The sequence below is a fragment of the Vibrio sp. 1CM2L genome, assembly GCF_023161695.1.
GTDB classification, from domain to species: Bacteria; Pseudomonadota; Gammaproteobacteria; order Enterobacterales; family Vibrionaceae; genus Vibrio; species Vibrio coralliirubri.
Window position 1 is genome coordinate 173,014 of the sequence record NZ_JALNTT010000001.1, and the last position, 115,343, is coordinate 288,356.

The window sequence follows — 115,343 nt, forward strand, 5'->3', positions numbered from 1 at the left end:
ATCAAGCTGAACAATAACATTCGCCCTACTGGTGACGATATCAAGCAAGGCGATATCGTACTTAGCCGTGGTGAGCGTTTAACACCTCGTGACATTCCAATGATTGCTTCATTGGGTGTGAGCCACGTGACAGTGTTACATAAACCTAAAGTCGCTTTCTTCTCTACTGGCGATGAGCTAAAGCCATTAGGTCAACCGCTTGAAGACGGTCAGATCTACGACAGTAACCGTTACGGTATTAAACCATTAATCGAAGCATTTGGTTGTGAAGCTATCGACTTGGGTATCATCCCAGATTGTCCTGCAACGCTTAAAGAAACGTTCGAGAAAGCACAGCAAATAGCAGACGTGGTTGTGACTTCTGGTGGCGTGAGTGTTGGTGAAGCGGATTACACCAAAGATATTTTGGAAGAGCTCGGCCAAATCGGCTTCTGGAAACTGGCAATCAAACCGGGCAAACCGTTCGCATTCGGTGAATTAGATAACGCATGGTTCTGTGGCTTACCGGGTAACCCAGTGTCGGCAATGATGACCATGTACGTACTGGTTCAACCTATGCTGGCTAAACTGGCAGGTCATACCGCGTGGACAGCTCCGGAATCTATTCCAGCTATCACCAAGTCTGCATTCAAAAAAGGCCCAGGCCGTACTGATTACCAACGTGGTATCTACTCGATTGAAAACGGTCAGTTTGTAGTAGAAACAACAGGTAACCAAAGTTCAGGCGCTTTCCGCTCAATGAGCTTAGCAAACTGCTTTGTGGTTCTAGAGCGTGAACGTGGCCGTGTTGAAGTCGGTGAAACGGTTCAGATTCAACTGTTTAACTCGACGCTTTACTAACGAGGCTTGCTGATGGAAATACTGTCTGACGCAGAGATGCTTCGTTACAATCGCCAGATCATTCTCAAACAGTTTGATTTTGAAGGCCAAGAAGCGCTGAAACAGAGTTCAATCTTAGTGTTAGGTGCAGGTGGTTTAGGCTGCGCCTCTGCTCAATACCTCGCGACTGCGGGAATTGGTAAGCTAACACTGATCGATGATGATGTTGTCGAGCTTTCAAACTTACAGCGACAAGTACTTCACACCGATGCTGATATTGGTAAGAAGAAGGTCGATTCTGCCGCTGAGTCTTTGCAGGTATTGAACCCGCACCTGACGATTGAAACTGTCGATCACAGGCTTGATGACGAAGCGCTATCAAGTTTGATCGAAGCACACTCGCTTGTTCTTGATGCCAGTGACAACGTTGAAACGCGCAATCAGTTGAACCGTTTGTGTTACGCATCAAAAACGCCACTCGTATCGGGCGCTGCGATTCGCATGGAAGGTCAGATTAGCGTATTCACTTATCAAGATATTGACGCGCCGTGTTACCAGTGTTTAAGCGCTCTATTCGGCAACGCTGCGCTAAGCTGTGTTGAAGCTGGTGTGATGGCACCTGTCGTTGGCATGGTAGGCGCGGCTCAGGCTTTGGAAGCTATCAAGGTTATTGCCAAGTTTGGACAACCAAAGCAAGGTAAACTTTTGATTCTCGATGCCATGTCTCATAGCTGGCGTGAAATGAATTTAATGAAGATGCCTAGCTGTTCGGTGTGTGGATAAGCTAAATCATATCCCCTCTTATCGAAAACCTAAGCCTTGACTATATGTTGGGGCTTTTTTATATCTCAACGTCAGCATCTCAACTCGCTTTATCAATTTGAAATACTCTATGAGAGATTAGTTTCATTTGAGTTCTCATTTTGAGAATACAATGAAAAAATCAACACCACAAAATATAATCTTTAAAAATCAAAACATTAAATTTGGCACATAACTTGTAACTGTATCTGTACCTTCCATTACAAGGATGTAGATATGAGAATTACAACGTTAAGTTTGCTATTAAGTGCGCCCCTAGTCGCCAACGCAGCGCCATTCGATACCTGTCCAAGTAAGGCGTACCTTTTTCAGTCCACCCCTGTGCAAGTTTGGGGCGTGAACCTAGTAACCGGCTCAACCACTCTGTTAGAAGACGATACGGGTATGAATGCCAATATCAATGGTGTCGGTTTCGACTTCCAAGACAGATATATTTATGGCTATGACACCACCAACAAACGCTTAGTGCGTCTTGGCCAAGACTTCCAAGCAGAAGTTATCAACACAAGTGGATTGCCAACTGATCACACTTTCTATGTCGGCGACGTCTATGACCATGTGTATTACCTTTACCGCACAGGGAAAGGCTTATTCACCGTTGACCTATCTCCGCTAGACTCCGACCCAGATGCGACTGTTACAGTTAACAAAATCGCTGGTAGCCCGGCAACCGTAAAACTGACCGATTTTGCTTTCCACCCAAGTGATGGCTCTTTATATGGTATCGACAATAACTCGGGCGGCTTGTACCAATTCAACCCAACTACAGGCGCAGAAACCTACATAGGTGACACTGGAGAAACGGGGACATTCGGCGCAGGTTATTTCGATGTAAACGGCTACTACTACGTATCTCGAAATCAAGACGGTAAGATCTACCGTATCAACCTGTCCCCAGATAACGCTGCCAACATCGCTGCAGGTGTCGTTCCTGCTGTAGAGTTTGTATCGAATGGCCCTTCTTCAAATCAAAATGATGGTGCTCGTTGTGCGAACGCGCCTGTTGTGGATGAAGATTCCAACATCGACTTCGGTGACGCTCCAGATACTTACCTAACCTTATTAGCAAGTAACGGCCCTCGACATGAACTGGATGGCGTGACTTGGTTAGGTACAGATGCGCCAGACGCCGATCTTGACGGCTACGTAACACCGCAATCGGATGAAAGCGTAGGTATTGATGATGAGTGGGCGAACGGTGGTATCGGTTTTGTAACCGCACTTGAAGCTGGTCTTGATTCAAAAGTGGTGATTGAAGCTTCAACAACCGGTTACCTTTCAGCTTGGATAGACTGGAACCAAGATGGCAGCTTCGATGGCGCTAACGAGCAAGTGTTTACCGATTACCTGTTAGATGCTGGTGAAAACGATCTGTTCCTTAATGTTGATATCAACGCACTGACCGGTACGACGTGGGCTCGATTCAGATTCAGTCAACAAACCAACCTAAGTTACTTTGGCGGTTCAACCTCTGGTGAGGTGGTCGATATTCAAGTCGATGTTCTTAACGATGGTGCCACCGCTCGTTACTTCCCAAGTGCTTCCGGTTACGCAACGCTCGCATACGAAGATAACTGGCCATATAAAGCCGACTACGACATGAACGATGCTGTTCTTATGTATCGCATTACCGAAATCCTTAAAGATGGAAAAGTCGTTAAGTCCACTATTGACGGCCGCCTAGCTGCTGTCGGGGCAACGTACAGAAATGGTTTTGCTGTTCGACTTCCTAACTTAGACCCGAGCTTGGTGAGTAGCGGCAGCTCTTACATGAAACACAATGGTGTATTCACTGACCTTGACCTAGAAGATGGACGTAGCGAAGCAATCTTTGTTATCGCCAATGACCTGACAGAAAAAATCAGCACTGGCTGTACCTTCTACCGCACCAGTAATGGATGTAAAGAGGATGAGCAGTTCTCATTCCAAATTGGTATTACTTTAGCCGGTGACGGTGTGAGTACTGGCAGCTGGACCGATATGCCTTACGACCCGTTCATTTTCGCAACGCCTGGGTATTATCACGGTGAAAACCTACCTCTACATCCAGGACGCAGCTGGGAAGTTCACTTGCCGGACCAAGCTCCAACCGAAGCGTTTGATACCACTAACCTCTTTGAAGCTGGATTAGGCGTTGATGACAGTAATCCATCAACAGGTAAATACTTCAAAACAGTAGAAAACCACCCTTGGGCGCTAATTGTAACTTCGGATGACGAATGGGAGTGGCCTTTAGAGTACGTCGATATTGTTACCGCTTACCCAGAATTTAAACCATACGCAGAATCCGGCGGTGAAACGAACCAAACATGGTACCAATCACCTGCAGACAACCAACGTTACGAACCATAAGGAGAGACGTTATGACTATTCACACTAAACAATATCGAGACAATCATTGCGTTGATTCAAGCCGCAATCTCTCTGAGGAAGAACGTATGTCTGTACAAAGCACTTGGAACATCAAGAAGTCACTAGCCGTTATTTTAGCTGCAGCTCCATTGGTATTAGCCGGTTGTGGGGGCGGTGGTGGTGGCGGCGGAAGTGCATCTACTCCATCGCCATCTACACCCTCGACACCTGCAACCCCGTCGACTCCGGTAACAGCAACGCCTTCGCCGTCTCCCGTGACAGGTTCGGTAGCAGCGCAAAGCTATACGATGAGTGATTTGGTGGTACCTGACGGGTTTGACTACAACTCTGTTGAACAGTTTGATCTCGACATCGACATCAGCAGCATTTCGACAGACCGTTCTTTTGTGACCGTTTATAGCCGATTTAGTACAAGAGATGACTCAACCTTGAAGCCGGATTACTCCAGTAAAGTCATTGCAGGCCCACTAGATAATGGTGTGTTCGCCTCCAACTTTGCGGCGCCGGTAAACCATGAAGCACTCTTGATAGAGATTTGGTTCTACGATGGTCAACCTCCATTACAACAAGTGGTTTCCAGTGGTGACTCTCAGATTGTCTGGCAGTAAGTCGCTTAGCAGCAGGTAACTTGTCGTTAACTAGACCTATGGCGAAACAGAGTCAAAATGGATTGTTTGTAAGCAGGAAGTGAGCAGAAATGCTCACTTTTTTTGTCTTCACCGAAGAGCGGTTAATTCAGCTTTATTAGCGAGTAGCATTCACTTTACCACCAATCTCACTTATATTTTCAATATAACCTTCAAAGACTTACTCTCATGAAACAGTTAAAAATAGGTCTATTTATCTTAATGTGTGGTGTAGGCGTGTTAGTTGCCCTTGCCTATTTCCCGCTAACGTCAGAGACGGGGCAACGCATTCAAGCCAAAGTCATTTCGAACACGCTCACTCAATCCTTAGATGGACACAGGCGTTATCTTACGGTTCAGACAAAAGATAATGACGTATTTCGGGTCTCTATTGCTCCTACCACAGACTGCCCTATTGATTCTGTGGTTGCGCTTGATACATTAAACAATCAATTAACCGGACAAAGCAGTTATCAGTTCATCCACTGTCGAGCAGCTCAGTAGCTATCGATACAACAACGATATTCGTAAAGCAACTGTAATCGCTCTAACACTGTATTTGCTATAACAGCAAGAATCGCTAAAACAACAAGAATGGATATAACAATAATGAATCAGCCACTCATCTCACCAGAACAACTTCAACAACGTTTGCTAGCAGAAGACAATATCATCCTCCTCGACGCCAGTATCGAGTTTCAAATTCCAAGCGAGTCAGAAAAGATCAAAGGACAAATGATTCCTGGTGCTATTCGTTTTGACTACGACAAAGACTTTTGTAACAAGCATACTCTGCTTCCTCACATGCTCCCGACCGAAAAACATTTCAACACTCGCGCAAAAGAAATTGGCATCAATCAAGACAGTACGATTGTGGTTTACGATAACTCCGGAACCTTCGCTTCTCCCCGTGCGTGGTGGATGTTTATGGCAATGGGACACAACGACGTATTCATCTTAGATGGCGGTTTGCCCGCTTGGATCGAAGCCGGTTACGCGACCGAGACTGACTATCGCACCGAAGTAAAGGCGGGCAATTTTGAAGGCCATATTCAAGACAACTACTTTGTCAGTGCTCAGCAGATTGAAGGTTACTCAACTGACAAGAGCGCAAACATTGTAGATGCGCGTTCTCAAGCTCGTTTCGATTCAGAAGTTCCTGAACCACGTGAAGGCTTACGTAGTGGCCATATACCGAATTCGATTTGCCTACCGTTTGCTCAAGTACTCGATAACGGTAAGTTAAAGCCTCAAGAAGAGCTTATTGATATCTTTTCAACGTTAGAATTAATGCCTTCTCAACCTATGTTCTTTAGCTGTGGCTCTGGCGTAACAGCCTGCATCATATTATTAGCCGCTAAACTCGCTGGCTATAACGGTGAAATGGGCGTTTACGATGGTTCATGGACGGAATGGGGTGCTAACGACAAACTGCCTATTGCCGTGACTAAAAAGTAATTCAACTTCGCTTACTGCCACTGTTAGAATATACTGCGCATGCATAAAGAGCTTACTGATAATGATGGCCTCACGTCTCATGAAGTAAGCTTTTATGTCGCAGTTAACGCTATGTTCATTTGAGACCAAGACTCGATTCACGCCGTTTGATTTATAGCCCACATTAAGTTGCTAACGATAATTTGTGATTAATCATAAACTAATCGTTATCGACGTTATGAATACTAATATTTCACTCAAGAATCTCTGCTCATAGTCGTTACACTATTTAATCATTGATACTTTCACCATTTGTGTTTGTATCTTTCGTTGCATGAATCACACTGACAACCCAATAGTTTGTCATTTGCAGTCTGTTAAAAGTAGTAACCAACAAAAGGCATCTCATGGCTCTATTTAAGAAAAATATCTGGTCGCTGTACGCGTTTATCGTACTACTGACCCTGATACTTTTCGCCGCGTTGGGAATAACAAACTGGAAAGCGAACAGAGACGATTTCATAGAGCAGCAGCACATTCAGGTTGAGCTTTTTTCTAGCTCCGTCAACTCGCTGCTGACCAGTCAAGAAGCCTTGTTAGAAGTGGTCGGCCATCAACTGGCTCAACAGTCTGATTTCACACGTACTGCGTCTATTCAAATTAGGCCAATTTTAGACAAGCTACTTGAAACCCACCCTGCGATAGCAGCGTTTGGCTTGTTGAACACCGACGGTGATTACCTCTCGATCAGCTCGAATCTCGAACTTGCGAATCAAAGGAACTTGCTGCAATACGCGCCAACAAGAGACTCCTTTTTAGACGCCCTATCAAGCAGTAGCATGGTGCTTGGCCGTACCTATTTTCAAGAATCGTTGAATAGCTTGGTTATCCCGCTGAGAAAATCCATTTCAATCGATGGCAAGAAAACCGATGCAGTAATGACCGCGGGGCTACGATTAGACGCCACGATCGTATTTGAAAATAATGCTCACGCCGGAAGTTTCAATACACTAAGCCTGATCAGAAAAGACAGCTTTCGCCAATTTTATTCGAGTGATATCGAATCTGAGAGCGCGTATTCCTCTCCAGTAGGCAAAGATGTCATACAGCGTATTGCAAGTATCTTTACCGACCGCTTCGGAATTAGCGTGCAAGAAGCGATGAATGGGCAAGAAACCTACTCTTTTGTCGTCGACGATGAACAATACCACTCTTTAATGAGCGCAAAATACATCCCAAACTACAAATTATGGGTGGTAGGACGTACCGACCTAACTCACGTCGATAGTATATTTATACAAGAGTTCAGCATTCTTTTCGTTGCCTTTATTTTTCTTCAGTTCGGTTTCTACTTTTTGGTTAAGTCGATTGCTAAGAACGAACGACGCACTCGTAGCCAACTCATTTATCAGGCGAACCATGATCCTTTAACCTCTCTGCCAAACCGTTTGTACATGCGTAAAAATATTGGCAAATGGATAGACGATGAGTCAGAACCGTTTTCGCTGTTGTTTATCGATATCGATAACTTTAAATGCGTCAATGACACCCACGGGCATGACTTTGGAGACAAGGTTCTCAAACAGATCGCTTTGCGTTTGATGAGGTTCCGATCTCGCCTCAGCCTATTGGTACGTGAATCCAGTGATGAGTTTTTGTTCTTAACGCCCTTGTCGAATGAAGCTGAAATTAAACGACTCGCCAAGCGCATTATTGAAGTGCTTTCTCAACCTTATGAAGTTGAAAGCGCTCAGTTTTTGTTAGGTTGCAGCATCGGCGTAGCGCGTTTCCCTGAACACGGAAAAGATCTAGATAGCCTATTACGTTCTGCCGATATTTCGATGTACAAAGCGAAACAGCAGCAAAACTCGTACAGTATTTTCACAACGGAAATGCAAGACGCGCACCTCTACAAAATGAAAGTAGAACAAAGGCTACGCATCGCTATTGAGAAACAAACACTGTTCATGGTTTTCCAACCGCTGGTTCGTGCAAATGAGAGTATTCACGGTGTAGAAGCACTCGTGCGCTGGATTGATGACGAGTTGGGTTTTGTTCCGCCAGATGTCTTTATACCGATAGCTGAGAACACAGGCTTAATGCAAAAGCTGGGGACTTTTATTATTGAGTCCAGCATTATGCAGATCGCCCACTTGCACCGAACAACGGAACAAAAGATAGGGCTGTCGATCAACATATCAGTGCGTCAGTTTTCTCATCAATCCTTCTCTGAGCACTTATTCGCGACACTAGAAAAGTATCAACTGTCTCCTAGCTGTTTAACGCTAGAAATTACGGAGAGCTTGTTCATTGAAGATGTGACCTTGGTGAAACCGACTTTTGAAGCCCTCAAAGAGAAGAATATAAAGATCTCTTTAGATGATTTCGGGACAGGCTATTCATCACTGAGCATGTTAAAAGCACTACCTATCGATGAGCTTAAAATCGATAAGAGCTTTATTGAGAACATTGCTGTCGATCAGCAATCACTCACAATGGTGCAAAACATCATCGCAATCGGTAAGAACTTCGGCATGGTGGTATTGGCAGAAGGCGTAGAATCAAACGAACACTTCGCTATTCTAAAGGCATGTGGATGTGACTTAATGCAAGGCTATTACTTCTCTCGCCCTATTCCTTATGATGAGCTGGCTACTCACCTAAACAAGCAGGTGACTGAGCACGCGGAATGTTCTGTTTAAGAACGTGAGTTAAATAGACGAGCTAAATAAATAAGGTAGGCGGATAAACACCTACCTTATTTTCTGGGTATTTTCTGTTCGGTTATTTATTCATTTCACTATGCATAACATCGATCAACTGTCCGGAAGGATCTCCTGATAATTCCCAAGTAAAAATACCGCCTAGGTCTGATTTCTTCGCCCATTCAGCCTTTGCTTTAATAGAGCGCTGATCTTCAAAAGATATGAATACGTTGTTATCTGGGTTCCACAAATAAGGCGCTTGAGCTTGCTCATCGTACTTGTACTCATAACCTTGTTTGCTGCTGTAGTTATTCATAAGGTCCCAGAACATAAAGTAACCGTTTTCACCAGTACCAAACTGCGCCCCTTGTTCAGAAACTAGGTCACCTTTAGGCAGATCTCCAGCAAAGTCTTTTGTCCCTTGCCAGCCTCGACCATAAAAAGCCGCCCCGATCACGAGCTTCTCGCTAGGAATACCTTGCTCTATCATCTGATTAATGAAGACATCAGCTCCCATCCCCCACCAACTGCGCTCTGTGGCATGTAAGTTTGTTGTGTGACCTGTTTGAGTTCCCCAACCTCCGAGGAAGTCATACGTCATCGCGAACATGTTCGTCAGATATGGGCTAGCTGCGTTCCAATCAATTTGCGTAGCCTTAGCTCCAACACCGACAGCCGTTGAAAGCTCGTAATCTCTTTGAGTCGTCTTTGATAGAGCGTCCAAATCACTTCTGATTGTTTTTACTAAAAGTGTGAAAGCTTCACGCTCTTGCGCTTTCTGCTCATCCGTTAGTTTAGTCTCTGGATTCCAAGGGGAAGTGGTTAAGCCGCCGCCTCCTGGGTATTCCCAATCAAGATCAATACCATCAAAGAAGTCATATTTTTGAATCAACTCAACAGCAGTTTTTGAAAAGTGCGCAATGGCTTTAGGATCTTTCGCCATCGCATGGAAAGGTTCAGACATTGTCCACCCACCAAATGATGGCAAGATTTTGATATTTTGATTGTCGGCCTTCAGTTGAGCTAACTGGGCAAAGTGACCTCTGTAGGCGACATCAACATCCACGTCTCCGAAATCGACTTCTAACGCAGCTTCTTTATCCACAATAATCGCGGTATATGGTTGTTTGTCTGCACATTGCTGCTTAATTTGTTTTTGAACTGGCTCACCAGCACCGCTATGAGGACCACACATGCTCAAGAAGGCGTAAATAATATGTGAGAGCTTGTCTGCAGGTATGTCGTCAACGGTATAAGGGTTGTCTTTATTCAGATATTGCCAATCCGCAAAATACCCTGCGACGACTTTATCATCGGCATGTGCCGCAGGTGTGAGCATACAAGCCGTGGTGATTAAGCTAAGCGCAATGACGGAATTAGATTTAAAGATAGAACTTGATTGGTCACTGTTGCTAGAAATAGCGCGTGTGATAAATGACAGTTTCATAATTATCTCCTTTAGTGTGGCTTAACATTAAAGAGTGATAATTCTTTCAACCGCTGAACAAATTCACTATTCGAGTCATATCTAATAGTTACCCCCCTTATTGCACTGGTTTCATCAGGGTAATTTCCATGATTACTCAAATAGTGAATTCAACAAAGAATAAATATCTTACTATTCACTGCCGTTTGGTTTATTCACGCTAAGTTGTTCGTCCAAGTTTAGAACCGTCAAAGCATTACTTACGCTGGTTGCGATCACGTCTACCACGCCAGTTCTTAGTGCGCCTAATAGAGCTAATGGCTTACTGTTCTCGGCTGCAATGGCAATCACTTCCGCTATTGGGCGGAACTCTTCCAAGGCCAAACCAATCACACGGTCACTCATTACTGTGTTTGCTGTTTTACCGTGAACATCGAAAAAGTCATAACCCGCAAAGTCACCGACGACACCTTGCAATAAACGAGATTGAACAACCTCACCCGCCGTAAACCAACCTAAGTCGACCATATAGCTGTTTTCGCTCATATCACCGATACCGACTAAAGCGACATCGGCTTTTCGAGCGAGATCGAGGGTCTGCTTAACGGTGCTGTTTTCCATGAATGCGGTTTTTTGCGCTTTATTCTCGGCATAAGCAGGTGCGTACAAGGTTTCAGAAGATCCACCGTACTTTTTGGCTAGCTGCCTGCATATATGGTCGGCATTAAACATACCGCCTCTTGGGTGAATACCGCCGATACCACACACGAATTTACAGTCACGTGGCGTAATGACGCCAGTGTGGTGAGCAACAGACGATACGTTCCGCCCTTGTCCTACTGTCACAACCATGCCGTTTTTCAGTGTACTGGTAAGATAGTTAGACACTAAACCAGCAACCTGTAATCGCTGCTTCTCTTCATTTGGTTGGTCTAGTGCCACAAGCGCACGCTTTACACCAAATCGTTCGATCAAACGTTGCTCGATCTTCGCACTAAAGACAGGGTGGTATTTCACGGTGATCTCAACAATGCCCTCATCTCTGGCTTGTTTGAGCATTCGACCAACCTTTGCACGGGAGATAGAGTACTTTTTAGATATCTCTTCTTGCGTGGCACCATCTTGATAATAAGCAACCGCTACTTCAGTGAGGAGATCAGTGTTTTCTTCGGAAACATCTTGGATATTCTTACTCATATACCACTCAACCAATATTTAACAATTATTTTACCTGCTTGAAGAACAAATGTTCGATGCTCAAGCAAGTGATACACAAGTTTACACCCCGAACATATGTAACAGCAAGGTACATTTGCTCATCGTCATAACCCTGGTTTTGTTGTTGATTAATTCACCTCACTTTGCTCGTTAAACGTTTGCTTGCATACCCCATGATTACTAGAGCGAAATATATTTGACTGAAGTCACCATACAGCACTATTTACCGTTGACTTTGGGGCTAGATCGGATAAATATGGCTACATCATTTACTCATCGAGCGATCAAATGTTCTGTGCAAATGTTCGTTCGGAGAAAAATTTAAATTAATGTAAGTTTGGCTCACTGGTACAACCATTGAGAACTTCATTAGTTAGCTTGCAAATGCCCACACCTCTCCCATTAATGAGGTGTTATGCGATACATAGGATGATCAAAATGAGCAATAAATTAGAGCAACTTCGTAAACTAACAACTGTTGTAGCTGACACTGGCGATATCGAAGCTATCAGCAAGTACACTCCTGAAGATGCAACAACTAACCCATCTCTAATTCTTAAAGCTGCTCAAATTGCTGAGTACGCTCCTCTAATCGATGCTTCTATCGAATACGCAAAAGCGCAAAGCGGTGATAAAGCACAGCAAGTTCAAGATACTTGCGACATGCTTAACGTGAACATCGGTAAAGAAATCCTGAAAGTTGTACCTGGCCGTATCTCTACTGAAGTAGATGCTCGTCTTTCTTACGACATGGAAGGCAGCGTTGCTAAAGCTCGTCAACTTATCAAAATGTACAACGACGCTGGCATCACTAACGACCGCATCCTTATCAAACTGGCTTCTACTTGGGAAGGCATCCGTGCCGCTGAAATCCTAGAGAAAGAAGGCATCAACTGTAACCTAACGCTTCTATTCTCTTTCGCTCAAGCTCGTGCTTGTGCTGAAGCTGGCGTATTCCTAATCTCTCCTTTCGTAGGTCGCATCATGGACTGGTACAAAGCGAAAGAAGGTCGTGATTTCGAAGCTTCAGAAGATCCAGGCGTAATCTCTGTTTCAGATATCTACAACTACTACAAAGACCACGGCTACAAAACTGTTGTTATGGGCGCAAGCTTCCGTAACATCGGCGAGATCCTTGAACTTGCTGGTTGTGACCGTCTAACTATCGCTCCTCAACTTCTAGCAGACCTAGAAGCAGCAGAAGGCGAAGTAGTAGAGAAGCTTATCGACTCTAACGGTACTAAAGAGCGTCCAGCAGCGATGACTCACGCTGAGTTCCTATGGGACCACAACCAAGATGCAATGGCTGTTGAGAAACTGGCTGAAGGCATCCGCAACTTCGCCGTTGACCAAGGCAAACTAGAAGACATGATCGCAGCTAAGCTGTAATCACTCTCACCAAATTCAAATAGGGGAACGTTCAGTTCCCCTACTTTTATCAATTTTGTTTTTCTTAATTTTTATTCGGAAGTTCTTATGAATCGCAAACATCTAGCTAACGCTATTCGTGCTCTAAGCATGGACGGCGTACAACAAGCAAACTCTGGTCACCCAGGCGCACCTATGGGTATGGCTGATATCGCTGAAGTACTTTGGCGTTCTCACCTAAATCACAACCCAGCAAACCCAGAGTGGGCTGACCGCGACCGTTTTATCCTGTCTAACGGCCACGGCTCAATGCTGATTTACTCTCTGCTTCACCTAGCAGGTTACGAGCTTTCAATTGAAGATCTTAAGAACTTCCGTCAACTGCACTCTAAGACTCCAGGTCACCCTGAGTACGGCTACGCACCAGGCATCGAAACAACGACTGGTCCTCTAGGTCAAGGCATTACTAACGCTGTTGGTATGGCTATGGCTGAGAAAGCGCTAGCTGCACAGTTCAACAAAGAAGGCCACGACATCGTAGACCACTACACTTATGCATTCATGGGTGATGGCTGTCTGATGGAAGGTATCTCTCACGAAGCATGTTCTCTAGCAGGTACGCTTGGTCTTGGTAAGCTGGTTGCTTTCTGGGATGACAACGGTATCTCTATTGATGGCGAAGTTGAAGGTTGGTTCTCTGACGATACACCTAAGCGTTTCGAAGCTTACGGCTGGCACGTAATCCCAGCGGTAGATGGCCACGACTCTGATGCTATCAACGCAGCGATTGAAGCGGCTAAAGCAGACCCTCGCCCTACTCTAATCTGTACTAAAACAGTGATTGGCTTTGGTTCTCCAAACAAAGCAGGTACGCACGACTGTCACGGTGCACCACTAGGCGCTGACGAAATTGCAGCAACACGTAAAGAATTAGGTTGGGAGCACGGTCCTTTTGAAATTCCGTCGGAAGTTTACTCAGAGTGGGATGCGAAAGAAGCAGGCGCAGCTAAGGAAGCAGCGTGGAACGAGAAACTTGCAGCTTATGAAGCAGCATACCCTGAGCTGGCAGCTGAATTCAAACGCCGCGTAAACGGTGACCTACCAGCTGAGTGGGAAGAGAAAGCATCGGCAATCATCGCAGATCTTCAAGCTAACCCAGCAAACATCGCATCACGTAAAGCATCTCAGAATGCTCTAGAAGCGTTCGGTGCTATGCTACCTGAATTCATGGGCGGCTCTGCTGACCTTGCGCCTTCTAACCTGACTATGTGGTCTGGTTCTAAGTCTCTTGAAGCAAACGACTTCTCTGGTAACTACATCCACTACGGTGTACGTGAATTCGGTATGACGGCTATCATGAACGGTATCGCTCTGCACGGTGGTTTCGTACCATACGGCGCAACGTTCCTAATGTTCATGGAATACGCGCGTAACGCTATGCGTATGGCTGCTCTGATGAAAACTCAGAACATCCAAGTTTACACGCATGACTCTATCGGTCTTGGCGAAGATGGTCCAACTCACCAACCAGTTGAGCAAATCGCTTCTCTACGTCTGACTCCAAACATGAGCACATGGCGTCCATGTGACCAAGTTGAGTCTGCTGTTGCTTGGAAACTAGCAATCGAGCGTAAAGATGGTCCTTCTGCACTTATCTTCTCTCGTCAAAACCTTGCACAACAAGATCGTGACGCTGAGCAAGTAGCAAACATCGCTAAGGGTGGTTACATCCTGAAAGATTGTGAAGGCAAGCCAGAGCTTATCCTTATCGCAACGGGTTCTGAAGTTGAGCTAGCGGTTAACGCTGCTGCTGAGCTAACGGCTGAAGGTAAGAAAGTACGCGTAGTTTCTATGCCTGCGACTGACGCATTCGACAAGCAAGACGCGCAGTACCGTGAGTCTGTACTTCCATCTGATGTTACAGCACGTATCGCTGTAGAAGCTGGTATCGCTGACTTCTGGTACAAGTACGTTGGTTTCGGTGGCAAGATCATCGGTATGACAACGTTCGGCGAATCTGCACCAGCAGGTGAGCTATTCAAGATGTTCGGTTTCACTACTGAAAACGTAGTAAACACAGCGAAAGAGCTTCTAGCTTAATTTTGAATACATTGTCTTGCCCTGAAATGGGTTGATGCATACAGAAAGCCCCGCATGAAAATGCGGGGCTTTTTTGTCACTAATTTCTCATTCGGGTTTCAACCTAACGGCTATTTTTCTTCGAAACGCTTTGCCAGTTGGTAGAATTCATTGACTTGTTCTTTTAGCTCTGTGGAGTGATCTTTCACGGAATGCGTAGCGACCAAATTTTGTTCTGCCGTAGACGCGATGGACTGCATATGAAGGTTTACATCACTCGATAGTTGACGCTGTTTATGCGCAGAGCTTTCTACCGACTGCATCAACTCATTCATCGATTGCATCAGGTTCTCAACTTCTGATAAACGTTGTGAGCTTACCTTTGCTACATCGCCACACGCGTCTGTCTGCTCTCTGTTAGCCAGAATATCTTTTTGCCAGCCTTCAATCGTTGCGAGCATGGTATCAATGCTTTCTTTGATCTGAACCGTCGCCTTAGATGTTCGACCGGATAACGCACGTACTTCGTCTGCAACAACGGCAAAGCCTCGTCCTTGTTCGCCCGCTCTAGCCGCTTCTATCGCTGCGTTTAGTGCCAACAGGTTAGTTTGTTCGGCGATTCCACCAATCTCTTCCATGATCTTGCTGACGCTCTGTGCTTGGTCGCTCAGCTGGTACGTCGTGTGTGTTGCTTTCTCGGCCTGTGAAGCTAGGTTTTCAAGGTTGCGGTGAGTTTGGTTAATACTCTCTTTAGCACCAGCACAGGTTTGCAGAGTCACATCAACAATTTGGTGTGCTTCCTCAGTGCGAGAAGATACCTCATTCGCCGTGACTTCAACCTCTTCCGTTGCTTCACGCACTTGTAGAATGTCTTTTGTTTGTTGATCTAACGCTTCTGATACTTCAAATGACGTGGCATTCAGGTTGTCAGCCAAATCTTGTAACGGCTTGGCAGAGTCTGTCATACGACCTAATACGGTGCGGATTCGTGCAGACAATAGTTTTAAGTGAAAGTCGGCAATAGAGAACTGACTATTACCTGAATAAACAAGACGACTAACACTATCGAATTTCGATTGCAGCTTTTTCAACTGCAATGGAGTATCAATCAGCTCTTGTCGGAAAAGTAACGCCAATGCTGAAACGGGAAGTAGGCTCAACAACCATTGTGATACTTGCCCTACTTCAACGAGATTTGAAATCAGAGGCGCAGCCAAAGAGCCTAGCAACACGGCGTAACGAACACTGTCACTGATCTTTAAGGACCATTGGCGACCCGACTTTTCAGCCTTCAATAGGCCTTGATAAGCCTTATCTGCAACTTGTATCCATTCATTCTTTGGCTTAACACGAACAGACTGGTAGCCACTGACCTTACCATTGTCGTAAATCGGAGTTACGTAAGCATCGACCCAATAAAACCCACCGGATTTGGTTTTGTTTTTTACGATGCCACGCCAAGCTTTACCTTGCTTTAGGTTAACCCACATATCAGCAAAAGCGGCTTTCGGCATATCGTTATGCCTTACGATATTGTGGTGTTGCCCTAGCAATTCTTGTTGGCTGTATTCCGCTATGCGACAAAAAGCATCATTACTGTACGTAATCACGCCTTTTAAATCAGTGGTAGAGACAAGTTGTTCGTTTTCGCTGAGAAGCGTTTCACGAGATTGAGTAGATAAGCTGACAGTCATTATATTAACTTAGGTTAATTATTATTTTAGGCGAGGAATATATACAATTATTAAAGTTATGACAAAATGTGAACGTCACATTTTGTGTAAATGCCTGCTATTTATACAAATATTAGCTAAGTACCTCACAAAGCTAATAACTTCACTATCTTCTCATGCCAACAGTCATGACTCATCTAAGTTTACTGCAGTGGTAAATTTCACGGTTCTCATTGAGACAGAGGTATGGAATTTACGAATATTCAGGTCTTTGCGCAGCACTCGCTCCACAAAGTCTTCATAGGCTTGAATGTCTTCGACCGTCACAATCAGCATGAAATCAAAGCTGCCTGATATCTGATAGCACTGCGTGACCTCTTCTGCCTTTGAAATAGAATGGCGAAAGATTTGATAAATATCCCCTCGGTCACGTTCCATTTCCACGGACACAACCAAAGTCATCTTACTACCAGTCAGTTCTGGATTAATGATGGACACATCACCGACTATCACGCCCTCTTCTCTCAGCCGTTTCACTCGCTTTAAGCAAGCAGGCGGTGACAACCCGACCAACTCAGCCAATGTCTGATTAGGGATTCTGTTGTTCTTTTGCAGTTCAACCAGAATGCTTCTATCTATACGGTCAATCATCATAATTTCTTAAACCAATACATTTATGACTTATAATTTTTAATACTACGATAATTAAAAAATCCATCGCAACTTTAAAGGTCAATTTAGAAATCTGAATCACAACAATCACGGTAAGATCTTCTCATACCAAACAATCGAACCATGGTCACAACTATGAAATCAACCTATCAATTTTTTAAAGAACTCCTTAGAGAGATTTTCGATGTCACCTCGACTCTTTTCCGAATCATGATTCCAATTATCATCGTGATAAAGGTCGTTGAAGAGCTCGGCGGCATCGTGATTCTTAGCGAATGGCTGAGCCCAATAATGGAAAGCGTCGGCTTACCGAAAGAGATGGGGTTGGTATGGGCAACCACCATACTCACTAACATCTATGCGGGGCTGATTATTCTCATCAATTCCGACGCTCCCTTAACGGTTGCTCAAGCCTCGGTTTTAGGCAGCATGATGCTACTAGCACATTCATTACCGATTGAGGGGGCGATAGCCAAAAAAGCAGGCGTGAGCTGGTTGGCTACCCTGTCGGTGCGAGTGGGTGGTAGCTTGGTGCTGGCTTGGCTACTTAATCTCAGTTATCAATACGGGGATTTGCTCAACTACCCAGCAACCGTACTTTGGCAGCCTGAAGTATCAGGAGACACAAGCTATTTGGGTTGGGCTATTGAACAGCTCAAGAGCTTTGCCGTTATCTTCATGGTGATTTCAGCGCTATTACTGCTACTCAAGGTTTTAAAGATTCTCGGCATTGAAAAGCTCATGGCAATATTGTTAAGACCGTTCTTGAGACTGCTAGGAATCAGCAAGGACGCAACCAACCTAACGATTATAGGAATCACGCTTGGTCTTTCGTTTGGCGGTGGCTTATTGATCAACGAAGCCAAGAAAGGCCATATCTCAGCAAGAGATGTATTCACCGCAATCATGCTGCTCAACTTGCTCCACAGTTTGATAGAAGATACGTTGTTGATCATGCTCATTGGGGCTGACTTCTACACCATATTTTGGGGAAGGTTAGTATTCTCAGTGCTGGTTATCGCTTTAATATCCAACGTCATTAAACGCATGAATCCAAGCACTTGTGAACGTTACTTTTATCGCGATGTCTCTCAGTCATAAGTAAAAATACCAACGAGACTAAAAGGAAAAGAGCTCAAACACGGGCTCTTTTTGCTACTCGCCGATCCTATCACCGCCGTTATTGTTAAATTTCACGTCATTGAAACACTGAAAGTTACTCTCAATACCCTAATTATTGATATTTTGAGTAAAAATAATTTGAGCATGGGTATTTACTAATAACTCAGTTATTACATGCGTATTTTAAAACACCGATAATAAAAAATCATCTTATTATTTAGAAGCCAACTCCTTGTATAAAGCGCCCTCCAGAATTATAACCGCGTTCTAATCAATGTTATTAAATATCCAAACTATCAGCTATTCATTCAACAAAACCCATTAAATAACTGACAATAGAATAAATAACACTCCTTATTTTATATTAACTCTAAATGTTGAAACCGGAACGAATAATTAATTGTAATAATTATTCATTTGATTGGTGAATTTTATAAATATATTTTGTTACATAATCAAAACTGATGGCTCTTATGACTATGTTCCTTATAACAGCGCCTCTTACAACCGAGGCTCGTACAACTAGGACTCTTACAAAAACACCCAGAAAAACAATGGCTTTAATGGTTTTAATTTTTTCCTCACTGTCACAGGCTTCCACTATTGAGAACGACGAACTATTGCTGAAGTCATTGATTAAACGAGGTGTTATCTGTTCAGGCTTAACCTATGAGGAAAATCAAGAAGCTTTGCGTATCTATCTCAACGCTAAAAAATTGAAGAGCACTCCGTTTGATTCAAAAAATAGAAAAGAGACAACCAATACAAAAGAGATAGAAGGTAAGAAACATACAACAAACACACGTCAGTTAAATAAGACACCACAAGAGTGTATTAGGCCAAACTCGGACAACAGATCCGAATAAGGCAAGTTGATACTGATATCGACATGGAAATATGAAAAGGAAATATAATGAAAATGATGAGAAAAACATTGTTGGCTTCAGCAATGCTTACTCTATTTAGCGTCAGTGGTTATGCAAAAACACCTATTGATTTAGGCGTAGTTAATGAAGACAAACTCATTGAAATGCTAGTTAGACAAGGCTTAGTCGACCAAGATGCAACCGATGCGGCAAAGCACGATGCGCTTGACCGTTACTTGAAAAATAAAATCAATTCCGGTTTCAAAGGCGATGCTCAATTCGGAAAAAAAGCACTTGAGCAACGCGCAAAAATACTCAAAGCCATAGAAAAAGGGTCTGGCGTTAAAAAAGCGAGTGTCTTTGCTTTAGAAGTCGGCACCAAGCGTACAGACAAAGTGCTCGCTCTGTTGGTCGACTTCCCTGATTTGAACTGGGATGACAACAAGCTGACCGAAGAGCACACGCAGATGCTCTACGAGAGCTACAACCCTGAACATTATCAAGAACTGTTGTTCTCAAATTCTGGCTACACTGGGCCAAATGGCGAAAACCTAATCTCGATGCGTCAATATTACCAAAGCGAATCAGGTGATAGTTACAGCGTTGCAGGTCAAGCGGCAGGTTGGTATCGCGCCTCCAAGCCTGCGTCATTCTATGGTGGCAACTCCCCTACCACCGACAACGACTTAAACGCACAAGAACTGGTTCGTGAAGCGCTTAATCAACTGGCGCAAGACCCAAGTATCAACCTTGCCGATTATGACATCGAAGATCGTTACGATTACGACGGTGACGGAAATTTCCGCGAACCCGATGGTGTGATTGATCACCTGATGGTGTTTCATGCATCGGTAGGCGAAGAAGCCGGTGGTGGCGTGTTAGGCCCTGATGCGATTTGGTCTCACCGATTCAACCTTGGTCGCACTCATGTACTGGAAGGTACTTCTAGCTCGCTCCCAGATCGTTTTGGTGGCCAATACGCGGCGTTCGATTACACCATTCAACCGATTGATGCGGCTGCGGGTGTTTGTGCCCACGAATATGGCCATGATTTAGGCTTACCAGACGAGTATGACACGCAATACACAGGCAAAGGCGAACCGGTTTCTTACTGGTCAATCATGTCTTCGGGGAGTTGGGCAGGTCAAATTGGCGGTACACAACCAACGGCATTTAGCTCTTGGGCAAAACACTTCCTACAGAAATCGATTGGCGGCCGTTGGGTTAACGATGATCAGATCTCGATTGATGACCTAGAAGACAATCCACAAGTGTATACGCTGTTCCAAACAACGGATAACAGTCGTCCTAACATGATCAAAGTGGATCTTCCTGAAAAGCAGATTGAAAGTCTGAAACCCTTTGAGGGCGAGTATTCATTCCACTCTCAAAAAGGCGATGATCTGAAAAACAGTATGACTCGCAAGTTGGTGATCCCAGCGGGTGGTTCTGCACTGCTGTCTTTCAAAACTTGGTATGAGATTGAAAAAGACTACGACTTTGCGCGCGCGCTAATCAACGGAACAGCCATTGCAGGCAACATTACCTCAATGGACGACCCATACAACACGGGCCTCGTTCCTGCTATTGGCGGCGAATCTGGCGGGTGGATTGACGCTGAGTTCGACGTTTCACAATGGGCAGGACAAGAAGTTGAACTTTCATTTGAGTACATCACCGATGGTGGCTTAGCAATGGAAGGCTTCTATTTAGATAACCTTACTGTGGTTGTCGATGGTGAAGTGACCGATATAGATGATGGTGAGAGCAACTCCACCTTCGCCCTTAATGGTTACAAGCTGAGTAATGGATTCCATCAAGCGCAACACTATTATCTATTGCAATGGCGCAGCCACATGGATGTTGATGAAGGCCTAGCGAACATCAAACGCATGGGACAACTGATGTCATTCGACCCAGGCTTGATCATTTGGTACGTCGACGAATCACTAACTGACAACTGGGTAGGTAAACACCCTGGTGAAGGTTGGTTAGGCGTGGTCGATGCAGACCAAAATGCCATGGTATGGGCGAACTCTGGTGAAGTGGCTCAAACACGCTACCAAGTTCGAGACGCAGCGTTTTCACTCAAAGATCATACTCCAATGCGTCTTGTAAACAGCGACAATGATGTACTCGAAGACACCAGTTTGGTTGGCAATGCTAGCTTCTCGGATGACCAAGATTACACATCGCCTCAAGCACCAGATTCAGGACGCATCCTGACGGAGTTTGGTTTAGCTGTCGATATTGTGAATCAGAGTGATAACAACGAATACGGCGTGGTTCGCTTATCTAAAGTAAGCCAACACAACGTCGCTCCTACCGCGAACTTCGAGCTTAATGTGACAGGCCTGAGTGTTTCTGTAAACAACTTCAGCTCAGACCAAGACGGTGAGATCACCCGTTACCTATGGGACTTCGGCAACGGCACAACAAGTAACGAAGTGGCACCAACTTGGTCTTACGAGCAAGCCGGTGAATACACGGTGAGCTTGACTGTTGTCGACGACAAAGGCGCTACCGATTCATTTAGCTCTGTGGTGAGTGTTGAATCTCCAAACGCCCTGCCAGAAGCGAGCGCGAAGTACATTCACTTGGGCCGCTGGGTAACCATGTGGTCTACAAGTTCAGACAGCGATGGTCGCATTGTTGATACCGAATGGACACTGCCAAACGGAAAGGTCAAACGTGGTCGCACATTCACATCAATCTTCCCTTCATACGGAAAGCACGAGGTGACACTGAAGATAATCGATGACCAAGGTGGGATTACCACTAAGACAATTTTGGTCGACCTGTAAATCATCGCAGGCTCTGTCATGCGTATTTACAAAACAAGCTTAAGTACTGTTGTCACAGGATATAAGCCAAGACAGCAATTTTAAGAAAACGTTATTATTTAAGCCGTAAGCAAAAGCCCTACCTTATTGGTAGGGCTTTTTATTGGTCTGTGCTTGGATAGCATCATTAGCACTGTAGAGAGATTACCGTAGCAATACGTTCAATTTTCAGCGGTTCAACTAGTCCTTAAACCGGTTGTTTTTGAATGTGTGATTTACGTGCGCTGAACGCGAACAACAAGATAACGGCTAACACGAATGGTAATACATAGATATTGAGGTTCTGCCACCCTGCTGTCGATTCTAGCCAGCCAGAGAGCATGGCGGTAATCGTCACACACCCAAAGACAACAAACTCATTAAACGCTTGTGCCTTGGCTTTATTCTGCGATTGGTAAGACTGACTAAACAAACCCGTTGCCGCGATAAACATGAAGTTCCAACCGACACCTAGCACAACCAAGGCCGCTCTGAAGTGCCAAATAGATTCGCCATGAATGTTAATCGCGATACAGACAACGAACAGCACCCCACCCGCCAAGATCATCATTCGTGAGCCAAACTTCTCGATAAGTGAGCCAGTAAAGAATGCAGGTACAAACATGCCCAGCACGTGCCACTCAATCACACCTGCCGCTTTAGTAAAGTCAAAACCACAGCCAATCATTGCCAATGGCGTTGCTGTCATCAGGATATTCATCACCGCATAAGCGACCATGGCAGCAAACACGGCGCCAATAAAGTTAGGCGATTTCACTATCACACTGAGAGGATCGGATTTAGGCGCCTGACTATTAAAAGAGACTTTTGGGAATTGAATGGTTTGTAAGATGAGTAACGCAAGAATGTTCAATCCAATCAATGAAGCAAAAGCACCAATGTACAAACCATCTTGCGACCACTGTTGAGACATAATCGCCAAGTTTGGCCCCAATACCGCTGCTAGAACGCCACCAGCCATAGAGATAGATATCGCTCGATGACGGGCATTTTCATCACACACCTCGATTGCAGCAAAACGATAAAGCGTACCAAAACCTATGCCTATCCCAAGTAAGAACGTAGCGAAACAAAACAGATAGAAATTTTGCTGAGACAGTGCGTAGGTGGCAAGACTAGCTCCTGTAATGCCAACCACATTACCAATGCTAAATCCTCGCTTTCTCCCTAACTTGCCTGAAATTAAAGATGCAGGAATAGTGGCTGCCATTAAACCCAAAAACTGCAGTGCAACCGGCAAGGTAATCATGCTGACACTGGGCGCAATCTGCTTACCGATCAAACCAATCACAGAGATCAGTAATATGTTACCCGTCATCAACAAGGCCTGACACAGTGAAAGCAGCCAAACATTTCTATTCATCTTCGTTCCTAAATATGAGCACAGTTGGTCAATAGACCAAAAAATCAACAAAGTCGCAACACTTTGTTACTCATAGCAACTCTACAAATCGACCAGTATAAAGTGTTACCACCATATGACTTTGATCAGCGTTACTTAAGACACTAGAGTTGAAATTATCATTACTTAAGATAATAATAATTTTCTGTTATTTATTGGCTTTGTTATTTACAGGCTCTGTGATTTATAAGTCTTGTTATTTATAGGCTTTAGCATTTGAAGGTGAGTATGATTAATCCACTTTGGCTCAATACGTTTAAGACTCTGGTTGAAGTTGGACATTTCACCCAAACGGCAGATAAGTTGTATATGACACAACCTGGAGTCAGCCAACACATCAAGAAGCTTGAACAAGCTTGTAATTGTGACCTGCTCTCTCGAGAAAATAAGAGCTTCGAGCTGACCGAACAGGGTCGGATTATGTATCGCTACGCGCTCAAGCTAGAGAAAGACCAAGAAGATCTTTTTGAGTCTCTGAGTTTTGATAATCCTTATGCTGGACAATGTCACTTGTCTTGCTCTGGCTCACTCTCTTTGCGTCTGTATCCCAAGCTTCTTGAACTTCAACAGCAACACCAAGAGCTCAGCATTAACTTAGAAGCCGCTCCAAACAAAAAGATATTGAATGACCTAATCGAAGGCACGACCGATATCGGCATTGTTAGGCATTCCCCGAACGACAGCTACTACCAAAGCCAAGTCATCGGCAAAGAAGCACTGTGTCTTATTGTCCATCACAGCCTTGCTGATTTAGAGATAACGCCGCAAGTACTTCATGACATTGGCCTGATTGCGCACCCAGATTCTGCACACTATTTGTCTTTGTATTTCGACCTATGCGGAGATAAAGACTTAGCGAACATCAACGTGAATGAGATACCGAGATCTGGCTACATCAATCAGCTTCACCAGATCTTGCTACCCGTATCAAAAGGGTTAGGTTTTACCGTGTTACCGGCTGGTGCGGTTGAACACTTCCCAGATAGAGACAAGCTACACGTTGTGCCGCCAAAGGTAGAAGTTGAGGAAACGCTGTATTTGGTTCAAAAACGAAACCGAAAACTGCCGCACCGATACGATACGGTTGTTGAGCTAATCAAACAGAACGTGAGTGGTTAGTTCGGTATAGATAGACTTAAAGCCTTTAGCTAGCTCGTTATTTCGCTGTAAGAGCTAAAGGCTTTAATGTTGAAGTGATATTTATAAAAGACAACTACTCAGAAGCGCCAAGTCCCTCTTTGGCTCGTTCAAAGTCATAATTATCTAACGCACTTTGAACATCTTTGAGAACAACAGAATGTGGATACTGTGCCAGTAACTCAGTCACATATTGAGTTGCATCGTTATCATAAGCATCCAGCAGTGATAGCAACTGAGCATGCTGTTCTGACGTGATGCTCGGTGAATCAGAGATATCAGCAAGACTCGCATCGGCTTCTTCAGTACTTGTCGTATTGAATCCCTCAACACCAGACACATCAAAGCTTCTCTCAACTGCTTTAATCAGTTCGATTAACCTAAGTTCGCCTTGCTTAAGATCTTCTTCATCACACGCCTTGTTATGAGCTTTGCTTTCTAAATCACTGAGTAACTCTGCCAATCGCAATCCACCAATCGCAGCTGCCATGCTTTTTAAGGTATGTAGATTACGCTCTAACGTCTCCCATTCGCCTTGTACTAAGTTATCAAAAGCATCCGACATCATGTCTGGCGATCCTTGGCAGAACCTATCAAGCATTTTGGCTTGCAGCTGCACATCATGATAAGTCAGTTGCTCAAACCTCGACTGAGAGAAAACAGGCGGTTCTATGTGAGTATCGGAGTGTAATTCCGCACTCTCAACAGAATCACCTGCCTGGATCGCATCTGAAGACGTGTCTGATGGCGCTCGACCTTCAACTAATACCTCAGGAACAATGTAGCGAGTAATCAAAGACATCGCTTTATCAATAACAATTGGCTTATCCAAGAAGTCTGTGACGCCCGACGCCCTCGCTCGTTGTTTCGCATCAGCAAAAACATTGGCCGACATTGCAATAATCGGTACATCTGTATTGAATTCACGAATCAAACGGGTAGCTTCAAAGCCGTCCATAACCGGCATTTGAAGATCCATGAAGATTATTTCGTAGTCGTTGTTTTTAGCTAGCTCCAGCGCTTCCTTTCCGTTTTCAGCAAGATCGGCATTTAATTTAGAGCGACTGAAAAATGCTAAGGCGAGATCTTGGTTCAGCTCATTGTCTTCAACCAGTAGAACTCTTTGGCCTTTGAACTCTATCTGATAATCCAGTTGCAGCTCTTGGGCTTTGAAGTCGGCTAACGCATCCGAGCTTGATCGTGGCAATGTCAGCACAAAGGAGAACTCACTGCCTTGCCCGTAAACACTCTCCACCGTAATTTGACTGCCCATCGCATGCACTAATTTCTGGCTAATGTTGAGCCCAAGCCCTGTACCGCCAAACCGACGTGTTGTTGTGGTATCCGCTTGGCTAAAGGCTTCAAACAGCTTGTGACGGTTCTCATCCGATATGCCTATCCCGGTATCCATCACACTCACCTTCATGGTTAGACTGCTATCGTTCGAGTCAACATGCTCCACCGTTAACGCTACGCTGCCTTTTTCCGTAAACTTAATCGCGTTACCCACAAGGTTGAGTATGACTTGGAACAACCTCAAGGGATCGCCTTGCAATGGCGTGTCTAACTCTGGGTCGATGACCATCGACAAATTGAGTTGTTTCTCAGCCGCTTTCGACTCCATCAACTCAATCACATCTTTAAAGGTCGTTACGGGATCAAACGGGACGTTATCAATAACAAGTTGCCCTGCTTCTATCTTTGAAAAATCAAGGATGTCATTGATGATACCGAGTAACGAATGGCCAGAACGGTGCACTTTCTCGATGTAATTTCGAGCGACAGGGTTAGATATTTCGCCAATCGCCAGATAGGACAAGCCAATAATGGCGTTCATTGGGGTTCTTATCTCATGGCTCATATTGGCTAAGAATTCTGATTTAGCTTGGCTCGCCAAATCGGCTCTCTGTTTCTCTTCTTCCAATTGCTCGTTAAGGCGCTTCATTTCTGAAATATCGAATGCCCAAAATAGTGTGGCGACTTCCCCATCAATCTCAAAAAGATAGTAACTGACCAAAGCAACAAATCGGGTTCCATCAGATTTTCTGAGTACCAACTCCCTATTTTCAACTTTACCGTTAAGGTCGAGCTCTTTATGCACGCCATCACGAACGCTCAGCGAGTCATGGATAGCAGCGACGTCGATAGAAGACAACGCCTGATCTTCCACACCAAACAAACGTTTTGCCGTATCGTTCGCGTAACGAACCTCTTCTTCAAATACCACGCTGGCTGCAATTGGAGAGCTATTTAGCATGTTGTAGAGTTGCTTCTGCGCCTTTTCCAGAGCTTCGGTCGCTTCCTTAGCAATACTGATCTGCTTAGTTAATTTACGATTCCAGAAAATAATAAGAAGAAGGATCACCAGAGAAAAAACCGAAATGGTGTAAACCAATTGATAGTCAACTCTTTCTATCGCTTTAGGTGCCGCCCACTTTGCTGAGATCTTCTGGTGTTCTTCAGCCGAGATACTGCCTATCGCTTTGTTCACAATAGACAACAACAAAGGTTCAGACTTGATGACATGCAGAGTTGGCGACAGGAAGAAATCTAATCGGCCGATAATGCCAATCCCTCGATAGCCAAATGAATCGATTAAGTAAGTTAGGACGTCAACGGTATCAATCATCGCATCAAACTCACCCGACTCGACGAGCTCTAAGCCGTCATTAGTCGAGGACACCATCGCCCAGTTGATCTCAGGGTAACTATCCACGATAGCTCCTGTGTTGGCTCCCCCCTCTAAAATACCGATTTTCCATCCGGCAGCTTCTTCTAAGACAAGGCTATTCACATCTCGTCTTGAGGCAATGGCCAAGCGACTAGAAAATAACGGTTTACCCGCCTTCACGCTCTCGCTAAGTGAACGATTCTCCACAGCGGCCGAGACAAGGTGCACTTTTCTATGGTCAACGAGACGTCGAGTCTCCTGCCAACTGCCGACATCAACATGTTCCAAGCGTAAACCTGTTTTCTGTTCGATCAGCTTTAGGTAATCATCGATCATGCCGATGTATTCCCCTTTGCTAGATACGGCCTCATAAGGCAAAGAGTTAGGATCAATACCGATCTTTAATACTGGATGAGACTTTATCCACTGACGTTCATTTTGACTAAGATTAAGAAGTTCACCGGCTAAACTGTTTGATTGATAAATATCTGAAATATAGCGTTTTGCACCATCTCCGAATGAATTGAACTGCTCAATGGCTGGGAAATAAACATAGCTCCCTTCCACGGAATCCACATCGAAATAGAAGGTCATAAACCCAGCATTGGTGCTGCCCGTCTTCGTTTTATAACCAGCGCCTTTCGTCACGGATGACAATTTAGAGGTGTTTTTCTTGTCCAATGATGACGTTGATACATCTCCTAGAAACCAAGATTCAAGCGGTCGCTTATTATTATCAGCCAGTGCCGAAATCACCGTAAAGGTATTATCTGCGTCAAATATGTCAAAAATCTTAGGCAATTCGTCAAAGCGATCATTGACGATAAAGTACGCTGAGATTTGAGCAATAATATCGGCCTTCTTCAGAACCGGAGTCAGATCGTTCTTAACTTGTCTTCTAAGAATCGGTTCAAAATCACCGCCTTCCTTCTTGAGGTTTGCCAATGCGGCATTAAAGCGATCTCTTAGTTCAGATCCCCTGAAATCCACGTAGATGGGATAGCTGACTTTATAATCCTCATGAAGCTGAATCTCGCGCATTTCAATAAACCGGGTATTGGTGACAAACCAGGTTAACACGCGCCTTTCCACCATCAGGAGATCAACATTTTGAGCTCTCAGTTGGGAAAACGCCGACTCTAAGCTGTCGAGATCATCTATCCGATCAATGCTCAATTGGCTTTCCAGCACTTCTACGGAGTTTTTAATCGGCGATGTTTCATCGAACAGCAAAGCACCCAATGACAAATTTTTTGCCGACTTCAAATCCAGCTTACGCCTCTTTAATGACACTGGCACAAAATCAACATCCATCACCTTGTCACTGACAAAGTGCAATGAAGAATCATCAAGTTGAACACCAGAAACAAATGATATTGAGTTGTTGTTATCGATAGCTTGACGAGCTGCAGTACGAGGTAAAGTGACAACGTCACCCAATCGATACCCCATATCGTTCAAAGCCCTTTGCATAATGTCATGCTCTAAGCCAACAGAAGTACTGTCTGGATACATGTAAGGTGGGTTGCCGAATCCAAATACACCTTTAATGGGAGAGCGATAAGGCGAGTCATCTAACCATTTAGATAAAATACGGTTCTTTTTACCGATATCAAACGTTGCAATCTGTTGATTCAATAAGTTAAGCAACTCATTGTCGTTTGAACGAATAACCATGGCTGCTTTGATGTTCTTCCAGCGATCAAGTACATGGTTGACCGCTAAATTCTCTACTCCGCTTTTATGAGCAAGATCCATGGTGGTTACAGGCTCAGCCAGTAAGCCATCAACCGACCCATCTTCTAATGCACGAATAGCATCAATGGCCGTATCGAACTCAACTCTCTCAATCGAACTAAGCTGCACGCCAGATCGCTCAAGGTCGATGCTTTCACGAACCATGGCAATTCGTCTCTTGGCCTCTTGCTCAATTTTATTGTTGAGGTGGTCATCGGTAGGAAGAATAACAGCAATTTGGTACGAGATATAAGGATCGGTTTGAAGGAAACGACCTCCTTCGCTGGGATCAAACTGTTGAAACGGAAACACATCGCCTTTCCCGTCTAACAAAGCTTGCTTTGCTTCAGCGTGAGAATCTACGCTGATGAAGTTGGTTTTTACGTTGAAACGCTCTTCAAGATCGTACGCCCAATCTCGAATAATCCCGTCTACTTTTCCGTCATCACCAATAAATGAGTAAGGATAATGACTGGATAGCGCAACAAACGTGATTTCACGATCAGGATCTTGCCATAGGTTTGATTGTCGCTCTGGAGCCTCCTCTGCGTTAACGCTAGCGGCACGAACAGCGAAGAAAACAAACAAAATTATGGCGATGACATAACGCTTACCCCACTTCCCCCCCTTATCCCACTTACCCCAGAGGTCACTCATCTTTGAACTTCTCTTTAATCTCTAGAATCTCAGGCAATTTAATGAAAAACAGATCAACGATAGTCGGGTCAAAATGCTTACCTTTCTGCTCAGTGATTAAGGCCAAAGCATCTTCGACACTCCAAGCTTTTTTATAAGGGCGCTCTGCCGTCAGTGCATCAAACACATCTGCCACAGCAGCGATTCTGCCAACCAGTGGGATGTCTTCCCCTGCAACTTGACTCGGGTAACCGGAACCGTCCCATTTCTCATGGTGATACTGCGCCACTTGAATCGCCATGCGCATCAGTTTTGAATCACTTTGCTGGCCTAAAATCTCCACACCATACTCGACATGTTTCTGCATGATCGCCCACTCTTCCGCATCGAGTTTACCGGGCTTCAGTAACACGTTATCAGGGATGCCTATCTTACCAATATCGTGCATTGGCGCCGCGTCTCGGAGCGTTTCGGCATCTTCGTCAGTCATACCTAGCGCCTTGCCCAACACCTCACAGTAGTGGCTCATGCGCTTAACGTGCATACCCGTTTCGTTGTCTTTAAATTCCGCTGCTCGACCTAAGATATTGAGGGTCTCAAGTTTACCTAGGTTGATCTCGACGGTTTTGTCTTTCACTTGATGGAACAGTGCTCGTTGTTGGTCATACAACGCGATGTGGGTCTTGACACGCTGGAGTGCGATTTCAGGCGTGATCGGTTTCGTTAGGTAATCGACAGCGCCTAAAGACAAGCCTTTCACTTCGGCTTCTGGACCAATTTTGGCGGTCACGAAAATGATAGGAATGTGAGCCGTATTCGGCTGAGCTTTAAGTTGGCGGCACACCTCGTAACCGTCAATGTCAGGCATCATGATATCAAGGAGGATAAGGTCTGGCTGCGGCACCATCTTCGCAATCTTGATACCAATTGTGCCGTTAATCGCTACTTTCACTTGATAAGTATCTTTGAGTATTGCCGTTAACACATCCAAGTTACTTGGGGTGTCATCCACGACTAACACTATGGGTTTCCGACTCATTGATACCTCGTATACAAATCAAACAGTTATAACCATAGTGTAGATGGGTTTTCGCACCTCTCAATATCAAAATGACAAATGTTTGTTAAAAATGAAGGATAGATCTTCGAGTGACATCAAATTAACACCTTGAATGGGTAAGATGTCAAAAACTCGACGGGAATTAGCTTATAAAACAATGAACTACATACGCATCTATTATCACATCACCTAAACACCCCCGAAGAAAATAACTATTGCGGCCTACTGTTAGTCGCTCTTTCACCAGCAAGACCTGAAGTGAATAATCAATCGTTGAACATGATGACAGCTCGCCGAACTGGATCGCATGAACAGATGCAAAAATGACTATCCAGTGGCCTGGTTCACATCAAATTCAATCTGTTTCACTTCGTAAAGAACAACGGAATTAGCCCCGATTCTGTGAAGTTTTCTTATCAGAATAAATCCATTCAGATAAACCTTTTCTATTTATATCGATTTAAAAATCACTTTAATAAAAGTGAAATATTCAGTTCATAACCTCCCCTTCGACAACTTAATAAGTCTAGTCATATTTTACTGAGCTTGAATAATCACAATGTTTTACTTGAACACTAAAACCCTTTATTCAAACACCGACATTATTCGAATGAATAATAGATTAACTGGAGATATACCGTGAAATTGATTAAATCTACACTATTGTCGTCTTTATTGGTTGCGGCAACTTTCAACGTTTCTGCAAACACGACGATCAATGGTGCAGGTGCCACCTTCCCTCATCCAATCTACGCAAAGTGGGCTGAGCAATACCAACAAGCAACTGGTATTCAAATCAACTACCAAGCGATTGGTTCGGGCGGCGGCATTCGTCAAATCACAGCTAAAACCGTTGATTTCGGTGCAACAGATGCACCACTAACAATTGATGAACTCAACAAGGAAGAGATGATTCAGTTCCCAATGGTGATGGGCGCAATCGTACCGGTTGTAAACATCCCTGGCATTGAAGCAGGTGAAATGAAGCTAACAGGTGAGCTGCTTGCAGATATCTACCTAGGCAAAATTGACAATTGGAATAATGAGCAAATCGTTGCATTAAACAGCGACCTTACTATTCCTTCTCAGCCGATTTACGTTGTCCACCGTTCAGATGGTTCTGGCACAACTTTCAACTTTACTGAGTACCTTGCTCAAGTAAACGATGATTGGAAAAACCAAGTTGGTGTTGGTAAAGACATCACGTGGCCACGTCAGGCAACAACCATCGGCGGTAATGGTAATGCAGGTGTAGCTAACTTCGTGAGCCGCACTCGTGGCGCGATCGGCTACGTAGAGTACGCATTCGCGAAGCAAAATGACCTAACTCATACGCAAATGGACAGTGCAGAAGGTAAATTCTTGCAGCCAACGATGGAGACGTTCCAATCGGCAGCAGCAAATGGTGACTGGGCAAGCGCTCCTGGCTACCACCTTCTACTGAACAACCAACCAGGTGCTGACTCTTGGCCAATGACGGCGGCAACTTTTATCTTGATGCATAAAGATCAAAAAGACGCAGCCAAAGCTCAAGAGATCATTAACTTCTTCAATTGGAGTTATGAGAATGGCGCTGATGCCGCTGAAGAGTTGGATTACATTCCAATGCCTAAAGCGGTCACTAAGATGGTAAATGACACTTGGTCACAAGAGCTAACTACCGATGGCAAAGCCATTCTTAATTAATCGATGAATTCGTTCATTGAAACTAATATCAACTTTTAATTGAGACCCAATACCGCTAGTTGTGATTTTTATTGAATATATCTTCTTTGGAAGAGCTTCTTTTGAATAGCCACTAGCGGTATTTATCTTACCTATGAATAAAACAATGACTATTAAAAGATTAGATGGTGATTCAATTTTTGAAAAATTGAGTTTTACTTCTTCTATTCTTATTTTTATTGCACTAACTGGCATTATCATTTCTTTAATTGATGGCGGTTGGAAAGCATTTTCTGAATTTGGCCCTGGCTTTGTTTTCAACAATGTCTGGGATCCGATTAATAGTAACTTCGGTGCAGCCTCTGCTATTTACGGCACACTGGTTACTTCCTTCATCGCAATATGTATAGCGGTTCCAGTTGCCTTAGGCACTGCAATCTTTTTAGCAGAATTAGCACCCAAGTGGATCAGCAGCCCTGTGAGCAAGGCTATTGAACTATTAGCAGCAATTCCGAGCATCATTTACGGCATGTGGGGCTTGTTTGTCTTCGCACCTTGGTTCTCTGAAGGCTTCCAGATGTGGGCTCTAACGAACTTATCTGGCATCCCGATTCTTGGTACTTGGTTTAGCGGCCCGCCAATCGGTATCGGCCTACTGAGTGCAGGCATCATCTTGTCGTTTATGATCTTACCTATCATGACGGCGCTAACCCGTGATGCACTTCGCTCAATACCAGATGTTTTACGTGAAGCCGCATACGGTGTCGGTGCTACGCCATTCGAAGTCATCACTAAAGTGTTGCTTCCTAAAGTAAAAAGCGCAGTAGCAAGCGCAGGTATCTTAGGTTTAGGACGTGCATTGGGTGAAACCATGGCGGTGGCCTTTGTTATTGGTGGTGCAAACCGTATTGAAACTTCACTGTTTATGCCTGCAAGTTCTATTTCATCTACGATTGCTCAGCAATTTAATGAAGCGACAAATGAAGTTCACATCTCTTCGCTAATCGCGCTAGGCCTTGTGTTATTTGCGATCACTTTCATTGTTATGGGCGCTGCCCGTTTCCTTTTGAAAAGAGGTAGAGCATGAATCTAAGAAAGTTTAAAAATGGCCTATTCTATGCGTTCTGCATTGCTGCAACCGCAACGGGTCTTATCGTACTCTCGAGCATTCTTTACACCCTAATCGGAGAAGGCATCAAGGGGCTGAAATGGAGTCTGTTTACTGAACTAACTCCAGCTCCGGGCAGTGAAGGCGGCTTGAAAAATGCGATTTATGGCAGCTTGATTCTAACTGGTATGGGCATCGCGATTGCAGCTCCGCTTGGTGTGTTGGCTGGTACTTGGCTATCTGAAGCACCTAAAGAGAACAAAACAGCTGAAACACTACGCTTTCTTAACGGTATGTTAGTGAGCGCACCTTCTATTTTGGTTGGCTTGTTCATCTACGCGGTGATTGTGGTTCCAATGGGTTCTTACTCAGCATGGGCTGGAGCAATCGCGTTAGCTATTCTGGCTTTGCCTGTGATCATCTCTTCAACAGAAGAAATGTTAAGACTGGTGCCACCAACGCTAAAAGAGGCTGGTAGTGGTTTGGGCGCTCCAAAATGGCGTGTGATTACTAAGCTCAGCTACCGCGCTGCAGGCCCAGGCATTGTAACGGCTATTTTGTTGTCGGTTGCTCGAATCTCAGGAGAGACGGCTCCCCTGCTATTCACGGCGCTAAACAGTAGCTTCATGACCACAGACATGGGTGCGCCAATGGCGAACCTACCAGTGACCATTTATCAATTTGCGATGAGTCCTTATTCATCGTGGCAAGAATTAGCGTGGGCAGGTGCCCTACTGATTACTTCATTCATTCTATTTATCAACATCCTAGCGACAAGCTTGCCTAAATACCTGAAAGCGAGAAAAGCATAATGACTGCAATGACTAACTCATTAGTAAACGACAACTCTTTCTCAAAAGGTCTTGATACCCTGTCTACTGAGGCAACCAATGACCAAGCAATGACTTGTCGCATGCAAATTGAAGACCTGAGCTTCTTCTACAATAAGAATCTGCCAGCGTCGTTAAAGAACATCACCATGCCGATTTACAACAACAAGGTGACGGCACTGATCGGCCCTTCGGGTTGTGGTAAATCAACGCTATTGAGAACCATGAATCGCATCTACGATTTGTACCGAACTCAATATGCAGAAGGCGATATCCTGCTTGATGACGAAAGCATTCTAGGTTCGATTGACCTCAATGAACTTCGCTCAAAAGTCGGCATGGTTTTCCAAAAGCCTACCCCGTTCCCAATGTCTATCTACGAGAACATGGCCTTTGGTCTGAAACTTAAAGGTGGTTTTAGCAAGGATGAAATCGATACTCAAATCGAGAAAGCACTTAAGCGTGCACATCTATGGGAAGAAGTGAAAGACAAGATGAACGCGGATGCTATGGGCTTGTCGGGTGGACAACAGCAACGCTTGTGTATCGCACGTACTATCGCTTTGCAACCTGAGGTGATCCTAATGGATGAACCGACGTCTGCACTCGACCCGATTGCGACTGCTGCGATTGAGGAGCTGATTACCGAGCTTCGTGAGAAGTACACCATCGTTATCGTGACTCACAACATGCAGCAAGCGATGCGTATTTCTGACCACACCGGCTTTATGTATCTTGGCGAGTTAATCGAGTTTGGTGAAACCGAGCAGATATTCAAAGCGCCAAAGCATGACCGCACGCAGCGTTATATTTCTGGTGATTTCGGCTAACTGAGTCTTCAGCAACTAAAATGCACTCGCAAAAGAACCAATAGCGAAAAAAAAAAGAGCTCCCATATGTGGGAGCTCTTTTCATTCAACGGCTAGAAAACAAAACAACCGAGTTATTCAGTAATCTAACGACCAGAGTAATACATACAGATTCGAACGCCATCGAACTCACGAATCTCAAATGGGATCTCGTAGATCGATTCCATTACTGATTTTTCAACCACTTCCGAAACCTTACCCGACTTAACCACTTTACCTTTCTTCATCGCGACAATGTTATCCGAGTAGCAAGAAGCAAAGTTGATGTCGTGAATCACGATCACCACCGCTTTATTGAACTCATGCGCCAAACGACGCAGCGTCTGCATGATTTCAACAGAGTGTTTAATATCAAGGTTATTTAGAGGCTCATCTAAGAACACATAATCCGTATCTTGCGCCACAACCATCGCGATAAACGCCATTTGACGCTGACCGCCACTCAATTCATCAAGGTATTTATTTTGGATGTCGGTAATGCCAAGGTGCTCCAATGCTGTGTCGACTATCTTATGATCTTCGTCTTTCAAGCGACCTTGAGAGTGTGGGAAGCGACCAAAACAGACCAACTCACGAATCGTAAATCGCATATTGATGTTGTTTGATTGTCTTAACACGGCAAGGTGCTTCGCTAGCTCTTTAGTATCCCACTCAGCCAGTAACTTATCGCCAATGACCACTTCACCCGCGTCGCTGTCGGTTAAGCGGCTCGCCATTGAAAGCAGTGTACTTTTACCCGCACCATTTGGGCCAATGATAGAAGTCACTTCGCCTTTCGGGAACATAGCACTGGCATCATCCACCACGAGTGACTTGCCATACTTCTTACTTAAACCTGTTAATTTAATCACTACTTACTACCTTTACTGAATTCTGGTGCGTAACAACAAGAACATAAAATACAAACCGCCGACCAAGTTAATGATCACACTCACTGTGGTTTCAAACGCCATCACTTTTTCGATAAACCATTGGCCAGAAACCAATAGCACGATCGCTAACAAGCTGCTTGCGATGATAAGCACACGATGCTGATAAGATCGGAATATCTGGCGAGCTAAGCTCACGGTGACCAAGCCAAAGAACAACACAGGGCCAACCAGAGCCGTAGACACCGCGACCATCACTGACACAATCACCAAGGTAATCTGAGTCAGTCGTTTAGTGTTCACACCCAAGCTTGTCGCGTTATCAACACCAAGCCAAAGTACATCAAGCTTAGGCGCCAACAACCACAGGCCAAGCAAGCTCAAACCCAATGGAATAAGGCTGAGGTAAACCAGTTCGCCTTTCACGTTATTGAAGCTTGCGAACATCACATTCTGCAGCACCGCGAATTCATTGGGATCAATCAACATCGCAAGGAAATTAGCTAAACTCGAGAATACGCTGCCACACACGATGCCTATCAACAGCAGTGTGAATACGTTGTTTCGCTTGCTCTTAAAGTAGAAATGGAACAGAGCAAACGAGAACAAGATCATCACAGTCACAGACATCGAAAAGTTTGCGATTGAGTCAATCACCCAGAAGCTCGCACTACCAAACACAAACAGAAGTACCGTTTGAACCAGCATATACAAGCTGTCAAAGCCCAAGATGGACGGGGTTAGAATTCGATTATTAGTAATGGTTTGGAACACCAATGACGATGCAGAAATCGCCACCGCCGCCAACACAATTGACAGTAGTTTAGGTAGTCGCAGAGACAAGAAGAACTCATAGTTATCCCACGTAAGTCCCTGCCCCACAAATACAGCCGCCATACACAAAGACGCGATGGCCAGAATCGCAATTTTTACTGAATCACGCATTCGACTTGTCTCTCATGATTAGGTAGATAAAAATCAAGCCACCAAAGATGCTGATTACCATCGAGATTGGAATCTCATAAGGGAAAATGACGATTCGAGCTAACAAGTCACAAACCAATACCAAGATCACGCCCCAATAGGCTGTCCAAGGCAGAATCTTCTTCATGTTATCGCCCATCATCAGCGACACGATATTCGGCACGATAAGACCAAGGAATGGGATAACACCGACGATCATCACTACAGAAGAGGCACAGATAGCGACCAATGCAACACCAATGAAGACGATCTTCTGATAATTCAAGCCGATGTTTTTCGCAAAGCTCTCGCCAATACTCGCCGCACTGAACTGACTCGCGAAGTAGTAAGCCAACACACAAGCAGGCACTGCGAGGTAAAGAATTTCATAGCTGCCTTGCAACACACTCGCAAAGTTCGCCATCGTCCATGCAGACATGGTTTGTACTAAGTCGTGTTTGTAGGCGATAAATGTGGTCAACGCTGAAACCACGTTGCCGTACATGATGCCAATCAAAGGCACTAATACCGCGTTCTTAAACTTAAGGTGTTGTAGGAAGCGAACCAATAGCATGGTGCCAAACACTGCAAACGCGAAGATAAAGCCTAAGTAGCTCCATTGCGCAGCATTGCCTAGCACTAGAATGCCGACTATGTAGCCCAACATCGCACAGTCAATGGTGCCCATCGTCGAAGGCGCGGCAAACTTGTTCTGTACGATTTGTTGCATGATCAAACCAGAAACACTCAATCCCGCTCCGGCAAGCACGATCGCGAGTAGTCGAGGGATCCGACTAACAATATAAATAGAGTTGGCGTGTTGGTTGCCATTGAAGAAGTCACTAAAACTGATTTCAGCGACTCCAATCATCAATGACGCAACGCATAACACAACAAGAAATACAGCAGCTGCAATGGGTTTCAACATAGAAATAATACTAAAGGTAGGTCTCGGGTAGCCCGTATAAAAAAGTGAAAAAGGGCTTATAAGAACACTCTTATAAGCCCGAAAATCTGATAGTTAGTAACTATTGAATCGTACGTTCAATGTCACCAAGCATTCTGTGAATCGCTGTCACACCGCCACCAGCCAGATACCAAGCACTTGAATCAAGGTAAACGATGTTGCCATGCTGCGCTGCAGGTGTTGCCGCAACCAGTGGATTATCAAACAGTTGTTGAGCGCGACCTTCTGATTTGCCAATCGCTTTTTCACGGTCAAGCACGTAAAGCACTTCAGGTTTTGCATCAGCAATGTATTCAAAAGAGATTAGGTTGCCGTGTGTTCCCTTGATCGGAGCCACGGTTGCACTCTTTGATTCCACGAAACCAAAGTCATCAAAGATGATTGAGAAACGGCTGCCTTTGTTGAACATCGCAATGTTGTTGCCGTTGTTCATTAGCATCATTGCTGAAGTTTCGTCAGACGCTACTTTGTCGTTTACCGCTGTGATAGAAGCTTGAGTCTCTTTAATGATCGCTTCAACTTCAGCTTGCTTACCAAAGATGTCGCCTAGCGCACGCCAGTTTTGCTGAGCATCAGCCCAGTACTTGTCGCCTTCAATAGAGAACATGATGGTCGGAGCAATTTGTGCCAGTTTGTCGTAAACCTTAAGCATGCGGTTTTCCGCGATGATGATGTCAGGCTTCAACATGTAGATAGCTTCAAAATCAGGTTCGCTTAATGAACCTGTATTTGCCGTAGTATCTTTGTAAGAAGCTAGGTAATCAGGCAGCAAGCTATGAGGCGCGCCAACTGGCTGCACACCAATTTTATCAAGCACGTCTAAGCTACCGTGGCCTAGAACCACCACTCGCTGTGGTACTTCAGTAAACTGCGCAGTGCCTTTTACATGCTCAATGGTGACGGTTTCCGCATGCGCGGTCATCATGAATGATGATGCTAGAACGATGGCAAGCCCGCTCAATAACTGGCGAACTGAATTGATTGTTTTCTTCATGTTTCTTCCTTTGCCATTGAGACAAACCACCACTCATGACAATGAAAGTCACATTACTCATAGACGAGCATGGGGCGTACACAACTGCTAAATAACGATAATTTAAAGTCTGTCATTGGATTGACAACAAACTTGTAACGCAAGTGAGAACTATTATCAATTATATTTGCACTAAATTGGCGACACAACAACTTTATTATTCAGAAACGTAAAAGTGAGTATTCATATTTTGTTAGGCTGCTAACAATGGCAGGTATGAATGTACAAAAACGGCGATATAACGAGGATATGGAATGGAGAAGCCAAGAACAGAACACACCAATGGCCCACGATATTCTTTGCGTGAACCATAAAAACGGTTGGTAAGAAATTTAGATTTTAATCCTTATTTATCAAAAAGATAACAAAAACCTCAGCGTTTACTTGAGCATGCTCGAATGCACTTCTTTTCCGCGACGAGTGAGGGAGTAAATACGGCTTTCTCCTTTTTTCACCAATTCACTATTCACCAATTGCCTTAAATGGAAATTGAACTTGGTATGGTCTTCAATTCCCACAACGCGGCATAAATCCATAAATTTTAACTTCTGATGAATACTCAAGTGATTCAACACCGCACGTCGAATTGGGTTAGCTAATGCACTAAACACCTGGTCGTTACTGCGCTCTTCCACAGGAGTCTGCGGAGATCGTTCCGCATAAACCCTTCTAAGCGTTACCGACAGTGCCGCCAAATTAAAGGGTTTGGTTAAGAACTCGTCCGCCCCTTTTTTCATTGCATCAACGGCAACATCCACCGTCGCGAACGCCGTGGTGATCACAATCCCGATTTTAGGTTGCAATCGGCGCAAGTTAGATAAGGCTTCAACACCTGTCATGCCCCCCATCACCACATCAAACAAGGCAAGATCAAACGTCTCCTCCCCTGCTGCATCCAACGCATCTTCTGCATTATCAAACGCAACAACGTCAAATTCTTCGAGTGCCAGCGCCTCGACCAACACTTCTCTTAATTGCTCATCATCTTCTGCAAGCAATAGCTTTAATTTCATTGGGTTGCCTTAGGTAGTTGTAGTCGCACCATGAGACCGTTCTCAATATTATGCAAGGTAAGTTCACCATGATGTTGCGTCATGATTTGTCGACAGATAGCCAGCCCCATTCCAGTCCCTTTTCCTACCGGCTTAGTGGTAAAGAAAGGTTGCATCACTTTCTCGATCACATCTTCCGGAATAGCAGGGCCACGATTGGTGAGCTCTATGATCACATTAGAGCCCAATGGATACGCCGAGATAGAAATACTCTTAGTATGCTCACTCGCATCAACAGCATTTACCAGTATATTGACGAGCACTTCTTCTAGATGAATCGCGTCGCCATGCACTTGCAATTTCTTACTAACATCCAATTCGATATCAAAGTCTGACAGTCGGTATTCCACCAGCGAAAGCGACGATTGACATAAACCTCGCACACCCACCGCTTTGAATGACACCTTTCGATGGTGGGCATAATTCAGCACTTCTTGACTGATATGAGCGGCGCGCTCGATGCCACTGCGAATCCTCACCAATTGCCTAGCCACATTCTCATCATCAGGCAGTCTTTTCTCGAGTAAATCGCAACTCATCATTGCGCTGCTCAGCGGTGTTTTCACTTCATGAGCAACAGCTGAAGTCAGCTCGCCTAATTCCTTAAGCTTTTCGTCTTGAAACGAGCGGTGCACCATGGCTTCAATTTGCAGTTCTCTTTCTCTATCGAACACTCGCAGCGCTTTCCACAAGAAATGAAGCGTTGCCAAAGCACACATTGTTCTTAAGAAGATAACCCAGATGCCGTATTCAGAGCTCAAAATGCCCGAAGTAATACCATAGAAGATCAAAGCAGCGCCGGTATAAACAAAAGGAGACGCAGCTTGGTGCTCAACATCATAAAACTGTTTGCCGTAAATGATCATGGTGACACCAGCCAACAGGCCTGAGCCTAAGCCGAACAACACTCGGATGTGACTATTACTGATGTTGATATAGTCGGTAAATGCTTGTTCATCAAAGCGATCAACTAAGCTCAAAGTAAACGCGACCAGTAACAGCCTAATGAAGATCTTGCCCCACTTCACCCAACGCCAGTCAAACAGATCCAGCATTTTCCAACCAAAGGCGCCTAAGGCGAGGTAAGAAAAGAGTAATTTGAATACCTTGAAGAGTTCGATCGACTGAGAACGTTGAAATTGGTCTTGATAGAGAATCAAATAAAGCTCAGACCATTCATGAACACCATGAACAAAGCCAAAGATGGCAAGGATCGGGAGAAGTTTGGAGATACTGATCTGGCTGTTTTTATAGTTTCTAAAGACAACAGAAAAACCGATGGCGAAGAAAGCCAAACCGTAGATCAGATAAAGGGTAAATACGACTAATATATCCATAAGCATTAAGTGTAAACAAAGCCCTCAAACCCTGCAATCACAACACTTGACCCAAAAGTTACAATTTGTAATTTACAATGTAAAGGTGATATATAACAGATAGTTAATGCTCAGTGAATTTGACGTTTCAATTTAAATCACTAATTATACTTAAGACGGACAGATGAGAAACCAAGCATCAGTCAGATATCATGGTAAATCCCCTGACCTTCGCTCATTTAACCTTCAGTAAACGATGACAAATCACCCAAAAATATTTTGAATTTAATTGAAATTAGGGTTGTAATTTTAAAAACTAGGCGTATAGTTCGCCACCTGGCTCTAATCTATAGAGCTGTTAATGCTAAAGTAAGTCCAAGTTCCACATAGACAGTTCTCGATTCCCTCGTTACACCATCTCTGCGTCAGCTTTCACCCAGATAGTCATTCAATAGCTTTTAAATTCGATCCTACTACCGATCTCTCGTCATTCGCTCTTTTATCAGCGAAGTCAGAATAGATCGATCACTTAAATACAAATGTAATAAACACAAGGCACAGTTATGTCACGCAGAACAACACGACAAACCCATTGGTACCAACTATCACGCGAAAAAACAGTCAATAAACTAAAAGGTAATAAATGCTCAAGATTAAAATAGACTTACACAAAGAAGAGATTTCATGGGTCACCGAGATTCGACAGCTCAATAGCGATATACTCCACCGCCACATATTGCCCAAGCTACAACATCACAGTTATCTCATCGACTTTGAATTTAATGAACGAGAAAGCATCGGAACTATCGTTTCAGGCAACGGAAACACCCTAGGACATTTCACACTCCTATAGCATTTCCCATAGGCTACAAAAGAAACACCATCTAGTCCCAAAGATGTAAAAGATGTCACCCTCAATTCGCTCTAGCAGAACAAAATAGAGTAGAAGTAAAACAGATCAGAAACCTAGCCCTTTTTGCATTTCACACGCGGCTAACGCTAGCTAGGTTATCGTACTTCTATTGAAACCAACTTATATCAAACTCTGAATCGCCAATGAGTCATTATCAGTGCATTCCTGGACTAATAAGTTAACGGCATCGACCTTAACTTCTGATCAAGAGTATATAAGTGTTCTGCAGCTTGCATGTGTTGAGGGTAATCACTGAATTTCTCGCGATTCTCCTCATTCATCTTACATGTCTCATCCACCAGCATTAACTTCCAATACAGCTTTGTTGTATGCAGCATCGCCAGTAACGGTTTGAACACCTCTTTCTCATAAGCTTGAATCAACTCTTCAATCAACTCGTCACGTTCGTCTTCGCTTGCGATTGAACCCTCGATTGCCGACAACACTTTTTGATACTTCAGGTTTTGTTGCAGCTTATCCATGACCGTTTGGTTTTTTTCCGCTAACTCAACAAGCTTCGACTTAATGATGTGTACCCAATTCGCTTGGCTCAGTACTGTGTCATCAACGCTGGTAAAGTCTTCTCGTATTTGGCGTTCAACGTCTTTTTGAGCTTTCTTTAAAACCGCACGCACCTTTTGGAAAGGCAGCTGATACTCCTTACTTAGCTCGATAATCAGTTTATGAAAACCACCGTTTGGAAGGTGTAAGTTTTCCTTAAACGTCGCCATTGCAGCTTCTTGCTGTTCGGTAAGGTGAGTCATTCTGTTTCCTATTCTTCATTACTTATGGTGCTGAGCCCGCGATCATACCACTATTACCCTCGTTTTTTCGGTAACTTGATCAGTTACACCTCGCTATGCCGTTAAATTCTCTCAGCCCTTTCTCTTTTGGCTAGTTATTAATCCATATGGCATGAAATGGTAAATCTCCACCGGCGAAAATTCGTACATTACGTGCTCAGGGGATATCGCCAGACAGGAGTCGTTACTTACATATGAAAGACAACCGCGAGAAATGAGAAGACAGATGACCTATTCAGAATACAAAGAATCCGATTTGCATAAGTGCGTAAGCATTGGTTCAGAAGCAATGGTATCCATTGCCAAATTTGCCTTTAAAGCCACTACCCTTTTATTTCGATTTTTCCGCTGGCTTGTCGTATCGGCTTATACCTACGTGATGAAGTAATTCTATATTAGAGTCGTTGTTTTCATTACGACTTATCTAAATACCCCAAAGCGCGCCCTATTAGGTCGCGCTTTTTTTGTGCCCAGTTTTATACCTCACTTTATACCTAGATTTATGCCAAAAGTCTGAGTGCATTTTATATCGTCAGTGGCGCTAAATGGTAAAACTGACCATCGAATAAAAACCATACTACACCTGTTCCAACGAAACAGACTTCTAACTTATACAGGTACTAAAATGAAAAAGATTGCACTTAAAATTGTAGGACTAACGGTTTTGGCTTCTGCGCTAACTGGTTGTATCGGCAGTAACGCCGTAACAGGGAAAGTGATGAAATTTAACGTTGAAGTTGTAGATAACCGCTATGCCCGTGCAGGTGTAAACTTCTTATTAGCGCCTGTATACGGTATTACAACCGCAGCAGACTATGTGGTATTCAACTCACTTGAATTCTGGACAGGTAAAAACCCTATCAGCGGTTCGCCACACGTATTTGATACAAAAACAGATACACACTTCGAAGTGAACGACGACCTAGACCCAAGCCTGAAAGAAGCCCCTGTAGGCCCAATTTCAAACAATCGCACCATTGAAACGGGTGAGATGATTAAGATTGACGAAAACACAATTCAAATGGACATCGTCTATACCTCTGGTGAAACAGCGACTCTAACGGGCATAAAAGACGGTCAAAACGTTACCTATTACATGGATGGTCAGCTTGTATCGCAAACGACTATTGCTGAATTAGAGAAGATTCAAGGTACTGAAGCTTAAGGTTCATCGCCCACAAAGAGTTCAAACTTAGACAGACTTTGAAGCTCATAAAATAGAACAAGCTCGGCAATTGTCGGGCTTGTTTGTATGTGCTCTATTATTTGTAAATGCTCTATTGGGACTGAGACTGTGCAAGTCGAATGCTCACCAAACTCGCCACCATGATAGCTAAGTAAAAGCTGCCGATAATGGATTCCATAAAAACGAAGAACTGAGCAATAGGCAGAGCTGGTGATATGTCGCCGTAACCAACCGTAGTCAAGGTGATAAAGCTAAAGTACATCGCATTGAACAAGTTTGTCAGCCAGACTTGCTCTTCTAACCCGTTAAAGGCATTCGGAAAGATCTCTAAAATTAACAAGTAGATGGTCGACCAAGCAAACCCTAACAACAAGTAAATACAGATTGAGCCGATGATGTGATTAGGCGTCACCGTTTTTGCTTTCATTACCTGCTTTAATGCTGAATAAATGTGTGAAAACAAGAACACAGCCAACGCCGATAGCGTCACTATCGACAGGTTATAACCTTCCAAAAATGAAAACACGCCAGACACGAGTGCCGTAATCAATAACAGCCCGTACCAAGAGCGATACAAGGCTCGCTCTTTATGAATACCGACAATTGAACTCGCCAGAGTAATGATGATGAGAAATAGGATTGTTTTTTGGCCTTGCGGATAAAACTGCTGCATCACCGCGCAACCAAAAAACAACACCAACAGTGCATAGAATAAGAAGTAGAAGTTGTCGTCTTTAGAGACTGGCTTCATCTATTTTTCCTCTGCCTCTGCTGATTCTTTCTCAGTTTCTTGTTGGTTTTTCTCTTCAAGTCCAAGCCACGCCATCATCAACTCATAGCTTAAACTCAATATCACAGCACCAACAAACAGACCGACGATGCCTGACATCGCCATTCCGCCTAGCGCACCAAGTAAAATAACCAACATTGGAATATGAGAGCCACGGCTCAGCAATACTGGCTTCAAGATAGCGTCACTGCCGCTCACTAAAATACACCACACTAAGAACAAGCTCGCCGCCAGTGTCGATTCAACGCTGAACATGTAGATGATCGCAGGTAATAGAGCAAGAATCGGTGGAAGTTGGATTATCGCAATGAGCAGTACAGCTAGCGCCCAAAACGCAGCCGCAGGAACGCCTGCAATCACCAAACCAATTGCCGACATCATGGATTGAATCACAGCAACACCAATCACACCTTGTACAACGCTTCGCACGGTCGATTTAGAAAGCTCTACCAATTCTTCACCTTTGCCGCCCGTTAAACGCGCCACTAAGTGAGTCACGCCGGTTTTGCATTTATCGGCATTACTCATGAATGCACCAGCAATGATGGTAGAGATAATGAACTGAATAAAGCCACCACCTAGCGAGCCAAGAACAGAAGCCGCTTTCGTCGCGAACTGTTTAAGTTCGTCCGCATACTTTATGAAAGTGCCTTCAATATTGTTGGAGGCAGCAACCAAGGTTGAATAAACCTTCTCACCTATGAATGGAATATCTTGTAAGGACTCTTTCGGTTTAGGCAATGACAATGTGCCATCTTGAAGCCCTGTCATCAGGTCAGTCGCGCTGGTGTAGATACCAGAAGAAAGCGCCGCCAAAGGAATAAACAGAATAATCACACCAATAAAGCTCAGCAATGCACTGGCTTTACCTTTCGACATCCCGGTTTTATTTGAAATTGCGACCGCCACTGGATACAACGCAGTCGCAATGATCGCACCCCATATCACTAAAAGAATGAATGGGCGCAAAATCGAAAAACACCAATACACGAGCATGGCAATCGCTGCGATCTTGATGGCAGCGTCTATCGCCTGTTTTGAAAAATCATCGGTTAACTTCATGAGACGTCCTTGTTAGACAAAATTAAGGCTGATTTTGTAGGAACTTCCAATTCCGTGTTTCTAGGAATAGAGAAGCCAAAATCATATATATGCCAATTAACACTAATTGGAATATGCGTATAAGAGTGTTGCTATCGATATCACCGGAGCTCATCAATGTGCTACCAACCAGTACGAGCAACGTACTAAATGCAGTGGCGAAAATAGGTGCTTTTTCGGGAACCGTGTAGATCTTGGTAGCCATAAAAATGGCAATAAGTCCTATAAACAAAGAATAGAAGACAATGTTGGGTACTATAGAAAGAATTGAAAAAGCAGCAATCGCCAGCAATCCCCCAATACCATTACTTATCACCAGAAAAGCGCTCAACTTTATCGACTTCTCTGACGTAATCATCAACGATAACAACGCAATGAACATCATTGTCAGTAAAGCTTCAGATATTTGAAAAATAAAGAAAAAACAAACTACTGGATAGGAGATAATCATCGCCCTAAAGGCCGCATACCAACGCTGTTTCTTTTCGAGTGGCGCAGCAGCGAAGCCTGAGAACTCTGATTTAGGCTCAGGGAAAAACACATGCACTAACGCAAAAATCATCACTGAAACCACACCAGAGGTCGCTAAGCCAGAGGCCAGCATTACCGACACGCCGGGGTTATCAATCGCCATGAATGGCAACATCAAGACCGCAATCAACAGTATGGTGGCAAACAGGTTCCATTTTGGGTCGACAAACAAGTAGTAGCCCCAAAGCATCATTAGCCCCACTAAAATCAACAATGGGATTGGATAATGGGTAATTCCTCGCGATAGCAATAAACCTAACCCCATTGTCACCACCACGGCCAAGAGCAATTCGTAGACCGTTTCCTTATGGAGATTTGGCTTATCAATTAAGAACTTAGCAGTGAACACTGGCGCCACAAACGCAAGTGGCCAGTTTATCCACGCCGCCAAGAAAACAGCCAACGTGACCCCGACAGTAAATCGCAGGATACGTTGCTGTGTTTGTTGGTCAGGAATCGGCTTATCGGACATAAGACAATACGCTAATCAAACGAATCCATACCTTGCCTATCGCGTTGAACACAAAGTTATCGCCGCTATAAACAATCACATCCGCTTGGCCACCCACTCGGAGCATGCCTGTCACTTCTTCATTATCAAATTCAATGGTGATAGGAAGCATCTGTGTTTGGCGCAACCAACCCGTTTGTTGGCTAGCTTGCGCAAGCTTACCTGCTTGATCATTTTGCCCCCAATCAACACCCCAATCGATACTACTTACGCGCCCTTTTACCACTTTGCCCGGTGCGAAATCCAATGCCACTTCAACTTCATCACCAACGGCAACATTACCTAGGCTGTTCTCTCGATAATAAGCTTCAATCCAAATATCTTCGGTTGAAACAAAGGTCATGATTGCTTGCCCTGCCGATGCATAAAACCCTTCAGACAGGCTAAAGTTAGAGACACCACCTTGTGTTGGTGCGGTAATCACGGTGCGCTCTAGGTTCAATTGAGCTTGTTCAAGTGCCAGCAACGCCGCTTTCACTTGGCTATTTTCTTCGCCTTCTTTACCCATTTGTTTCTTAGCACGGTCAAGGTCAGCTTCTGCATTCACAACCGCCGCACGAGACGTTGCTAATGCTGCTCGCGCTTTATCTGCATCTGATTTAGAAACGACACCTTTATCGGCCATCTCTAAAACACGCTTAGCTTGCAGTTTGGTGTTTTGTCTTTCAACAATCGCTGAAGTGAGTTTCGCTTGGGCTGAAGCAATGCTCGCGGTTTGCGCGCCGACATTTTGACCAGCGATCTCTAAATTTTGCTCGGCTTGTTGGACGGCTATTTGGTAATCAGACTCGTCTAAAATGGCTAACTTGTCGCCCTGATTAACGAGTTGGTTAGGTTGAACAAGAATATCGAGTACTTTACCCGACACCTCAGGCTTGATTGGAACGATATAACCTTTTACACGAGCATTATCAGTAATAGGAATGATGCGGTCTGAAATAATACTGAAGATCAACATGAACGCCACGAACAACAGTAAGTAGTTGGTGACCTTTCTTACTTTGTCTTTTCCATTTTCTTGCTGGCCAACTTCTTCCTTGGCTTCTTGCGTATTCCCGTTGACTTCTGACATGGGGCTCCCTTCTAGATAACTAACATCAACAAAATTAATACTTTAAAAATAAACCCGGTAATGGAAAACTCAAGTAAATAGGGTTAGATTTAGTAAACAAAACGTTGCAAATGATATGCACGTCTAATAATGCGACAATATATACAGGATTGTATTCTAATGAGCTCTAGTCACTACCAAGTCCCGGTAATTCAAACGAACTACGCCAAAATTTTGGTTCAGGTTTTTTCTGACTATGGTCTCGACCTTCACCTTTTGCTCAAAGATTCTGGTTTGCCGCCGGATCTCATCGAATCAGAAAGCGACTTCGTGCCATCAGAATCGATTAAACGTTTGATTTATCTGACATCCGCCCAACTTGGTGTTTCTCGGTTCACCGATATTCTCGGACTCGCATTTCGACGTCGAATCATCCCAAATGTCTTGCATCAATTTACCGAATTCGAAACCATTGGTGATGCACTAAAACAGATCAATTCCATCTTTGCCTATGATTCACCAGGCAGTAGAGTCGAGTTTATTCAAGAACACGGTCAGAATTGGTTTTGCCGCACAGCCCCAGAAGACAATTCCCCTATGTTTCAATGGGGCGAAGCTTTCGCTGTTATTTATATCATCGAGTTAATAACCATTTTGTCGCAATCACCATGGTTACCGACTAAGGTTCGCTTGCAAGGGCATGACATCGATGTCGTCAAAACACTGGTATCAAGTAATTGCCAACTGTTTGTTGATCATTCGTCGACTGCTGTGCAGATTCCTGATGAGATCTTACAACTCCCAATCCGTCTTACTTCTAAAGAACTCAGTGCAAAGCCGACGCTTATTGAGTGGCATACCAGCTTTACCGATAGTATTTATGAGCTTCTAAAACCGTACATGAAAGAGCAAGACCTCTCTCTTGAAGAGGCGGCAGAGCTGCTCAACTTTTCAGTGCGAACGTTCCAACGCAAACTCAAGAATGAAAACACCACTTATCGAAAGATCAAAGAGAACCTGATGTTTTCTGTGGCTTGCGAGCTGATGGAAGAAGGCCACACGCTGACCTACATTTCTAGCCAGCTCGGTTACACCAACATCTCTCATTTTTCCCGTGCGTTTAAGCGTGTGTCTGGCCTTACGCCGAAGATTTACCAACGCTCAATCTCGGCTTAGATACCACTCTAACCGATTAGCTAAGTGCGACCAACCTTAGCCAAGCGCGATGGAGGTCGCACAGCCTGAGCTAGAGCTACACACTCTATTTCGCCCGTTACCTTTAGCGCGGTAAAGTGCCTTATCTGCACTGCGATAGGTCGCTTCGGCTTGCGCCTGTATTTCAGACACACCACTGCTCACGGTCAGATTCAATGTAGTCCCTTTAGTAATCACTTCTTTCAATCGATACATCGCCTCAAACGCTTCTGCCAAGTTAGTTTCTGGCATTAAGATAGCGAACTCCTCACCGCCAACTCGCGCTACGATGTCAGTGTCTCGGCTGTTGTTTCTCAGCAGCTCAGCGACCTCTTTCAGCGCTGAATCACCTTGGTCATGACCGTGATTATCATTGATAGCCTTGAAGTGATCTAAATCGATCAACGCCAGACAAGAATGCGTGTAACCATAACGCTCTGCCAGGTTTGAATAATGTTTTAAGTCGTTATCAAAACGGCGTCGATTCCAGCACCCTGTCAGTGAATCCGTTTCCACCAGCATTCTTAATCGACGCTCCAATATCTTGCGTCGGCTAATATCCGTAAAGGTCACCACGTACTTGTTATTGTGCGGCAGAATTTCAGTTAGCTTTTCCACCACAACGTTTACGGTAAACTGCTCGCCAAGTCGACTGACGCCACTCAACTCACCTTTCCATCTCTGGTTATCCTTCAGTGAGCGAGTAATGGTCGCGATTAGACTGCTGTTATTCATAAAACAGAGATCAGAAATCGGACGAGATTCGACTTGGTCAAAGGCATAACCTGAAACCCGAGAGAACTGTTGATTGACTTGTATGACCCTCAATTGACTATCGAGGACGATAAAACCTGCGACACCATCAATGATAGCTTCCGACAAGTTATTCTTGCTTTGAGCCATTTCATGTCGATAAAGGCGTGCGGTAATAAGAGTGCTAAGTAATAACAACGCACACACCGAAAAAACCATGGCTGGCGTAGAAGCAATACTCAGCAACCACAAGCTAAATGCCATATTGAGGACAAGTGCAGACACCACGTATAGCGGCATTTTTCGGTCATAACTTAACTTGTTCATAGTTTGCTCTGGTGATGGGCGAATGACTATGATGGCTAAGTTTTGATTAAGATATTTACCATTTTACGACACATACAAATTCAAATTATATGAGCACTTTGAAGATCAACAACTTATGCTAATTATTGAGTAAGAAGAGCAAACTACCACCACTGAGTGAGCTGCCATAATTGAAGTTAATGCCGACACCGAAGTTATCAAAGAAGTAAGAGTCGTAAGGGACATCGAACACCAACCCAGCACCGAATTCATAGTAATAGTGTGTATCTAAAGGATCCGTTAAATCCCCTGCTATATCGATTCTTCTAAAGTTATAGTGGACTTGAGGGTTGTTTAACGTCCAAGCATCGAGCGCGACATTTTGCCTAAACTCTAGTTCATTAATAAATCGCATCCCTTCAGGGTTACCGATATCGCCATCGTTCGCTTCACCCCATCCAGTCCCATAGAAATAACGCACTCGAGAAGAGACATTCCAGCTCCCCCACTCTCGCTTCTTTAAATACTTGAGTTTGACCGACGGCTCACCAATCAATGCCCACGCTGAGGTATTTAACGCGTAGCCGTCTAGCTGAGATTGAAATGCTTGAGAGTAGCTGTTGTTGTATTCGTATTTATTGCGGTAATAGAGCAAGTGAGTGCCTAAGCCATACGCGATAGACCAGTGCTGGTTGAGATGATTTTGAACCCCGAAAAAGCCATACAGGCCTAATACTGAGTCTTTATTCGGATTCACACGACGGTCAGAGGTCACGTCTGATGAGATTTCAATATCCTGTTCAGAAAGCGCATAAGACCCTCGTACAGACCAAATAAGGTCAAGATCAGGATCATCGGTGTTAATCACCGAAGAATAAGGAATGGAGCCCACACTCACTTGGCTTCGAGTATCGATAGTTTTATCGGAGCCGAAACCATTGTCGTTCAAATTGATAAATGAATTAGGGTCAAAATGAACAAAGCCGATAGATACGGCATCGCTGTCAGTCAACGCAATAGAAGCCGCGAAGATCTTCTCTAAACGATTTTGAATCGCTTCATTTGAGGCATAGGCCGAGGATGAAAAAAGGCCAGTTAAGATCAGAGCAATAGAAGAGGAATACAGCGATTGGGGTGAAAGCATTAAGTTGACTCCATTCAAACTTATGCTTCAAGTGTAATTGGTAACTTAACTATTTCAATCAGAGAGTTAACGGTGTGGTTGATACTGCTCTCAGTTCCAACTGCAAGAGCGTTGCCAAATCGATGGATCCCCAAAGCTCTTCTACGTCTTGGATTCTAAAATGAATAATCATATGTGCCTCTGTCTAAATTGGAGTCTTATCTTGGATCATTCTTAAAACCCTTACTTACCATAATGCGCCAAGCCGACTTTAAGACCTGTTTCGCATATAAAACAATAAGCGTTTGAAAATTATAAGATTAACTCCTAAGTTTTTTATAACCCTTTACTCAGGAAGAAGTAGATGAGCAATATAGAAAAAGTATATGGATTTAATACGCCCCAACGACTCTTTGTCGGATACACGCTTGCGGTACTCGTCGATTTAACGGTTCTTAATTTTTTTGATGAATACTGGGACTTTGTCAATATCGAATCATTCACCATCTCATTTGCAGCTGCGATTTTGCTGCAGCTATTGCTCAAATTGTCTATCGGCTTAGAACATAAACTGGCGGATTACTTCAAATCTAAACCGGGGACTGCACCTAAGATTTATCGCGGTTTATCCAGTTACGTGATTTTGGTGGGCTCTAAGTTTGTGATGTTGGAAGCCATCAATATCTTATTTGGAGACAAGGTAGACTTCACAGGCCCTTGGAATGGTGTGGTGGCGTTCTTCGCTGTGGTATTCACTATTTTGGTCGCAGAGATTGTTGTTTCAAAGATCTACTTCGCACTCGATGACACGCCCAAAGCCGAAAAAGCATAGCCGCTTTTCTTTCACATCTAAGACAAAAAAGTGAGCCTATCAAGGCTCACTTTTTACATCTATTCTTTACGTTTCAGCGATTAACAAGCAGAGCTGTTAGATAAAGACTCTCGCTCTAACACCGAATACCCAAGCGCTGCTTTCATTGGAGAATGCCGGATCCTTTATATACTGGATGTCAGGCGTTACTTGGAAATGGTCACCAAACTGCATGTTGTAGTAGATCTCTGCTGTCCACTGCTCTGTGCTACCGCTTATTGCTTTCGCATCAGCTGCAAAAGAGTCACCATTCACTTCTGCCCAGTTTAGCGCTACACCAAGGTTGTTGGTCGGTTTTCCTAATCCAAAGTAACCCATACCAACAGAAATCGACTTATCGTAAAGGGCAACATCCCCTTCAGAGAAACCACCACGAACAAACGGCATCACCTGATCAGTCATGAACTGGCTCCATGAGAAGTTAACGCCCGAGCCACCTTCCGCAGCAAGGCTATTACTGTGGCGCGTATCGTCACCAAAATCCCATAACGTCACATGGAAGTTATCGGTGTAGATCTGCTCTTGCGAAGCCGTCCAGCCTAACTCCAGTGTGGTGAAGTAAGAGGCATCGCTGCCAAAAACGGTATCAAAGCCATCAAAAATATCATCTGACTGACCATTTGCATCGGCGATACCACCGACGACATAAAAATTCTCGCCCAACATATGACCAGCAGAAAGCGCAAGTACACCATCATCAGGTAAGCCCATCGCACCAGAGCCTGTCGAGAATGCCAAGTTAGTAAAACCAGACCATGGGCTTGCTAGAGCGTAAACATCGGCGTAGTTCGTTACATCCTGCCAACCGACAACAATAGTGCCTTTGCCATCGTTGATTTTTTGCTTCCAATTTAAGTCCGTAACACGAAACCCTTGGTCACTGTATGCAGGGCCAATTGAACCGACATAGCCAAGTGGGCCGAATGAATAGTCTTTTGGCGCAGTATCACCATAGGCATGCCTATGTTCCACCTTCCAAACTAAGCTACCTGAGTTCTGTGTGCCCTTTCCTAATAGATGCCATGAACCGTATAATCGTGCCACACCCGACGATGCATCAACGCTATCGCCGCCAACCCCATCCCCAGAGGTCAGCCCCAAAGCAAAGTAATCTGCACCAAATGTAAAACCATCTTCAGCTAATGACTCCCTCCAAGATTTCTTGTGTGCTTTCTGCTCTGCAATTGTATTTTCAACAGAATCTGGGCCTTCAAAGTTAGCGCCGTAAACAACGCCGCTCATTGGGCTTGCCGCCATCACAATAGCCATACTTATTTTTGAGAATCTTGAGTTCATCATTTCACCAGTGCTTTTTAAGTTAATTTTATTTTAGTTATTACTCACATTGAAAATTGTCATTTGATGACACTGGGTGATTTAAATACTTCCAACATGAAATTGGAGCGCACTTGGTGCGCTAGCTTAAGGTTGATACTGCTCTATACCGTCCGCTTTCATCGCATATACCGACTGCACGTTGGCTGCGCCGTCAGAGTAATTCACATTTTCTTTCGATTGATGCCCAGTTAACTCACCTTCAACCCAAACCGGCGTCATTAAGCTCACTAATTCAATGCCTTGAGGGTAATCTATCAGCACCAATTGATTCGCTGGAGGTGGTGGTGTGTGGATACAAGCTCCTGCAGAAGGCACTAAGAAGAACTTAGTAACTTTAGTTCCGTCCATTTCAATCGGAGTGATATAGCCAGGGATTCGATGCTTACTGCCTACAACCTCATTATTTGGTTTAAAACCTAACGCTTCTCGTTGCTTCATAATCTGCTCACGAGCAACAAACAGCGCTTCAACATCCACGTCCTGCTTTTTGAGCCTTTCTGTTACTTCCACTATTTCCTGTTTTGCTTCGTCACTTGCGACAAAACCGTCTTCAGTTTGCGCGTCTTTAAAGCGAGCAATGGTCGCCATATCAAACATCTGATTCCGATCAAGCTTTTGAAATGGGTCTTCTATCAACTCCATGCTTGGAACTAGCTCGTCCCAGTATGTAACCTTCACTTCGTTAGCTAGTGATGGAAACGACAAACAACACAATACAAACAGCGAAAAAATTGGCTTCAAAATAACCATGAAACTTTACCTCACAAAAACATCGTTAAGCTAAGTTAGGTAGAGGAGACACTCCCCTACCTAACTATTAAACATCAAGCCAAAGATTACATTTCGTTGCGGTATACAACGCCATCTTTCATTACCAATTTAATCGTATCGATAGTTTTGTATTCAGGATCAGCGTCAAACCACTCGGTGGTCGCACCTAATACCTTCATGTCTTCCAATGGGTTACCATCTACTAATAAAATATCTGCAACGGCACCTTTTTCGATAACACCTAACTTGCCTTGGGTTGTGCCTCTAGGGCCTGACATTGCTAACATTTCACCAGCTGTAGAAGTCATTTGTTTCAACACTTCGAAGTTGCTACCAAACGCTTGCGTTCTCCAGTAGATTTCGTAACGACGAGCTCGCTCGGCATCCGAATCTGCACCTACATAGTCTGATGCAAAAACAACCTTCACGTTATTTTCAAGTAGGCGTTTACCGTAGTCACCGTACTGCTCTTGAAGCTGAGCAACCATAGGAAGTTTTTCTGCAGGCATAAGCGGGTTCTTTGCTAGATCTGGCGATAGCCCCCACATCTGTGGAACAACATATCCGCCCTCTTTTGCAATTCTCTTCATCGTGTCGTCATTAATAAAGAATCCGTGCTCAAAGGTTTTTACACCACAATCAAGAAGACGGTTTACCGAGCGATCATTGAATGTATGCGCAGCAACATAAGTGTTCCAATCTTTTGCTGCTTCAACGATGGCACAGGTTTCGTCTACCGAGTATTGAGTTGTATCAATCGGGTCAAATCGAGATGAACCACCACCACCGGCCATGATCTTTATCTGAGTCGCACCATTGCGTAAGTTCAGTCTTGTCGCTTTGAGAACTTCAGGCACGCCATCGGCTACAGCGCCAATGCCCATTCTTTCAAAGTTAGAAATATCCCCTACCGAATTAGGCGTGAAACCGGGATCACTTCTATCTCGGAAATCACCATGACCTGATGTTTGAGAGATAAATGCACCAGACGGATAAATTCGAGGACCAACAACATTGCCACTCTCAATTTCGCGAGCCAAACCGAAGGCAGGTCCGCCCATATCACGAACGGTTGTAAAACCATCATCTAAGTAGCGCTTAGCCACTTGCGTTGCATGAATAGAGATGTCAGTGAGATCTTTATTGGTTTCGATGTCACCAAAATTATAGTTAATCATAACGTGGGCATGGCCATCGATTAAGCCAGGCATTAACGTTTTACCTTCACCTTCAATGACGGTAGCTTCACTGGCTTCGATTGGGTTTGCCGAGATTTGTTTGATGAGATTGTCTTCGACTAATACATGATGGTCTTCGTACAATTTGTTTTCAGTACCATTGAACACATCGACATTAGTAAATAGCGTTGATGCTGCATTTGCAGAAAGAGCAAATGAACACGAAAGAGCAACAACAGAGAGCTTTAAGCCTGCATTTTTCATTTTTACACCTTGATTCCGTTTGTTAGTGGCGTCCACTTCCCATAACGATTCCGTAACTACTAATGAGTGTCATGAGATTTCAAAGGTGTTTTTATTGGTTGCGACACTCGCTAAAAAATAAAAACAACTTATCCACATTCAATAACTTAGTAGTGATATTGCCAGTATTCAAGGTTGATAAATGGCCATTTGGTGACAATAAATAATTCTGCGTTCAGGCTCCGGTTTTTACTTACTGTTTTTAGCTGTGCTCTTTTCGGTACTGTCTTGGCGTCATGTTCATCTGTCGTTTGAACGCTCGGGTAAAGTGGGAAGAATCGGAATACCCCATCTTCGCGCCCACTTGCGTGATCGATAGATCGGACTGCTCTAGCAATTCCAAGATCAGCTCAAGAACCATCTCTTCAATCAAGGTTTTGTAGACCACGCCTTCACTTTCCAAACGACGCTGGATCGTCCTAACATGAATATTCAGAATCTCAGATGCCAAGCTAATTGGCAGTTTTCCCATTGTGAGGTAGGGTTTTATAACAAGCTTAAAAGCGCTCAGAAATGAGCTAGGTAAAGGCTTAGTGAGATCCGTTACTTGAGCAATTTTGGGTAAAACAATCGGCGCAAGCATGATTTCTTCTGGAATTTCAAAGGCAGTAACGGGTCTCTGTGTATAAAACTGAGCAGTGCCCATTTGTGGAAGAGATTGAAAACATTCGAGATCGCCACTTTGAATGCCAACCTCAGACGGCTTCCAACGCCCTTGCGTTAATACTGAAAGCAGCTCGTTGATGAAAATGACAGAGAACAGTTCAGCGAACTTAAACCAAGGCGCGTTAGTAAACGGCTTCTCGCGAACAAACCACCACTTGCCTCCGGATTGCTTGGTATAGACATTCGCCCCATTGGATATGAGCTTCAACTGCTCACCAAATTGGTCTAGCGCACTTTTCAATGAATCCTGCTGGCTTAGCTTAGCCACAAACCTTGGTACATAGGTTTGCTTGCAAAAGCTCCACATAAACAGCGAAAACTCTTCTCTCGACGCTGATTCCCCCATAATCTTGACCACATTCTTTATAGTGGTTTCTGGGAGGTAATCGTAATGGTCATTGCTGGTGAGAATGTCATTGGGGATTTTGGCACTGCGTAACAAAGTGTAGATTTCACCATCGATATGTTTGAACAGTTCCGCAAACAGCTCGACTTCCTTCTTATCTACCACTGTCATTATCTGAGAGGTATCTGGCATCCTTTCCTCTTAATCTGTTCTTTCAAAAACTCAAATTATCACCTTATTTAAGATAGCAGAACAAACGATGGGTTACCTAGGCCTACTAACCGAATATCTCCGTCAAAATAACGAATAAACAACCGGTTAGTGGCCAAAATCATGTTTACTGACTTGGTAGATTATTGAACGGCGAGCTCCCCTCTGCGTACCCAGAATGCTCGAACATGGTCATAAATCAGATTAAACACAAACGCGTAAATGGTAATAAAAATGGTCACGCCGATGTCCATCAAAAATGCCTGCCAAATCCCCACGTTAAGTAAGTATGCCATCACAGGGATCGTCGCGATCAACAAGCCAGCCTCAAATAGCACGACGTGAAAAACGCGTAACTTAATCGAACGCTTTGATTTTTCACCCGTGAAATAACAATCAAAAATACGGTTAAAACAGTAGTTCCAAATCATTGCGATAGTCGCAACAACTATCATGGTTCCTGATAAGGCGTTCACATCGTGATCAGTAAATATCGCTAAACCTATAATTGACAGTGTGACGGCCAATACTTCGAATAATACTGAGTGGAACACTCTTTCTAACGTACTCATACATTCCTCTAAATTATCTAGTATGTGTTGGATTAGCTAGGATTATGTCACCCGAAATAATAAGAGAAAGTTAACAGCCATCACGAATAGTGATAGCTTAAGCATATATGCCCCATTTTTATTGAGCGAGAGATAACATGTACAGTTTTGAGCAGCTAAAAGTCTTCGTCACCGTGTGTGAAAGTGGCTCTTTCTCTGCCGCCGCTCGCAAACTGAAACGAGCTCAGTCTGGGGTCAGCCAATCGATCGCCAACCTAGAAATTGCCATTGACCAAGAGCTGTTTAACCGAGAGAAAAACATCCCCGTTTTAACCAGCAAAGGTAAAGCGTTATTGCCTGTGGCTAAGTCGATTCTCGACCAACAAAAGTACTTCGACCAAAAAGTTGAATCGCTGACCCAAGAAGATGAGCACGAACTGATCATTGCGGTTGATGAAAGCATCATAGATAAGAACTTCATTAAGATAATCAGCTCACTGGCCGATCAATTCCCGATCACACACTTTGATATACTTACCACCTCAACTTTTGATGTTGAAGACCTAGTAAGACGCGGAAAAGCACAGATTGGCATCATCTACGCGGACGGCGAACTTAAGGTCGATATGGATTTCTTTTTGCTAGGCCAAGCGCGCTTCCTAACCGTTAGCTCTGCCACTCACGAACTCAGCCAAATGTCGGTCGTACAAGACTCAGACCTCAAACGCTATCGCCAATGTGTGCATCGCAGCTCAAAGCAGCGCGAGCTGTGGTTCACCTACGGTATTAGCTCGATGCTTTGGTACGCCAACAACCACAAGACCATTGTTGATCTCGTTGAACAGAACCTGGGGTGGGCAAACGTGCCTGAGATGATGGTGATGGGAGGCATTCAAAAAGGCGACCTTGTGGCGCTACCTGTCTCACACGAGCATGGGGGTTGGATTACTCCAGTGGGTTGTTTAGTTTCTCGCAGCCACATCAATGGCCCAGTTCTCACCAGCCTTATTGAGCAGCTTAAGGGACACTCACTGCAATACAATCAATGGCAGGCTAACTAAGCTCCCCTGTTCTTCACACATCGTCAATTCAGAGATTCAATATCGGCACGGAACCCACCACCGCTACCTCATTTCTGCTTATCTTGCCGATAAATATCTTTGTCGTGTGGATAAAACACCCTAGTTGATGTCCCAAAGTGACATAACTACTATGCGATCCCAACGGGTTTGTCTTTTCAAACGAATATAAACAAGCCCAAATCGCTCTTTAACACCACTGACCCAACTTCAAATCTCCCAGATAAGCACTCAGCCTTGCCGTTGCTTATATCGGTTTCAAATAGATCACTTTTTGAATATTAATTCGCACCCAGTTTATGAGCGCTCTTTGAGTGCTTTTTTATATCTAAATGAACCTTTTGGAAAATTTGTCGTGAACGTTTTAAGAAATATTTGCCCTGAGAAAATGGGTAAAGAGCGTAACAAACGAGAGTATGATTTACGCGTACTTAATTGTGTCAGTGAAAGCGAATATGAATCGCGTATGGCGGTTTGGAATAGCCTAGCGTTAACTGCTACTCCGTCTGCTTCGGAAACAAAGGGCTTCATCGATGAGTCTTTCAACAAGCTTCAACAAGACCTGAAAGAAGCTAGCCGTGAGTTATCGATTAACTACACGGACTTCATCGCAATGGCGCATGAAGAGATCAACTACATTAAGGTGTTTGTTGCTGATAAAACAGCACAATACGGTTGGTACGCTGCGATCGTTCTTATGGTCATCGGCACGGTTGCTCTTTGCATTCAATAGACCAAACGATGTGTTAGATAGAGCACCTTAAATGCTCTATCGATAAGCACACCTCGCACGACTCCATGCTTGTGCTTTCACTAGAAAACAGATGACAAACCTCATTTGTTTTCTAGTATCTACTCCCCCTTCACTCTCCCATTAGAGAGAGTAAATCCTGCGTCGCTTGTTTTGGGTTTTCTGCGTGACATATCGCTGACACCAAGGCCAATCCATGAATACCGGTCTTAACCAACTGCGGAATGTTCGACTCGTTGATTCCACCGATACCCACAATCGGCAACTTCGTTGTTTCCAAAGCCATTTGAATGCCTTCATAACCCCAGTGTTTCTTTAGATTCGTTTTGGTCGGTGTGGCAAAAAGCGCACTGAGGCCAATGTAATGGATCGGCAAACTATCTGCTTGTTTTAGCTGCTGTTCAGTTTCAATTGATAACCCAAGAATCTTATCTGGACCTATCAACTGGCGTGCTAACTCTGCAGGCATATCCGATTGCCCTAAGTGCAAACCATCAGCGTCGACAGCCAATGCAACGTCCACTCGGTCATTGATGATCAGCGGAACACCGGAGCCAGCCAAAATCGACTTAACCGCTTGTGCTCGTTCAATGAAGGCTCTTACGTCTCCGTGTTTTTCTCTTACTTGGACCATAGTAACGCCACCTGCAACCGCTTGTTCAACCACGAACTTAAGCGTTTCTAAATCTTGTTGGTCATCCGTTACTAAGTAGAGCTTATAAGGGTTCATTTCGTACCTTTGGAGTCGATGTCTAAAATTGGCGTTGCACCATTTTACCGACAAATCGCATCATGTGCATGGAAGTTAATACTAAATTAGCTCAATGACACACGCACCTTCAGATACGCAACTCGTTGAAAGCATGCCAAAAAACCTGAATTTTTTAACTAAAGCGTTACTTATTACACAAAGAATTCACTTCAAGCATGCCCAGAACGCTGTTTTATGAAATACTCCACAGTGAAGGAATCAGGTAAATATAGGGATAGTTATGCGCCACCTTTCTATAGCGCTCAAGATCAAGCTGGGTTATGCCATCTGCTTGCTCTTTTTCGTCATTTCAGGCTTTGTGAGTTACAAAGGTATCCAAACCTTGTCGAACGGCTTTAGCCAATACAGTGAACTCAGCCAAAAAGCGACATTATCAAGCAACATTCAAGTGCACTTTCTTCAGATGCGTTTAGCTTCTGAACGTTACTTAGAGTCATTGGATGAACAGTACGAAACGAATTATCAATCAAGCAAACTTGCGATTGATGAACTGCTCAACAACTTAATCCAGTCCACCACCAAAACCGATAGTCTAGCTAGCCTGCAATTAGTGCAAGACAGCGTGGCGGCGTTTGATGTGGCTTATGGGTCAATGAAACAGAGTGAGCTCCTCATTGACCAACTGGTCAACGTTGAGATGGTCAAACGAGAAACCAACGCACTGAAAGCGGCTCAGAGCTTGTTGTATGAGTCTTACAATAACAATGATCCAAACGCGAGCTTATACGCAGGCATGTTGATGGAGAATTTCCTCGCAGCCAAGATCACCGTACTCAGTTACTCAAACAACAACGATCTCAAAACCTATGAGGCGGGTAAAGATATCTTTGAATACGCGCTACCAGGTATTGAAGGAGACATTGAATCTCTTAAATCATCGCCTTATCAAAGTGAGCTGATCGAAGACTTCTCTAACCAACGCGAAGCGTATGCAAAAGGCTTTGAGCAAGTTCATCAACAGATGATTGAGAACACGCAAAGAACCGCTACCCTCGCCTCTATTGGTGACAGCTTAGCGATTGCGGTCGCGGACGCTCAAAGTATTCTCGAGCAACAGAAACAAGCGCTCACGCCAGTGCTACAAGCCAGTGAAAAGCGTTCGATTCAAATCATCATATTGCTGACAGGTGTGGCTTTAGTTATTGGTATGACGAGCGCCGTGTTGGTGACTCGCTCTATTACCAAAGGCATCGCACAAGTTAAACAGATCACCAACGAGCTTTCTCAGGGCAACCTGAATGTGGAAGTGAACATTGAGAGCAAAAATGAGATTGGCGAACTGCTGACTAATATGGAGATCACCATTGAGTCTCTGCGCGATATTGTTGGCCAAGTGAACCGCTCTAGTGTGCGCATTGGTGAGATGTCGGAGTCGCTGAATCAAGTGACAAACAACAGCTCGACCAATGCAACACAATTGAACAGTGAAATGATCAACATCTCTTCTGCCGTTGATCAATTGGCTTCCAGCACTTCAGAAATTGCTGCAAGTGCTAACCACGCGTCTCAAGTTGCTAACCAAGCAACCGAGAATGTGGCAATGGGACTGAAAGAAGTAGACAAAACACTGCATGAAATTGGTAGCGCCGATGAAAGCATGCAGGTGAGCAGCCAAAAAGTGACGGACCTACACAAAGAGTCGATGAACATTGGTGCCATTCTTGAAGTAATTAAAGGTGTATCTGAGCAAACCAACCTATTGGCATTGAACGCTGCCATTGAAGCCGCACGTGCGGGTGAGCAAGGCCGTGGGTTTGCCGTCGTAGCCGATGAAGTGAGAACGCTAGCTAAGCGCACTCAAGACTCAGCAAGCCAGATTGATGAACTCATCACCTCGCTACAACGTGGCGCTAAAGACGCACTCGAATCGATCAAAGAGAGTCACAGCACGGTTTCTGATGCTTCGACTCAGGCGCAACAAGCTTCTCAGAACTTGCATGTGATTAACCAACACATCCAAGATTTAAATCAGGCCAACAGCCAAATCGCGATATCCGTCGATGAGCAGGATTGCTTAACCAAATCACTGGGTGAAAACGCGCAAGGTGCCAATACCATCGCGCAAAGCAACCAAGAATCGGTCAGCAGCATTTCAGGTGCAGCGAGCGACTTAACTGAGGTTGCTCATCATCTAGAGAGCCAAGTAAATCGATTTAGAACCTAACGCAACTAGCCTTTAACGCGGCTGACACGGTTCCGAACCAATAATATAAAAAGCCCCCAACACATAAGTGTCGGGGGCTTTCTTTTAGTTAAAAGCTTTAAATTAAGAGCTATTAACTTCGAACGATCAGTTTTGAGCTTAGAACTAGATTAAGCCTACTGAATCTTCAGACGCTGAATCAGTGTCTCTTCATCTAGTTGATACAGCTCATCAAGCAAGTTCATTTGCAAGCTACCTGGGCCACGAGAGTTCTCAGCCGCGATTTCGCCAACCACACCCAATACCGCAGCAGCAGCCAAACCACTGTCATCACCGACAGCCGCAAACGCGCCGGTCAATGCCGTTAAGGTACAGCCCATGCCTGTCACATACGGCATCATTGGATGACCATTATTTAACGTCACAACACTGTCTTTAGTGACAACGTAATCCGTCTCACCAGAAATAACCACATTCGCGCCGTATTCAGCCACTAAGCATTGCGCAGCGCCTAATGCAGCATCACTGCTATCCAACGCATCAACGCCTTTGCTCTGTGCTTGCTCACCCGCTAGCGCGATAATCTCAGACGCGTTACCACGAATGATTAGCTTATCCGCTAAGCGTGCAATTTCACGAGAAGTCTCCGTACGCAGCGTACTTGCGCCACAACCCACGGGGTCAAGAACCACAACCTTATTATTCGCGTTAGCTTGTTCGACCGCGAAGCGCATTCTCGGCGTCCAAACACTGTCGAGCGTGCCGATGTTAATCACAAGCGCGCCAGAGAAAGACATCATCTCAGCCAGTTCTTGTTGCGAGTGCGCCATAATTGGCGAAGCACCAATCGCTAATAACGCATTGGCCGTGTTGTTCATCACGACGTAGTTAGTGATGTTCACAACCAGTGGCTTTTGCTCTCGTACTGCGCGTAACGATTGAATAATTTGTTCAGTAAGCATGGGTAAATCCTTATTCATTAAAGTCGCTTTTAAGCCGCTGTTGAATCATTAAGAGCGTTCAGTCCTTGCTGCCAAAAAGCCACTTCCATACGCGTTGCGGTTTTGAAGATATGAACGATGTTCTGACCGCGCTCGCTGTTGATATCAATTTCAGCAAGCAGCTGGTTGAAGTATTCCGCGCCCGTTGCTACGCCAGACTGGAACTCTTCACTGCCATACAGTTGCAGCCAACTTGCGTATGGGTTGCCTTCTAATACGGTATCGCTGCTTTCTAAAAGTGCTTTACCAATCACAGCGTAACCAATGGAACACGGAGCCAGTGCCGCATAAAGATCGACAAGATCACCCGTCATACCCGCGTCCAGAACGTAGCGCGTGTAAGCAACTGTACCGAAATCTTCCGGTTCGTTTTCTAGGTCAGATTCAGTTAAACCCCACTGACCACAGTAAGTCACGTGGTGAGAGATTTCAGAATCTAATAAAGCATGAACACTTGGCAGTGCACGACGCATATCCGCCAGTGTTTTTGCCTTGTAAACCGCCAACGCATAAGCACGGGCATACTGCTTTAAGAACAGAAAATCTTGTTTCAAATAATGCAGAAAACAAGGCTGAGCGAGCGTGCCGTTTGCTAGCGTTTTAACAAAATCATGCTCTGTGTAGTCTTGCCAATCTTGTTGACAGGTTTGGATTAAGTCTTGGTATTTCATGAGATTCCTTAGTCAAAAGTCGGTACGTAGTCAGCAGCTTTTGGTAGTGATTTGATGATGCCTTTGTCGAACATGAACTGTGCATAATCATCGTAACGCTTTAGGTCTACAGCAGAAGGGCGAAGTGCAAAACGAGTCAGCGTATCGTTCCATGCGCGTTGGTTAAGCTCGTTGTTCAACGTATCTGGTGAATACGCAACAAACTCGCTCCATGACTCTTGTGGGTGGTTCACGATGTAAGTTGTTGCTTGTTCCAATGCTTTATTGAACGCTTTGATCGCTTCATCATCGTGCTGCTTTGCGTTCGCAACAAAGATAAGCTCATCGTAAGCTGGCACACCGTGCTCTTCTGGGAAGAATGCTTTTGCTTTAAAACCTTCAAGGGCTAGCTGGTTAGTTTCGAAGTTACGTAGGCCACCCCAGATTGCATCTACCTTGCCTGATGCCAATGAAGATGAAAGTGCCCAACCAACATTGATGGTTTGCACGTCGGTAAACTCAACGTTTTCTTGCGCTAGCATAGTGCCGATAGTCGCTTCTTCGTTACCCGCAATCGCGATACCGATCTTCTTGCCTTTCAGATCCGCTAACGAATCGTTCTTGCCGTTATCCAGTACCATTAGTGTGTTTAGTGGCGTCGCGATAAGGGTTGATGCACGAACTAAAGGAAGGCCCGCTGCCACATCCATGGTTAAACTTGGTTGGTAAGTTACCGCTAAATCGACCTTACCTGCCGCGACCAATTTTGCTGGCGTGCTTGGGTCTGCTGGCTCTTGAATTTCAATGTCTAAGCCTTGGTCAGCAAAGTAGCCACGCTCTTGAGCGATCACAATCGGGCCATGGTTCGGGTTCACAAACCAATCCAACATCAGTGTCAGTTTCTTTTGCTCAGAGTCCGCTAGAGCATGACCTGAAACCAATGAAGCAAGCAGTGCCACTGCACCTATCAATTTTGTATTTTTCACGGTTAACCTTTCCTTTTGAATATTATTCTTATGTTGAGCAAGCCATCATTGGTTTTCCCAAGGGATAGCTTTTTTGAGTAATTTATCTGTCACGAAGTAGAGCGAGATAGACAGCACCGCCAAGATGAACAAGGCAGCAAACATCTCATCAATGATCATGCGTGCGTTTGTCTGTAGCATTAGGTAACCCAGCCCCTCACTCGAACCAACCCACTCGCCGACGACCGCTCCAATTGGGGCAATCACCACTGCCACACGAATGCCAGACGCTAAGGTAGGCAGTGCAGCAGGAAGTTGGATATGGCGAAGCAATTGCCATTTCGATGCACCCATCGTCTTGGCAAGATCGAGATAACCTGTCGGTGTGTTACGTAGGCCGTCGTAGCAACATGTGGTCACAGGGAAGAAGATAATGATCGCCGCCATCACCACTTTTGACGCGATGCCATAACCTAGCCACAGCATCAGTACTGGCGCGATAGCAAACACGGGGATCGCTTGGCTGGCAATTAAGATAGGCAATAGCCATCGCTTTAGCGGATCAAACATCAACATCTGCAGGGCGAAGAATAGCCCCATCGATAAACCAAGCAGCAAGCCAAGTAAGATCTCTTGCGCAGTCACCCAAGTGTGTTTGAGTAACACATCGTAACGTTCAATCAGCTTTAAAAAGACTTCTGCTGGCGCTGGCAGAATGAAGCTCGGCATCTCGAAGGCAACCACAACTAACTGCCATAAACCGAGAATCACAGCACTGCTGATAAGCAAACGAACAACAGGATTCATCTGACGAGGGCGTGCACTGGTAGTCTGTGCGTTAGTTGAACGAGCCACAGCTTCGCTTCGCGTTAGATCATTCATAGTCACGCTCCAACTGATCTAAGATCGCTTGTTGTAACTCAGCACATTCACCATCTAACACTCGTGGTGTCGCGGTGTTAGGCACAGATAAAGACTGAGCATTCGCAGGTGTGCCTTGCAACACATACAAATTGTCCGCCAAGCGCACTGCTTCTTGTGGATCATGGGTGATCAACACAACAGTTTTATCTCTCAACAACTCACACGCCAAACTTTGCAGCTTGTGTCTCGTTACCGCATCCAGCGCAGAGAACGGCTCATCCATCAGCACCACAGGCTTGTCTTGCATTAAAGTTCGAGCCAAAGCAACACGCTGGCGCATACCGCCAGACAACTGATCCGTCATCGCATTCGCATAATCAGCCAAACCAACCGCAGCTAACAACTCGAGTGCTTGATTAGTTTGCACTGCTTTATCAGAAGCTGGATTTTGAAAACGATGACTCAGGCAAACATTGTCGATGACCGATAGCCACGGCAATAACAAATCCTGCTGCGCCATGTAAGCGATTCGATCCGTTAAAGGCAATTCATCAGACGTTGCCAATGTGCCCTGCCACTCCACCTTATCGTCCAGCAAGCCTGCCAGATAACGCAATACCGTGGTTTTTCCGCAACCACTTCGACCCAGCAATACCGTCCACTTACCCGCGTTTAAGCTAAGCGACAACCCAGACAAGGTCGCGTGCTCACTGTCGTTATAACGTAAGGAGGCATTGCTGAGTTGAACACCAACGGTATTAACGCACATTACCGTGTCCAGCGAAGAAGTGATTTACAGGGCCATGGCCTTGGCCGACTTGTAACTCATCAGCGTGAGCAATCGCGCGAGAGATGTATTGTTTGCCCAGGTCGACAGCCTCTGACAGCGTGTTGCCTTGCGCTAAGAAAGAAGCAATAGCAGATGAAAGCGTACAACCCGTACCGTGCGTGTTTTTAGTCGGGAAACGCTTAGCGCTAATCAAGGCAGAGGTAGTCGGCAGAATCAGTAGGTCGTTACTGTTCTCATCCTTCTCTAAGTGGCCACCTTTCAAGAGAACGGCTTTAGCACCCAAAGCGCGTAGGTCTTCAATCATACCCTGCATTTCAGCTTCGCTTTCAGGTACTGGCTTGCCTGTTAGCGCCGCGCCTTCAGGCAAATTAGGGGTAATGATGTCTGCCAGCGGAATCAACTCTTGCTTTAGCGTCGTGATAGCTGAGTTTTCTAGAAGAAGATCGCCACTTGTCGCGACCATTACAGGGTCAATCACTAAGTGCTTAGGTTGGTACTGCTTAATTTTGTCAGCAACGACTTTGATGATTTGCGAATCGGCCAACATGCCGACTTTCACAGCTACGATATTGAGATCAGTGAAAACCGCATCTAACTGGCTAGCGACATGGTCGAGTGGAATAGGAAAAATGGCGGAAACGCCTTGCGTATTCTGAGATGTGATTGCGGTAATTACCGAACAAGCGAAACTACCTGTCGCAGACATAGCTTTAATATCAGCTTGGATACCTGCGCCGCCGCCGCTGTCTGAGCCAGCGATCGTCAATACAATCGGAGTGTTCGTGCGAATCAAATCATCAGCAGAGTGCTGTGAAGCTGAGGCTTTTGGCGTTAAATCTTTTGAAATAGAACTGTGTGTCATTGTCGCTCCTACTATCTTACAAGACGTAGGAGAACGAACACCGATCGAAGGAGAAGTCGCATTGGATTCATGAACAGTCTTCATGAGTGCAGACGTAGATCGAGTGCTTATAGTTCCCTACGCCAGTGTTAACTGAATCAGGTTCAACGGGTCTCGACTAACGATCTCAGCAAACACCAAATAAGGTATATGCCCCCCGACTATTGATAGCGATAGTAACAGCACTCTCACAACTGAGATACTGATTTTATTCAATTATAAGAATTACGCATGAATAAATTTCAATTAGGCTCAACAAAACAAATACTTATGGCGTTTCTTTAGCTGGCTTCGACTGTATAGACAAGCACAGCACAATCAGAAACATACCTAGCCAACCTATAAAAGGAATCAGCTCACCGACAACGCAGACGGCAAGCACCGCTGCGACTACTGGTTCAAACAAGGTCAGCAGATTGGCGCTACTCGCGGTCACGTGGCGTAAACCAAAACTGAACGCGATATAGCCCACGCATTGTGGAATTAGTGTCAGATAACTGATGACTAATACGTTAATCTGCGAGGAAAACAGGTGCTCACCAGTAAACCAGAGTGTTGGTAGCAACAGCATCGCACCGAAGCCAAAAATACAGCCCATCGCCGCTTGAGACTCAATGTCCTTGTCTATCAGTGCTTTTGTCGCCCAAGAATAAATGGCGTAACACAACCCAGCGAGCAAACCTAAAGCAATACCCAACAGCTTGAGATCATCACCGGATTCGCTCACCGATGAAGATTCTGAAAACACCAACATCCCAATACCCACCACACCAATTGCAAAGCTAATGAGCCAACGTCGGTTGATATTGTTCTTTTTGCTAATCAGACACTCTAACAATGCAGAAAAGAAAGGTGCGGTTGCAATCGAAACCACGGTACCAATCGCCACGCCTGATAATTTCATTGAGGAATAGAAAGCTAAAGGATAGACCGCCAAAGCCAAAGCGCTCACTGCCAACAGCCTCTTGTTCTGCAAAAGTTTGTCGTAAGCGAATACGATTTTTCGATACGCCAAGCCCGCTTGCATTAGGCCACCGACGCCCATAGAAAAAGCACCAATTGCTAATGGGCTTAGATCAGGCGCAAAACTTGCGGCGGTGCCTGTCGTGCCCCATAAAATGGAAGCAAACAAGATGGCCAAAGTGCCCGTTTGGAATTCGTTAACGCGATTGATGGCAAGATTCATTTCTATTACCCAATTTTCAGTTCTGAAATAGATAATAGTGAAGATTGATAAAAGTTAGTTTGCCGAAAGGACGCTATTGTTGCTTCTAAAGACTGTCTTTCATTGAGCCTAGAAACGCCCTTGGAGACATGCCAAAGTGCTGAGAGAAGCGACGACTGAAAGCAGACACATCATTATAGCCCACATTTTCCGCAATCAATTGAACCGGTAAATCGGTATGAGTTAACAAGGCTTGGGCTTTCTCCATACGATAGCGAGTGATGTATTTAAGCGCACTGATGCCCAGGCACTCTTTGAAGCGTTTTTTAAATTGAGTGGGACTCAAACAGGCCGTTTCTGCAAGTTGTGAAATGGATAACGGTTGGGTGTAGTGATCCGCAATCAGCCTTTGTACCGCCCGGATTCGAGGGTCGATGCTCTTGCTCACTTGTTGTTGCTCTAACAACAGTGAAAACACATCCAAGATTGATGACTCAATACCACTATCGACCTGATACTCCAGCTGCTTCTCAACAAACAGCAAGAAGCTCATCAAAGGTGGTGTTATCGTGAAAACCGAGAGCTCATGCTCCAACAAGTGCTGCGGCAACTCCGCCATATCTGCGACAATAAACCGCGCTGCTTCATCCGCCTTAAAGGCATGCGCTGTGGTTACCGGAATCACCACACATTCGCCCACGGCAACCTTGCCGACATACCCCTCCATCTCGATATTAATACTGCCTTGGATCGGCAATACCAATTGGTGATGGTCATCATGAGCATGGGTATTAAATTGCTTGGTGTAAGATCGAATGCTTAAGCTAGATTTCATGAGCAACGCCGGAGTACATTTCGCTAGGTTAAAGTAAGAGATACAACGTTACATTATCACTTCCCTAGAGTCACACTCAATGCGCATCAAATTCATGCTAGCTAGGTGACATGATCAAAAACGGCCTCCAAATAAGAGGCCGTTTTGATTAAAAAGCGTCATTCACATAAAGGTTAGAATGATACTTGGCTGTCTTGACCAACCGTTACTTGCACGCCGTTTTGAGCTTCGTATATTGCGAACCCAAAGGCTAGTGGCGCTGCATTATCTTCGTCACTGTCATGCTGCGCAGTACAGGTATAACCCAATGAGTAAGTACCTGGATCAATGAAGCCCAATGAGAATTCAAAATTAGTTTGGTCTTCACCAAGCACAACGGAAGCTGAAGTGACTGGTTTAACTTCCTCACTACCACCAATCGGAGCCATGTCAGCTTTATCAACATCACCTTCATATAGATAGATAGCTTGTACTGTCCCACCATTATCTGTCAGACAGTTTTTATAAGTTTGAAGTGCAACGCTTCCTTCAATATTACCTGTTTTGGCCGTATTTATTAGGCTCACCGATGTGCTTTGAATTGTGTAATCAGGGAAGGTCGAACTGTTTTTTAAGCCTCTTCGAAGATCAAACTCTAATACGAAATCGTTGCTCTGTTGGTTCACGTTAAATGAATCCTTAAAGTAAAGTACGCCAGCGTTATCTTCTTTACCCACTTGCGGGCACGCGCCTTCACCTTTCACCGTTAACTCACGGGTCGTATCATCGTATTCTGTCACGTAAGATGGATCTGTTGGGTGATCGCCATCATTCGCAAACACACACAACTTATAGCTGCCTACCGGAATGACCTCATTTTCAATCAAAGGAAGCGCATCGCTGCCTTGGTAATCCAGCAAATTCACACTTAATGGAATCGGATCCTCACCATCTGGCAATGGATCGCCATTTTCATCAACGTAGTCGCCGTTTTCGTCCGTTTTATACACATCATATATCAGTGGCGAACCTCCCCCTTGAGGAAGTAAAGCGACCTTACTAAATGTCACGGTGACGTCTTTAACATCATCAATGGGCGCATCACTCACGCTCAAAGTATGGGTGTCGTGCTGCTTGATGAACCTGAATCACCGCCACAACCAACAAGCCCAGCCAGCACAAGGCTCGCTAAAGCGGTTTCCTTTAAATACTTCATAACTAATTTCCTATAAATCACTGCTCAATAAAGGGCTTAGTTTGTTGCCCTCTTATTCTTTTCCTTAATGTGACTCATAGACAAACCGCGCTTATGGCCCAAATCGGCTAGCCCTATTATTTAGGGCTGTCTTCATCCAAAAACTCTGTTCATCAAGGTGCACATCTCAGGTCGCACATAGGTTAATCAAGTCTAGTAAGTAAATTGTCAGTAGTCGCACATATTTGGCAAGGTTGCTGTCAATTGTGTTGGAATGGTCGGTATGTATAGGGTCGGCGAGGATGATTGGATGCAATCAAATCAAAGTCAAAAATCGCCACCAAGATCAAAAAAGGCCGTTAAGACAGCCTGTTGCTGAACTTAAACGACCTTTTTATTGAATGTGGATTAAGCTAATTCGATATTAGCTCATTCAAATTCACTTATTTTTGAAGTTGCTCTTTAGCCGCTTCAACCTTAGAAAAATCTAGGCCAAGCTCTTCAACTGCTTCTTTGATTAGTGCAGGGTTTTGCATTACCTGACCCATCAGCATTTGAAGTTTGTCTTGAGGTAAACCAAGTTGGCTGATCGTCGCCATTGCTGCAAGAGGGTTCTCTGTCAGCGTTTTGAATAGCTCACTGATCTGCTCGTCGCTAATATTGTTCTCTTTCAACATCGCTAAAATCGGGTTCATTTTTTTGCCTTTGAAACACTAAATTAAATAGGAGCACAGCATATCATCTAGCTGTGCTCGATTGTACTAACAAGTGACGCTTTGGTTTAACCCGAACCGAACTTTTCCCAAACGCAAATAATGCTTAGTCTTAACGAGATTCTAGTGGGTAAGAACGGTAGCTCCACATGCCATAAGTTCTGAGAGCATCACGGTAGATACCTAATAGCTCACCACTGCTCGCTTTCTTAAGATCTTCTAGCGGCTTATCTGGGTAAGAAACCGTATCAAATGTGATGCCCTGAGGGCCAGTTTGCCAGCTCGCAATTTCAAACAGAGTTTGACCACGACGAACATGGCTCGCCGAACTAATAATGGTCGCGTGTTTAATATCATGGCGAGCAAGCGCATAGCTACTGAACAAGGCATTACCTACCGTGCTGGTCGCGTAGTTCTCTTCAATGATTCGATCTTTGCTTACCCCTTTTTCGATAAGCCAATCTGCCATCAACTTACCTTCTGTCTTGTGGTTCTTCGGCACGCCACCCGTTAACACGATCATCGCATCTGGGTTCGCTTTCGACATTGCTAATGTGGTTTCAAGACGTTCAATCAGGATTTGATGCATAGAACCATCAGGGTTAAGCGCATAGCCCAAAGTAACAATGGCACCATGTTCATCCAATAAACCTTTGTCCGCCGCCTCTTTCAGCGGGGTTTCCAACACGCGGTCAACCGTAGCAAAAATACGTTTGATGTCTTCTGCTTTGCCCTTATTCAGGCTTTCCAGTTTCTCCATGTGCTTGTTGGATTCACTGTCATTGCCTTCGAACCTCTGCCAAACCGCAAGATACGCGTGCAAGTCGACATCGTCTGGCGCAACCGTCAATGCTTGTTCAAACAACTCAATCGCACGCTCTGCATTCTTGTTGTAGATCTGAGCGTTCGCTGCCGAGATCAGCAGGTCAGTACGGTAAGGTTCTAACTGGTACGCTTCTAACAATCGGTTGGTCACAATTTCCATGTTGCTTGGCATTTTAGCCGTGAAGCCCGCGTGTGAAATTCTTGCCGGAGACTTAAACGCCTTCAACGCATCAAGAAGTAGTTGGTCGACAACTTGTCGCTTAGTCACCAACTGCGCGTAGTCCGCAGAAGCCTGTACAGCGCCATCGTTAGCAGCAAAAGAATAAGGTGTTGCGCCAAAAGCGAGCATGCCACCAAGAGCGAGGGCGATAATGTTCTTTTTCATGGAAAGATCCTGTGTCGTTAAGTGTTCACATCAGATTTGCTCACCAATGTAAGCCGCCAAGATTAAAAAACCGTGAACCAAACCTTACTCTCCAAGGTTAATAATCATTTGTTGCATAAGATGTGGCTGCAGATCACGATTTTATGCTCCAGAGTAAGCTCAAATATCCAGATAGCTTCGAATTATGAGGAGCTCCCTTGATGTCTTTGGAATATTTAACTTCGAATCCCACCTGCCTATACCATCTAAACCCGTAAGTTTCGAAGCTCAACATCAAACCTAAATGTGCATTTTATGTTCATTATTTCAGCAGCTTAAAACGCGATTCCCCTACCAGTCGACGCTAATTCACGTTTAAACAGCCAAGTTCAAAAGGCACAGAGTTTGGTATCAAATCCGTCAATTCACAGAAAATTCAAAAACCACCCATTGAACGATCGTTCAGGTGGTGCTTTAATAAGTGACCAATACAAGGAGTTACCCCATGCTTAAGTTCTATTTTCACCAAACACCAAACCCAATGAAGATCGCTCTGTTTTTGGAAGAGACAGGTCTAGATTTTGAACTTGTTCCTGTCGATACCTTAAAGGGTGAGCAGCATTCACCGGAATATCGTTTAATCAATCCAAATGGCAAAACGCCTGCGATTGAAGATGAAGGACAACGTGTATTCGACTCTAACGCTATCCTGCTCTACCTATCTGAGAAAACAGGCAAGCTAGCTGGTCAGCCAGAAGACAGAGCCGAACTATTATCTTGGATGATGTTTATCGCCAGTGGACTTGGTCCATACTCAGGCCAATCAGTACACTTCCGTCATGCTGCGCCAGCAGGCTTAGATTACGCGGTAAATCGTTATCTACGCGAAGCACAACGTCACTACGAAGTGTTAGAGAAACATATGGAAGGTCGTGAGTTTTTCGTCGGAAATGAGTACACCATCGTCGATGTCGCGGCATGGGGTTGGATTGACAAAGCACCGGTTGTGCTTGGTGAAGAAGGCTTAGAACCTTACCCGAACTTGAAGCGCTGGTTCGATGCAATCAACGCCCGCCCTGCTGCACTGCGTGCTCGCGAAATCGGCAAAGGCATTGAGTTTAAAACCGAACGTGATGAAGAGGCGCTTAGAGCGTTATTCCCGTCTAACTTCGCTGAATAGCAATAATAGTAACAAGAACTCTATTACCGACACTCACCAGTTAAGCGTTCAGAACATGAATACGAAGCTCAGTTCCGTGCTGAGCCGTATGGTCAAAACTGAGCTTGATTGGTGAGCTAAGATCGTTCTTCAATCAAGTTCGCCTGTTATAAAGCAATTCTTATCTATTTCCTTTAAAGCCTTTAGAAGCAGTGCCGATTCTCGATTTCAAGCGTGTAGAAACAGACGTTGCGCGAATACGACCAACTACTGTCCAGAAAATTATGAATTGAGTAATGAGTAAGGTCAGCATCTTAAAAGAACCTCATTTCTAACGGCTTTGACTGCTTGGTTTTTCGCCTTTTATGGATATAAATAAACACTAACTTTATAACTATGATTGTCATGACTAACTCGATGATGAACAAAGGAACGCTTATTCTACAAATTGAATTACATCAGACATCACAGAAGGCTTACATATCAGTTATAAAAATATAAACAAAAAATAAAGTACTACTTATCAATAACTTGTTACTAAAAACCATATCGACAAGGTTTATTGAGATCAAAAATGGCTTCTATTCATTTCTCGTATTATAAAACGATAATCGTTTGATGATGCGGACATTCAAGCAACTATGCACAATAACGGCTCATCACAATTGAGGTCGTTATGCCGAACTTTCTAGTCCACATTTTTAATACATTAAAGCAATATGATTTGCTGCTTGCCCTTGTATTTATTCTTGCCTATTGGCTTCTCAAACGTTTTATTTCGACGACCGTTGTCAACCTTGCACAGGTAAAGTCTGTCGCGACGACACGCACAATGTTCATCATTCGCTGCTTCAACATTTTCTCGTTCATACTGCTGTTTGCGACCTATATCATCGTCAGTGGGATTGGCTATGGAAACTTCACCATTTTCATCTCGTCCTTGGTGACGGTTTTTGGTGTCGCCTTCATCGCCCAATGGTCAATTCTGAGTAATATCACCGCGAGCTTTTTGATCTTTTTCGTATTCCCTTACCGAATTGGCGATTCAATAATTGTTGCAGATGGCGATGATATCGAAGGAAAGATCCTTGAGATTAAGATGTTTCATACCCTAATCAAACACCCAAGCGGCAACTTAATTACTTACCCAAATTCTCTGCTGTTGCAGAAAAGCGTAACTAAGGTGTTAAAGAAGAACTCTCCACGTACAGAAAGGCCTCGGTAACCGAGGCCTTGTCATGTAATAGAGAAATAAAACGCGTTAGTTAAGTTTCGCTTGCTGTTTCTAGTGCGATTGCTATTTCTATTGCGGCTGCTAATTCTACTGCTAGCGCTTTTATCTGCTTTTAATTTTCACTATTTACCGTCGACATCGAGTTTGACGCCCTGAAGTTGTTCAATCAGTTTGTCTAGATTACTGTCAAAGAACAACGGACCGGCTAGCGTCAATGCAATCGGTGAAGAAGTATTTTGTGTCGCTTGCAGATACAACTCTTTGGCGCCCGTGATGTGGCCACGCGCCTCTTCTGCTTTAGCCATTAACAGGTAAGTCAGTGGCGTATGTTGATTATAAGGAATCGACAACAAAATCTGTAACGCCTTATCAGGATCACTTTGAGACAGCGCTAATATTGCGTTCGCTTCACAAACACGAGGATTGTTTCCTCGCTTAAGAATGGCAGACAAAGATGAGGAATATTGCTCGTTCAACGCCTTAATTCTAGGTTGAATATTTTCCTCATCTTTAGAGAAAACCGCCAGTACTTCACTTATGTAACTCACCGAAATAGCATAAGCGTTATCTGGAGCCAGCGCTCTGGCCTCTCGGAAATGCTTAAGCGCCATATCAAAATCCACGGTGCTGTAAGAAACCCCGGTCGCAGACATCAACGCCTTGACCGATTCTTTATCCTGTGGGAACACAGAAATATTGCGCTGTAACTCTTCTTCAGGCACATCGATATACATAGCACGCAATAGATCATCGATCATCGCTGGAAACGTCTCATGGAAACGAGCAAAGTTGGTGGAATAACGGCGGTTTAAATGCACACCTCCCGACGCTCGGTTAACATACTTCACCAATAAACGTGTTTTCTTGCCGTCACTGCTTTTTGCCGTTGAGATATTAAACTCAATCGCGGCCAACTTCTTATGCTCATCAGACTTAACCACTCTGATATTGCTATAAAAACCAATATGTTCAATCAGCTTAATTACGATTCCATAGAGCTCTGGTTGCGCCTTGACCTCTTCCGTTACATTCAATACAACATAACGAAATTCAAAATGACTTAATGAGTGAGCCGAGCTTGCTTGCGAAGGGCTTTGTTTGTTCTGAGAGAACCACATATATGATGATTGTAAAACAATGACAACCGCCAAAAATGCCAGTATGTAATGCAGCTTTCTACTTCTTGGAGAATTTTCTGATGGCTTTGCATAGCCCTCTTCCCGGCCTTCTCTTTCGACAAGCTCTTGGCTTTCAGGTGTTGATTGGCGTTCATTAACATCAAGTTGCTCTGTTTTTTGGAGAGCGTTTTTTTGGGGAGCTGTTTTCTGGAGATCAGGTTTTTGGAGATCTACTTTCTCAACTCTCACTTCACCATCAAATCGGTAGCCACGCTTTGGAACCGTAACAATATAACTGCTTGTCCTTTTACTGTGTGTTTTCAGAACTTTTCGTAGTTCAAATACCGCTTGGGTGACCACTTGATCGGTTAATACACTACCACTCCAAACCTCTTCAATTAACTCATCACGCGTATGAGTCAAACCCGGGTTCAAACATAAGAACTCAAGCAACTTAGTGAGGCGGTTATCAATCGTAATACACGAATCAGCAAACTGAATCTGCCCTTCGTTAGGCATAAACTGCCACTCATCGACGATAAAACTGATGTTTTTCTCAAGCATTCACGGTCACTCACTCTTTATGGCTCTTCTTATCGTCTAAACATAGCTTCAATCCAATGATTTTGCTGATAATTTCAACCGGTTGTGTGTAATTTTTCACAATTTTCGTTTCAGCCGACATCATTCACAGGCATTTCCATAAAATTCTCAGCGGTTATAGTGAAAACTCAGAACAAGCAAAAATTAATACGAGTTGTCCTAAAATTTTCTCAATTAAAATAGAGCCTAACTAGCTGTAATAATTCACTTTATATTTTCTTGATATTGAAGTTATGAAACTTTATGAACTGGTGAGCTTTACGTTATGTCAGCGAATCACAAAATCTGCATGATAGCTCCACACCGCAAGTGAGGGGCGACATGCAAACGAGAGAAAGGCATAACGTTCCCTGTAGTCACTTGCAATAAGGACATAAGAATTGATGTAGACACATCACCCGCTGAAGGATTAGGGAACATTAGTTAACCTTTATATTAAGAGCTTTAAACCATGAAACTGAACAAATTTATTCTTCCTATCGCTGCTATCTTCTTCGTAACTCAAGCAAGCGCTGACCCATATATTGGTGCTAGCTACCTATATTCTGAGTACCAAGCTAAAAGCGACAATACAGATTTCAGTGATGAGAATAGCGGCTACAGCCTTTATTTAGGCTACCAGATTAATGACCTACTATCGGTTGAAGCTGGGTACGCGGATTTTGTTGATACACACAAAGACTTCGAACACATTTATTCAGATGCATGGTTAGCAAGTACAAAACTAACACTACCTATTACGATTTTTGACGTATACGGTCGTCTAGGTATCGGTCACTTCCAAAGTAACCTAGGTGATACAGACGACATTTACTACGGTGTGGGTACGGGTGTTACTCTAGGTCCAGTTCGTGTTGCACTAGAATACACAATGTACGAAGCAAAAATCGTAGACAACAGCTACGCGCTAAGCGCTGAATTCCGCTTCTAATAGGGTAAACATTAAGGCTCCCTAGCCTTCCCTACACAATGAACACCATCAAGCCTCTGACATACCATCAGAGGCTTTTTGCGTTGAATTTAAAACTGGACGTGATGAAGAAGCGAAACGAGCAATGTTTTCTTCGAATGATGAGAAGTAGAAGAGACTTGAGGCTTAACTGTTCGAAATTACAGGGGCACCTCAGCACATTTCTGGACAGAAACGAATCTGTACATTTGCTAAATTAGCTATCAAGAAATTATCTTAGGTTATGGAAAATCGCTCAACGAAGTGTCCAATCTGGCAGGTACCGATGATGAAGAGAGGGCTTGTTCAACATCGTTTAGCGTCCGTTTGAGCAGCTTGTTATGTGGTGCAGCTCAGGCACACCATCATGTTGTTTTCCTTTATCCGAGATTTCGTCCCAACTTGCTTTTGATGATACACATAGATGATTACTGATCTCTAACTCTAAGGCACCATCTAAAAGACCTGCGGGAACCCAGAACTCAATATTGCGATACATATTTGGTACTGTAGAGCCGCAAGACGTACAAAAATCAACTCGATAACCTGTTGGCTTCTGGTAAGTTTTAATATCACTAGTACCTGATAGCCAGTTAAAGTTTTCTTTAGGAATAATAAACGCAGTATTTGATGTGGATGATGTAACCTTACGACACATCGAACAATGACATTGATAAAGTTTCGGGGTTACCCCACTAACTTCGAATTTAACTTTTTCACAAAAACAACTACCAATCATTGATGAACCCTCTTAATCACATAATATTCTTAATAACAGGCCTGCTCGTTTTTCAGCTTGCCTAACTTTCATTAAACCTACAATAAATCGCTGAAATATAATGCAAACACATCACATCTCGCACTCTGCCTTTACGTAAAAACGAGCCTGCGTGTTATCATTTTTTAACAATGCTCGTTATCTTAGTGGGAATAGCGCTAATCCTATTCTTAACAATAACTTACTAAATATTCTACTGACAAAACGAGACTGGACTCAAGACAAAACAAGCCATTTTTCATACTCAAACGGGACTCAAGCCAAATAAACTGTATAAATTCACAAGAACTGGAAGCTAGAGTGCCAAGAAAATTTGGCCACATAGTTGGATGTTTTGGCATAAGGAAAAGTAAGTCAAATTCCAAACAGAATGTTGCACAGAAAAGCTAACTTAAAACACAATGGGGCATAAATGTGTTGGGTGAATATCTAACATTCAAACAACTCATACACGTGTTTTTTGCATCACGTACTCGATCGTTTCGGCTTCCCATCGGCACACCGGTACTTGATATCATCCATGTAAAATCAAAATGGTTCTGCCGTAAATTCCAAAAAAAAGAGCCGCTAAAAAGCGGCTCTTGATCTTCAAACTATTCGAACTCGTTCAGATTACTCTTTACCGAATACGTTGTTCTCTTGCTCTTGTACACGGATGAAAGTCGTACGCTTAGTTAGCTCTTTAAGCTTTGCTGCGCCTACGTATGTACAAGTTGAACGTACACCACCAAGGATGTCAGAAATTGTGTTGTGAACTGAACCACGGTATGGAAGTAAAACAGTTTTACCTTCCGCAGCACGGTACTTAGCAACACCACCTGAGTGCTTGTCCATAGCCGACTGTGAAGACATGCCGTAGAACTTCATGAATTGCTTACCGTCTTGCTCTACAACTTCGCCGCCTGACTCAGAGTGACCTGCTAGCATGCCGCCTAGCATTACGAAGTCAGCACCGCCGCCGAACGCTTTAGATACGTCACCCGCACATGAACAGCCACCGTCACCGATGATCATGCCGCCAAGGCCGTGTGCTGCGTCGCCACACTCGATGATTGCAGAAAGTTGAGGGTAACCTACGCCTGTTTTAACACGTGTAGTACAAACAGAACCAGGGCCGATACCAACCTTAACAATGTCTGCGCCAGCTAGGATTAGCTCTTCAACCATGTCACCCGTTACAACGTTACCCGCAGAGATAACTTTGTTCGGGAATTCAGCACGTACTTTTTGTACGTACTCAACTAGGTGCTCTGAGTAGCCGTTAGCGATATCAATACAGATAAATACGAAGTCTTCGCTAAGCGCCATGATTTGCTTTGTTTTCTCAAACTCAGCTTCAGACGTACCTGTTGATACAAAAACGTTATTCAGTGTTTTCTTGTCTGCTGTTTTAGCGAACTCAGCCCACTGCTCTACTGTGTAGTGCTTGTGTACTGCAGTCATAACACCGTGCTCTGCTAGAGCAGCTGCCATTTCAAAGCTTGCTACCGAATCCATGTTAGCTGCAATTACTGGAGTACCAGACCATTGACGACCGCTATGCTTGAATGTAAAATCGCGGGTTAATTCAACTTGAGAACGGCTTTTAAGGGTAGAACGCTTCGGACGGAAGAGTACATCTTTGAAACCTAACTTAAGTTCTTGTTCGATACGCATGGTGTTTTCCTTGATTCATAAAATTATGTGTCTCTCGCGAAATGCGTAGTAAAACCGTTGGCAGACGGGTTTACTTTTCTTCGGACACAAAAAAACCGGAGCGTTGGCAGACGCTCCGGTTTTCAGCATTATAGGTCGTGATTTAGTAACAGCAAGTCTGATATTTCACTTTTTTTTATGCTATCCTCTCAAAGATTCCATATCCGTTAAAACTCCCCTAGCTACTCTTTCCAACTAAATTCTTACTAATTAATAACTTAGCGAACCATCCACGCAAACTCTGTTGGTTTATTGCGCAATCGTTTTCCTTCAGATTTCACTCAATATCGCCCTGATAATACAAATATGTGAAGAAAGTGACTCGAAATCACATAAAAATCACACTTTTCTCCAACAAAAAAATGCCTTTTTTCTTAAATAAATTCGATTTTTTTCTAATTTTTATCTGTTTTAGACCAAATTGGGTAATCTCGTGACGTTTTTGTTTTGCTGTCACTTGGAAAAGTAGAGTGGAAACGACTCAATCTAGAGACCAAGCTCCACTTGGGTTTGGTAATTCAACCTTCACACTCCATTAAATACCCCTTTCCAGCTTGCACTTTATAAAACCGATCTCTATTAACCCGTAGCATTACGGCTCCAAAAGCACGTTTCGTTGCCGCCCTTTCGTTCATTTAACCTAGAAGACTCTGCAAGTCGCTAAGTAAAAGAGGATTGGTTGACGTGAAGAACTGGGGGAAAAGATAAGATTTTAAGAATAGAAAGCAAAAAAATGGCTAAGGTGGTTAACCTTAGCCATTTTTATTCGCTGATTAGACTGATGCTAATACGCGTATAAGAAGGCGTTGTTTGGCGAATAGAACGATCTAGTTCTTTTGAGAGACTAACGCTTCTGCCGTTGCATCTTGAATAGACAAGAACAATGAGGTGACTTGCCCTGTTGGCGAGCGCATCGGATTTAACGTCACGTTCTGATACATGAAATCAGCTTGTTGGGTCACTGGCCTAACGTTACGACACTTAAACAGATAAGGCCTTTGTTGCCATGTAATGAAGCTACGACAGCCTAGATCGTAGACGGGCTTGGTTTTCAGCCTAAACCACTCTTCAGGGATCTCAGGGAACAGTTCAAAGATCGACTTACCGATCGCATCATGTGATTGCTTACCGCTATGGTGCGTCATGAAACCATTCCAGACTTGTACCTGAAAATCACGGTTAATAACCACTAGCCCCATATCGACGTTTTGAACCATATCCACCATCCAGTGGAACTGTTCAAATTCAGCAGGAAGATTCAGCATATTAAAACTCCTCCATTAGGTAGGCCAATTTGTTGTCTAGAAGAGGCAAAGACTCATCAACAAACATAAATAGAAGGTCACAACGAATGGAAGTGCCATCGATGTTGTAGCTAACTTCGAACGTCATGGTCTTTTTGAACGAGCCGCTGGTATTTTCAATCACCGAGTCGATCGAGATATGTTGCCCTAGTAGAACAGGCGAACTCTGGAAGAAACGAACTTCTGATTGCTCCCCTAACCCATTCAAGAATGAGCCGACTAAGATGTTCGATACATCCATCAGCAGCTCTAGTTCTTCTAGCTGCTCGCTTTCTGTTGGCACCTTCATGAGCTTCTTAAGGTCGCTCACACTGGAATCACTCAACAAAACTAGTGCTTCACCTGCAATGCCTTCTCCACTAAAGCCTTGGCAAACACCCGACACTTGGTCGTTATCCGCTAGGTCACGAAGTGCCATGTGCAATTCACTCACTTCGAAGATGTTAACGTTCGGCAGCGGTAGGTGAACAAACACATTAAAGTGACGAGCCAGTGCATCAGCGGCACGGCCTATCGCTACGTTCGCGACTTCCATATAGATATCGCGTCTGCGAAGTATTGGCAGTTCTAAAGCGGTTGGGGTAATGATTTGAGGTTGTTTCGGCGGCTCAACATACTCACGTAAAATAGCTTTTAGTGCTTCTTTATCGATCGGCTTTTGCAAAAATGCTTTGGCGCCAAGATCCAGCACCTTCTGTTGCGCTTTTGGTTGTATGTCACCAGAAACAACGACAACAGGCGTGGTATCGCCTAAACGTTGCATCTCTTCCAATGTGCCATAGCCGTCTAATTCCGGCATGGTGAGGTCGAGGAACATCAATTTGAACTGGTTTTTAGCGAGCTCTTCAAGTGCATTAAGCCCATGAACAGCAAAAGTTATATCTGCATTTAGAGAACTAGGCAGTGACCGAGCCATCTGCTTCCTTGCTAACGCAGAATCATCACATATAAGAACTGGGAACGACATAAATGCACCACTGACAAATTAAAGCTAATTCGAACGAGTGTAACAGAACATTATGGTATCAGGTACGGGGTGAATGGATTTATGTGCAGATTATTAGTAAGAATGATGAAACAGGTGGGTAAGCTATTATTTCGCATTATTCTTCATGAAAAACAATATGCTACAAAGGTAATAGCCACTCCTTACTGTTGAGTAATAGCACTATTTTATTTAACAGCAGCCTTAACAAGCGGGTTTATTAAGGCTCGGCTGACTCATTCATTGAACGGCTTTATGTAGCCATGATAGAGAGCTATCCAACAAAGCTAATGCAAGAGAACTAGAACTGATATGAAGGCCATAAAATCAGTAATGCGAAACGTATGATCACAGCAAATACCAGCAAAGCGATACCCAAACGGTACCATTTGTATTCAGCTATGTTCATTGGGATACGCTTGTAGAACATCGTAATCACGCCTTTCCAATCGCTACTGCGTCTTCCGTACTGCATCATGCTCGTCAAAACAAACAGTGCGCCAAGCACTAGCATTCCTTTTTCAGCCCAAAACAATCCAACTTCCATTTGTGTATTCCTTGATAAAACGGTGAGCAACTCAAATCATTCTAGTCACGTTTTAGCTCGGTTTCTGTAAGACCAAGGTCTAACTCTTTCCACGCTTAGATGAAGGTAACTAAGTGAACACAATGAGTTCGGCGAATTAAACTGAACGACATGTTCATATCGGGTTCAGCTTACTCACCTATACTCATGTTTCCACTAACAGGAGAAACTCAATGAAATCACTGAAAAAGTCGCTTTGTGTATTAACTGCTTCAGCTCTACTCGTTACCGCTCCTTTTGTGAGTGCTTCATCACCACAACAACCGCCACAACCAGCGCTTAGCCCATTGCAAATGGTTATTGCTTCTTTGAACCTAACCGAAGAGCAGCAAGCGGAAGTGTTCTCTCTTATTGAAGACTATCAATCCGATCGAACAGAGATTGATATGGAGAGCGCAATAGAGCTTAAGAAGAAACAGATCAGCCTTGTGACTCAACCTGATTTCGATGAAGCCGAGATGGAAAAGGTCATTGATACGGTTCAAGCAACCGAGAAGTCGATGGTGATGCAAGAAATGCGTCTAAAGAACAACATCTATAACGTGTTAACTGAAGAACAAAAAGAGCAATTCAAAACGATGATGAAATCTGCGCTCTCTGGTGGCAAGTAGTCTGGTAATAAAGCTAACTTATAACCAATAGGTACTCCCTACATCCTGATATTGATTCCCTCCCCCAAGAATCAAATGAGATAAACTAAAGCCACAGACATTGCTGTGGCTTTTTTGCGTTTCAATTAAGCTTAAGAGTAAGCTGAACAATCTAAGTCTGGTGTCTTGCTGCTCTTGTTTAGAACAACCATTAAATGAATTAGCAGCAGAATACCTGTCACGCCTAAACCAACACCGATTCCGCCCCAAATCCCTGCCAATTCAAATTTTGGCATCAAATACCAAGCGGCAGGTAGGCCAAATACCCAGTAACCAATAGCTGTCATCACGGTTGGCATAGAGACAATCTTCATACCTCTTAGCAGGTTAATCGCCAGTAGCTGCCAAGCATCAACAATAAAGCACAAAGCAACGACCCAAATCACAGAAGCCAGTAGTGAAGTCATCGCACCCGTACCATCGTCTAACTTGAAGATAGAGGCGATCATCTCAGGCCATATGATAAACACAGCCGACAACGCCACACTCAACACCGACACCAATATGAAGCTTTGAATCGAGGTTCTTTTTATTCCTTCGTAGTTACCCGCACCGAAATCACGACCAACCAAAATCGCCGCAGCTTGTGAGAAGCCGAAATTGAAGTTCCAAGTAAAGCTTAAGCATTGCAGCAGAATTTGGTGCAAGGCTAACGAAGCAATACTGATCGTGCCCGCCATTAAGGTACCGCCGTATATCAAGCCATGCTCAAGTAATGCTGCTAATCCGATAGGTAAACCCATCATTAAAAGTGGGCTCATCAACTTGATTGAGTACTCTTCTGTATTTAGCCAAGGGGCGAACTGCTTGAATTCGTCACGCTTGAATACCCAAACCGTGTATCCGACCATCACGATAAATGCCGCGATAGCCGTACCAAGCCCTAAACCCGTTAAGCCCATGTCTAATTGGAAGGTTAAGAAGTAGCTGACTGGCACATTCAGAATTACGGTGATAATAGACATCACCAGAATAGAACGCACGTTGCCAAACGCACTGGTTAAGCCACGAAGTACCAACAAGATAAGCGAAGGCAACATCACCCACTTCAAAGCATGGACATATTCCATGGCTAAAGTGATCACTTCTGGCGGCTGTTTGGCGGCTTCTAATACCAACGGAGCAAACCAGAAGCTGGCCATTAAGGTCACACTGAGCACGAACGCCAGCATGGTTGCGCCTTTCACTGCCAATCTAATTTGAGTATTACCAAACTCTGGGCGAGCGACGCGCTGACCATAGGCGATCGCAATCAAGTTCGCGACACAACCTACAGTGCTGCTCGCAATAATGAAGATAAAAAAGTAGATAGAGGCGCCTAAGCCACCAGCCGCAAGGGCTGACACACTGATACGCGACATCATCCAAACATCAGTAAGGACTAAAGCCATGGAGATCAGCTGTGAAATGATCAAAGGGAATGCCAGAGTGAGTATTTTTTTCATGAGCGCCTCAGTTAATTTCGCCCAAAATACGATCGATGAGGCTGGCGTTCAATTGATAAATTTGCGACTCTAACATTCCATAAACTCATGCGAACGAATTATGACCCCATATCCTAGCTTGCCATCATCACATAATAGCTTAAAAGCCTTTGAAGCTGCCGCAAGGCTGATGAGCTTTACTCTGGCTGCCGAAGAGCTGCATGTGACACAAAGTGCGATCAGCCGACAGATCAAACAGCTTGAAGATGAGTTAAACGCATCACTAGTTATTCGTAAGCATCGAGCTATTGAATTAACGGTACAAGGTCATGATTTGTATGTCGCTTTGCGAGAAAGCTACGGCAATATTGAAGCTGTTATCGCCTCTTGGAGTGAGCCGAAGCAGAAACGTATAGTGATCAAAGCGACCTTGAGTTTCGCGACGCGAGTATTGATCTCAAAAGTGCGAGAATTAAACGAGCGTTATCAAGATCATGAGATCGTCATTGTTCCAGTGATTGAGGAAGACGAATCAATCAATAGCAGCGAATATGACCTACTGATCTTCCACACACGTTTCAAAAAACGCTATGACAAAGCACCAGACATTACCTTCTTGCGGGAAGAGTTTATGGCACCGGTTTGCTCTACTAGTTTAACCACCAAAGACACCGACCTTGATTCAATCTTAACCTTGCCAAGGCTGCATCCAACCTTAGATCATCACGACTGGAAAGTGTGGTTGGCCGATGTTGAATTCCCACCAAAGAAACCCGTCAGAAATACCAGTTTCTTGTCTTTAGATATGGCACTCAGTGCCTGTTTATCCGGTGAAGGCGTTACGGTTACGGATCTGTTGTTAGTTCAACAAGATCTCCAACGAGGCTTCTTGTACTGCCCTAAGAATGCAAAGATCCAACACAGTGCGTGGACTTACTTCATTCACCAGCGTAGTCACACGCCTATCATCAACGACCTTATTGAATGGCTTAGGGAAGAGACAACGAAAGAGATCGAGTTGCTGAAAGTACTGTCTCATCAGAATCATTGGTTTGGTGTTATCCAAGATCATTAAGAGATCGGAACCTCAGTTTTAGAAATCGCATTAACCTTATAATTTATAACGTTTATTTATCGATTCGAATGACCTATCTTACGCCCTATGAACCAGTACACAGATATTGGCATCTTATTCTTAGGAGAAAGTCATGGAACAACAACGTCTCAAAGTCGCAATTATTGGTGCGGGGCTGAATGGTTTGGCACTCGCATTATCACTGCGCAAATTTGGTATTAAAGCTCGAATATACGAGAAGGCAGCACAACCACGTGCTGACGGTACGGGCATCATTATGTGGCCAGAGGGCATGCAAGTACTTGCGGCACTGGTTGGTGTCGATAAAGTCAAAACCGCGTGCAACCAAGTCGATACCATCTCGACATTAACGGCGACAGGGTTGCCCATCAACACACTCAATATGAGTGACTCTCCAAGCAAAGCCAACGCGCCAATTGGTTTATTTCACCGCAGCCGTTTATACCAACTGCTATTAAATGAGCTAGAAGATGACTGCATCGTCACTAACCAAACCTGCACTGTCGTTCAAAACGACGATGAGCCGCAGATTCTGATCAATGGCAAACCCATTGATGCGGATATTATTGTCGGTGCCGATGGTGTGTTCTCTCAAGTGAGAAAGTTTGTCGCGCCTGATGTGTCACTAAGACAACCGAACGTCTATTGCTGCCGTGGTGAGATTGATTTCAAAGCATCAGAAATCAGCGATAATGAGTGTTATGTATTCGCGGGTGATAAATCTCGCATCGTCACTTACACCTACGACCGAGAAACCCAAGGTAAATACTGGTTTGCTGCGTGCGCCGTTCAAGAAGGTGAAACGCTGTCTAAACAAACCGTGTTAGAGCAGTTCTCTCACTATCCGAGCTATCTACTGGATATGATTCGAGATACGCCTGAATCGAAGATCTTGCCTTCTCCACTCACCGATGTTGCCCCATTTGATACTTGGTATCGCGGCAATGCTGTTCTACTGGGAGATTCCTGTTGCGCTGTGTTGCCGACCATGGGTATCGGTTTCAGCTTAGGTATCGAGAACGCTTATGTGCTGGCACAAAGTATTGCCTCTAACTTTGAAGGTACAGAGCAAGCATTCAAACGCTATCAGCAGCGTGCTCAGCAACGGTCGCATGAACTGCAAAACATCACACACCGACTCAGTGAGCTGACTTACAAAGACGAGTTCAACCCAGTCGAAGTGGCGGAGCTTTACCAACAGTTCGCTATCGCGAATAGCCGCTCGCCTTTCTAAACATTTGGCTCGTAAAAACGCGACGTTCTCTAGACTACTCGTTTCCAAAACAATAAGCCGCAGCACTTGCTGCGGCTTATGCTATCTACCCGTTATGTTTCACCTTGTTGAGCAAACATTAAAGCTTAAACATACGCGCACTGAGTGGTGGTAGATTAAACGTATGGTAACGAGAAGAAATGGTTTCTGTCGCGCTGCTTAATACATCTTTGTATTGAACATGCCAATTGAACTCATGTTGGTAGGTATCAACCGTCACGCCACGCGTTTCTCCACACTTATTAATTCCAACAACGCCTTCTTTGCCACGCTTAAATAGCAAAGTACATTGGTCGCTCGAAATCATCGTCATCGACTTACCTTGCATCGCGTTATGGAAGCTCAGCATATTCTTCATGTTCAAGCTATTCCAAACATTGCCCCAACGACCGTTATCCTTATCTTCAGAATCCGGTAGATCATCACTGTAGATCAACGGCGTACCGCCATCTTTGCCAAGGATGTAAGCGTAAGCAAGCTGCTCGTCTTGTGGATCCATAATTTGATAACGGAAGCCGTCATTGGTTGGAATGTCATGTGTGATCGCAAAAGTAATCGAACGGTTGTCATCGAGTGCTTGGCCGTACGCTTTTGGATCATGCAACTGATTCAAACCACCGCCCATTGAGAGTGCAGCTCGAATCGACGCAAACAGAGGGAAGTCATACGCGGAGTGATTGGTGTTGTTTAAGTATGGCGCTAAGAACGACTCATAGCCGCTGTTCCCTACTCCACCGCTGGTGATCACTTCACCGAACACATGCATGTTCGCAGTAATTTCAGGCGTGAACACTTGATCAATTTGGTATTGGCTCATGTGCTTCACCGCATCAATTCGGAAACCTTTGATGCCCATATCTTTTAGTGCTTTCAGATATAAACGCTGCTGTGAGACCACCCAGTTATTTGGATCGAGATCAGGCAAACCTACATCGCCATCGGCACCACACAAACGCCAGTACTGAACGTGACCAGGATCGTTCCAATCTGAAATACAGCCCGCGGCATGGAAATCATTTGCGGATACAAAACCTTGCGCTAGATTGCCAAACAGTGTCTGGTCAGCATAGTAGCTTGAACGGCTCGCATAATCGTTTAGCACTTCTGTGCCTGGGTAATCCAAGTCACTTCGCTTCCAGCTTTCATTCGCCATATGGTTCAACACCACATCGGCATACACATCAACACCCACACCTTTGAGTGCGGTAATCATTGCGGCTAAATCTTGTTTGTTGCCCAAAGGAGAATCAATAGTACGCAGATCTTGAGGTTGGTAACGCGCCCACCATTCGCTGCCACTAGACTTCATCGCAGGTGCGACAAGCACCTTCTTATAGCCAGCTTGTGCAATTTGATCGGCGTTGGCTGTCACATCTGAATATTTCCAGTTGAAAGCATGCAAAATGGTGTCGGCGTAAGTGGCTGAACTAAAAGAGCAAAGCGCGAGCGTGGATATGAGTAGGGTATTGATTGGTTTCATAGAACATATCTCTTATTATAAATTCACGAGAATGATATGACTAAGAACGACAATTAAAACGACCGATAAATCAGAGTTGAATTAGCGTCACCTTCTGTTGATGTTGATTTTATAAAATTGAGTTATAACCGATCTTATGTGAGATAAAAACGAATCGATCTGAAATGAGAATTAATTGAATCAAGTTGACCAGAACAGGACAAAGACTTTGGTCGGCTCTTCTAAACTAAGTTATGATTCCTGTTCCCTCAACCGGTTGATATTTTTATGCCTTCTTTCTCTTTTTCAATGATCCCTGTTGGGGTTAGGTTCATGATCCTCTCTGCTTTTGGATTCGCACTGATGTCTGCGTGTGTGAAGTACATCAGCAACTACGGCATACCTGTATTCGAGATTGTTGCAGCAAGGGCTTTAGTGTCTTTGATCATCAGTTATATCGACGTTAAGCGAAAAGGCATTTCGATCTGGGGAAATAACAAACCTTTGTTGTTTGTTCGAGGCGCAGTTGGCACTGCAGCCTTGATGTGTGTTTACTACGCTGTGACCACTTTGCCATTAGCAGAAGCGACCATTCTACAATACGTTCACCCTGTATTTACCGCCCTACTTGGCGTGCTATTTCTGAAAGAACGCGTCCAAAAATCGACCATGATCTGCATTGCGTTCTGCCTAGCGGGATTATTAGTGATGGTTCAGCCAAGCATGAACAGTGGCGCGAGCAGCGAGTTACCGCTATTCAGCATTATGGTGGCGTTATGTGGTGCATTTGGTAGCTCAATTGCTTATGTGATTGTGAGGAAGCTTAGCCAAACAGAAGACAGTTCAGTCATCATCTTCTACTTCCCACTGGTTGCTCTCCCAATCTCCACCGCCCTTATCTGGAACGACTTTGTGTGGCCTAGCCTATTCCTAACCATGATGTTGGTTCTGGTCGGGATTTTCACACAAATAGGCCAATACGGTTTAACCAAAGCGATGCAAACCCAAGCAGCAGGCAAGGCTTCAGCTTACTCATACGTTCAGATCGTATTCTCAGCACTATTAGGTGTGTGGATCTTCAATGAGATTCCATCAGTTTGGACCTACCTAGGTGGTGGTCTAATCGTGACTGGCGCGCTAATCAATGTGTTTGGCAAACAACTTTTGGTGCCGTTTAAAGCTAAGTAAACACCAGCGAAAAGAGCTCAACATCAGTTAGCTAATCAGCGATTAAATAGAACGAAAACGGGCATTGCGGATTATTCCACGATGCCCTTTTCTATAAATATTCTCTAACGTGTTTTCATGCCGCTAACCAACTTTAATAAAGCGACGTATTACGTGATTAACTTGTGGCATTTCGTAACTTGGGATCATCACTCAAATACTCAACAAACTCGATTTCAAAACCTGCCGGATCCACAAAATAGACGTTTTTTCGATAAGGTTCTTCGGCGCCGGGTTTGGCAATTGGGAAGCCCGCATCAACAAGCCGCTTGGTTACGCTTTCGATATTATTGGTCACATAAGCGAAGTGTGCGAGACCAACAGAATGCCCAGCCAAATCTCTATTTTCACCTTCGCCGTGATCGCTCAACGCTATGTATTGGTACTCGTCACCAAAATGCAGCCAGTTACGTGGCTTACCTGACCACTCCCCTTTTCCCTCATCACGGACATACCAATGAGGGAACGCCGCTTTATAGAAAACCAGCATTTCTGGGATGTCTTTTACCACTAAATTCACATGTTCAAGTTGGATCATTCTTCTCTCCTTAAAGTATTCTCGTAAGCAACGTTGTACATCCTAATACCTCAAGTTAAGTTGAGGTAAAGCGCTGATTTGCATTTATTTCGAGAACGTCTTTAGAGCCCAAATTGTCGTATTTGCAGCGATACAAGCTTTAAGTTTAGACGACCTATTCCAATGTGACTTAACTCAGCCTCAGAACTCAGCAAACCTAAGGTTTATCACTGAGATTAGACGATCCAACACCTGCTTCTTGCTCAATATATACACATTAATATCCTCTTAATGACTGATACATCAAGTTACAATTCGATTTCATATTAGCCAACAACACTGATCTGGGTTAATAAACGAGTTTCACAATAACCTTATTTTTATTGGGGTCAGATAATTAATAAAAAGGAAGTTAAAGTGAAAAAATTATTAGCACTTGGTATCGCAGCGGTAATCTCGGCTCCAGCAGTAGCCGACCACAGCACAATCAATGGTATGGATTTTGGTCCACTCGCAAAGCTAGTCGGCACATGGAAATCAGTCGAAACGGGTGGCGTTGATATTTCTCCAGGTCAAGAAGGCACAGAAGTGGGCAAAGGCGGCCCCGCGGTCACGCCATTTTATGAGGTGATGACATTTGAGGTTGCGGCAGATGCTACCAATGCCAGCGATCAATATCTGGTTGCTCTTTACTACAAGCAAGAAGTATTCAGAAAGGCCGACGACTCTAAATTCCACGATCAACGTGGCTACTTCATCTACGACCAAAAAAATCAGATCGTCTACAACTCTTACTGTGTACCACGCACCACATGTGTCACCGCAGAAGGCCCTGCTGGCGATACAATGACGTTAGTTGCGTCTAAACGTGGTATTGCTGAATCCGAATACATGACGGACAACGCAACCACCACGGGCTTCACGATGAATATTAGCATTTCAGACGACACGCTGACGTACTCTCAAACAACAGGCTTAGAGATCTACGACAGCGCATTTGCTCATACAGATTCAAGCACTCTAGTTAAAGTGAAGTAAAACTAAAAACGCCTTTCACAGCTCTATGAAAGGCGTTGTTGATCTCAACACTTCAGAACAAGCTGTACTCTTAACTCGGTAACAACTCAGCCTTAGCACATCGATTAGCCAATACCATCCCAATAAATCCTTCAGTTTTTGTCGATTCCACTTCAACCAATAAACATAGAACCGATATTTTTATCCTGTTGACTCTGGTTTAAATGAACCAACATGAACACATTTAAGCTCTCGCTTGTCTTGAGGACTCACTTCGTTATTCAATTTTTTGGCTGACGATATATCTAAGGGTTATCGAGAAGATAGTGCCTTTCAGTGATCGGGGCACAGAACCAAACCGTAGTTAATTCAAATACAAGCACTTAGCATTTTTCATCGACTGCGCAGCGGGAGTGGTACATGGACAACAGAATCACCATTTTAGAGTTTCTCAGAGTGTTCGATTGCATTCGCTCCTCGGGCAAGCAATTGGATAGCAAATATCAATTGGGCGAGATGGTAGCGTGGCATGATTACGATGGTTACACCTGTTGGTTGAGCTACCGAGACGTTACCGTGACCCTAATGTTCCACGGCTCATTGAAGATCGAATACGACAAAACTTCGAACTATGAAGACTTCATCAAGCGATGTTTAGCTATGCTTGAAACTGAACCCTCTCCATAAACTATCCATCGCTATTGAGTAAACAACGCAAAGCCTATGGGGAAGCAGTGGAGAAAATGGTGAACGGAACCCATTGTAAAACGAGGTTACCACTTAGGTTAACCACACCTTTACTCCTTCTGTTCAGCCTACATTCGTTAAGTCTTAAGGCTGGCGCAATAGGGACAACAAACATGATCGACTTTACACTAGCGAGTGAGCATCAAAACTGGACAGTGACCAACGACGATGTAATGGGTGGCATCTCAACTGGCGAGCTTATTTATCTTGATAATATGAGTCGATTTAGGGGCGAGCTATCGTTAGAAAATAATGGGGGCTTCAGTTCCATAAAACGCTCAATTGAATCACCTGCCCATGAAATAGATAGCGCAGAGCTAGTTTTTGTTGGTGATGGTCGCACCTACCAACTGAGGTTCACAACATCGAAGGACGGCAATCGAGTTCAATACAAACACGATTTTGATACCATTAAGGGAGAACAGTTTAGCAAGGCGTTCCACTTCAATGATTTTCAAGCGGTGTTCAGAGGTCGGCTACTGAGCGATGCGCCGGAACTTAAGGCGCAAGACATCAAACAAGTCGGTTTTTTGATTGCAGACAAACAGGCATCGCCTTTTGAGCTAGACCTAATACAGCTTCACTTCAAAACATCGCAACCTATCACATCACCAGAAGCTGACTAAACTGAAAACAAACAAAAGCCCCTGATACCTTTTGACTAGCAATAAGATATCAGGGGGCTTCTTCTGTTTAAACCGTCAACGATTCCAAACGACAGCGCATTAAAACATCAGCAATTAGTATTTGATGGCTGTTTTACCAATCGAGGCACTGCTTTCAATACGTTGGTGTGCATCTTTGATTGTATCCACACTAAAGCCATTTAGGGTCATGGTAAGCGTCGTTTTAATACGGCCCGCATCAATCAGATTCGCAGCCTGGAATAGGGTGTCTTGCTGCTTCTGGATATCTTCGGTGTTAAACAACGAACGTGTAAACATCAGTTCCCAAACAAAGCCTGCTGATTTACCTTGCAGCGCTGATAAGTCAATGCCACCATCAAATTCAACAATCGAACTGATCATGCCTTGCGGTGCGATCAACTCAACCATCGCATCCCAGTGCCCTTTTGTATCAGCAACATTGAAGATGTAATCGACATGTTGAATGCCTTGCTCTCGCACTGACTCGACAAGGTTACGGTGGTTCACCACATGATCCGCCCCCATATCTCTTACCCACTGCTCCGTTTCAGGTCTCGAAGCTGTAGCGATGACATTGAGGTTGGTCAGTTGTTTAGCCAGTTGAATCGTAATTGAACCAACGCCGCCCGCTCCACCAATGATCAGGATAGACTTTTTCTCTTCAGGACGAACTCGCAGGCGGTCAAACAATGCTTCCCAAGCGGTAAGTGTTGCTAGTGGCATAACGGCTGCAGCCTCATCAGAAAGGCTCTTAGGCGATTTAGCGGTAATACGGTAGTCCACAGCTTGGTATTCTGCGTTAGCACCCATGCGTGTTACGTCACCCGCATAGTACACACGGTCACCGACTTCGAAGCCTTCAACGTCTGCGCCTTTACCAACAACTTCACCGACTGCGTCATAGCCCAGCACTTTTGGCTGCTCAAGAGTTTTGTCTTTGGCATTACGAATACGAATTTTTGCGTCAGCAGGATTGATAGAAGTCGCGCTCACTTTTACCAGCAAGTCATTATTTTTTAGTTCTGGCAGACTCGTTTCAAACTCAAATAAACTGTCTTGCTCTGTAATCGCAAGTGATTGAGTAAATCCGATCGCTTTCATTTTTGATGGTACTGACATGGTGCTTTCTCCTTGAATTAGACGAGTTAATCTTAGTCAATTCTCACTCTAGATAAACCGCCTAATATTTGAATAATTCTCAAATAATTTTTGATAATGATGTTGCCGTTATCTGGGTAACGCAAACATCTCACAGCATTACCAACGGCTTAGAAGTTAAATAATCCCTTTCTCAATCAACCAATCATGTGCGACTTGATCTTGTGGTTTACCTTCACGGCAAACTTTGTAATCCAGCTCTGCGATGATGTCGTTCGAGAAGCGTAGGGAATCCAACTTCTGAATCTGTTGTTCGCTGAACAGATGCTGCTTGTCGTCTCTTAAAAGAAGCACTGCTCTGTCCACAATTCCGAGTAGGCCTTTTGGCTCTTTGAGCTCACGAATATCGTAACGATAGTGCAAAAACTGAGGTTTCCACAGTGGCACTACCACCCACTCTTTGTTTGCCACTGCACTTTCAAAGGCACTGAAACAATCGTCTTCACTGCCAGGAAAGAACTGGTAGCCAGCATCGCTCAGGCCATAATCTTTCATCATCTGGATAGAGAAGCGTGTAATACCAGCGCCGAGGTTGATGCCTTGGATGGTCGAGTTCATTTTCTCGATCACTTCAGCTTTTAATAAATCAGAGACTTCAGAAACCGCCGCTTCAGGCACATAGTCTGGTACGCCCCACAAAGCATAAGGTTCATAATGAAGCCCAAGCTCGATAAGTGGCTCAACTTCTTCAACACCCGCTTTGTAGATACCGTGACTTGATGGCAACCACGCAGAAGAAAGCATATCCACTTGGCCTGTTTTCAGCTTTTCAAAGTTCTCCTGATGTGGAGAGAAAATACGCTCTACCTCAAAACCCATGGCTTTCAATACATTGGCAACCAATGATGCGGTCGTACGGTGGAACGACAAATCCGTTACACCCATTGTGATTTTCTTAGTCATCTTATCCCCCTAGATCGTAAGCTTCGTCCATACGATGTGTACTGCGCTACGTTGTCGATATGGGAAAATGATAGTGAGAAAATTACTAATGAAAAACAGCCTTATATTTGAATTATTATCAAATTAGTTTTGACAATTAAGTGTTTGAAGCTAACTTAGAAGCAATAGGTAGACATAACCCATCTGCATATTGTGATGGGGAAATATCCCAACGCCATGTTTAGAACATAATTCAATACAGGTAGATAATATGCTTCTTGAAGACTTACAGGTCATTTTGAAAGTGGCGGAGTTTCGCAGTATCACCGCTGCAGCCACCAACCTTGATATGCGCACTGCCACAGCAAGTGCAGCCGTAAAACGTGTTGAAGCAGCGCTCGGTGCGGAGTTATTTGTAAGAACCACGCGCCACCTAAGGCTCTCTTCAGCAGGCGAGCGTTATTTACCGGAATGCGAACAAGCCTTAAAGATGTTGGATCAAGCAAAGCTCAATATGCGCGAAGAGCTCGGTATTCTTGACGGTGAAATTCGTATTGCGCTTTCATCGGATCTAGGACGCAACCTAATCACACCTTGGTTAGATGAGTTCCTGCTTGAATACCCAAAGGCGACGCTTCGTACTAGCATCAGCGATAGCAATATCGACTTTTACCGAGATTCCGTCGATATGGCGCTGCGTTACGGCTCCCCGACCGATGCCAACATGTATGGTTTCAAGATATGCGATGTGCCGAGGATATTGTGTGCGGCTCCTGACTACTTGGCTGAAAAGGGCACACCAAAACACCCGAGTGACTTAGCGCAGCACAATGGGTTGCTTTACCAACTCCATGACATGTTGCAAGACGAGTGGGTGTTTAACGAGGGGACTCAAGACCATAAAGTGAAACTAAAAGGAAATCGCGCTTCGAACGACGCAGACCTTGTAAGACGTTGGTGTATAGCAGGTAAAGGAGTGGCAATAAAATCTTGTTTAGACATGTCACCTCATCTGCTTTCAGGTGAAGTGATTAAAGTTATGCCTGAATTTAAGCCGACCCCTACCGAACTGTGGTTAGTGTGTCCAAGTCGTCAATCCATCACCCCTACTGTGCGTCTACTGAGAGATTTATTCAGAGAGAAGACCGCAAAGATCCTTTCGCAACTGAGCAAACAAGGCATTATAGAAAGCACAACATCTTAAGATTGAATGCCGATTAAAGATAAGAAACAGAGAGACAAAAAAGGCGTTAGCGAACTTCAATTCGCTAACGCCTTTCATCATTAGAACATCATAGCTTCATGATGAACCTTAATAAGAGTACTTAGTTTAATACTCTTAATACAAAAGCTTAGTTTGACTCGTCTTCAACATCGCAGTCAGCACAGCACTGAAGAGCAATCTCATGTTCGAAGGTGATAGTGTCTTTACCTTCTTCTAGTAGCTCTGCGATTTCGTCTGCCACTTCTTTTTCATCATCCGCTTCGATTCCGCTTGCTAGCTCTTCTTCTGAATAACCAAAGAAGTTAAGCAGTAAGTACTCGCGAGCTTCCTCTTTCGTACAAACCACGTCTGCTGAAAGATCAGGAGTAACCTCGCCTTGTGCAAGTGTCGCTGTCACTTGTGCGATAGCATCGTCTTTCATCGCAGGTGTTAACCAACCAAGATCAGTACTTACTGTCGTTTTTTTACAGTCGAAGCAAGGCAGTTGGTGAAAGTAGTATTGAAAGGTAGTCATAGGTAAATTCTTCTTTAAATGTTGTATAGCGAGATTATGCGCGTTTTGTAGCAAAATACTATCTCAATCACAACCTGAAACCGCTTCATGCTGAGTATTTTTACCAGCGCCGCGCAAGCTGATGTGATCATTCGATAAAAGCACTGTTTTACCTATGCTTACTCAGCTTTACGCTTGTTTACATTTGTACGGGTAATATATACCTTATCAGATAACAAGCGTGGCACCTCATAATTGCTTTAGCTCTTGCTTAGTTTCGTCGTTCCAGCTATCAGCTTTGAGTTCACGGCTTACTTGGCTACTTAGCTCGGATTTGTTTGAAATAGCTTTGTTTTCAATTAACTTACTTGCACTTGGCTTATTTTGAACCACGCTTATTTAAATCAGCCCTTCTCGGATACCCAATCAATGATCATCACAAAATATCAAGCCCTTGCCCTTTCATCGGTTGCTTTGCTCGCAACAGGCTGCTCACCATCATCAGATACGCCTTCGGTCAGCAACATCAGTGATTACCAAGGCTCAGCGAGTATTACTCAAGGTGTGGCGACCACTGTTGAATCGAATCTCTTTGAGTGTGCAAACGGACGTAGCCGAGTGGCGGGCGTCGGGGAAATTACGGACTCCGAAGGAAAGGTTTGGACGGTTCCAGCCAAAAACAACTTTTCAACAGGGCCAAAAGCCTTTGATCTTTATGAAGAGTGCTCAAACACCACGCCAAGCAGCCTAGCCGAAGTCGATCAAAGCTCTGTACCTGTAGCGATAGTGGATCAAGACGGAGAAGAAATAACAGGCTATATTTTTGCCGATAACTATTTCGAACTTTATATCAACGGCAAGTTAATCGCGGTAGACACTGTTCCTTTCACACCGTTTAACTCAAACATCGTCAAATTTAAGGTGAAGAAGCCTTACACGGTTGCGGTGAAAGTGATTGATTGGGAAGAAAACCTAGGTCTTGGCAGCGAAGATAACCGCGGAAAGGCATACCACGCTGGTGATGGTGGCTTTATCGCGAGCTTTAGTGACGGAACCGTGACAGGACCAGAATGGCAAGCACAAACCTTTTATACCTCACCGATTTATGACCTGACTTGTTTGAGTGAAGTGGACGGGAAGCGTCTTTCTGAAAGCTGCACCACGGAAGGAACTGACCACGGTCAAGATGCCTATGCTGCTCATTGGGAAACACCAACCAACTGGATGAACCAAGAGTTCGATTCAACATCTTGGCCTCAAGCATCGGTATATTCAGAAGACGATATTGGCGTGAACAATAAAAAAGCGTACATGAACTTTATCGAAAAATTCAGTGGTGCTGGCGCAAGCTTTATCTGGTCGACAAATGTCGTTCTCGATAATGAAGTGCTACTGAGATACGAAGTTAAGTAGCTTTATTCCTTTGTAAGCAAGCCCAGTCACAAGTATGACTGGGCTTGCTACTCAAACAGCTTGCGGGTGTTTCTAATTCACAGCGAACCTGATCCTAATCTTGGGTCGTTTCATTACGACGAAGTTTGCGAAGCCTTGCTTGCTTCACGCGACTTAGCTTTGTAATTGTGTAACCAGCAACAAAACAACCCGATGCACAAACCCCAAAATGCACTGCCGATCCCCAGTAAATTGGTGCCAGAAGCAGTGAATAAGAAAGTAAGCAGTGCAGGCTCTCGATAGTGGGTGTCTGCCATCGAAACAGCTAAACAATTCATCAAGGTCGGCATCACCGCTAAGCCAGCAACCGCAATGACAATCTCGGAGGGCACAGCGCTAAACAGCGACACAAATGACATCCCCATCACGCCAGCTAACAAGTAAAACCCGCCCATACAGATCCCCGCAATGTAACGTGTCTTTGGATTGCCATCCGCATTCGGGCCCATGCAAATAGCGCCCGTAATCGCAGCAAGGTTATACGCAAAACCGCCAAACGGCGCGAAGATCAAACCTGTCACCCCGGTGGTGGTAATGATCTTCGATGAATCGACTTGGTATCCATTCGCTTTTAGAACCGCAAATCCCGGTAAGTTCTGTGAAGCCATCGTCACTATAAACAGTGGGATACCGACACTGAACAATGAAAAGAACTCAAAATCGGGCGTGATGAACACTGGGGTCGTCAATCCCATAGTCACCTGACTGACATCGAGTTTGCCAAAACCCACACACATAACCAGTGCGATAATGAAAATGCTTGGGATCAGTAAATTTCCTAACCGCGCTTTCGCCAGAATAAATACAGCGAGCATGACCGCTACGACTTGAGCTTCTTCCATTAGCGACGTGAACAAACCCAAACCGAATTGCAATAAAATCCCCGCGAGCATCGCAGAGGCAATCGATGTTGGGATCTGTTTTAGGACTTTCTCAAATATCCCCGCTAATCCAACTAACGTGATCAACATCGAACTGAACAAAAACACGGCCACAGCCTGATTCATTGTCAGCCCTTCAAGAGATGTGATTAACAACGCTGCTCCGGGCGTCGACCACGCTGTAACCACAGGCTTCTTATAGTAAAACGAGAGCAGTATTGTGGTTATCCCCATGCCAATACCCAACGCCCAAAACCATGACGCCACTTGTTCTTCGGTTGCTCCAGCACTCATTGCCGCTTGGAAAATAATCGCCGCGGCGCTCGCCTAACCAATGAAAACAGCGATAAAGCCGGTACTGACGTGAGAAAATTTTAGCTTAGTCATGTTAATTTATTCCTGCGTGCGTTATAACGTCCATAGACCAAACCTAGCACTGTGCGCTATAACGCACAACTTATTTATAAAAAACTTGTAGAGAAAATATGCAAACAGAAATTAAAGTTGGTGTTAACTTGAAACGCCTTCGCCAAGAAAAAGGCTGGAGCTTAGACAAAACAGCGAAAGAAACTGGCGTGAGCAAAGCAATGCTAGGTCAAATTGAACGTGGGGAGTCCAGCCCAACCGTCGCTAAGCTCTGGCAGATCGCATCTGGGTTTGAAGTGTCATTTTCCAGTTTCATCACAGAAAGTTCGAACAATGAGCTGACGAGTTTATTCAGAGATGCAAACGAGTTAAGGCGTGAAGAATATAACGTTGGTTTCTTCGTCAGCTTATTATTTCCTTTTGAAGAGGCACTTGGGTTTGAGATCTTCGAGCTAACCCTCGCCCCTGGCTATCAGCATGAATCCGACCCGCATAACACTGGTGTCACTGAACATATATTATGTATTTCCGGAGAGATGGCCGTGCTTTTTGATGGTGAATGGCAAACATTACAGGCAGGACAAGCCGTTCGCTTTAACGCTAACCAGAAGCATGGCTACAAAAATATCGGTGAAGGTAATGCCGTATTTAATAATGTGATTCACTACCCGAATAACAAGCAATAGTGCCAGATTTGGCGCTAACGGATGTTTAGCGCTCACGAAAGGGGTGGCAAACCACTGGCCAGTATTAACTTAGAACAACTATACGTTGACAACCATGCTGCCATCTTCTGCTTGATAACGAGCCCATAGTTGAGAAAGGTTTTCTTTATTAAGCTGTATCTCCTTTTCTTTCAGAAACGCTTCGTTATGCAGCTTCGAATACGAGCGCTCAGCAAGATCACAGCTAAATGTAACGATGGTTTTCCCTTTCCCCATTCTAGCCGCAGCGTATAGTGCACCAGCTACGTTCAATGACGAACTGCTTCCTAGAAGAATACCGTCATGCTCCGCAACAACTCGGGATATCGTCACCAAATCCTGATCGGGAAGCGTGATGGCACGATTGATTTTTGCCTGCCTGAAATTTTCAACCGTTCGCATGATCCCTATTCCTTCTGTGAACGAGCTTCCCGTTGATTTATAGTGTCCATTACGTAGAAACGAATAAATGCCGGACCCATTTGGGTCAACTAACCAAGTTTCGAGATTAGGTTTCTGCTCAGATAGATAGTGCGAGTTTCCGGCAATGGTTCCACCAGTCCCCACCACTGAAACTAGAGCATCAATATTCCCTTGAGTTTGCTGCCATATTTCCGGTCCAGTATTTAAATAGTGCGCTCGATAATTACTGAGATTTTCGAACTGATCTGCCCACCAATAATCTTCATTTTCGACACCGATCCGTTTAGCCGTATGGTAAAAGTGTTCAGGATTTGCAAAGGGACAAGGGTCGACCAATAACAGTTCAGCGTTATAAAGCGAGATCATACGCTCTTTCTCTTGTGCCTGCCCTTTTGGCATCACCACCAACATTTTGTAACCGAGGGATTTAGCCACCAGAGCAAGGCCGATTCCCGTATTTCCTGCAGTACCTTCGACGATTGTCATTCCCTGCTTAAGCTTACCGGCTTCTATTGCATCCATAACCAACTGAAGTGCCGCTCTATCTTTAATCGAACCACCCGGGTTCTGGTGTTCGCACTTAATGAGAATCTCACAACCTGATATCTCTGAAAGGCTGTTGATTCTAACAAGATCGGTATCGCCAATCAGTTCACTGAGATTGTTTGCAATATGGGCAGATGACATCGCGACTCCATTTATTTGTTGAGGATAAGTTTGTTCATCGATTGGGTTGTCGATGATCATAAGCGTAGCTCTGGGGTCTGCTTAGTCAAGAAGTGCCGGAATTGAAAAGACTCTCATTTCCCAAATAGCAATTATAATTAGGGGTGACCGATTAGATTGAGGGCAAAAAAATGTTTCTAAAAGAGAAAAAGAGCGGTGACCTCGTTGATGTAACTGAAATGACCAAATTAACCAACTTATTTCAAGACAGTATCGAAGGTCGGTTTCAAGCAGGTGAAGAACAGCAAGACCCTGAGATGTTTAAAAAGTCCGAACTGATGTTTATGTCAGGGGAAGAGTTACCTCGATGCTGGACAGATCCAAACTACCGCTCAGGGACTAAATAACCTTAGCTCTTCCAGAGCACCCGATGAGTCTTAATTGAAGCTCTGTTCTAAAACTGTTTGACGAACGCCTTGTTGGCTATCCCCCCCAGTTAAAACGTTCAGACGCACCTTTACTAGACACAAAAAGCGAGCCACTTGGGCTCGCTTTTCATTATCTGGTTTTCTTAGACTCTATTACAGATAGTTCTACCGACTGTTGAGCGACAACGAATTCATCGTTGGTTGGCAAGCTATTAGTTCAGCTTACGCTAACGAATTTTTAGAATTTTCTGAGCCAATAATTTTAGTGTTGTCTACTCTTTCGGATTACCTCAAGTATTGCAATCACTCGGCTAAACCACTTGCAATAAGCCATTTTCTTGTTCTCAAGATAAGTGTTCATACTATGCTATTTCCGAGTAGCTATTGTTGTTTTCAAGCTAAATTGAATATGTATACGTTCTCCTAGGATCTGTATACATGCTCAAAAATCATCCTCGATATACTTACTCCCGTTCTAAAGTACTTTGATACGGAGAGATGGTCATGATTACAAAATACCTTGCAGATATGATGACAAAAAGTGGTCAATCACCTGTATTCGAAACGCCAGAGCTGTATGGATTGAGCTATAAAGATGTGACCTTTAAAGCTGAAGATGGTGTGACATTATCAGGCTGGTTAATCGAAGGCTCGTCAGATAAAGTCATCATCCAATCACACTTCGGGGTCCAATGCAGTCGTGCGGGTTTCACTCCTGAAGGTAAAGGACTCATCAAGCTCTACAAAAAGAACATCTCTTTTCTGCGCCAAGCAAAGCACCTAGTTGAGCAAGGCTACAGTGTTCTGATGTATGACTTACGCAATCATGGTAACAGTGGCAAAGGAACAAACCCATATATTGCATGGGGGTGTGAGGAAGCAAAAGACGTTGTTGCTGCGGTGAACTTTATTTCAACACACTCGCAATACAAAGAGAGCAAGATTGGACTGCTCAGTATCTGTATGGGAACCAGTTCAACCGCTTTTGCTTATGGATTAGAGAATGGTTTGCAAAACTACCCGAACGTCAAAGCACTCATATCCGTTCAGCCGCTACGTTATGTCGATTATATGGGAGCAATGGGCGTTCCAAGTTTCTTAACCAATCGGATTAATCAATACAATATCAAGCGTGGTGGCGCCGACCTATCTGGTTCATTTTTCGATTATGTGTCAAACATCAAGGTGCCAACCCTGGTGATCCAAAACAGAAATGATCCATGGACCAAATTAGATCAAGTAGGTGAATATTACCGACTACTTGGCGGAGAGAAAGAGCTGTTAATGCTGGATTTAGACAAAAACCGCGCAGCCGCTTATGACTGGTTGGGTCAATCACCAGAACGATTAAGTGCCTTCTTCGATAAGTACATGTAAGCCTCAGCGATAGCTCAAATTTCTAATTGATTTAAAATGGAAAGTAATATGAATACCGCAAAAGTTATTTTCATTACCGGGGCATCCTCTGGTATGGGCAAAGACACAGCAATGGACCTAATAAAGCAAGGTTACATCGTATATTGTGCTGCTCGCCGTGTGGAAGAGATGAATGATCTCAAGTTAGCCGGTGGGTATGTTCTTCAACTCGATATATCAAACGAACAAGACATTGCTCGTTGTGTAAACCAGATAATCGACGAGCAAGGTCGCATTGATGTCTTGTGGAACAATGCAGGCTACGGTTTGTATGGCTCGGTAGAAGAAACAAGCCTAGACGACGCAAGATATCAGTTCGAAGTAAATGTGTTTGGGCTCGCTCGCCTAACTCAATTAGTGACGCCATTCATGCGAGAGGATAGATCAGGCACCATTATCAACACCTCTTCGATAGGCGGTAAGATTTATGCGCCAATGGGCGCTTGGTATCATGCAAGTAAACACGCTATAGAAGGCTTCAGTGATTGTTTACGACTAGAATTAGAACCGAAAGGCATCAATGTTGTGGTTCTTGAGCCAGGGGCAATTAAGACCGAGTTCCCTGAAGTAATGTCAAAACAGGTATTGGGAAATTCGGGGAATGGCCCATACCAAGATTTAGCAAAACGAGTCTCAAATTTGAGTCTTAAAGAATCAGGTAAAGATGGCGCAGGCTCTCCAACTTCGGTGATTTCAAAGGTTATTCAAGAAATCATCAACAGCCCAAAACCTAAAACACGCTACGCAGCAGGTAAATTTTCCACCACAACACTGCTGATGAGACGTTTCCTAAGCGATAGAGCGTTCGACCGAATTATCGATTTTATGGTTCGCTAACTGTAACCATGTAAACTCACACAATATTGGAGACTTGCCATGCCTATTTTTAGTTCTCAAGCATTACTTGCTGCAAGTATGTCGGTCAGTGCGGCGCTGAGTTCAAAGTCGGTTCACACCGAAGTGATTATTCCTAGTGCACCTAAAAATGTATGGCAGGTACTCACAGACATTGAGCGCTATCAGGAGTGGAACCCTGCAATCACCTTAGTTAAAGGTACCCTTGAAGTAGGTAATAAAGTGACGTATCACTTTCAAGAGACAGAGTCGAAAGGGGCAAATATCTCTTCAGAAGTGATTGAAATAACGCCTTATACCCACCTTAATCACAAAGGCGGTGTTTGGGGCATCATTACTTTTGACCAGCACTATTACATAGAGCCGCATGAGCTTGGAACTAAGTTTACGATTCACGAAGACTACACCGGAGTGTACGTGAATTTTTGGGATGAATCACATACTCAGCAACAGTATCAAAAGATGGCGGAGAAATTGAAAGTTCGCGTGTTAGATTTATACCCGAGTGACTAAATCGTTAGGTTAATTATGTCAAATATCATTCACATCAAGACGATTGCCCAAGTACACAAAGCACTTGGATTGCCCGCACCAATGCACCCACTCGTTTCGTTAATTCAGATTGATGAAAAGGTGACCCGTTATGATTATGGTGACGCTACCTATGTTTATGATTTTTATCAAATAGCATTGAAATCTGGTATTACCGGCGACATCGCCTACGGTCGAAATCACTACGATTATGATCAAGGTAGCATGGTGTTTACCAAGCCCGGTCAAGCACAACACTATAGCAATACTGGCGAAACCGAAGATGAGCAAGGTTGGGTGTTGTTATTCCATCCGGATTTGATTCGTCGCTCAGGTCTGGCAAGCCAAATGGAAAGTTATTCTTTCTTCTCTTACGATACAAATGAGGCACTGCATGTATCAGAACGAGAAAAGATGATTTTGAGTGATTTGGTCAGTCAGGTTAAAGAGGAATACAGCCAGAACATTGATACGCATACTCAACGCCTAATTGTTTCTAATATTGAGCTAATTCTAAATTACTGTACTCGTTACTATGAACGTCAGTTCCTTGTTCGTCAGAATCATAACCTTGATTTGATGGAGAGAGTCGACGGTATATTGAAACAGTATTTTGAGTCTGAGAAAGTTGTTGAGAACGGCTTGCCAACCGTGAAATACCTGAGCGAAGCGATGTGTATGTCTAGCTGTTATCTTAGCGATATGATGAAGAGTGCTACGGGTCGCAATGCACAACAGTATATGCAAGACCACCTAATAGAGCGCATTAAGAATGCTCTGTTAAGCACGAATGAGCAAGTCAGCCAGATTGCTTATGGATTAGGGTTTGAGTACCCACAACATCTATCAAAACTGTTCAAAGCCAAGACAGGGATGACCCCAATCGAATATAGAAAATCGATTAACTAGAGCGTCGGAATTAGCTTAAAGGCACAAGTCAGCCAGCTCATTATTATTCTCAATGAAAAAAAAGCGAGCCACTTGGGCTCGCTTTTCATTATCTGATTTGCTTAGACTCTATTACAGAAGTTCTACTGACTGTTGAGCAATCAAGAATTCTTCGTTGGTTAGCAAGCTATTAGTATTGCACCTACTAACGCGGATTTGGACAAAAACGTGTCAGCGCCTTTGCTAATTTAGTGCTTAACGGATAACTGAAAATATTGAGAACCGATGGATTAAGCCTGAAAATGTAAGTATTTCAGGTCTAATCTCTTATCGAGTATGAAATTTACGGCCTATCATCATTATGGTGAAAGGATACTATTAGTTAAGACATGACAGCGACAACAGTTTTGAAATGACTAGTAATGGTTTCATCACCTCTTGCGATAATTTTGACTTCATCCTTAGGTTTACTATTAGTCACTAATTTACAAAATTCTGCTTGTTCAATTGAAACTTGATTTTCTGACTGAATAGGAGAAATAAACGAGACTGAATGTGAATCTTTATGAAGTGTGTATATTCCACCACAGTCACCAGTTATCTCAATGGTAAGAGTAAAATCCGACTTATTGAGTTTGCTATAAGCATTTGGAATCGCTTTCAAAAAGCTTTCGATGATGGGTTTAAAGTATTTCTTTTCATATAACTCACCTTCAATACCAATTGCATCTCTAATCTGCATTTGATGATGCCATTTCTCTGTGTATTCTCGCGCAATATCAAACCAATTTTCAGATTCGCTTTCGCCAGCCCAGTCCACTGGAAAAAGCGCTTTTCCGTGTGGATCTAATGTCATTAAGAAATTCGTCAACTCCTCACCTGAAGATTGAAGGAGAGAAATAAGAATCTTAGGGCTTAACCTTTTAGTCGCAACAATCCAGTCGTTATTTTGCGTTTGGATAAAGTTCACTAAATCTTGATGTGAATTTATCTCTGGCACTGTTGAAAAATACCCGTCTCTATCGATAGCTAATCGTCTAAGAGAGGTATCGACTAAGTGGCTCACAAGATCTTTGACACTTCGACCTTTTAAGCAGGTTTCATTTTCCCAATCCTCTGGTGCGATCTCATTTAAAAGTTTTATCAATCCAGCATTTAGCTCTGGAAAAACATGTAATACATTGATCGTTTGCTGTTTCATAAACTGCTGTCCTCTGTAATTCTGATAGCTGATGTGAACATTCCATCTTCTCTATTTTTAACAACACTCCGCGCGGAAATATGCAACGCAAACGCGTTCTGCTTCTATGTTTTTATCAATTATTTCGTATGTGCGAAGTGTCAAATAGATCGAGATGCATTGCTCTACTGCTGCCACCAAAGAACTACGTTGTGGTATGGCAACCGTTTTTATCAGTTGAGCAGCAAAATCAGGTAAACGCTTTTCAATAGTACGAACACCTGAAGGTGTTAATCCTGCTTGTTTCAACGCTAGAGGAGATAGGACGTTTTGGCGAAGGAAAGAGATAAATTCTAACGCTTCAAAATACTCTCCTCGTGCAATCTTAGTCGCGGCGTAGTGTATCCAAATCCAGAATCGGTCTTCGACCCATTGTGGGTCTGGTTGAGGGTATTGTGGTTGAGTCGTTGCAAATACATCAGTGAGTAAACTGTCTCGCTCCCACAACACTTGGTTATCATCCACTCGCGTAGCTGCATCAGTCAGCGCCACAAATTTGAAATCAACATGCACAGCATGAGGCTCAAAAATAGACACCATTAATCTCGGCTCACCTACATGTTCACCTGTAAAGGCGGCTACCTTTCCTTCTAAACCGTTTAGGATGTCGAGACGCTGTTGCATAACCTTTTCATAGTCGTTAGGGTTAATGGCAATGACCAAATCAAGATCACTGTACTCATCCATTGAATCTGAAGCATAAGAGCCACTAGCGCTAATACCGCAAATACGCGGATCACTAGACAAAGCGGTAACAATTTTTAGAAGAAGTTGTGTATGAGTCGCTGGAAGTGTTGTTGGGAATTTCATATTTTACCTATTTTATAAAGCCTGAGTTGCTACTACAACTAGTGCGGTAAAATTAACGCAGCATTACAGAATCGTTCATTTGAAGCTTCAAGTCAAACTCATGAGTTACGAGATGTCACTCTTATCTGTTCTATTTCATCCTCATCAATATTTAGGGACTGCAAAAACTTAAGATGTCCCAATGGTTCCATCGTCTCAAATTGCTTGTGCCAGTTAAGCATATCCTGTTCATTCATTCCTGACTCTCTAAGTATTTCAGTCCAGCGTTCCTTAGTTAATTGTCCTTGGTTTAGCAGGTCAGGCTCTTTTAGCAAAGTCATTATTGAGCGTTGTTGCTGACGCAATTTTTGAATCTCTAAATCTAAGGATGTAAACTGTTTTCTCAGTATTGCATCTCGGTCTTTTGATTGCTGTACAAGGCTTGCGATTTCACTAACGGGAATACCATAGGATCGATAAGCAAGGATCGCTCTAAACCTTTCAAGTTCACCTTCACCATACATTCGATATCCACTAGAAGTTCTGTTTGCAGAGGTGATCAAACCTTGCCTTTCGTAATAAAGGACTGTCGTGCGTGACACACCTAACTGCTCACAAAATTGTTTGATACTCAGCATTGAGATTCTCCCTGACTTTTTCGACGGTGATATGACCAAATCATTGGAGTTAACGCGCTAGCAAGAATAACTAATGCACCAACAATCGACCATGTATCGGGCACTTCTGAAAAAATGACAATTCCTATGATAATTGAATAAATAATCTTCACATACTCTACGTTGGCAATGATGTTTGCTTGCGCCCACTTATAAGCGGAGATACCAACGTATTGTGCTAATGAAGAGATACCACCGACCATTAGAAGCCACATAAAATCTTCCAGTGTTGGTGTACGCCATAAAAATAATGTGGGCAAGAGTGCAATGAATCCAATAGTGAGAGCTTGATAAGCCATCAATGTAATTTTAGGCTCACTCTGAGCGACCTTCCTTACACATATAACTGCAACGCCTGCTCCTAATGAGGCAACTACACCTGAAAGGATGTAAATTGAATGGCTATCTTCAAACGTTGGACGAACAACGATCATAACCCCGATAAACCCAACGATAATAGTAAATATCCGAGTTCCTGTAATTTGCTCGTTAAGTGCAACCCGAGCAATCACCGCAACAAAAATAACTTGTAAAAAGCCAAGGGCGGTCGCATCGGCAAAAGGAATATTACTCACTGTAACAAACCCAAAATACAACGCGATAAATGCGCCCAGTATCCTCAAAATATGTAATGGCACTTTATTGGGTTTTAGTAATGAATCAACATTTTGAATCATTGCAGGGACAAGCAACAACATAAAAATGAACTGCCTAAAAAACAGGATTTGAAAGGTATCGTAATCCGCACTCAGTTTGCGCACGAACACACCGACGATGGTAAATAGTGCTGTAGAAATAAGCGCTAACGTCACTCCTTTAGAAGGTGGTGAAAGCGTATTAAAGAACGTTAATAGTTTAGAGTGCTGCACCGTTTTATTTAAAAGAAATTGATACATGGAATGAAGCCTTTCAGGTCTAGATATTTACAAAGCGGCGCATTTTAAACTCGATACCTGTAGACAGGTCAACTAAACAACGTTCCAAAATACCATTTTAGAGAAATGCTCTAAGTTCGATTTTAATTGTGTTGTAGTGGATCAGCAAATAAGCTCACATAGCCAGACCTCTATACATAAGATAAAGTCAGTCAAACTACGGGAATTTTAATCAATTTCAATGTTACTCTGGCACGTTTTGGGGCATAAATAAGCCAGATCTAGCCTCGCTGACTCGAAGATCTACTAGACCAAGAAAGTATCGTTCGTGATGATTTAACCAACATATAAAACAAAAAAGCGAGCCACTTGGGCTCGCTTTTCGCTATTTGACTTGCTTAGACTCTATTACAGAAGTTCTACCGACTGTTGAGCAATCACGAATTCTTCGTTGGTTGGGATAACCATTGCTAATGCGTTTAGCATTTCAGACTTAGCGATGATGCCTTCAGCACCAAAGCGAGCAGATTCGTTACCTGCTACATCTTCAACGAAACCTAGAATCTTAAGGTTGTTTAGGATTTCACGACGAATTGGTAGAGAGTTCTCACCGATACCACCAGTGAAGATGATGCCGTCTAAAGAATCTAACGTTGCAAGGTAAGAAGCAATGTATTTTGATACGCGGTAAGTAAACACCTCAAACGCAAGCTTAGCGCCTTCATGGCCCTCTTCCATTGCTTCTAAGATGCCACGAGCATCGCTCGTAAGACCAGACACGCCAAGGAAGCCAGACTCCTTGTTTAGAGAGTTGAAGACTTGCTCTTGTGACCAACCTTTCTTAAGTAGGTACTCGATGATGCCCGGGTCTAAGTCACCACAACGTGTGCCCATCATTAGGCCAGAAAGTGGTGTGAAGCCCATTGAAGTATCAACACTGTTACCGTCTTTGATTGCACATACAGATGCGCCATTACCTAGGTGAACAGAGATAAAGCTAGATTTTTCGATAGGCTTGTTAACCATCTTCGCAGCTTCACGGCTCACGAAGTAGTGGCTCGTACCGTGGAAACCGTAACGACGCACGCCGAAGTCTGTGTATAGCTCTTTTGCGATTGCACCAGTGAATGCACGTTGTGGCATTGTTTGGTGAAAAGCCGTATCAAATACAGCAAATTGAGGTAGAGAAGGGAAAGCTTCAATCGCAGCACGAATGCCGACAGCTCCTGCAGGGTTATGAAGTGGAGCTAGATCAGATAGGCTTTCAATTTCGTTCGTTACTTCTTCAGTAATACGAACGGTTTGAGTGAACTTCTCACCACCGTGAACGATACGATGACCGATAGCCACGATATCAGCAGTGAAGCCTAGATCTTCCATCAGGCCAACCAATTTGCCAATGGCAATTTTGTGGTGGTTATCTTCGCCTTGAATGGCAATTTCAGTTTTCTCGCCTTGATATTTCCAGCTCATACGAGCATCTTCAAGACCAAAACACTCCCCTAGGCCACTTAATACTGCTTCACCAGAAACAGAATCGATTACAGCAAATTTTAGGGATGAACTACCCGAGTTAATAACCAGAACAAACGAATTAGACATTGGATATGGATCCTGTTTCAGTACGAATTGGATGAAGTGTTTACTTCAATTTTAGTTAAGCCCATTATTCAATAATTTTTGAATCTTTCAACTTTTGTTTTGAAAAAATCACTAAATGAACACAATTAAGTTGATCTTAGTCATCAAATTATTTATTTCGAGAGCGAAATTAAAAAATAGTTGAATAAGAAAATTAATGAACAGGTGACGCAAACGAGTGCTCACATTATTTTTAACTTGATTCAGTTAATTAGAGCGACTCGAACAAATGCAGGTAATTCGCTTAAAAAACAACCGCCCTTCCCTTTCGTCTGCTTATCATTACCGATAACTTATTGCTCGATTTCTCAATTGCTCAGTGCTTGAGTCAAAAAGCTCCCGGGAGTTGAGAATAGTGATCCGATCTCTTTTGATAGCCTTCGAGCACAACTCTACGAACAAATGCATTGTAATGTCGCTTAGATAGCCTTCACTCTTTGTTTTAGCACCTTGTAGCACGTTCTTTTAGTATAGGCTTAGAACGCGATACAGCTAAGTTTAGGCACTAACATTCGTTCTAGGCGCGATGCTTAGTTTCATGGACGAAGCATAGTTACAGGGACGAAGCTTGATTAAAGTAAGTTAGCTACGAATATCGAGCCAACCAAAGCTTAAGTTCAAATAGCAGGCACAAAAAAGCCGAGCATTACGCTCGGCTTTTAAATTCAGTGTCTAGACTAAAGCGTCTAAGCGACAGGTTGATTAACCTTCGTTGCGCTCTGGACGACGACCACGGTTACCACCGCCATTGCCGTTACCATGGCCACGTTCGCCACGGAAGTTACCACGGTGATCGCCACCACGGTTACGGTCGAAACGACGTTCGCCATCACGTCCGCCAGCAGAGTTACCATCGCGAGCACCATCACGGTTGCCACGGTATCCACCACGACCGCCTTCACGGTTACCACCTTCGCGGTTGCCGCCTTCACGGTTACCACGGTAGCCGCCACCATCACGACCGCCACGGTTGCCACCACGGTTGCCATCACGACCGCCGCCACCACGACGAGGCTCACGGAAGTCATTGAAATCAACAACTACAGCGCCAGCTTCTTTTTGACGAATGCGAAGTTTGCTTAGCTTACCAGCAGTTTCAGAGTTCATTGCTTTTGGCAGTTGAACGTAAGTAGAACCTTGGTCTAGCTTGATAGCACCGATAGAACCTTTAGTTAGGCCAAGTTCGTTTGCTAGTGCGCCAACGATGTCTTTAACCTGAACGCCTTGCTCACGGCCAACTTGTAGTTGGTAAGTATCCCAATCTTGAGTATTGAAGTTGCGACCACCACCGTCACGGCCGTTTTCACGATCTTCACGACGCTCTTTGCGACGGTTCTTATCACGCTCAATAGCAGCGATCATTGGGTCTTCGCCAACGTAGAATAGTGGGCTCTTACCTTGCTGACGCTTAAGAAGCATTGCAGCTAGAGTAGCAGCATCAACTTCTAGAGACTCTTGAAGAGTAGAGATAAGACCTGCAAAGTTTTCTAGTGCTTTGCTTTCTTTCTCAGTTTCAAGTTCAGCGCCAAGCTTAGCAACACGTGCAGCAGCAACTTGGTCACGTAGAGGAAGTTGGATTTCTTCCATTTGAGACTTAGTCACGCGCTCGATTGTGCGAAGCATACGAATTTGGTTAGTGCGAACTAGTAGGATCGCTTTACCTTTACGTCCAGCACGGCCAGTACGACCAATACGGTGGATGTAAGATTCAACATCGAATGGGATGTCGTAGTTGAATACGTGAGTGATACGTGGAACATCAAGACCACGAGCTACAACGTCAGTTGCAACTAGGATGTCGATAACACCTTGTTTGATGTGATCAACAGTACGCTCACGTAGAGACTGAGGAATATCACCGTGCAGTGCAGCAGCTTTGAAGCCACGTGCAGATAGCCAATCAGCTAGACGCTCAGTGTCTTGACGAGTACGTACGAATACGATTGACGCGTCAGTTTCTTCAGTTTCTAGAAGACGAGACATTGCTTCGTCTTTTTCTACGCCTTTAACAACCCAGAAGTTCTGCGCTACTTTATCAACTGTGTGGTTAGTACCAGCAACGTCAACTTTAGCCGGGTTACGTAGGTAACGGTCAACAATAGTCTTAACCATTGGAGGCATAGTTGCAGAGAAAAGTACACGTTGTGCAGATTCTGGAGCTTGCTCTAGGATCCAAGTAACGTCATCTACGAAGCCCATTTTCAGCATTTCATCTGCTTCATCAAGAACAAATGTGTGTGCTTCATCTAGGTGTAGACGGTCACGAGTTAGTAAGTCTTTAACACGACCTGGAGTACCAACAACAATGTGAGCACCGCGGCTTAGAGCACGCATTTGGTCAACAATTGAAGCACCACCGTAGATTTCAATAACTTTAAGACCTTTGATATCACGGCCAAGGTTTTTGATTTCCGCAGCAACTTGAATCGCTAGCTCACGAGTAGGAGCCATGATGATTGCTTGTGGTTTGTGTTGGTTCAGGTTGATTTTGTTAAGTAAAGGCAGAGAGAATGCTGCTGTTTTACCAGTACCAGTCTGTGCTTTACCTAGTGCGTCACGGCCTTCAAGAAGAAGAGGAATAGCTGCTGCTTGGATTGGAGTCGGAGAAACGAAACCCATGCTATCAAGAGCTGAAAGAATGTTATCGTTTAGGGCTAATTCATTAAATTGAATTACAGATTCGGACATTGGGATCCCACTATATATAAGTAAACAAAAGGTCCCGGGAGCTCTATCAATTCCAATACTGATCCAATCAGATACTGATTCCATTCAGAGTTACGAAGCAGTAATAAAACACTTCAAGCCATTAGGGACGTCTAAGGGAGGCGGATTATTCCCTAAATGCATAAAAAAAGCCAGAAAAAATTGAAATACATCACATATTTTTCGGTTTTCTATCAATACTGGCTATCATATCGTCAAAACTTGATGAATATCTCGTCAGGGCGATAGAGTTCGACCAAATTGATAGAGTTAAATAAGAGGGCAATTAATTTACGCTCTCTTCGGCTTTAAGTAGTAATCGGGCCTCGCAATGATTATAGTGTGCTCAATTGTTCTCGTTAGATAAAAGTCAAATGTTTCAAGATAATCCTCTACTCGCTCAGCTCAAGCAGCAAATCCAAGAAACCCTCCCTAAAAAGGAAGGTACTATCAAAGCCACTGAAAAAGGCTTTGGTTTTCTCGAAGTTGATAGCAAAACAAGCTTCTTTATCCCACCTCCATACATGAAGAAATGTGTGCACGGTGACAAGGTGATTGCCATCATTCGCACAGAGAAAGAGCGCGAAGTAGCAGAGCCTGAGGAATTAGTTGAACAAGGTCTTACTCGCTTTATTGCGCGAGTTAAGCTTTTCAAAGGCCGATTGAACGTTGTTCCTGATCACCCGCAGCTCAAAAAACTGCAACTTAAAGCGAAAGCAATGAAGGGGCTGAACCCTGAAACGCTTAAAGAAGGTGACTGGGTTGTTGCTCATATCGTTCAACACCCATTAAAAGGTGACAACGGCTTCTTGGCTCAGATCTCTGAGAAAATCACAGACGCTGACGACAAGATTGCACCTTGGTGGGTAACACTGGCACAAAACGATCTACCAAACAGCGAGCCTGAAGGCATCGACAACTGGCTAATCAACGATGACGCCGATCTTGAACGTGTAGACATGACGCACGTCCCTTTTGTGACTATTGATGGCGAAAGCACAAAAGACATGGATGATGCACTTTACGCGAAGAAGAAAGAGAACGGTGATTTTGAACTGACTATCGCAATTGCTGATCCAACGGCTTACATCTCTCCAGATGATGCGATGGATAAAGTGGCTCGCGAGCGCGGTTTCACTATCTACCTTCCTGGTCGCAACATTCCAATGTTGCCTCGTGATCTTGCTGACAACCTATGTTCACTGATCGAGAACGAAGTTCGTCCTGCACTTTGCTGCACAGTAACGGTATCTAAAGATGGCGTTATCGGTGATGACATTAACTTCTTCGCTGCAAACATCAAATCTCATGCTCGTCTTGCTTACGACAACGTATCAGACTGGCTAGAAACAGGTGCATCAGAGAAATGGCAACCATCAGAAGAGATTGCTGCAATTGTTTCTGATCTTCACCAATTTGCTCAAGCGCGTTCAGCATGGCGCTCAGCAAACGCTGTTGTGTTCCCAGATCGCCCTGACTACCGCTTTGAACTGAGCGAAGATAACGATGTTGTCGCTATCCACGCTGACATGCGTCGTAGCGCAAACAAGCTGGTTGAAGAATCAATGATCAGCGCGAACATCTGTGCAGGCCGAGTACTAAAAGAAAGCTTCAACCAAGGTGTGTTTAACTGCCACTCTGGTTTCAAGGCTGAGAAAATCTCTGACGTTCTTGAACTGGTAAACCCGCAAGCGGAAACACCGTTCACTGAAGAGCAAATCGTTTCT

At 44.1% G+C, this 115,343-nt stretch carries 98 protein-coding genes, 2 pseudogenes and 1 riboswitch (2 of these 101 only partly in view); of the genes and pseudogenes, 43 read left to right on the forward strand and 57 right to left on the reverse strand.

Annotation, left to right across the window (positions count from 1 at the left end):
- The 7 genes from moeA to MSG34_RS00755 form a co-directional block, all read left to right on the forward strand.
- Positions 1–840: the 3' portion of a molybdopterin molybdotransferase MoeA gene (gene moeA, locus MSG34_RS00725; RefSeq protein WP_102571377.1), read on the forward strand. It extends 396 nt beyond the left edge of the window; 840 of the gene's 1,236 nt are visible here — the last part of the coding sequence; its start codon lies off the left edge, out of view; the stop codon is at positions 838–840.
- Between the two features lie 12 nt (positions 841–852).
- Complete coding sequence (moeB, locus tag MSG34_RS00730; RefSeq protein ID WP_248335995.1) at positions 853–1,602, forward strand: molybdopterin-synthase adenylyltransferase MoeB; 750 nt, start codon at positions 853–855, stop codon at positions 1,600–1,602.
- 255 nt (positions 1,603–1,857) lie between these two features.
- Positions 1,858–3,993, forward strand: a complete 2,136-nt coding sequence (locus tag MSG34_RS00735) for an LruC domain-containing protein (RefSeq protein ID WP_248335996.1) — start codon at positions 1,858–1,860, stop codon at positions 3,991–3,993.
- A gap of 11 nt (positions 3,994–4,004) precedes the next feature.
- Positions 4,005–4,622, forward strand: a complete 618-nt coding sequence (locus MSG34_RS00740) for a hypothetical protein (RefSeq protein WP_248335997.1) — start codon at positions 4,005–4,007, stop codon at positions 4,620–4,622.
- A 207-nt stretch (positions 4,623–4,829) separates the two neighbouring features.
- Positions 4,830–5,144, forward strand: a complete 315-nt coding sequence (locus MSG34_RS00745; protein ID WP_248335998.1) for a hypothetical protein — start codon at positions 4,830–4,832, stop codon at positions 5,142–5,144.
- Between the two features lie 105 nt (positions 5,145–5,249).
- Positions 5,250–6,098: a sulfurtransferase gene (locus tag MSG34_RS00750; protein WP_248335999.1), complete on the forward strand. Its 849-nt coding sequence runs from the start codon at positions 5,250–5,252 to the stop codon at positions 6,096–6,098.
- Positions 6,099–6,484: 386 nt separating this feature from the next.
- Positions 6,485–8,779 (forward strand): EAL domain-containing protein, encoded by a 2,295-nt coding sequence (locus MSG34_RS00755; protein ID WP_248336000.1) that lies wholly within the window; start codon positions 6,485–6,487, stop codon positions 8,777–8,779.
- 82 nt (positions 8,780–8,861) lie between these two features.
- Here MSG34_RS00755 and MSG34_RS00760 read toward each other — a convergent pair whose 3' ends face one another.
- Together MSG34_RS00760 and MSG34_RS00765 are read right to left on the reverse strand one after the other, a co-directional pair.
- Positions 8,862–10,229 (reverse strand): glycoside hydrolase family 18 protein, encoded by a 1,368-nt coding sequence (locus MSG34_RS00760; RefSeq protein ID WP_248336001.1) that lies wholly within the window; start codon positions 10,227–10,229, stop codon positions 8,862–8,864.
- A 171-nt stretch (positions 10,230–10,400) separates the two neighbouring features.
- Positions 10,401–11,405 (reverse strand): sugar-binding transcriptional regulator, encoded by a 1,005-nt coding sequence (locus MSG34_RS00765; RefSeq protein WP_017065721.1) that lies wholly within the window; start codon positions 11,403–11,405, stop codon positions 10,401–10,403.
- 459 nt (positions 11,406–11,864) lie between these two features.
- On the opposite strand from MSG34_RS00765, the gene tal reads away from it, so the two are divergent.
- Together tal and tkt are read left to right on the forward strand one after the other, a co-directional pair.
- Positions 11,865–12,815 (forward strand): transaldolase, encoded by a 951-nt coding sequence (gene tal / locus MSG34_RS00770; RefSeq protein ID WP_009845571.1) that lies wholly within the window; start codon positions 11,865–11,867, stop codon positions 12,813–12,815.
- Between the two features lie 87 nt (positions 12,816–12,902).
- Positions 12,903–14,894, forward strand: coding sequence for a transketolase (gene tkt / locus MSG34_RS00775; protein ID WP_048606176.1), 1,992 nt, complete (start codon positions 12,903–12,905; stop codon positions 14,892–14,894).
- Between the two features lie 110 nt (positions 14,895–15,004).
- Here tkt and MSG34_RS00780 read toward each other — a convergent pair whose 3' ends face one another.
- Together MSG34_RS00780 and MSG34_RS00785 are read right to left on the reverse strand one after the other, a co-directional pair.
- A complete protein-coding gene (locus MSG34_RS00780) occupies positions 15,005–16,567 on the reverse strand; it encodes a PAS domain-containing methyl-accepting chemotaxis protein (RefSeq protein WP_248336002.1) in 1,563 nt (520 codons plus the stop codon).
- A gap of 165 nt (positions 16,568–16,732) precedes the next feature.
- Entirely contained in the window at positions 16,733–17,200 is a 468-nt protein-coding gene (locus MSG34_RS00785) for an Lrp/AsnC family transcriptional regulator (protein ID WP_248336003.1), read from the reverse strand.
- A gap of 153 nt (positions 17,201–17,353) precedes the next feature.
- Here MSG34_RS00785 and MSG34_RS00790 point away from each other — a divergent pair, with 153 nt between their 5' ends.
- From MSG34_RS00790 to MSG34_RS00800, 3 genes are all read left to right on the forward strand, one after another.
- The gene (locus MSG34_RS00790) at positions 17,354–18,319 is read left to right on the forward strand and encodes a hypothetical protein (RefSeq protein WP_050619692.1); all 966 of its coding nucleotides are present in this window, start codon (positions 17,354–17,356) and stop codon (positions 18,317–18,319) included.
- Between the two features lie 575 nt (positions 18,320–18,894).
- The gene (locus tag MSG34_RS00795) at positions 18,895–19,206 is read left to right on the forward strand and encodes a hypothetical protein (protein WP_248336004.1); all 312 of its coding nucleotides are present in this window, start codon (positions 18,895–18,897) and stop codon (positions 19,204–19,206) included.
- A gap of 47 nt (positions 19,207–19,253) precedes the next feature.
- Positions 19,254–22,010: an immune inhibitor A domain-containing protein gene (locus MSG34_RS00800; RefSeq protein WP_248336005.1), complete on the forward strand. Its 2,757-nt coding sequence runs from the start codon at positions 19,254–19,256 to the stop codon at positions 22,008–22,010.
- A gap of 226 nt (positions 22,011–22,236) precedes the next feature.
- On the opposite strand, the gene MSG34_RS00805 is transcribed toward MSG34_RS00800, so the two are convergent.
- Positions 22,237–23,412 carry an MFS transporter gene (locus tag MSG34_RS00805; RefSeq protein ID WP_248336006.1) on the reverse strand — a complete coding sequence of 392 codons (1,176 nt, stop codon included), beginning with the start codon at positions 23,410–23,412 and terminating at the stop codon, positions 22,237–22,239.
- A 267-nt stretch (positions 23,413–23,679) separates the two neighbouring features.
- Here MSG34_RS00805 and MSG34_RS00810 point away from each other — a divergent pair, with 267 nt between their 5' ends.
- Complete coding sequence (locus tag MSG34_RS00810) at positions 23,680–24,570, forward strand: LysR family transcriptional regulator (protein ID WP_248336007.1); 891 nt, start codon at positions 23,680–23,682, stop codon at positions 24,568–24,570.
- A gap of 94 nt (positions 24,571–24,664) precedes the next feature.
- Here MSG34_RS00810 and MSG34_RS00815 read toward each other — a convergent pair whose 3' ends face one another.
- Entirely contained in the window at positions 24,665–29,653 is a 4,989-nt protein-coding gene (locus tag MSG34_RS00815) for a transporter substrate-binding domain-containing protein (RefSeq protein WP_248336008.1), read from the reverse strand.
- Entirely contained in the window at positions 29,646–30,671 is a 1,026-nt protein-coding gene (locus tag MSG34_RS00820) for a two-component system response regulator (protein ID WP_048610920.1), read from the reverse strand. The genes MSG34_RS00815 and MSG34_RS00820 overlap by 8 nt, the downstream gene beginning before the upstream one ends.
- A 660-nt stretch (positions 30,672–31,331) precedes the next feature.
- Between MSG34_RS00820 and pstS the strand changes: the two genes are divergently transcribed.
- From pstS to pstB, 4 genes are all read left to right on the forward strand, one after another.
- Entirely contained in the window at positions 31,332–32,378 is a 1,047-nt protein-coding gene (pstS, locus tag MSG34_RS00825; RefSeq protein ID WP_048606161.1) for a phosphate ABC transporter substrate-binding protein PstS, read from the forward strand.
- Between the two features lie 145 nt (positions 32,379–32,523).
- Positions 32,524–33,444: a phosphate ABC transporter permease subunit PstC gene (pstC, locus tag MSG34_RS00830; RefSeq protein ID WP_197090247.1), complete on the forward strand. Its 921-nt coding sequence runs from the start codon at positions 32,524–32,526 to the stop codon at positions 33,442–33,444.
- On the forward strand, positions 33,441–34,277 hold the full coding sequence (gene pstA, locus MSG34_RS00835) for a phosphate ABC transporter permease PstA (RefSeq protein WP_048606157.1): 837 nt from the start codon (positions 33,441–33,443) through the stop codon (positions 34,275–34,277). The genes pstC and pstA overlap by 4 nt, the downstream gene beginning before the upstream one ends.
- Positions 34,277–35,125 (forward strand): phosphate ABC transporter ATP-binding protein PstB, encoded by an 849-nt coding sequence (gene pstB / locus MSG34_RS00840; RefSeq protein ID WP_048606155.1) that lies wholly within the window; start codon positions 34,277–34,279, stop codon positions 35,123–35,125. Before pstA ends, pstB begins: the two co-directional genes overlap by 1 nt.
- A 125-nt stretch (positions 35,126–35,250) precedes the next feature.
- Here the strand turns inward: pstB and MSG34_RS00845 are convergent, their stop codons facing one another.
- The 6 genes from MSG34_RS00845 to MSG34_RS00870 form a co-directional block, all read right to left on the reverse strand.
- The gene (locus MSG34_RS00845) at positions 35,251–36,015 is read right to left on the reverse strand and encodes an ATP-binding cassette domain-containing protein (protein WP_017061894.1); all 765 of its coding nucleotides are present in this window, start codon (positions 36,013–36,015) and stop codon (positions 35,251–35,253) included.
- Between the two features lie 12 nt (positions 36,016–36,027).
- The gene (locus tag MSG34_RS00850) at positions 36,028–36,978 is read right to left on the reverse strand and encodes an iron chelate uptake ABC transporter family permease subunit (protein WP_248336009.1); all 951 of its coding nucleotides are present in this window, start codon (positions 36,976–36,978) and stop codon (positions 36,028–36,030) included.
- Positions 36,971–37,924, reverse strand: a complete 954-nt coding sequence (locus MSG34_RS00855) for an iron chelate uptake ABC transporter family permease subunit (protein WP_248336010.1) — start codon at positions 37,922–37,924, stop codon at positions 36,971–36,973. The genes MSG34_RS00850 and MSG34_RS00855 overlap by 8 nt, the downstream gene beginning before the upstream one ends.
- Before the next feature lie 100 nt (positions 37,925–38,024).
- Positions 38,025–38,957, reverse strand: coding sequence for an ABC transporter substrate-binding protein (locus tag MSG34_RS00860; RefSeq protein ID WP_048610912.1), 933 nt, complete (start codon positions 38,955–38,957; stop codon positions 38,025–38,027).
- Positions 38,958–39,376: 419 nt separating this feature from the next.
- A complete protein-coding gene (locus MSG34_RS00865; RefSeq protein WP_248336011.1) occupies positions 39,377–40,009 on the reverse strand; it encodes a response regulator in 633 nt (210 codons plus the stop codon).
- Positions 40,006–41,385, reverse strand: coding sequence for a HAMP domain-containing sensor histidine kinase (locus tag MSG34_RS00870; RefSeq protein WP_248336012.1), 1,380 nt, complete (start codon positions 41,383–41,385; stop codon positions 40,006–40,008). The genes MSG34_RS00865 and MSG34_RS00870 overlap by 4 nt, the downstream gene beginning before the upstream one ends.
- 622 nt (positions 41,386–42,007) lie before the next feature.
- Between MSG34_RS00870 and MSG34_RS00875 the strand changes: the two genes are divergently transcribed.
- Complete coding sequence (locus MSG34_RS00875) at positions 42,008–42,217, forward strand: hypothetical protein (RefSeq protein WP_004731601.1); 210 nt, start codon at positions 42,008–42,010, stop codon at positions 42,215–42,217.
- A 230-nt stretch (positions 42,218–42,447) separates the two neighbouring features.
- On the opposite strand, the gene MSG34_RS00880 is transcribed toward MSG34_RS00875, so the two are convergent.
- Positions 42,448–43,041 (reverse strand): hypothetical protein, encoded by a 594-nt coding sequence (locus MSG34_RS00880; RefSeq protein WP_248336013.1) that lies wholly within the window; start codon positions 43,039–43,041, stop codon positions 42,448–42,450.
- A 664-nt stretch (positions 43,042–43,705) separates the two neighbouring features.
- On the opposite strand from MSG34_RS00880, the gene MSG34_RS00885 reads away from it, so the two are divergent.
- Positions 43,706–44,245, forward strand: a complete 540-nt coding sequence (locus MSG34_RS00885; protein WP_052878650.1) for a DUF3332 domain-containing protein — start codon at positions 43,706–43,708, stop codon at positions 44,243–44,245.
- Between the two features lie 112 nt (positions 44,246–44,357).
- On the opposite strand, the gene MSG34_RS00890 is transcribed toward MSG34_RS00885, so the two are convergent.
- Genes MSG34_RS00890 through MSG34_RS00905 form a run of 4 tightly spaced genes read right to left on the reverse strand, consistent with a single transcriptional unit; the run spans position 44,358 to position 48,271 of the window.
- Positions 44,358–45,017 (reverse strand): potassium channel family protein, encoded by a 660-nt coding sequence (locus MSG34_RS00890; protein WP_017086389.1) that lies wholly within the window; start codon positions 45,015–45,017, stop codon positions 44,358–44,360.
- Positions 45,018–46,118: an AI-2E family transporter gene (locus tag MSG34_RS00895; protein ID WP_248336014.1), complete on the reverse strand. Its 1,101-nt coding sequence runs from the start codon at positions 46,116–46,118 to the stop codon at positions 45,018–45,020.
- A gap of 22 nt (positions 46,119–46,140) precedes the next feature.
- Positions 46,141–47,160, reverse strand: a complete 1,020-nt coding sequence (locus MSG34_RS00900) for a DUF2955 domain-containing protein (protein ID WP_248336015.1) — start codon at positions 47,158–47,160, stop codon at positions 46,141–46,143.
- Positions 47,150–48,271, reverse strand: coding sequence for an HlyD family secretion protein (locus tag MSG34_RS00905; protein ID WP_065676204.1), 1,122 nt, complete (start codon positions 48,269–48,271; stop codon positions 47,150–47,152). Before MSG34_RS00905 ends, MSG34_RS00900 begins: the two co-directional genes overlap by 11 nt.
- A 159-nt stretch (positions 48,272–48,430) precedes the next feature.
- On the opposite strand from MSG34_RS00905, the gene MSG34_RS00910 reads away from it, so the two are divergent.
- Positions 48,431–49,426, forward strand: a complete 996-nt coding sequence (locus MSG34_RS00910) for a helix-turn-helix domain-containing protein (protein ID WP_248336016.1) — start codon at positions 48,431–48,433, stop codon at positions 49,424–49,426.
- 36 nt (positions 49,427–49,462) lie between these two features.
- Here MSG34_RS00910 and MSG34_RS00915 read toward each other — a convergent pair whose 3' ends face one another.
- A complete protein-coding gene (locus MSG34_RS00915) occupies positions 49,463–50,524 on the reverse strand; it encodes a GGDEF domain-containing protein (protein WP_248336017.1) in 1,062 nt (353 codons plus the stop codon).
- Between the two features lie 118 nt (positions 50,525–50,642).
- Positions 50,643–51,647, reverse strand: coding sequence for a Solitary outer membrane autotransporter beta-barrel domain (locus MSG34_RS00920; RefSeq protein ID WP_248336018.1), 1,005 nt, complete (start codon positions 51,645–51,647; stop codon positions 50,643–50,645).
- 343 nt (positions 51,648–51,990) lie between these two features.
- On the opposite strand from MSG34_RS00920, the gene MSG34_RS00925 reads away from it, so the two are divergent.
- Positions 51,991–52,458 (forward strand): hypothetical protein, encoded by a 468-nt coding sequence (locus MSG34_RS00925; RefSeq protein ID WP_019821783.1) that lies wholly within the window; start codon positions 51,991–51,993, stop codon positions 52,456–52,458.
- 96 nt (positions 52,459–52,554) lie between these two features.
- Here MSG34_RS00925 and MSG34_RS00930 read toward each other — a convergent pair whose 3' ends face one another.
- From MSG34_RS00930 to MSG34_RS00950, 5 genes are all read right to left on the reverse strand, one after another.
- Entirely contained in the window at positions 52,555–53,766 is a 1,212-nt protein-coding gene (locus MSG34_RS00930) for a carbohydrate porin (RefSeq protein ID WP_248336019.1), read from the reverse strand.
- 153 nt (positions 53,767–53,919) lie between these two features.
- On the reverse strand, positions 53,920–54,585 hold the full coding sequence (locus MSG34_RS00935) for a DUF3299 domain-containing protein (protein WP_248336020.1): 666 nt from the start codon (positions 54,583–54,585) through the stop codon (positions 53,920–53,922).
- 86 nt (positions 54,586–54,671) lie between these two features.
- Entirely contained in the window at positions 54,672–56,048 is a 1,377-nt protein-coding gene (locus tag MSG34_RS00940) for an amidohydrolase family protein (RefSeq protein ID WP_248336021.1), read from the reverse strand.
- A gap of 241 nt (positions 56,049–56,289) precedes the next feature.
- Positions 56,290–57,270, reverse strand: coding sequence for a helix-turn-helix transcriptional regulator (locus tag MSG34_RS00945; protein ID WP_348983358.1), 981 nt, complete (start codon positions 57,268–57,270; stop codon positions 56,290–56,292).
- A 182-nt stretch (positions 57,271–57,452) separates the two neighbouring features.
- A complete protein-coding gene (locus tag MSG34_RS00950) occupies positions 57,453–57,881 on the reverse strand; it encodes a PACE efflux transporter (protein WP_248336023.1) in 429 nt (142 codons plus the stop codon).
- Between the two features lie 137 nt (positions 57,882–58,018).
- On the opposite strand from MSG34_RS00950, the gene MSG34_RS00955 reads away from it, so the two are divergent.
- Positions 58,019–58,921 (forward strand): LysR family transcriptional regulator, encoded by a 903-nt coding sequence (locus MSG34_RS00955; RefSeq protein ID WP_248336024.1) that lies wholly within the window; start codon positions 58,019–58,021, stop codon positions 58,919–58,921.
- 406 nt (positions 58,922–59,327) lie between these two features.
- Positions 59,328–59,672 (forward strand): hypothetical protein, encoded by a 345-nt coding sequence (locus tag MSG34_RS00960; protein WP_017064409.1) that lies wholly within the window; start codon positions 59,328–59,330, stop codon positions 59,670–59,672.
- A 130-nt stretch (positions 59,673–59,802) separates the two neighbouring features.
- Here the strand turns inward: MSG34_RS00960 and thiE are convergent, their stop codons facing one another.
- Entirely contained in the window at positions 59,803–60,420 is a 618-nt protein-coding gene (gene thiE / locus MSG34_RS00965) for a thiamine phosphate synthase (RefSeq protein WP_248336025.1), read from the reverse strand.
- A 262-nt stretch (positions 60,421–60,682) separates the two neighbouring features.
- Between thiE and MSG34_RS00970 the strand changes: the two genes are divergently transcribed.
- Complete coding sequence (locus MSG34_RS00970) at positions 60,683–62,626, forward strand: methyl-accepting chemotaxis protein (protein WP_248336026.1); 1,944 nt, start codon at positions 60,683–60,685, stop codon at positions 62,624–62,626.
- A 155-nt stretch (positions 62,627–62,781) separates the two neighbouring features.
- On the opposite strand, the gene thiM is transcribed toward MSG34_RS00970, so the two are convergent.
- From thiM to MSG34_RS01025, 11 genes and pseudogenes are all read right to left on the reverse strand, one after another.
- Positions 62,782–63,567 carry a hydroxyethylthiazole kinase gene (gene thiM, locus MSG34_RS00975; RefSeq protein WP_017081466.1) on the reverse strand — a complete coding sequence of 262 codons (786 nt, stop codon included), beginning with the start codon at positions 63,565–63,567 and terminating at the stop codon, positions 62,782–62,784.
- A gap of 29 nt (positions 63,568–63,596) precedes the next feature.
- On the reverse strand, positions 63,597–64,277 hold the full coding sequence (tenA, locus tag MSG34_RS00980) for a thiaminase II (protein ID WP_248336027.1): 681 nt from the start codon (positions 64,275–64,277) through the stop codon (positions 63,597–63,599).
- Between the two features lie 8 nt (positions 64,278–64,285).
- Positions 64,286–65,242 (reverse strand): ABC transporter substrate-binding protein, encoded by a 957-nt coding sequence (locus MSG34_RS00985; RefSeq protein ID WP_050632964.1) that lies wholly within the window; start codon positions 65,240–65,242, stop codon positions 64,286–64,288.
- 45 nt (positions 65,243–65,287) lie between these two features.
- Positions 65,288–66,103, reverse strand: coding sequence for an ABC transporter permease (locus MSG34_RS00990; RefSeq protein ID WP_248336028.1), 816 nt, complete (start codon positions 66,101–66,103; stop codon positions 65,288–65,290).
- On the reverse strand, positions 66,096–66,854 hold the full coding sequence (locus MSG34_RS00995; protein WP_248336029.1) for an ABC transporter ATP-binding protein: 759 nt from the start codon (positions 66,852–66,854) through the stop codon (positions 66,096–66,098). The genes MSG34_RS00990 and MSG34_RS00995 overlap by 8 nt, the downstream gene beginning before the upstream one ends.
- Positions 66,844–67,737, reverse strand: coding sequence for a bifunctional hydroxymethylpyrimidine kinase/phosphomethylpyrimidine kinase (gene thiD / locus MSG34_RS01000; RefSeq protein WP_248336030.1), 894 nt, complete (start codon positions 67,735–67,737; stop codon positions 66,844–66,846). The genes MSG34_RS00995 and thiD overlap by 11 nt, the downstream gene beginning before the upstream one ends.
- 97 nt (positions 67,738–67,834) lie before the next feature.
- Positions 67,835–67,946: riboswitch (TPP riboswitch) on the reverse strand.
- Positions 67,947–68,044: 98 nt separating this feature from the next.
- Positions 68,045–68,962, reverse strand: coding sequence for an EamA family transporter (locus tag MSG34_RS01005; protein ID WP_248336031.1), 918 nt, complete (start codon positions 68,960–68,962; stop codon positions 68,045–68,047).
- An 85-nt stretch (positions 68,963–69,047) separates the two neighbouring features.
- On the reverse strand, positions 69,048–69,776 hold the full coding sequence (locus MSG34_RS01010) for an AraC family transcriptional regulator (RefSeq protein ID WP_248336032.1): 729 nt from the start codon (positions 69,774–69,776) through the stop codon (positions 69,048–69,050).
- 173 nt (positions 69,777–69,949) lie between these two features.
- Positions 69,950–70,971 (reverse strand): annotated as a pseudogene (locus MSG34_RS01015) (DUF4382 domain-containing protein).
- A gap of 422 nt (positions 70,972–71,393) precedes the next feature.
- Positions 71,394–71,645 (reverse strand): DUF2999 family protein, encoded by a 252-nt coding sequence (locus MSG34_RS01020; protein WP_004731647.1) that lies wholly within the window; start codon positions 71,643–71,645, stop codon positions 71,394–71,396.
- A gap of 130 nt (positions 71,646–71,775) precedes the next feature.
- Positions 71,776–72,873: a YdcF family protein gene (locus MSG34_RS01025; protein ID WP_248336033.1), complete on the reverse strand. Its 1,098-nt coding sequence runs from the start codon at positions 72,871–72,873 to the stop codon at positions 71,776–71,778.
- A 484-nt stretch (positions 72,874–73,357) separates the two neighbouring features.
- Between MSG34_RS01025 and MSG34_RS01030 the strand changes: the two genes are divergently transcribed.
- Both MSG34_RS01030 and MSG34_RS01035 read left to right on the forward strand, forming a co-directional pair.
- Positions 73,358–74,032: a glutathione S-transferase family protein gene (locus MSG34_RS01030; RefSeq protein WP_048606098.1), complete on the forward strand. Its 675-nt coding sequence runs from the start codon at positions 73,358–73,360 to the stop codon at positions 74,030–74,032.
- 655 nt (positions 74,033–74,687) lie between these two features.
- Positions 74,688–75,236 (forward strand): mechanosensitive ion channel family protein, encoded by a 549-nt coding sequence (locus MSG34_RS01035; RefSeq protein ID WP_048606096.1) that lies wholly within the window; start codon positions 74,688–74,690, stop codon positions 75,234–75,236.
- 131 nt (positions 75,237–75,367) lie between these two features.
- On the opposite strand, the gene MSG34_RS01040 is transcribed toward MSG34_RS01035, so the two are convergent.
- Entirely contained in the window at positions 75,368–76,927 is a 1,560-nt protein-coding gene (locus MSG34_RS01040) for a winged helix-turn-helix domain-containing protein (RefSeq protein WP_248336034.1), read from the reverse strand.
- A gap of 490 nt (positions 76,928–77,417) precedes the next feature.
- On the opposite strand from MSG34_RS01040, the gene MSG34_RS01045 reads away from it, so the two are divergent.
- Complete coding sequence (locus MSG34_RS01045; protein WP_050650853.1) at positions 77,418–77,897, forward strand: porin; 480 nt, start codon at positions 77,418–77,420, stop codon at positions 77,895–77,897.
- Positions 77,898–78,231: 334 nt separating this feature from the next.
- Here the strand turns inward: MSG34_RS01045 and MSG34_RS01050 are convergent, their stop codons facing one another.
- The 5 genes from MSG34_RS01050 to MSG34_RS01070 all read right to left on the reverse strand — a co-directional run bounded on the left by MSG34_RS01050 (position 78,232) and on the right by MSG34_RS01070 (position 83,224).
- Positions 78,232–78,654, reverse strand: coding sequence for a GFA family protein (locus MSG34_RS01050; RefSeq protein WP_048610866.1), 423 nt, complete (start codon positions 78,652–78,654; stop codon positions 78,232–78,234).
- A 651-nt stretch (positions 78,655–79,305) separates the two neighbouring features.
- Entirely contained in the window at positions 79,306–80,349 is a 1,044-nt protein-coding gene (locus tag MSG34_RS01055) for a GMP reductase (RefSeq protein WP_048606087.1), read from the reverse strand.
- Positions 80,350–81,215: 866 nt separating this feature from the next.
- The gene (locus tag MSG34_RS01060; protein WP_048606084.1) at positions 81,216–81,653 is read right to left on the reverse strand and encodes a PAS domain-containing protein; all 438 of its coding nucleotides are present in this window, start codon (positions 81,651–81,653) and stop codon (positions 81,216–81,218) included.
- A gap of 1 nt (position 81,654) precedes the next feature.
- Positions 81,655–82,659, reverse strand: coding sequence for a response regulator (locus MSG34_RS01065; protein ID WP_248336035.1), 1,005 nt, complete (start codon positions 82,657–82,659; stop codon positions 81,655–81,657).
- 319 nt (positions 82,660–82,978) lie between these two features.
- On the reverse strand, positions 82,979–83,224 hold the full coding sequence (locus MSG34_RS01070; protein WP_010430578.1) for a hypothetical protein: 246 nt from the start codon (positions 83,222–83,224) through the stop codon (positions 82,979–82,981).
- A 212-nt stretch (positions 83,225–83,436) separates the two neighbouring features.
- Here MSG34_RS01070 and MSG34_RS01075 point away from each other — a divergent pair, with 212 nt between their 5' ends.
- Entirely contained in the window at positions 83,437–83,874 is a 438-nt protein-coding gene (locus MSG34_RS01075; RefSeq protein ID WP_248336036.1) for a Spy/CpxP family protein refolding chaperone, read from the forward strand.
- A gap of 131 nt (positions 83,875–84,005) precedes the next feature.
- On the opposite strand, the gene MSG34_RS01080 is transcribed toward MSG34_RS01075, so the two are convergent.
- Positions 84,006–85,358 (reverse strand): MATE family efflux transporter, encoded by a 1,353-nt coding sequence (locus tag MSG34_RS01080; protein WP_048610858.1) that lies wholly within the window; start codon positions 85,356–85,358, stop codon positions 84,006–84,008.
- 100 nt (positions 85,359–85,458) lie between these two features.
- Here MSG34_RS01080 and MSG34_RS01085 point away from each other — a divergent pair, with 100 nt between their 5' ends.
- Together MSG34_RS01085 and MSG34_RS01090 are read left to right on the forward strand one after the other, a co-directional pair.
- Positions 85,459–86,412 carry a LysR family transcriptional regulator gene (locus tag MSG34_RS01085; protein WP_248336037.1) on the forward strand — a complete coding sequence of 318 codons (954 nt, stop codon included), beginning with the start codon at positions 85,459–85,461 and terminating at the stop codon, positions 86,410–86,412.
- Between the two features lie 133 nt (positions 86,413–86,545).
- Positions 86,546–87,667 carry an FAD-dependent monooxygenase gene (locus tag MSG34_RS01090; RefSeq protein WP_248336038.1) on the forward strand — a complete coding sequence of 374 codons (1,122 nt, stop codon included), beginning with the start codon at positions 86,546–86,548 and terminating at the stop codon, positions 87,665–87,667.
- A gap of 118 nt (positions 87,668–87,785) precedes the next feature.
- Here the strand turns inward: MSG34_RS01090 and MSG34_RS01095 are convergent, their stop codons facing one another.
- Positions 87,786–89,186: an alpha-amylase family protein gene (locus tag MSG34_RS01095; RefSeq protein ID WP_248336039.1), complete on the reverse strand. Its 1,401-nt coding sequence runs from the start codon at positions 89,184–89,186 to the stop codon at positions 87,786–87,788.
- 267 nt (positions 89,187–89,453) lie between these two features.
- Between MSG34_RS01095 and MSG34_RS01100 the strand changes: the two genes are divergently transcribed.
- Positions 89,454–90,353: a DMT family transporter gene (locus MSG34_RS01100; RefSeq protein ID WP_048610851.1), complete on the forward strand. Its 900-nt coding sequence runs from the start codon at positions 89,454–89,456 to the stop codon at positions 90,351–90,353.
- Positions 90,354–90,510: 157 nt separating this feature from the next.
- On the opposite strand, the gene MSG34_RS01105 is transcribed toward MSG34_RS01100, so the two are convergent.
- A complete protein-coding gene (locus MSG34_RS01105) occupies positions 90,511–90,930 on the reverse strand; it encodes a VOC family protein (protein WP_004731682.1) in 420 nt (139 codons plus the stop codon).
- Between the two features lie 396 nt (positions 90,931–91,326).
- Here MSG34_RS01105 and MSG34_RS01110 point away from each other — a divergent pair, with 396 nt between their 5' ends.
- The 3 genes from MSG34_RS01110 (at position 91,327) to MSG34_RS01120 (ending at position 93,299) form a co-directional block, all read left to right on the forward strand.
- Positions 91,327–91,947, forward strand: coding sequence for a heme-binding beta-barrel domain-containing protein (locus MSG34_RS01110; RefSeq protein WP_050632950.1), 621 nt, complete (start codon positions 91,327–91,329; stop codon positions 91,945–91,947).
- 399 nt (positions 91,948–92,346) lie between these two features.
- On the forward strand, positions 92,347–92,613 hold the full coding sequence (locus MSG34_RS01115; RefSeq protein WP_017077457.1) for a DUF3081 domain-containing protein: 267 nt from the start codon (positions 92,347–92,349) through the stop codon (positions 92,611–92,613).
- Positions 92,614–92,660: 47 nt separating this feature from the next.
- On the forward strand, positions 92,661–93,299 hold the full coding sequence (locus MSG34_RS01120; protein ID WP_248336040.1) for a CIA30 family protein: 639 nt from the start codon (positions 92,661–92,663) through the stop codon (positions 93,297–93,299).
- A 114-nt stretch (positions 93,300–93,413) separates the two neighbouring features.
- On the opposite strand, the gene MSG34_RS01125 is transcribed toward MSG34_RS01120, so the two are convergent.
- Complete coding sequence (locus MSG34_RS01125; RefSeq protein ID WP_248336041.1) at positions 93,414–94,439, reverse strand: zinc-binding alcohol dehydrogenase family protein; 1,026 nt, start codon at positions 94,437–94,439, stop codon at positions 93,414–93,416.
- A gap of 156 nt (positions 94,440–94,595) precedes the next feature.
- Entirely contained in the window at positions 94,596–95,363 is a 768-nt protein-coding gene (locus MSG34_RS01130; protein WP_248336496.1) for a glycine betaine ABC transporter substrate-binding protein, read from the reverse strand.
- Positions 95,364–95,631: 268 nt separating this feature from the next.
- Between MSG34_RS01130 and MSG34_RS01135 the strand changes: the two genes are divergently transcribed.
- Positions 95,632–96,564, forward strand: coding sequence for a LysR family transcriptional regulator (locus MSG34_RS01135; protein ID WP_248336042.1), 933 nt, complete (start codon positions 95,632–95,634; stop codon positions 96,562–96,564).
- 148 nt (positions 96,565–96,712) lie between these two features.
- Here MSG34_RS01135 and MSG34_RS01140 read toward each other — a convergent pair whose 3' ends face one another.
- A complete protein-coding gene (locus MSG34_RS01140; RefSeq protein ID WP_248336043.1) occupies positions 96,713–97,099 on the reverse strand; it encodes a hypothetical protein in 387 nt (128 codons plus the stop codon).
- A 408-nt stretch (positions 97,100–97,507) separates the two neighbouring features.
- On the opposite strand from MSG34_RS01140, the gene MSG34_RS01145 reads away from it, so the two are divergent.
- A complete protein-coding gene (locus tag MSG34_RS01145; RefSeq protein ID WP_248336044.1) occupies positions 97,508–98,491 on the forward strand; it encodes a hypothetical protein in 984 nt (327 codons plus the stop codon).
- 113 nt (positions 98,492–98,604) lie between these two features.
- Here MSG34_RS01145 and MSG34_RS01150 read toward each other — a convergent pair.
- Positions 98,605–99,798 (reverse strand): annotated as a pseudogene (locus MSG34_RS01150) (benzoate/H(+) symporter BenE family transporter).
- A gap of 98 nt (positions 99,799–99,896) precedes the next feature.
- On the opposite strand from MSG34_RS01150, the gene MSG34_RS01155 reads away from it, so the two are divergent.
- Positions 99,897–100,463, forward strand: coding sequence for an XRE family transcriptional regulator (locus MSG34_RS01155; protein WP_060980482.1), 567 nt, complete (start codon positions 99,897–99,899; stop codon positions 100,461–100,463).
- Positions 100,464–100,541: 78 nt separating this feature from the next.
- Here MSG34_RS01155 and MSG34_RS01160 read toward each other — a convergent pair whose 3' ends face one another.
- On the reverse strand, positions 100,542–101,591 hold the full coding sequence (locus MSG34_RS01160) for a cysteine synthase A (protein ID WP_248336497.1): 1,050 nt from the start codon (positions 101,589–101,591) through the stop codon (positions 100,542–100,544).
- A 170-nt stretch (positions 101,592–101,761) separates the two neighbouring features.
- Between MSG34_RS01160 and MSG34_RS01165 the strand changes: the two genes are divergently transcribed.
- From MSG34_RS01165 to MSG34_RS01185, 5 genes are all read left to right on the forward strand, one after another.
- A complete protein-coding gene (locus MSG34_RS01165; protein ID WP_017067490.1) occupies positions 101,762–101,977 on the forward strand; it encodes a hypothetical protein in 216 nt (71 codons plus the stop codon).
- 525 nt (positions 101,978–102,502) lie between these two features.
- On the forward strand, positions 102,503–103,375 hold the full coding sequence (locus tag MSG34_RS01170; protein ID WP_248336045.1) for an alpha/beta fold hydrolase: 873 nt from the start codon (positions 102,503–102,505) through the stop codon (positions 103,373–103,375).
- Between the two features lie 48 nt (positions 103,376–103,423).
- The gene (locus MSG34_RS01175) at positions 103,424–104,251 is read left to right on the forward strand and encodes an oxidoreductase (RefSeq protein ID WP_248336046.1); all 828 of its coding nucleotides are present in this window, start codon (positions 103,424–103,426) and stop codon (positions 104,249–104,251) included.
- Positions 104,252–104,290: 39 nt separating this feature from the next.
- Complete coding sequence (locus MSG34_RS01180) at positions 104,291–104,782, forward strand: SRPBCC domain-containing protein (protein WP_248336047.1); 492 nt, start codon at positions 104,291–104,293, stop codon at positions 104,780–104,782.
- A 15-nt stretch (positions 104,783–104,797) separates the two neighbouring features.
- On the forward strand, positions 104,798–105,709 hold the full coding sequence (locus MSG34_RS01185; RefSeq protein ID WP_248336048.1) for an AraC family transcriptional regulator: 912 nt from the start codon (positions 104,798–104,800) through the stop codon (positions 105,707–105,709).
- A 361-nt stretch (positions 105,710–106,070) separates the two neighbouring features.
- Here the strand turns inward: MSG34_RS01185 and MSG34_RS01190 are convergent, their stop codons facing one another.
- The 6 genes from MSG34_RS01190 to MSG34_RS01215 all read right to left on the reverse strand — a co-directional run bounded on the left by MSG34_RS01190 (position 106,071) and on the right by MSG34_RS01215 (position 113,682).
- Complete coding sequence (locus MSG34_RS01190; protein ID WP_248336049.1) at positions 106,071–106,889, reverse strand: maleylpyruvate isomerase N-terminal domain-containing protein; 819 nt, start codon at positions 106,887–106,889, stop codon at positions 106,071–106,073.
- Between the two features lie 57 nt (positions 106,890–106,946).
- The gene (locus MSG34_RS01195) at positions 106,947–107,738 is read right to left on the reverse strand and encodes a nucleotidyltransferase domain-containing protein (protein ID WP_248336050.1); all 792 of its coding nucleotides are present in this window, start codon (positions 107,736–107,738) and stop codon (positions 106,947–106,949) included.
- A 98-nt stretch (positions 107,739–107,836) separates the two neighbouring features.
- The gene (locus MSG34_RS01200) at positions 107,837–108,355 is read right to left on the reverse strand and encodes a MerR family transcriptional regulator (protein WP_248336051.1); all 519 of its coding nucleotides are present in this window, start codon (positions 108,353–108,355) and stop codon (positions 107,837–107,839) included.
- On the reverse strand, positions 108,349–109,290 hold the full coding sequence (locus tag MSG34_RS01205; protein WP_248336052.1) for a DMT family transporter: 942 nt from the start codon (positions 109,288–109,290) through the stop codon (positions 108,349–108,351). The genes MSG34_RS01200 and MSG34_RS01205 overlap by 7 nt, the downstream gene beginning before the upstream one ends.
- A 387-nt stretch (positions 109,291–109,677) precedes the next feature.
- Positions 109,678–110,871, reverse strand: coding sequence for an acetate/propionate family kinase (locus MSG34_RS01210; RefSeq protein WP_248336053.1), 1,194 nt, complete (start codon positions 110,869–110,871; stop codon positions 109,678–109,680).
- Positions 110,872–111,612: 741 nt separating this feature from the next.
- Positions 111,613–113,682, reverse strand: coding sequence for a DEAD/DEAH box helicase (locus MSG34_RS01215; RefSeq protein WP_248336054.1), 2,070 nt, complete (start codon positions 113,680–113,682; stop codon positions 111,613–111,615).
- 308 nt (positions 113,683–113,990) lie between these two features.
- On the opposite strand from MSG34_RS01215, the gene rnb reads away from it, so the two are divergent.
- Positions 113,991–115,343: the 5' portion of an exoribonuclease II gene (rnb, locus tag MSG34_RS01220; protein WP_248336055.1), read on the forward strand. It continues 654 nt past the right edge of the window; only the first 1,353 of its 2,007 coding nucleotides appear in the window; it begins with the start codon at positions 113,991–113,993; its stop codon lies beyond the right edge, outside the window.

Excerpts from the sequence above, each read along its gene's own strand:
- moeB (WP_248335995.1), top strand. The coding sequence starts at position 853 with ATGGAAATACTGTCTGACGCAGAGATGCTTCGTTACAATCGCCAGATC.
- MSG34_RS00735 (WP_248335996.1), top strand. The coding sequence starts at position 1,858 with ATGAGAATTACAACGTTAAGTTTGCTATTAAGTGCGCCCCTAGTCGCC.
- MSG34_RS00740 (WP_248335997.1), top strand. The coding sequence starts at position 4,005 with ATGACTATTCACACTAAACAATATCGAGACAATCATTGCGTTGATTCA.
- MSG34_RS00745 (WP_248335998.1), top strand. The coding sequence starts at position 4,830 with ATGAAACAGTTAAAAATAGGTCTATTTATCTTAATGTGTGGTGTAGGC.
- MSG34_RS00750 (WP_248335999.1), top strand. The coding sequence starts at position 5,250 with ATGAATCAGCCACTCATCTCACCAGAACAACTTCAACAACGTTTGCTA.
- MSG34_RS00755 (WP_248336000.1), top strand. The coding sequence starts at position 6,485 with ATGGCTCTATTTAAGAAAAATATCTGGTCGCTGTACGCGTTTATCGTA.
- MSG34_RS00760 (WP_248336001.1), bottom strand. The coding sequence starts at position 10,229 with ATGAAACTGTCATTTATCACACGCGCTATTTCTAGCAACAGTGACCAA.
- MSG34_RS00765 (WP_017065721.1), bottom strand. The coding sequence starts at position 11,405 with ATGAGTAAGAATATCCAAGATGTTTCCGAAGAAAACACTGATCTCCTC.
- tal (WP_009845571.1), top strand. The coding sequence starts at position 11,865 with ATGAGCAATAAATTAGAGCAACTTCGTAAACTAACAACTGTTGTAGCT.
- tkt (WP_048606176.1), top strand. The coding sequence starts at position 12,903 with ATGAATCGCAAACATCTAGCTAACGCTATTCGTGCTCTAAGCATGGAC.
- MSG34_RS00780 (WP_248336002.1), bottom strand. The coding sequence starts at position 16,567 with ATGACTGTCAGCTTATCTACTCAATCTCGTGAAACGCTTCTCAGCGAA.
- MSG34_RS00785 (WP_248336003.1), bottom strand. The coding sequence starts at position 17,200 with ATGATGATTGACCGTATAGATAGAAGCATTCTGGTTGAACTGCAAAAG.
- MSG34_RS00790 (WP_050619692.1), top strand. The coding sequence starts at position 17,354 with ATGAAATCAACCTATCAATTTTTTAAAGAACTCCTTAGAGAGATTTTC.
- MSG34_RS00795 (WP_248336004.1), top strand. The coding sequence starts at position 18,895 with ATGGCTTTAATGGTTTTAATTTTTTCCTCACTGTCACAGGCTTCCACT.
- MSG34_RS00800 (WP_248336005.1), top strand. The coding sequence starts at position 19,254 with ATGAAAATGATGAGAAAAACATTGTTGGCTTCAGCAATGCTTACTCTA.
- MSG34_RS00805 (WP_248336006.1), bottom strand. The coding sequence starts at position 23,412 with ATGAATAGAAATGTTTGGCTGCTTTCACTGTGTCAGGCCTTGTTGATG.
- MSG34_RS00810 (WP_248336007.1), top strand. The coding sequence starts at position 23,680 with ATGATTAATCCACTTTGGCTCAATACGTTTAAGACTCTGGTTGAAGTT.
- MSG34_RS00815 (WP_248336008.1), bottom strand. The coding sequence starts at position 29,653 with ATGAGTGACCTCTGGGGTAAGTGGGATAAGGGGGGGAAGTGGGGTAAG.
- MSG34_RS00820 (WP_048610920.1), bottom strand. The coding sequence starts at position 30,671 with ATGAGTCGGAAACCCATAGTGTTAGTCGTGGATGACACCCCAAGTAAC.
- pstC (WP_197090247.1), top strand. The coding sequence starts at position 32,524 with ATGACTATTAAAAGATTAGATGGTGATTCAATTTTTGAAAAATTGAGT.
- pstA (WP_048606157.1), top strand. The coding sequence starts at position 33,441 with ATGAATCTAAGAAAGTTTAAAAATGGCCTATTCTATGCGTTCTGCATT.
- pstB (WP_048606155.1), top strand. The coding sequence starts at position 34,277 with ATGACTGCAATGACTAACTCATTAGTAAACGACAACTCTTTCTCAAAA.
- MSG34_RS00850 (WP_248336009.1), bottom strand. The coding sequence starts at position 36,978 with ATGCGTGATTCAGTAAAAATTGCGATTCTGGCCATCGCGTCTTTGTGT.
- MSG34_RS00855 (WP_248336010.1), bottom strand. The coding sequence starts at position 37,924 with ATGTTGAAACCCATTGCAGCTGCTGTATTTCTTGTTGTGTTATGCGTT.
- MSG34_RS00860 (WP_048610912.1), bottom strand. The coding sequence starts at position 38,957 with ATGAAGAAAACAATCAATTCAGTTCGCCAGTTATTGAGCGGGCTTGCC.
- MSG34_RS00865 (WP_248336011.1), bottom strand. The coding sequence starts at position 40,009 with ATGAAATTAAAGCTATTGCTTGCAGAAGATGATGAGCAATTAAGAGAA.
- MSG34_RS00870 (WP_248336012.1), bottom strand. The coding sequence starts at position 41,385 with ATGGATATATTAGTCGTATTTACCCTTTATCTGATCTACGGTTTGGCT.
- MSG34_RS00875 (WP_004731601.1), top strand. The coding sequence starts at position 42,008 with ATGCTCAAGATTAAAATAGACTTACACAAAGAAGAGATTTCATGGGTC.
- MSG34_RS00880 (WP_248336013.1), bottom strand. The coding sequence starts at position 43,041 with ATGACTCACCTTACCGAACAGCAAGAAGCTGCAATGGCGACGTTTAAG.
- MSG34_RS00885 (WP_052878650.1), top strand. The coding sequence starts at position 43,706 with ATGAAAAAGATTGCACTTAAAATTGTAGGACTAACGGTTTTGGCTTCT.
- MSG34_RS00890 (WP_017086389.1), bottom strand. The coding sequence starts at position 45,017 with ATGAAGCCAGTCTCTAAAGACGACAACTTCTACTTCTTATTCTATGCA.
- MSG34_RS00895 (WP_248336014.1), bottom strand. The coding sequence starts at position 46,118 with ATGAAGTTAACCGATGATTTTTCAAAACAGGCGATAGACGCTGCCATC.
- MSG34_RS00900 (WP_248336015.1), bottom strand. The coding sequence starts at position 47,160 with ATGTCCGATAAGCCGATTCCTGACCAACAAACACAGCAACGTATCCTG.
- MSG34_RS00905 (WP_065676204.1), bottom strand. The coding sequence starts at position 48,271 with ATGTCAGAAGTCAACGGGAATACGCAAGAAGCCAAGGAAGAAGTTGGC.
- MSG34_RS00910 (WP_248336016.1), top strand. The coding sequence starts at position 48,431 with ATGAGCTCTAGTCACTACCAAGTCCCGGTAATTCAAACGAACTACGCC.
- MSG34_RS00915 (WP_248336017.1), bottom strand. The coding sequence starts at position 50,524 with ATGAACAAGTTAAGTTATGACCGAAAAATGCCGCTATACGTGGTGTCT.
- MSG34_RS00920 (WP_248336018.1), bottom strand. The coding sequence starts at position 51,647 with ATGCTTTCACCCCAATCGCTGTATTCCTCTTCTATTGCTCTGATCTTA.
- MSG34_RS00925 (WP_019821783.1), top strand. The coding sequence starts at position 51,991 with ATGAGCAATATAGAAAAAGTATATGGATTTAATACGCCCCAACGACTC.
- MSG34_RS00930 (WP_248336019.1), bottom strand. The coding sequence starts at position 53,766 with ATGGCTATTGTGATGGCGGCAAGCCCAATGAGCGGCGTTGTTTACGGC.
- MSG34_RS00935 (WP_248336020.1), bottom strand. The coding sequence starts at position 54,585 with ATGGTTATTTTGAAGCCAATTTTTTCGCTGTTTGTATTGTGTTGTTTG.
- MSG34_RS00940 (WP_248336021.1), bottom strand. The coding sequence starts at position 56,048 with ATGAAAAATGCAGGCTTAAAGCTCTCTGTTGTTGCTCTTTCGTGTTCA.
- MSG34_RS00945 (WP_348983358.1), bottom strand. The coding sequence starts at position 57,270 with ATGACAGTGGTAGATAAGAAGGAAGTCGAGCTGTTTGCGGAACTGTTC.
- MSG34_RS00950 (WP_248336023.1), bottom strand. The coding sequence starts at position 57,881 with ATGAGTACGTTAGAAAGAGTGTTCCACTCAGTATTATTCGAAGTATTG.
- MSG34_RS00955 (WP_248336024.1), top strand. The coding sequence starts at position 58,019 with ATGTACAGTTTTGAGCAGCTAAAAGTCTTCGTCACCGTGTGTGAAAGT.
- MSG34_RS00960 (WP_017064409.1), top strand. The coding sequence starts at position 59,328 with ATGGGTAAAGAGCGTAACAAACGAGAGTATGATTTACGCGTACTTAAT.
- thiE (WP_248336025.1), bottom strand. The coding sequence starts at position 60,420 with ATGAACCCTTATAAGCTCTACTTAGTAACGGATGACCAACAAGATTTA.
- MSG34_RS00970 (WP_248336026.1), top strand. The coding sequence starts at position 60,683 with ATGCGCCACCTTTCTATAGCGCTCAAGATCAAGCTGGGTTATGCCATC.
- thiM (WP_017081466.1), bottom strand. The coding sequence starts at position 63,567 with ATGCTTACTGAACAAATTATTCAATCGTTACGCGCAGTACGAGAGCAA.
- tenA (WP_248336027.1), bottom strand. The coding sequence starts at position 64,277 with ATGAAATACCAAGACTTAATCCAAACCTGTCAACAAGATTGGCAAGAC.
- MSG34_RS00990 (WP_248336028.1), bottom strand. The coding sequence starts at position 66,103 with ATGAATGATCTAACGCGAAGCGAAGCTGTGGCTCGTTCAACTAACGCA.
- MSG34_RS00995 (WP_248336029.1), bottom strand. The coding sequence starts at position 66,854 with ATGTGCGTTAATACCGTTGGTGTTCAACTCAGCAATGCCTCCTTACGT.
- thiD (WP_248336030.1), bottom strand. The coding sequence starts at position 67,737 with ATGACACACAGTTCTATTTCAAAAGATTTAACGCCAAAAGCCTCAGCT.
- MSG34_RS01005 (WP_248336031.1), bottom strand. The coding sequence starts at position 68,962 with ATGAATCTTGCCATCAATCGCGTTAACGAATTCCAAACGGGCACTTTG.
- MSG34_RS01010 (WP_248336032.1), bottom strand. The coding sequence starts at position 69,776 with ATGAAATCTAGCTTAAGCATTCGATCTTACACCAAGCAATTTAATACC.
- MSG34_RS01020 (WP_004731647.1), bottom strand. The coding sequence starts at position 71,645 with ATGAACCCGATTTTAGCGATGTTGAAAGAGAACAATATTAGCGACGAG.
- MSG34_RS01025 (WP_248336033.1), bottom strand. The coding sequence starts at position 72,873 with ATGAAAAAGAACATTATCGCCCTCGCTCTTGGTGGCATGCTCGCTTTT.
- MSG34_RS01030 (WP_048606098.1), top strand. The coding sequence starts at position 73,358 with ATGCTTAAGTTCTATTTTCACCAAACACCAAACCCAATGAAGATCGCT.
- MSG34_RS01035 (WP_048606096.1), top strand. The coding sequence starts at position 74,688 with ATGCCGAACTTTCTAGTCCACATTTTTAATACATTAAAGCAATATGAT.
- MSG34_RS01040 (WP_248336034.1), bottom strand. The coding sequence starts at position 76,927 with ATGCTTGAGAAAAACATCAGTTTTATCGTCGATGAGTGGCAGTTTATG.
- MSG34_RS01045 (WP_050650853.1), top strand. The coding sequence starts at position 77,418 with ATGAAACTGAACAAATTTATTCTTCCTATCGCTGCTATCTTCTTCGTA.
- MSG34_RS01050 (WP_048610866.1), bottom strand. The coding sequence starts at position 78,654 with ATGATTGGTAGTTGTTTTTGTGAAAAAGTTAAATTCGAAGTTAGTGGG.
- MSG34_RS01055 (WP_048606087.1), bottom strand. The coding sequence starts at position 80,349 with ATGCGTATCGAACAAGAACTTAAGTTAGGTTTCAAAGATGTACTCTTC.
- MSG34_RS01060 (WP_048606084.1), bottom strand. The coding sequence starts at position 81,653 with ATGCTGAATCTTCCTGCTGAATTTGAACAGTTCCACTGGATGGTGGAT.
- MSG34_RS01065 (WP_248336035.1), bottom strand. The coding sequence starts at position 82,659 with ATGTCGTTCCCAGTTCTTATATGTGATGATTCTGCGTTAGCAAGGAAG.
- MSG34_RS01070 (WP_010430578.1), bottom strand. The coding sequence starts at position 83,224 with ATGGAAGTTGGATTGTTTTGGGCTGAAAAAGGAATGCTAGTGCTTGGC.
- MSG34_RS01075 (WP_248336036.1), top strand. The coding sequence starts at position 83,437 with ATGAAATCACTGAAAAAGTCGCTTTGTGTATTAACTGCTTCAGCTCTA.
- MSG34_RS01080 (WP_048610858.1), bottom strand. The coding sequence starts at position 85,358 with ATGAAAAAAATACTCACTCTGGCATTCCCTTTGATCATTTCACAGCTG.
- MSG34_RS01085 (WP_248336037.1), top strand. The coding sequence starts at position 85,459 with ATGACCCCATATCCTAGCTTGCCATCATCACATAATAGCTTAAAAGCC.
- MSG34_RS01090 (WP_248336038.1), top strand. The coding sequence starts at position 86,546 with ATGGAACAACAACGTCTCAAAGTCGCAATTATTGGTGCGGGGCTGAAT.
- MSG34_RS01095 (WP_248336039.1), bottom strand. The coding sequence starts at position 89,186 with ATGAAACCAATCAATACCCTACTCATATCCACGCTCGCGCTTTGCTCT.
- MSG34_RS01100 (WP_048610851.1), top strand. The coding sequence starts at position 89,454 with ATGCCTTCTTTCTCTTTTTCAATGATCCCTGTTGGGGTTAGGTTCATG.
- MSG34_RS01105 (WP_004731682.1), bottom strand. The coding sequence starts at position 90,930 with ATGATCCAACTTGAACATGTGAATTTAGTGGTAAAAGACATCCCAGAA.
- MSG34_RS01115 (WP_017077457.1), top strand. The coding sequence starts at position 92,347 with ATGGACAACAGAATCACCATTTTAGAGTTTCTCAGAGTGTTCGATTGC.
- MSG34_RS01125 (WP_248336041.1), bottom strand. The coding sequence starts at position 94,439 with ATGTCAGTACCATCAAAAATGAAAGCGATCGGATTTACTCAATCACTT.
- MSG34_RS01130 (WP_248336496.1), bottom strand. The coding sequence starts at position 95,363 with ATGGGTGTAACGGATTTGTCGTTCCACCGTACGACCGCATCATTGGTT.
- MSG34_RS01135 (WP_248336042.1), top strand. The coding sequence starts at position 95,632 with ATGCTTCTTGAAGACTTACAGGTCATTTTGAAAGTGGCGGAGTTTCGC.
- MSG34_RS01140 (WP_248336043.1), bottom strand. The coding sequence starts at position 97,099 with ATGACTACCTTTCAATACTACTTTCACCAACTGCCTTGCTTCGACTGT.
- MSG34_RS01145 (WP_248336044.1), top strand. The coding sequence starts at position 97,508 with ATGATCATCACAAAATATCAAGCCCTTGCCCTTTCATCGGTTGCTTTG.
- MSG34_RS01155 (WP_060980482.1), top strand. The coding sequence starts at position 99,897 with ATGCAAACAGAAATTAAAGTTGGTGTTAACTTGAAACGCCTTCGCCAA.
- MSG34_RS01160 (WP_248336497.1), bottom strand. The coding sequence starts at position 101,591 with ATGTCATCTGCCCATATTGCAAACAATCTCAGTGAACTGATTGGCGAT.
- MSG34_RS01165 (WP_017067490.1), top strand. The coding sequence starts at position 101,762 with ATGTTTCTAAAAGAGAAAAAGAGCGGTGACCTCGTTGATGTAACTGAA.
- MSG34_RS01170 (WP_248336045.1), top strand. The coding sequence starts at position 102,503 with ATGATTACAAAATACCTTGCAGATATGATGACAAAAAGTGGTCAATCA.
- MSG34_RS01175 (WP_248336046.1), top strand. The coding sequence starts at position 103,424 with ATGAATACCGCAAAAGTTATTTTCATTACCGGGGCATCCTCTGGTATG.
- MSG34_RS01180 (WP_248336047.1), top strand. The coding sequence starts at position 104,291 with ATGCCTATTTTTAGTTCTCAAGCATTACTTGCTGCAAGTATGTCGGTC.
- MSG34_RS01185 (WP_248336048.1), top strand. The coding sequence starts at position 104,798 with ATGTCAAATATCATTCACATCAAGACGATTGCCCAAGTACACAAAGCA.
- MSG34_RS01190 (WP_248336049.1), bottom strand. The coding sequence starts at position 106,889 with ATGAAACAGCAAACGATCAATGTATTACATGTTTTTCCAGAGCTAAAT.
- MSG34_RS01195 (WP_248336050.1), bottom strand. The coding sequence starts at position 107,738 with ATGAAATTCCCAACAACACTTCCAGCGACTCATACACAACTTCTTCTA.
- MSG34_RS01200 (WP_248336051.1), bottom strand. The coding sequence starts at position 108,355 with ATGCTGAGTATCAAACAATTTTGTGAGCAGTTAGGTGTGTCACGCACG.
- MSG34_RS01205 (WP_248336052.1), bottom strand. The coding sequence starts at position 109,290 with ATGTATCAATTTCTTTTAAATAAAACGGTGCAGCACTCTAAACTATTA.
- MSG34_RS01210 (WP_248336053.1), bottom strand. The coding sequence starts at position 110,871 with ATGTCTAATTCGTTTGTTCTGGTTATTAACTCGGGTAGTTCATCCCTA.
- MSG34_RS01215 (WP_248336054.1), bottom strand. The coding sequence starts at position 113,682 with ATGGAATCAGTATCTGATTGGATCAGTATTGGAATTGATAGAGCTCCC.